Annotated in this window: 114 protein-coding genes and 1 other RNA gene (2 of these 115 cut by a window edge); 58 read left to right on the top strand and 57 right to left on the bottom strand. The window is 68.7% G+C overall.

What is annotated here, in order from left to right:
• The 5 genes from CAP40_RS03800 to CAP40_RS03820 form a co-directional block, all read left to right on the top strand.
• On the top strand, positions 1-209 hold the end of the coding sequence (locus tag CAP40_RS03800; protein WP_086127990.1) for an aldo/keto reductase. 781 nt of this gene lie to the left of the window's left edge; only the last 209 of its 990 coding nucleotides appear in the window; its start codon lies beyond the left edge, outside the window; its stop codon occupies positions 207-209.
• The gene (locus CAP40_RS03805) at positions 206-709 is read left to right on the top strand and encodes a cupin domain-containing protein (RefSeq protein ID WP_373384817.1); all 504 of its coding nucleotides are present in this window, start codon (positions 206-208) and stop codon (positions 707-709) included. The genes CAP40_RS03800 and CAP40_RS03805 overlap by 4 nt, the downstream gene beginning before the upstream one ends.
• Complete coding sequence (locus CAP40_RS03810; protein WP_086127991.1) at positions 709-933, top strand: tautomerase family protein; 225 nt, start codon at positions 709-711, stop codon at positions 931-933. Before CAP40_RS03805 ends, CAP40_RS03810 begins: the two co-directional genes overlap by 1 nt.
• Positions 934-971: 38 nt before the next feature.
• Positions 972-2,039, top strand: coding sequence for an NAD(P)-dependent alcohol dehydrogenase (locus CAP40_RS03815; protein ID WP_086127992.1), 1,068 nt, complete (start codon positions 972-974; stop codon positions 2,037-2,039).
• A 129-nt stretch (positions 2,040-2,168) separates the two neighbouring features.
• Positions 2,169-3,701: a glycosyl hydrolase family 28-related protein gene (locus tag CAP40_RS03820; RefSeq protein ID WP_144034214.1), complete on the top strand. Its 1,533-nt coding sequence runs from the start codon at positions 2,169-2,171 to the stop codon at positions 3,699-3,701.
• 192 nt (positions 3,702-3,893) lie between these two features.
• Here CAP40_RS03820 and ssrA read toward each other — a convergent pair.
• Positions 3,894-4,234: a transfer-messenger RNA gene (gene ssrA, locus CAP40_RS03825) on the bottom strand.
• 58 nt (positions 4,235-4,292) lie between these two features.
• On the opposite strand from ssrA, the gene CAP40_RS03830 reads away from it, so the two are divergent.
• Complete coding sequence (locus tag CAP40_RS03830; RefSeq protein WP_086127994.1) at positions 4,293-4,724, top strand: Rrf2 family transcriptional regulator; 432 nt, start codon at positions 4,293-4,295, stop codon at positions 4,722-4,724.
• On the opposite strand, the gene mscL is transcribed toward CAP40_RS03830, so the two are convergent.
• Positions 4,721-5,152 carry a large conductance mechanosensitive channel protein MscL gene (mscL, locus tag CAP40_RS03835; RefSeq protein WP_086127995.1) on the bottom strand — a complete coding sequence of 144 codons (432 nt, stop codon included), beginning with the start codon at positions 5,150-5,152 and terminating at the stop codon, positions 4,721-4,723. The genes CAP40_RS03830 and mscL overlap by 4 nt on opposite strands.
• 158 nt (positions 5,153-5,310) lie before the next feature.
• Here mscL and CAP40_RS03840 point away from each other — a divergent pair, with 158 nt between their 5' ends.
• The 5 genes from CAP40_RS03840 (at position 5,311) to CAP40_RS03860 (ending at position 8,524) form a co-directional block, all read left to right on the top strand.
• Positions 5,311-5,901, top strand: coding sequence for a LemA family protein (locus tag CAP40_RS03840; protein WP_086127996.1), 591 nt, complete (start codon positions 5,311-5,313; stop codon positions 5,899-5,901).
• A 110-nt stretch (positions 5,902-6,011) separates the two neighbouring features.
• Positions 6,012-6,467 (top strand): YgcG family protein, encoded by a 456-nt coding sequence (locus tag CAP40_RS03845; RefSeq protein ID WP_086127997.1) that lies wholly within the window; start codon positions 6,012-6,014, stop codon positions 6,465-6,467.
• Positions 6,464-7,324: a YgcG family protein gene (locus CAP40_RS03850; RefSeq protein WP_086127998.1), complete on the top strand. Its 861-nt coding sequence runs from the start codon at positions 6,464-6,466 to the stop codon at positions 7,322-7,324. The genes CAP40_RS03845 and CAP40_RS03850 overlap by 4 nt, the downstream gene beginning before the upstream one ends.
• Before the next feature lies 1 nt (position 7,325).
• Positions 7,326-7,997 carry a TPM domain-containing protein gene (locus CAP40_RS03855; protein ID WP_086127999.1) on the top strand — a complete coding sequence of 224 codons (672 nt, stop codon included), beginning with the start codon at positions 7,326-7,328 and terminating at the stop codon, positions 7,995-7,997.
• Positions 7,994-8,524, top strand: a complete 531-nt coding sequence (locus tag CAP40_RS03860) for an NUDIX hydrolase (RefSeq protein WP_086128000.1) — start codon at positions 7,994-7,996, stop codon at positions 8,522-8,524. The genes CAP40_RS03855 and CAP40_RS03860 overlap by 4 nt, the downstream gene beginning before the upstream one ends.
• Positions 8,525-8,614: 90 nt before the next feature.
• Here the strand turns inward: CAP40_RS03860 and CAP40_RS03865 are convergent, their stop codons facing one another.
• A complete protein-coding gene (locus tag CAP40_RS03865) occupies positions 8,615-8,899 on the bottom strand; it encodes an ETC complex I subunit (protein ID WP_086128001.1) in 285 nt (94 codons plus the stop codon).
• Positions 8,900-8,910: 11 nt separating this feature from the next.
• Entirely contained in the window at positions 8,911-11,340 is a 2,430-nt protein-coding gene (gene hrpB, locus CAP40_RS03870) for an ATP-dependent helicase HrpB (RefSeq protein WP_086128445.1), read from the bottom strand.
• A gap of 60 nt (positions 11,341-11,400) precedes the next feature.
• Here hrpB and CAP40_RS03875 point away from each other — a divergent pair, with 60 nt between their 5' ends.
• Positions 11,401-11,616, top strand: a complete 216-nt coding sequence (locus CAP40_RS03875; protein WP_086128002.1) for a hypothetical protein — start codon at positions 11,401-11,403, stop codon at positions 11,614-11,616.
• Between the two features lie 3 nt (positions 11,617-11,619).
• On the opposite strand, the gene CAP40_RS03880 is transcribed toward CAP40_RS03875, so the two are convergent.
• The gene (locus tag CAP40_RS03880; RefSeq protein WP_086128003.1) at positions 11,620-12,633 is read right to left on the bottom strand and encodes a polyprenyl synthetase family protein; all 1,014 of its coding nucleotides are present in this window, start codon (positions 12,631-12,633) and stop codon (positions 11,620-11,622) included.
• A 76-nt stretch (positions 12,634-12,709) separates the two neighbouring features.
• Here CAP40_RS03880 and CAP40_RS03885 point away from each other — a divergent pair, with 76 nt between their 5' ends.
• The 5 genes from CAP40_RS03885 (at position 12,710) to CAP40_RS03905 (ending at position 17,560) form a co-directional block, all read left to right on the top strand.
• The gene (locus CAP40_RS03885; RefSeq protein WP_086128004.1) at positions 12,710-12,994 is read left to right on the top strand and encodes a chorismate mutase; all 285 of its coding nucleotides are present in this window, start codon (positions 12,710-12,712) and stop codon (positions 12,992-12,994) included.
• On the top strand, positions 12,991-13,704 hold the full coding sequence (locus tag CAP40_RS03890) for a hypothetical protein (RefSeq protein ID WP_086128005.1): 714 nt from the start codon (positions 12,991-12,993) through the stop codon (positions 13,702-13,704). The genes CAP40_RS03885 and CAP40_RS03890 overlap by 4 nt, the downstream gene beginning before the upstream one ends.
• A 10-nt stretch (positions 13,705-13,714) precedes the next feature.
• Complete coding sequence (locus CAP40_RS03895; protein WP_086128006.1) at positions 13,715-14,836, top strand: glycosidase; 1,122 nt, start codon at positions 13,715-13,717, stop codon at positions 14,834-14,836.
• Between the two features lie 145 nt (positions 14,837-14,981).
• Positions 14,982-16,553 carry an alpha-amylase family glycosyl hydrolase gene (locus tag CAP40_RS03900; RefSeq protein WP_086128007.1) on the top strand — a complete coding sequence of 524 codons (1,572 nt, stop codon included), beginning with the start codon at positions 14,982-14,984 and terminating at the stop codon, positions 16,551-16,553.
• Complete coding sequence (locus CAP40_RS03905; protein WP_086128008.1) at positions 16,550-17,560, top strand: glycosyltransferase family 4 protein; 1,011 nt, start codon at positions 16,550-16,552, stop codon at positions 17,558-17,560. The genes CAP40_RS03900 and CAP40_RS03905 overlap by 4 nt, the downstream gene beginning before the upstream one ends.
• Before the next feature lie 3 nt (positions 17,561-17,563).
• Here CAP40_RS03905 and CAP40_RS03910 read toward each other — a convergent pair whose 3' ends face one another.
• The 7 genes from CAP40_RS03910 to CAP40_RS03935 all read right to left on the bottom strand — a co-directional run bounded on the left by CAP40_RS03910 (position 17,564) and on the right by CAP40_RS03935 (position 24,816).
• Complete coding sequence (locus CAP40_RS03910; RefSeq protein WP_086128009.1) at positions 17,564-18,550, bottom strand: D-cysteine desulfhydrase family protein; 987 nt, start codon at positions 18,548-18,550, stop codon at positions 17,564-17,566.
• Positions 18,551-18,655: 105 nt separating this feature from the next.
• The gene (locus tag CAP40_RS03915; protein ID WP_086128446.1) at positions 18,656-19,132 is read right to left on the bottom strand and encodes a hypothetical protein; all 477 of its coding nucleotides are present in this window, start codon (positions 19,130-19,132) and stop codon (positions 18,656-18,658) included.
• A 50-nt stretch (positions 19,133-19,182) separates the two neighbouring features.
• Positions 19,183-19,329 carry a hypothetical protein gene (locus tag CAP40_RS20350; RefSeq protein ID WP_179187889.1) on the bottom strand — a complete coding sequence of 49 codons (147 nt, stop codon included), beginning with the start codon at positions 19,327-19,329 and terminating at the stop codon, positions 19,183-19,185.
• A 1-nt stretch (position 19,330) separates the two neighbouring features.
• Positions 19,331-22,738: a chromosome segregation SMC family protein gene (locus CAP40_RS03920; protein WP_086128010.1), complete on the bottom strand. Its 3,408-nt coding sequence runs from the start codon at positions 22,736-22,738 to the stop codon at positions 19,331-19,333.
• A gap of 29 nt (positions 22,739-22,767) precedes the next feature.
• The gene (locus CAP40_RS03925; RefSeq protein WP_086128011.1) at positions 22,768-23,529 is read right to left on the bottom strand and encodes a thioredoxin domain-containing protein; all 762 of its coding nucleotides are present in this window, start codon (positions 23,527-23,529) and stop codon (positions 22,768-22,770) included.
• A 28-nt stretch (positions 23,530-23,557) separates the two neighbouring features.
• On the bottom strand, positions 23,558-24,283 hold the full coding sequence (locus tag CAP40_RS03930) for a thioredoxin domain-containing protein (protein WP_086128012.1): 726 nt from the start codon (positions 24,281-24,283) through the stop codon (positions 23,558-23,560).
• Positions 24,283-24,816 carry a DUF721 domain-containing protein gene (locus CAP40_RS03935; protein ID WP_086128013.1) on the bottom strand — a complete coding sequence of 178 codons (534 nt, stop codon included), beginning with the start codon at positions 24,814-24,816 and terminating at the stop codon, positions 24,283-24,285. The genes CAP40_RS03930 and CAP40_RS03935 overlap by 1 nt, the downstream gene beginning before the upstream one ends.
• Positions 24,817-24,843: 27 nt before the next feature.
• On the opposite strand from CAP40_RS03935, the gene CAP40_RS03940 reads away from it, so the two are divergent.
• The 3 genes from CAP40_RS03940 to nudC are packed head-to-tail and all read left to right on the top strand — an operon-like array spanning position 24,844 to position 28,039.
• Positions 24,844-25,899, top strand: a complete 1,056-nt coding sequence (locus CAP40_RS03940; protein ID WP_086128014.1) for an A/G-specific adenine glycosylase — start codon at positions 24,844-24,846, stop codon at positions 25,897-25,899.
• On the top strand, positions 25,887-27,170 hold the full coding sequence (locus tag CAP40_RS03945; RefSeq protein ID WP_086128015.1) for a serine hydrolase: 1,284 nt from the start codon (positions 25,887-25,889) through the stop codon (positions 27,168-27,170). The genes CAP40_RS03940 and CAP40_RS03945 overlap by 13 nt, the downstream gene beginning before the upstream one ends.
• Positions 27,167-28,039: an NAD(+) diphosphatase gene (nudC, locus tag CAP40_RS03950; protein WP_086128016.1), complete on the top strand. Its 873-nt coding sequence runs from the start codon at positions 27,167-27,169 to the stop codon at positions 28,037-28,039. The genes CAP40_RS03945 and nudC overlap by 4 nt, the downstream gene beginning before the upstream one ends.
• A gap of 51 nt (positions 28,040-28,090) precedes the next feature.
• Here the strand turns inward: nudC and CAP40_RS03955 are convergent, their stop codons facing one another.
• The 3 genes from CAP40_RS03955 to CAP40_RS03965 form a co-directional block, all read right to left on the bottom strand.
• On the bottom strand, positions 28,091-28,597 hold the full coding sequence (locus tag CAP40_RS03955) for a hypothetical protein (protein WP_144034215.1): 507 nt from the start codon (positions 28,595-28,597) through the stop codon (positions 28,091-28,093).
• Between the two features lie 14 nt (positions 28,598-28,611).
• Positions 28,612-28,854 carry a helix-turn-helix transcriptional regulator gene (locus CAP40_RS03960; protein WP_256924005.1) on the bottom strand — a complete coding sequence of 81 codons (243 nt, stop codon included), beginning with the start codon at positions 28,852-28,854 and terminating at the stop codon, positions 28,612-28,614.
• A gap of 304 nt (positions 28,855-29,158) precedes the next feature.
• Entirely contained in the window at positions 29,159-30,061 is a 903-nt protein-coding gene (locus CAP40_RS03965) for a prephenate dehydratase (protein WP_086128018.1), read from the bottom strand.
• Between the two features lie 102 nt (positions 30,062-30,163).
• Between CAP40_RS03965 and CAP40_RS03970 the strand changes: the two genes are divergently transcribed.
• From CAP40_RS03970 to CAP40_RS03990, 5 genes are all read left to right on the top strand, one after another.
• A complete protein-coding gene (locus tag CAP40_RS03970) occupies positions 30,164-30,841 on the top strand; it encodes a cytochrome c family protein (protein ID WP_086128019.1) in 678 nt (225 codons plus the stop codon).
• Positions 30,842-30,974: 133 nt separating this feature from the next.
• Positions 30,975-31,370 carry a nuclear transport factor 2 family protein gene (locus tag CAP40_RS03975; protein ID WP_086128020.1) on the top strand — a complete coding sequence of 132 codons (396 nt, stop codon included), beginning with the start codon at positions 30,975-30,977 and terminating at the stop codon, positions 31,368-31,370.
• A 161-nt stretch (positions 31,371-31,531) separates the two neighbouring features.
• A complete protein-coding gene (locus CAP40_RS03980; RefSeq protein ID WP_179187891.1) occupies positions 31,532-32,059 on the top strand; it encodes a YfiR family protein in 528 nt (175 codons plus the stop codon).
• Positions 32,059-33,288 carry a diguanylate cyclase domain-containing protein gene (locus CAP40_RS03985; RefSeq protein WP_086128022.1) on the top strand — a complete coding sequence of 410 codons (1,230 nt, stop codon included), beginning with the start codon at positions 32,059-32,061 and terminating at the stop codon, positions 33,286-33,288. Before CAP40_RS03980 ends, CAP40_RS03985 begins: the two co-directional genes overlap by 1 nt.
• On the top strand, positions 33,285-33,776 hold the full coding sequence (locus CAP40_RS03990; RefSeq protein WP_086128023.1) for an OmpA family protein: 492 nt from the start codon (positions 33,285-33,287) through the stop codon (positions 33,774-33,776). The genes CAP40_RS03985 and CAP40_RS03990 overlap by 4 nt, the downstream gene beginning before the upstream one ends.
• A 34-nt stretch (positions 33,777-33,810) precedes the next feature.
• On the opposite strand, the gene CAP40_RS03995 is transcribed toward CAP40_RS03990, so the two are convergent.
• Together CAP40_RS03995 and CAP40_RS04000 are read right to left on the bottom strand one after the other, a co-directional pair.
• The gene (locus CAP40_RS03995; protein ID WP_086128024.1) at positions 33,811-34,719 is read right to left on the bottom strand and encodes an LOG family protein; all 909 of its coding nucleotides are present in this window, start codon (positions 34,717-34,719) and stop codon (positions 33,811-33,813) included.
• A gap of 36 nt (positions 34,720-34,755) precedes the next feature.
• On the bottom strand, positions 34,756-35,430 hold the full coding sequence (locus CAP40_RS04000; RefSeq protein ID WP_086128025.1) for an extensin family protein: 675 nt from the start codon (positions 35,428-35,430) through the stop codon (positions 34,756-34,758).
• A 158-nt stretch (positions 35,431-35,588) separates the two neighbouring features.
• Here CAP40_RS04000 and CAP40_RS04005 point away from each other — a divergent pair, with 158 nt between their 5' ends.
• The 4 genes from CAP40_RS04005 (at position 35,589) to CAP40_RS04020 (ending at position 40,170) form a co-directional block, all read left to right on the top strand.
• The gene (locus CAP40_RS04005) at positions 35,589-36,749 is read left to right on the top strand and encodes a phosphoserine transaminase (protein ID WP_086128026.1); all 1,161 of its coding nucleotides are present in this window, start codon (positions 35,589-35,591) and stop codon (positions 36,747-36,749) included.
• Between the two features lie 142 nt (positions 36,750-36,891).
• The gene (gene serA / locus CAP40_RS04010) at positions 36,892-38,469 is read left to right on the top strand and encodes a phosphoglycerate dehydrogenase (protein WP_086128027.1); all 1,578 of its coding nucleotides are present in this window, start codon (positions 36,892-36,894) and stop codon (positions 38,467-38,469) included.
• A 149-nt stretch (positions 38,470-38,618) separates the two neighbouring features.
• Positions 38,619-39,068 (top strand): endonuclease domain-containing protein, encoded by a 450-nt coding sequence (locus CAP40_RS04015; protein ID WP_086128028.1) that lies wholly within the window; start codon positions 38,619-38,621, stop codon positions 39,066-39,068.
• Position 39,069: 1 nt separating this feature from the next.
• Positions 39,070-40,170, top strand: a complete 1,101-nt coding sequence (locus CAP40_RS04020; RefSeq protein WP_086128029.1) for an ATP phosphoribosyltransferase regulatory subunit — start codon at positions 39,070-39,072, stop codon at positions 40,168-40,170.
• A gap of 261 nt (positions 40,171-40,431) precedes the next feature.
• Here CAP40_RS04020 and CAP40_RS04025 read toward each other — a convergent pair whose 3' ends face one another.
• The 4 genes from CAP40_RS04025 to CAP40_RS04040 all read right to left on the bottom strand — a co-directional run bounded on the left by CAP40_RS04025 (position 40,432) and on the right by CAP40_RS04040 (position 46,126).
• Entirely contained in the window at positions 40,432-41,862 is a 1,431-nt protein-coding gene (locus tag CAP40_RS04025) for a mannitol dehydrogenase family protein (protein ID WP_086128030.1), read from the bottom strand.
• A 94-nt stretch (positions 41,863-41,956) separates the two neighbouring features.
• Positions 41,957-42,985, bottom strand: coding sequence for a retroviral-like aspartic protease family protein (locus CAP40_RS04030; RefSeq protein ID WP_243857296.1), 1,029 nt, complete (start codon positions 42,983-42,985; stop codon positions 41,957-41,959).
• Positions 42,986-43,037: 52 nt separating this feature from the next.
• Positions 43,038-45,449 (bottom strand): ligase-associated DNA damage response DEXH box helicase, encoded by a 2,412-nt coding sequence (locus tag CAP40_RS04035; RefSeq protein ID WP_086128031.1) that lies wholly within the window; start codon positions 45,447-45,449, stop codon positions 43,038-43,040.
• Positions 45,450-45,460: 11 nt separating this feature from the next.
• A complete protein-coding gene (locus CAP40_RS04040) occupies positions 45,461-46,126 on the bottom strand; it encodes a hypothetical protein (RefSeq protein ID WP_086128032.1) in 666 nt (221 codons plus the stop codon).
• An 87-nt stretch (positions 46,127-46,213) separates the two neighbouring features.
• Here CAP40_RS04040 and CAP40_RS04045 point away from each other — a divergent pair, with 87 nt between their 5' ends.
• Positions 46,214-47,209, top strand: coding sequence for a ligase-associated DNA damage response exonuclease (locus CAP40_RS04045; protein ID WP_086128033.1), 996 nt, complete (start codon positions 46,214-46,216; stop codon positions 47,207-47,209).
• A 124-nt stretch (positions 47,210-47,333) separates the two neighbouring features.
• Here the strand turns inward: CAP40_RS04045 and CAP40_RS04050 are convergent, their stop codons facing one another.
• The 8 genes from CAP40_RS04050 to CAP40_RS04085 all read right to left on the bottom strand — a co-directional run bounded on the left by CAP40_RS04050 (position 47,334) and on the right by CAP40_RS04085 (position 53,875).
• On the bottom strand, positions 47,334-47,720 hold the full coding sequence (locus tag CAP40_RS04050) for a hypothetical protein (RefSeq protein ID WP_086128034.1): 387 nt from the start codon (positions 47,718-47,720) through the stop codon (positions 47,334-47,336).
• A 36-nt stretch (positions 47,721-47,756) separates the two neighbouring features.
• Positions 47,757-48,596, bottom strand: coding sequence for an endonuclease/exonuclease/phosphatase family protein (locus CAP40_RS04055; RefSeq protein ID WP_256924006.1), 840 nt, complete (start codon positions 48,594-48,596; stop codon positions 47,757-47,759).
• Complete coding sequence (gene rpoN, locus CAP40_RS04060) at positions 48,593-50,131, bottom strand: RNA polymerase factor sigma-54 (RefSeq protein ID WP_086128035.1); 1,539 nt, start codon at positions 50,129-50,131, stop codon at positions 48,593-48,595. Before rpoN ends, CAP40_RS04055 begins: the two co-directional genes overlap by 4 nt.
• Before the next feature lie 116 nt (positions 50,132-50,247).
• A complete protein-coding gene (lptB, locus tag CAP40_RS04065) occupies positions 50,248-51,024 on the bottom strand; it encodes an LPS export ABC transporter ATP-binding protein (protein ID WP_086128036.1) in 777 nt (258 codons plus the stop codon).
• Between the two features lie 125 nt (positions 51,025-51,149).
• On the bottom strand, positions 51,150-51,761 hold the full coding sequence (locus CAP40_RS04070) for an LptA/OstA family protein (RefSeq protein ID WP_086128037.1): 612 nt from the start codon (positions 51,759-51,761) through the stop codon (positions 51,150-51,152).
• Positions 51,762-51,763: 2 nt separating this feature from the next.
• Positions 51,764-52,408 (bottom strand): LPS export ABC transporter periplasmic protein LptC, encoded by a 645-nt coding sequence (lptC, locus tag CAP40_RS04075; protein ID WP_086128038.1) that lies wholly within the window; start codon positions 52,406-52,408, stop codon positions 51,764-51,766.
• On the bottom strand, positions 52,409-53,029 hold the full coding sequence (locus CAP40_RS04080) for a ribonuclease D (protein ID WP_086128039.1): 621 nt from the start codon (positions 53,027-53,029) through the stop codon (positions 52,409-52,411). It abuts the gene before it with no gap.
• 9 nt (positions 53,030-53,038) lie between these two features.
• Positions 53,039-53,875, bottom strand: coding sequence for a TerC family protein (locus CAP40_RS04085; RefSeq protein WP_086128040.1), 837 nt, complete (start codon positions 53,873-53,875; stop codon positions 53,039-53,041).
• Between the two features lie 210 nt (positions 53,876-54,085).
• Between CAP40_RS04085 and CAP40_RS20870 the strand changes: the two genes are divergently transcribed.
• The gene (locus tag CAP40_RS20870) at positions 54,086-54,901 is read left to right on the top strand and encodes a cold-shock protein (RefSeq protein ID WP_086128041.1); all 816 of its coding nucleotides are present in this window, start codon (positions 54,086-54,088) and stop codon (positions 54,899-54,901) included.
• 271 nt (positions 54,902-55,172) lie between these two features.
• Here the strand turns inward: CAP40_RS20870 and CAP40_RS04095 are convergent, their stop codons facing one another.
• The gene (locus CAP40_RS04095; RefSeq protein WP_179187893.1) at positions 55,173-55,646 is read right to left on the bottom strand and encodes an Lrp/AsnC family transcriptional regulator; all 474 of its coding nucleotides are present in this window, start codon (positions 55,644-55,646) and stop codon (positions 55,173-55,175) included.
• 108 nt (positions 55,647-55,754) lie between these two features.
• Between CAP40_RS04095 and CAP40_RS04100 the strand changes: the two genes are divergently transcribed.
• Positions 55,755-57,083, top strand: a complete 1,329-nt coding sequence (locus CAP40_RS04100; protein WP_179187895.1) for a S41 family peptidase — start codon at positions 55,755-55,757, stop codon at positions 57,081-57,083.
• Between the two features lie 30 nt (positions 57,084-57,113).
• On the opposite strand, the gene CAP40_RS04105 is transcribed toward CAP40_RS04100, so the two are convergent.
• The 3 genes from CAP40_RS04105 to CAP40_RS04115 are packed head-to-tail and all read right to left on the bottom strand — an operon-like array spanning position 57,114 to position 59,972.
• Positions 57,114-57,944: a DMT family transporter gene (locus CAP40_RS04105; protein ID WP_256924007.1), complete on the bottom strand. Its 831-nt coding sequence runs from the start codon at positions 57,942-57,944 to the stop codon at positions 57,114-57,116.
• Positions 57,941-58,378 carry a hypothetical protein gene (locus tag CAP40_RS04110; protein WP_086128043.1) on the bottom strand — a complete coding sequence of 146 codons (438 nt, stop codon included), beginning with the start codon at positions 58,376-58,378 and terminating at the stop codon, positions 57,941-57,943. The genes CAP40_RS04105 and CAP40_RS04110 overlap by 4 nt, the downstream gene beginning before the upstream one ends.
• A 16-nt stretch (positions 58,379-58,394) precedes the next feature.
• Complete coding sequence (locus tag CAP40_RS04115) at positions 58,395-59,972, bottom strand: cisplatin damage response ATP-dependent DNA ligase (RefSeq protein ID WP_086128044.1); 1,578 nt, start codon at positions 59,970-59,972, stop codon at positions 58,395-58,397.
• Positions 59,973-60,021: 49 nt separating this feature from the next.
• Here CAP40_RS04115 and CAP40_RS04120 point away from each other — a divergent pair, with 49 nt between their 5' ends.
• Positions 60,022-60,855: a metallophosphoesterase gene (locus tag CAP40_RS04120; RefSeq protein WP_179187897.1), complete on the top strand. Its 834-nt coding sequence runs from the start codon at positions 60,022-60,024 to the stop codon at positions 60,853-60,855.
• 47 nt (positions 60,856-60,902) lie between these two features.
• Entirely contained in the window at positions 60,903-61,238 is a 336-nt protein-coding gene (locus CAP40_RS20355; RefSeq protein ID WP_086128046.1) for a hypothetical protein, read from the top strand.
• A 149-nt stretch (positions 61,239-61,387) separates the two neighbouring features.
• Here CAP40_RS20355 and CAP40_RS04130 read toward each other — a convergent pair whose 3' ends face one another.
• A complete protein-coding gene (locus CAP40_RS04130; RefSeq protein ID WP_086128047.1) occupies positions 61,388-61,885 on the bottom strand; it encodes a Dps family protein in 498 nt (165 codons plus the stop codon).
• A gap of 97 nt (positions 61,886-61,982) precedes the next feature.
• Complete coding sequence (locus tag CAP40_RS04135) at positions 61,983-62,546, bottom strand: TMEM165/GDT1 family protein (protein ID WP_086128048.1); 564 nt, start codon at positions 62,544-62,546, stop codon at positions 61,983-61,985.
• A 206-nt stretch (positions 62,547-62,752) separates the two neighbouring features.
• Between CAP40_RS04135 and rpmG the strand changes: the two genes are divergently transcribed.
• Positions 62,753-62,920, top strand: coding sequence for a 50S ribosomal protein L33 (gene rpmG / locus CAP40_RS04140; protein ID WP_025560997.1), 168 nt, complete (start codon positions 62,753-62,755; stop codon positions 62,918-62,920).
• 69 nt (positions 62,921-62,989) lie between these two features.
• On the opposite strand, the gene CAP40_RS04145 is transcribed toward rpmG, so the two are convergent.
• Positions 62,990-63,418, bottom strand: a complete 429-nt coding sequence (locus CAP40_RS04145) for a response regulator (RefSeq protein WP_086128049.1) — start codon at positions 63,416-63,418, stop codon at positions 62,990-62,992.
• Between the two features lie 37 nt (positions 63,419-63,455).
• Here CAP40_RS04145 and CAP40_RS04150 point away from each other — a divergent pair, with 37 nt between their 5' ends.
• The 4 genes from CAP40_RS04150 to CAP40_RS04165 all read left to right on the top strand — a co-directional run bounded on the left by CAP40_RS04150 (position 63,456) and on the right by CAP40_RS04165 (position 65,881).
• The gene (locus CAP40_RS04150; protein ID WP_086128050.1) at positions 63,456-63,722 is read left to right on the top strand and encodes a DUF3572 family protein; all 267 of its coding nucleotides are present in this window, start codon (positions 63,456-63,458) and stop codon (positions 63,720-63,722) included.
• Complete coding sequence (locus CAP40_RS04155) at positions 63,719-64,354, top strand: hypothetical protein (protein WP_086128051.1); 636 nt, start codon at positions 63,719-63,721, stop codon at positions 64,352-64,354. Before CAP40_RS04150 ends, CAP40_RS04155 begins: the two co-directional genes overlap by 4 nt.
• Before the next feature lie 8 nt (positions 64,355-64,362).
• Positions 64,363-64,827 carry a RidA family protein gene (locus CAP40_RS04160; protein WP_086128052.1) on the top strand — a complete coding sequence of 155 codons (465 nt, stop codon included), beginning with the start codon at positions 64,363-64,365 and terminating at the stop codon, positions 64,825-64,827.
• A gap of 259 nt (positions 64,828-65,086) precedes the next feature.
• Positions 65,087-65,881: a TorF family putative porin gene (locus tag CAP40_RS04165; RefSeq protein WP_086128053.1), complete on the top strand. Its 795-nt coding sequence runs from the start codon at positions 65,087-65,089 to the stop codon at positions 65,879-65,881.
• Positions 65,882-65,975: 94 nt separating this feature from the next.
• On the opposite strand, the gene CAP40_RS04170 is transcribed toward CAP40_RS04165, so the two are convergent.
• The 8 genes from CAP40_RS04170 to CAP40_RS04205 all read right to left on the bottom strand — a co-directional run bounded on the left by CAP40_RS04170 (position 65,976) and on the right by CAP40_RS04205 (position 74,367).
• Positions 65,976-66,389, bottom strand: a complete 414-nt coding sequence (locus CAP40_RS04170) for a DUF3035 domain-containing protein (protein ID WP_086128054.1) — start codon at positions 66,387-66,389, stop codon at positions 65,976-65,978.
• Positions 66,382-66,951 carry a signal peptidase II gene (gene lspA, locus CAP40_RS04175; RefSeq protein ID WP_086128055.1) on the bottom strand — a complete coding sequence of 190 codons (570 nt, stop codon included), beginning with the start codon at positions 66,949-66,951 and terminating at the stop codon, positions 66,382-66,384. Before lspA ends, CAP40_RS04170 begins: the two co-directional genes overlap by 8 nt.
• A complete protein-coding gene (gene ileS / locus CAP40_RS04180) occupies positions 66,948-69,821 on the bottom strand; it encodes an isoleucine--tRNA ligase (protein WP_086128056.1) in 2,874 nt (957 codons plus the stop codon). Before ileS ends, lspA begins: the two co-directional genes overlap by 4 nt.
• A gap of 108 nt (positions 69,822-69,929) precedes the next feature.
• Positions 69,930-70,856 carry a bifunctional riboflavin kinase/FAD synthetase gene (locus CAP40_RS04185; protein WP_086128057.1) on the bottom strand — a complete coding sequence of 309 codons (927 nt, stop codon included), beginning with the start codon at positions 70,854-70,856 and terminating at the stop codon, positions 69,930-69,932.
• Positions 70,857-70,915: 59 nt separating this feature from the next.
• Positions 70,916-72,088 (bottom strand): dipeptidase, encoded by a 1,173-nt coding sequence (locus CAP40_RS04190; protein ID WP_086128058.1) that lies wholly within the window; start codon positions 72,086-72,088, stop codon positions 70,916-70,918.
• On the bottom strand, positions 72,085-72,555 hold the full coding sequence (locus CAP40_RS04195) for a dihydrofolate reductase (protein ID WP_086128452.1): 471 nt from the start codon (positions 72,553-72,555) through the stop codon (positions 72,085-72,087). Before CAP40_RS04195 ends, CAP40_RS04190 begins: the two co-directional genes overlap by 4 nt.
• A gap of 139 nt (positions 72,556-72,694) precedes the next feature.
• The gene (locus CAP40_RS04200; RefSeq protein ID WP_086128059.1) at positions 72,695-73,576 is read right to left on the bottom strand and encodes a hypothetical protein; all 882 of its coding nucleotides are present in this window, start codon (positions 73,574-73,576) and stop codon (positions 72,695-72,697) included.
• Positions 73,573-74,367, bottom strand: coding sequence for a thymidylate synthase (locus CAP40_RS04205; RefSeq protein ID WP_086128060.1), 795 nt, complete (start codon positions 74,365-74,367; stop codon positions 73,573-73,575). The genes CAP40_RS04200 and CAP40_RS04205 overlap by 4 nt, the downstream gene beginning before the upstream one ends.
• Positions 74,368-74,485: 118 nt before the next feature.
• Here CAP40_RS04205 and CAP40_RS04210 point away from each other — a divergent pair, with 118 nt between their 5' ends.
• Positions 74,486-74,914, top strand: a complete 429-nt coding sequence (locus CAP40_RS04210; protein WP_256924008.1) for a JAB domain-containing protein — start codon at positions 74,486-74,488, stop codon at positions 74,912-74,914.
• Here the strand turns inward: CAP40_RS04210 and CAP40_RS04215 are convergent.
• The 4 genes from CAP40_RS04215 to CAP40_RS04230 form a co-directional block, all read right to left on the bottom strand.
• Positions 74,900-75,667, bottom strand: a complete 768-nt coding sequence (locus CAP40_RS04215; protein ID WP_086128061.1) for a class I SAM-dependent methyltransferase — start codon at positions 75,665-75,667, stop codon at positions 74,900-74,902. The genes CAP40_RS04210 and CAP40_RS04215 overlap by 15 nt on opposite strands.
• Entirely contained in the window at positions 75,664-76,791 is a 1,128-nt protein-coding gene (gene prfB, locus CAP40_RS04220; protein WP_086128062.1) for a peptide chain release factor 2, read from the bottom strand. Before prfB ends, CAP40_RS04215 begins: the two co-directional genes overlap by 4 nt.
• A 119-nt stretch (positions 76,792-76,910) precedes the next feature.
• A complete protein-coding gene (locus CAP40_RS04225; RefSeq protein ID WP_086128063.1) occupies positions 76,911-79,427 on the bottom strand; it encodes a penicillin-binding protein 1A in 2,517 nt (838 codons plus the stop codon).
• Positions 79,428-79,650: 223 nt separating this feature from the next.
• On the bottom strand, positions 79,651-80,913 hold the full coding sequence (locus tag CAP40_RS04230) for an N-acetylmuramoyl-L-alanine amidase (protein ID WP_086128064.1): 1,263 nt from the start codon (positions 80,911-80,913) through the stop codon (positions 79,651-79,653).
• Between the two features lie 484 nt (positions 80,914-81,397).
• On the opposite strand from CAP40_RS04230, the gene CAP40_RS04235 reads away from it, so the two are divergent.
• The 6 genes from CAP40_RS04235 (at position 81,398) to CAP40_RS04260 (ending at position 88,799) form a co-directional block, all read left to right on the top strand.
• Entirely contained in the window at positions 81,398-84,022 is a 2,625-nt protein-coding gene (locus tag CAP40_RS04235) for a ribonuclease E/G (RefSeq protein ID WP_179187899.1), read from the top strand.
• 135 nt (positions 84,023-84,157) lie between these two features.
• Positions 84,158-85,516 carry a M48 family metalloprotease gene (locus CAP40_RS04240; protein WP_086128065.1) on the top strand — a complete coding sequence of 453 codons (1,359 nt, stop codon included), beginning with the start codon at positions 84,158-84,160 and terminating at the stop codon, positions 85,514-85,516.
• A 5-nt stretch (positions 85,517-85,521) separates the two neighbouring features.
• Complete coding sequence (locus CAP40_RS04245; RefSeq protein ID WP_179187901.1) at positions 85,522-86,304, top strand: DsbA family protein; 783 nt, start codon at positions 85,522-85,524, stop codon at positions 86,302-86,304.
• A 121-nt stretch (positions 86,305-86,425) separates the two neighbouring features.
• The gene (locus CAP40_RS04250; RefSeq protein ID WP_086128066.1) at positions 86,426-87,376 is read left to right on the top strand and encodes an ABC transporter ATP-binding protein; all 951 of its coding nucleotides are present in this window, start codon (positions 86,426-86,428) and stop codon (positions 87,374-87,376) included.
• Positions 87,373-88,146: an ABC transporter permease gene (locus CAP40_RS04255; RefSeq protein ID WP_086128067.1), complete on the top strand. Its 774-nt coding sequence runs from the start codon at positions 87,373-87,375 to the stop codon at positions 88,144-88,146. Before CAP40_RS04250 ends, CAP40_RS04255 begins: the two co-directional genes overlap by 4 nt.
• The gene (locus CAP40_RS04260; protein WP_086128068.1) at positions 88,146-88,799 is read left to right on the top strand and encodes an FABP family protein; all 654 of its coding nucleotides are present in this window, start codon (positions 88,146-88,148) and stop codon (positions 88,797-88,799) included. Before CAP40_RS04255 ends, CAP40_RS04260 begins: the two co-directional genes overlap by 1 nt.
• Here the strand turns inward: CAP40_RS04260 and CAP40_RS04265 are convergent.
• A complete protein-coding gene (locus tag CAP40_RS04265; protein ID WP_086128069.1) occupies positions 88,796-89,242 on the bottom strand; it encodes a MarR family winged helix-turn-helix transcriptional regulator in 447 nt (148 codons plus the stop codon). The two genes, CAP40_RS04260 and CAP40_RS04265, sit on opposite strands and share 4 nt — an antisense overlap.
• 55 nt (positions 89,243-89,297) lie before the next feature.
• Between CAP40_RS04265 and CAP40_RS04270 the strand changes: the two genes are divergently transcribed.
• A complete protein-coding gene (locus tag CAP40_RS04270; RefSeq protein WP_086128070.1) occupies positions 89,298-90,413 on the top strand; it encodes an NAD(P)/FAD-dependent oxidoreductase in 1,116 nt (371 codons plus the stop codon).
• On the opposite strand, the gene CAP40_RS04275 is transcribed toward CAP40_RS04270, so the two are convergent.
• Positions 90,410-92,269: a CocE/NonD family hydrolase gene (locus CAP40_RS04275; RefSeq protein ID WP_086128456.1), complete on the bottom strand. Its 1,860-nt coding sequence runs from the start codon at positions 92,267-92,269 to the stop codon at positions 90,410-90,412. The genes CAP40_RS04270 and CAP40_RS04275 overlap by 4 nt on opposite strands.
• A gap of 54 nt (positions 92,270-92,323) precedes the next feature.
• Positions 92,324-93,067: a CPBP family intramembrane glutamic endopeptidase gene (locus CAP40_RS04280; protein WP_086128071.1), complete on the bottom strand. Its 744-nt coding sequence runs from the start codon at positions 93,065-93,067 to the stop codon at positions 92,324-92,326.
• Between the two features lie 210 nt (positions 93,068-93,277).
• On the opposite strand from CAP40_RS04280, the gene CAP40_RS04285 reads away from it, so the two are divergent.
• From CAP40_RS04285 to CAP40_RS04295, 3 genes are read left to right on the top strand one after another with little or no spacing between them, the layout of a single operon-like run.
• Positions 93,278-95,590: a ferritin-like domain-containing protein gene (locus CAP40_RS04285; protein ID WP_086128072.1), complete on the top strand. Its 2,313-nt coding sequence runs from the start codon at positions 93,278-93,280 to the stop codon at positions 95,588-95,590.
• Positions 95,591-95,603: 13 nt separating this feature from the next.
• Positions 95,604-96,455, top strand: coding sequence for a DUF692 domain-containing protein (locus tag CAP40_RS04290; RefSeq protein ID WP_086128073.1), 852 nt, complete (start codon positions 95,604-95,606; stop codon positions 96,453-96,455).
• Entirely contained in the window at positions 96,445-97,203 is a 759-nt protein-coding gene (locus CAP40_RS04295) for a DNA-binding domain-containing protein (RefSeq protein WP_179187903.1), read from the top strand. Before CAP40_RS04290 ends, CAP40_RS04295 begins: the two co-directional genes overlap by 11 nt.
• 34 nt (positions 97,204-97,237) lie before the next feature.
• On the opposite strand, the gene glpX is transcribed toward CAP40_RS04295, so the two are convergent.
• A complete protein-coding gene (gene glpX / locus CAP40_RS04300) occupies positions 97,238-98,206 on the bottom strand; it encodes a class II fructose-bisphosphatase (RefSeq protein WP_086128075.1) in 969 nt (322 codons plus the stop codon).
• Between the two features lie 155 nt (positions 98,207-98,361).
• On the opposite strand from glpX, the gene CAP40_RS04305 reads away from it, so the two are divergent.
• Positions 98,362-98,715 (top strand): hypothetical protein, encoded by a 354-nt coding sequence (locus tag CAP40_RS04305; protein ID WP_086128076.1) that lies wholly within the window; start codon positions 98,362-98,364, stop codon positions 98,713-98,715.
• A 70-nt stretch (positions 98,716-98,785) separates the two neighbouring features.
• Positions 98,786-99,103, top strand: a complete 318-nt coding sequence (locus CAP40_RS04310) for a hypothetical protein (protein ID WP_086128077.1) — start codon at positions 98,786-98,788, stop codon at positions 99,101-99,103.
• Between the two features lie 2 nt (positions 99,104-99,105).
• Here CAP40_RS04310 and CAP40_RS04315 read toward each other — a convergent pair whose 3' ends face one another.
• The 3 genes from CAP40_RS04315 to CAP40_RS04325 all read right to left on the bottom strand — a co-directional run bounded on the left by CAP40_RS04315 (position 99,106) and on the right by CAP40_RS04325 (position 102,096).
• Positions 99,106-100,398: a homoserine dehydrogenase gene (locus CAP40_RS04315; RefSeq protein WP_086128078.1), complete on the bottom strand. Its 1,293-nt coding sequence runs from the start codon at positions 100,396-100,398 to the stop codon at positions 99,106-99,108.
• A gap of 133 nt (positions 100,399-100,531) precedes the next feature.
• The gene (locus tag CAP40_RS04320; protein ID WP_086128079.1) at positions 100,532-101,482 is read right to left on the bottom strand and encodes an isopenicillin N synthase family oxygenase; all 951 of its coding nucleotides are present in this window, start codon (positions 101,480-101,482) and stop codon (positions 100,532-100,534) included.
• A 98-nt stretch (positions 101,483-101,580) separates the two neighbouring features.
• Positions 101,581-102,096, bottom strand: coding sequence for a hypothetical protein (locus CAP40_RS04325; RefSeq protein ID WP_086128080.1), 516 nt, complete (start codon positions 102,094-102,096; stop codon positions 101,581-101,583).
• 119 nt (positions 102,097-102,215) lie between these two features.
• Between CAP40_RS04325 and CAP40_RS04330 the strand changes: the two genes are divergently transcribed.
• From CAP40_RS04330 to CAP40_RS04350, 5 genes are all read left to right on the top strand, one after another.
• Positions 102,216-103,448, top strand: coding sequence for a multidrug effflux MFS transporter (locus tag CAP40_RS04330; protein ID WP_086128081.1), 1,233 nt, complete (start codon positions 102,216-102,218; stop codon positions 103,446-103,448).
• A gap of 76 nt (positions 103,449-103,524) precedes the next feature.
• Complete coding sequence (locus CAP40_RS04335) at positions 103,525-103,863, top strand: DNA primase (RefSeq protein ID WP_086128457.1); 339 nt, start codon at positions 103,525-103,527, stop codon at positions 103,861-103,863.
• 46 nt (positions 103,864-103,909) lie between these two features.
• Positions 103,910-104,500: a YdeI/OmpD-associated family protein gene (locus tag CAP40_RS04340; RefSeq protein ID WP_086128082.1), complete on the top strand. Its 591-nt coding sequence runs from the start codon at positions 103,910-103,912 to the stop codon at positions 104,498-104,500.
• A 104-nt stretch (positions 104,501-104,604) separates the two neighbouring features.
• On the top strand, positions 104,605-105,018 hold the full coding sequence (locus tag CAP40_RS04345) for a biopolymer transporter ExbD (protein ID WP_086128083.1): 414 nt from the start codon (positions 104,605-104,607) through the stop codon (positions 105,016-105,018).
• A 59-nt stretch (positions 105,019-105,077) separates the two neighbouring features.
• Positions 105,078-105,464 (top strand): MliC family protein, encoded by a 387-nt coding sequence (locus CAP40_RS04350; RefSeq protein ID WP_086128084.1) that lies wholly within the window; start codon positions 105,078-105,080, stop codon positions 105,462-105,464.
• Here the strand turns inward: CAP40_RS04350 and CAP40_RS04355 are convergent.
• Positions 105,454-105,657, bottom strand: a complete 204-nt coding sequence (locus CAP40_RS04355) for a hypothetical protein (RefSeq protein WP_256924010.1) — start codon at positions 105,655-105,657, stop codon at positions 105,454-105,456. The two genes, CAP40_RS04350 and CAP40_RS04355, sit on opposite strands and share 11 nt — an antisense overlap.
• Before the next feature lie 64 nt (positions 105,658-105,721).
• Between CAP40_RS04355 and CAP40_RS04360 the strand changes: the two genes are divergently transcribed.
• A complete protein-coding gene (locus tag CAP40_RS04360; protein WP_086128086.1) occupies positions 105,722-106,114 on the top strand; it encodes a thioesterase family protein in 393 nt (130 codons plus the stop codon).
• Between the two features lie 34 nt (positions 106,115-106,148).
• Here CAP40_RS04360 and ppc read toward each other — a convergent pair whose 3' ends face one another.
• Positions 106,149-108,687 carry the 3' portion of a phosphoenolpyruvate carboxylase gene (ppc, locus tag CAP40_RS04365; RefSeq protein WP_086128087.1) on the bottom strand. The gene runs 134 nt beyond the window's last position, so 2,539 of the gene's 2,673 nt are visible here — the last part of the coding sequence; the start codon falls outside the window, past its right edge; its stop codon occupies positions 106,149-106,151.

Raw genomic sequence — 108,687 nt, forward strand, 5'->3', positions numbered from 1 at the left:
AGATCGCGCTGGCCTGGATCCTGGCGCAGCGCCCCTGGATCGTGCCGATCCCCGGCACCACCAAGCTGCATCGGCTCGAGGAGAATCTGGGCGCCGCGGCGGTTGTGCTCACTTCCGAGGATCTTGCCGGCATCGCCGCCGCGCTCGCCGAGATCGATATCGAGGGCGAGCGCTATCCGGCCCCGCTGATGCAAGTCGTCGGCCGGTGAAGCCGGCACTCGCCGCGCTCGCGCTCATGGCCGGGCCGGCGGGCGCCCAGTCCGCTTTCCAGGAGTCCCTTTCGCAGGAGAAGCGCATCATGAAGCTCAATCGCAGCGGCTCCCAGCCGTCGCAAAGGGGCCCCGCCGAATGGTTCACCGGATCGGTACGGATCGACCCGCTCACCATCGCGCCGGAGCCGCGCTACGGCGTGGCGAGCGTCACTTTCGAGCCCGGCGCGCGCACGGCCTGGCACACGCATCCGCTCGGCCAGACGCTGATCGTCACTTCGGGACTGGGCTGGACCCAGTGCGAGGGCGAGGCGATCGCCGAGATCCGCCCGGGCGACGTGATCTGGTGCCCGCCCGGCCATCGCCACTGGCACGGCGCCAGCCCCACCACCGCGATGACGCACATTGCCATCCAGGAGGCGCTGGACGGCAGGATGGTCACCTGGATGGAGCATGTGACCGACGCCGAATATCTCGCGGGCCCGGCCGGGGAGCGCTGATGCCGCACGTCATGCTCCATCTCGCCGCCGGGCGGTCCGAAGCCGAGAAGCGGCGCCTGGCCGATGCGCTGGCCGATGCCGTGACGGCGGCGATCGGATCGCCGGCGGACACCATCTCGGTCGCGATCGAGGATGTGCCGATGGACGACTGGCCGCAATTCCATCGCCGCGAGATCGTCGCCCGGCCCGCGCTGCTGTTCAGGCCGCCGGGCTACACGCTCTGACCCCCCTTTCCTTCCCCCAAGACCAACCGAGGACCCTCATGCCCAGCCCAGCCAAGGCCTATGCCGCCCAGTCGGCGACCGCGCCGCTCGCGCCCTTCAGCTTCGCGCGCCGCGACCTGCTGCCCGACGACGTCTCGATCGACATCCTCTATTGCGGCGTCTGCCATTCGGACCTGCACACCGTGCGCGGCGAATGGGGCGGCACGCTCTATCCCTCGGTCCCCGGCCATGAGATCGTCGGCCGCGTGACGGCGGTGGGCGGCGACGTCACGCGCTTCGCGGTGGGCGACCTGGTCGGCGTCGGCTGCATGGTCGACAGTTGCGGCCATTGCCCGTCCTGCCATGCCGGCGAGGAGCAGTTCTGCGAGACCACCGGTTTCGTCGGCACCTATAATGGCGCGGACAAGGTGCTGGGCGGTCACACCTTCGGCGGCTATTCGGACCATATCGTCGTCAAGGACGTCTTCGTCGCGCGCATCCGCCATGACGAGAAGGACCTGGCCGCGGTCGCGCCGCTGCTGTGCGCGGGCATCACCACCTATTCGCCGCTGCGCCACTGGAAGGCGGGGCCGGGCAAGAAGGTCGGCGTGGTCGGCATCGGCGGCCTTGGCCATATGGGCATCAAGCTCGCCGCGGCGATGGGCGCGCACGTCGTCGCCTTCACCACGTCGCCCGACAAGATCGAGGACGCGAAGAAGCTGGGCGCGCACGAAGTCGTGGTCTCGCGCGATGCCGAGGCGATGGCGGCGCATGCCAACAGCTTCGACTTCATCCTGAACACCGTCGCCGTGGCGCACGACCTCAACGCGTTCCTGGTGCTGCTCCGCCGCGACGGCACGATGACGCTGGTCGGCGCGCCCGAGCATCCGCACCCCTCGCCGGACATCTTCAACCTGCTGCTCAATCGCCGTGCGATCGCCGGCTCGCCGATCGGCGGCATGGTCGAGACGCAGGAGATGCTCGATTTCTGCGCCGAGCGCGGCATCACCGCCGATATCGAGATGATCCGGATGCAGGATATCGAGACGGCCTATGCGCGCATGACGAAGAGCGACGTGAAATATCGCTTCGTCATCGACATGGCTTCGCTGAAGGCGGAGGGATAAAGCAGCCGTTCCGTCGTGGCGCTCGATCCCGGGCGCCACGGTCGAACATAGCCAAATCGGTTGTAATGTAGGATTCGAAATGTTCCCCATATGTTCGCGGCAACTCGCTGCGCGAATGGGAGAATCCGAATGGCAATTTTTCAGCGACCGGAAGCTGGGGCGGTGGTGCGCGACCTTAACGGGAAGGTCGCCGAGGCCCAGCTCAACGTGCGGGACTGGGGAGCGGTCGGAAATTATAGCGCCGATGACACGGATGCGATTCAGGCGTGCTTCGATGCGGCGCCTCCCGGTGCGACCGTGCACTTTCCCTCGGGGAAGGACCTTGCCACGTTCCGGGTGACCCGGCAGCTCAACATCAACAATGAGATCTGCCTCAGCGGCGAATTGTCGCGCATCGTCGGCGATTTCACCGGCGATCATGCTTCCGATGACTTGCTGCACTTCAACGTGCCGATCGAGATGCGCAACATCGTGATCGAGCGGCTGACGCTTAATTTCAACAATGGTGGCCGGCATGCAATCTATGTCGGCAATGCTTCCGGCAAGGGCGCGCTGGGCTGGGTGATCCGCAACTGCGTGGTCGCCGGCGGCGCCGATCCCGAGGGCCGCGCCATCGTGTTCGATCATATCGGCACCCACTTCAATCGTATCCGGGACAATCAGATCATCAACGGTATCCTGCTACACGGCGCGGATGGGACGATCATCGACGGTAATCTGATCTTCGGCGAGCGTTGCGGCGTGACGGTGGAGCTCGCGAACGGGGCCTACAAGACGCAGATCGTCAACAACGGGATCACCGCGCGGGATGGCGGCGTGTTCCTGCGCGCCGCGCAACAGGTCGATATCGAGAACAACCAGTTCGAGCAGGGCTTTGACGGCGCCCGCGAATCGAACGTCAATGCCTTCGAAGTGACGCCGGGTCTGCGCGTGGCCTCGCACATCATCGCCTATGGCGGCGACGAAGCGGTCCGCGACATTCGCATCCTCGGCAACAATTTCGGTTCGGGTGTCAATCAGGAAGCGGCGATCTCGCTGGTCGGCTATACGCGCGATATCCTGATCGACGAGAACGTCTTCGCCAATCTCGGGACCAGCCTCTACGATATCCGCATCTTCAACGAGACGAGCGCCTATACCGTCATCGGCGAGCGGAATCGCGTCTATGGCATTACGCGAACCGGGCTCCAGAGCCGCTTCGAGGCGAACTCGCTCGACCCCAAGGCGCTGCTGCGTGTTCATGACAATGGCAAGGGCAGCTACGGCTATGCCGCGCGCAAGGGGAAGGCAGCGCTCGATCTGCGCAACGGCTGGGATGCGACTCAGGATTTCGCGATCTGGAAGGGTGAGGACGACCGGCTGCACATGACCGGCGGCCTGATCCATGGCGCCAATGCCGGCGGCACACTGGTCGGCGTGCTGCCCCCGACGATGCGGCCGGTGGCGGATGCGCGGTTCTTCTGGGGCGGGGTCCACAATGTCGTCGCCTCGAACCTGCAAACGCGTCTGCTCGTGCTCGGCGGCACTGGCGAGATCTGGGTTCAATCCGCGGAAGTGGCGAATGCCGGCGGTGATGGCCTGGGCGGCACGCCGACGATCAGCTGGATGCATGCCACGCAACCGATCCAGGGGCGGGCGGAATATCTGTCAGGCCCCTTCTGAACCGGTGATTTGGAGGGAGCGCGGGAAACCCGCTCCCTCTTCCTCCGCCATATGAAGAGCCCCGGACCGGTTCGGCCTTGCGGTGCTCCATCCAAGGAAATGCGGAAAGGGCGGGGCGTTGCCGCCGCGCGGCGTTGTCCGGGCCCGTGTAAGGTCCAGGGGGTTCTGTTGCCCGGCCCCCCTGGTGGCCGCTGGATTCCGCTTCTGTTGCCCGGTGCGGTCCAACCGCGCATTTTAGAGTAACCTTGGGCCGTTAGGCCGTGGGGTTACGCCGCAATAGCGAGTGCTTCGTTATCGTTGGCACTTGTGTTTCAGACCGTCACGGTGGCCCAGGCCGAGAGATAGTCAGCGCTTTTCAACACACGTCGATCCTAGTTCGGCCCCGTCATCAACTGCCTTGGCAGGTAGCTGGTGGTGGAGCCGCCGGGTACCGCCCCCGGGTCCGCTGCGCCTATTGCACGCCGTCGTTTATCCCCATAGCCGACCGAAGCCGGCAGCCCCTATATAGGGGCTCGGCGATTAATGAAAAGGTCAGGCTGCATTCCCTAAGGCCTTCACAGTGCCGCAAACAATTGGCATGGAGGCTGCATCATGTTGACCCAGCGTTCCCGCTATGCGCTGCGCGCGATGCTTTTCCTTGCCGGACAGCCCGCTGCCGGCGCGCCCACGCCGATGAACCGCATCGCCGCCGAGGCGAATGTGCCGCGCAAGTTCCTCGAGCTGATCCTCGCCGATCTGCGCGAGGCGGGCTTCCTCAGTTCCACGCGCGGCAAGGCCGGCGGCTATCGCCTGGCGCGGCCGACGCACCTCATCTCGCTGGGCGAGATCATCCGGGTGATCGAGGGGCCGCTGGCCCTGGTCCCCTGTGTCAGCCGCACCGCCTATCGCCCGTGCAACGACTGCAAGGACGAAGCGAGCTGCGCGATCCGCCACGCCATGGCGCGTGTCCGCGACGAGACCGCGCGTATCCTCGACGGCACCAGCCTGGCCGATGCCGTCGCGGAAGACCTTGCCGCGGCCTAGGCCGCGTTTTTCTTCTTCAACTCGTCGCGGATCTCGCGCAGCAGCGTCACGTCGGCCGGTTCGGCGGCCGCGGCTTCCTCCGGCTTGGGGAGCATGCGGTTCACCGCGCGCACCAGCAGGAAGATGATGAAGGCGACGATCAGGAAATTGACCGCCGCGGTGACGAACGCGCCATAGCCGAACAGCGGCACGCCGGCCTTTTTCAGCGCGGCATAGTCGGTCGATCCGGCCAGGCTGGCGGGGATCGGGCCCAGCGCGATGAAATAGCTGGAGAAATCGAGCCCGCCAAAGATCTTGCCGATCAGCGGCATCAGCAGATCGTCGGTGAGCGAGCTGACGATCTTGCTGAAGGCGGCGCCGATGATGACCGCCACCGCAAGGTCGATCACGTTGCCGCGCGAAACGAACGCCTTGAATTCCTTGAACATCCCTTCGGCTCCCGTCTCCTGCCGCCGAGGTGCGGCATCCCGGGCATGATGCACGGATGCGGACCGTTCGCAAATGCCGACTGTCCGATTTCGCTTTCGAACCCCGGTGTGGCCACGGTATAAGACACTCCGAACCAGATCCGGAGGATCATGACGTGATGAAGTTTCGTGCCGTTCTCGCCCTTGCCGGCGCCGCCTTGCTCTCGGCCTGCGGGCTCAACAGCGTGCCCACCGCGGAAGAGAATGCGAAGGCGAAATGGGCCGATGTGCAGGCCGCCTATCAGCGCCGCGCCGATACCATCCCCGCACTGGTCAACACGGTGAAGGGTGCCGCCGCGTCCGAAGGCAAGATCCTGACCGACGTGGTCGAGGCGCGCGCCAAGGCGACTTCGGTACAGGTTTCGGCGAACGATCTCACCGATCCGGCCAAGGTCCAGGCCTTCCAGGCGGCGCAGCAGCAGCTGAGCGGCTCGCTCGGCCGCCTGCTCGCCACCGTCGAGGCCTATCCCCAGCTGCAGAGCCAGCAGACGTTCAAGACGCTGATGGATCAGATCGAGGGCAGCAACAACCGCATCACCGTCTCGGTGCGCGACTATAACGCCGCGGTGCAGGCCTATAACACCCGCATCCGCACCTTCCCCGACGCGATCGGCGCCAAGATCTTCTACGGTGCCAAGCCGATCGTCCCGTTCCAGGCGCAGGCAGGCGCGGAGAAGATGCCCGAGGTCAGCTTCGGGAACAGCAACTGATCCTGAGGGCGCTCCTCCTCTGCGGCGCGCTCGCGGCCTGCAAGCCCGTTGCGCAGAACGCGCAGTCCGTTTCCGCCGGATGTACCCCTCCGGCGGCGACGGCAGCGCCCGTGGCGGACGCAGTGGGGAAGCCGGGGCCTGCCCCGGCCGGCTATGATTTCCCGGCGCTGACCGGCCGCGTGGTCGACGCCGCCGGCCTGTTGTCGGTCAGCGAGCGGCGCAGGCTTTCGAACCGGCTGGTCGATGTCGAGAAACAGTCGAAGCATCAGTTCGTGGTGGTGACGGTGAAGAGCCTGGGCGGCCATGACATCGCCGACTATGGCCTGAACCTCGGCCGCACCTGGGGCATCGGCCGCAAATGCTTCAACGACGGCGTGCTGCTGATCGTGGCGCCCAATGAGCGCAAGGTGCGGATCGAAGTCGGCTATGGCCTCGAAAAGGCGCTGCGCGACGAGGAAGCGGGCGAGATCATCCGCAACGACATCCTGCCGCGCTTCAAGGAAGGCAAATACCCCGAAGGCATCGCCGCCGGCAGCGAGGCCATCATTCGCGAGATCACCCGATGATATTGTTGCGTAGCCTGCTCGCGTTCCTGCTCGTCCTGGTGCCGCTCTCGGCCCAGGCACAGCCCAATTTCCCCAAGCTCACCGGCCGGGTGGTCGACGACGCGCATCTGCTCTCGCCCGAGCAGGCCGCCCAGCTCACCCAGCTTTCGGACGAGGTGGAGAAGGCCTCGTCGCGCCAGTTCGTCGTCGCGACCATTCCCGATCTCCAGGGCTATGACATCGCCGATTACGGCTATCAGCTCGGCCGGGCCTGGGGGATCGGGCAGAAGGGCGCGAACAACGGCATCCTCCTCCTGGTCGCGCCCAACGAGCGCAAGGTGCGGATCGAAGTCGGCTATGGTCTCGAGCCGATCATGACCGACGGCCTGTCCAGCCAGATCATCAACGAGACGATCATCCCCAGGTTCAAGGCCGGCGACATGGCGGGCGGCATCGTGGCGGGCGCGCAGGCGATCGGCGCGCAGATGAAGCTGCCGCTCGAAGCCGCCGAGCAGCGCGCGCAGCAACAACAGGCTCAGGTCACCCAGACGCGCCAGAAGAGCCATGGCGGCGGCGGTTTTCCCGTCGGCCTGATCTTCTGGGGCATCATCCTGGTCTTCGTGATCCTGCCCATGCTCGGCATCTTCGGCCGGCGCCGGCGGCGCGGGCCCTGGGACCGGCCCTATCGCGGCGATGGCGGCGCGCTGCCGATCATCCTCTGGTCGATCGCGAGCGAGATCGGCCGCGAGGCCAGCCGCGGCGGCGGCAGCGGCTGGGGCGGAGGCGGCGGCGACGGCTGGGGAGGCGGCGGCGGGGGCGGCGGCTTCTCGGGCGGCGGCGGATCGTTCGGGGGCGGCGGCGCCTCGGGGAGCTGGTGAGATGCGATTGACCGATCAGGACCGCGAGGCCGTTACCGCGGCCGTCACGGCGGCCGAGCTGACCACCAATGGCGAGATCGTCACGGTCGTCGCGGGGCGTTCCGATGCCTATCACGACGTCGCGCTGCACTGGGCGGTGCTGGCGATGCTGCTCGTCCTTGCGCTGCTCGCCTGGCAGCCCTGGCCGGCGGAGTGGCTGCACAGCCGCTTCATCGACAGCTGGGCGCAGGTGGTGCCGGCGCGCTGGTATCTCACCATCGCGCTGGTGCTGATGGCGGTGACCTTCCTGGTCGCGCGGGTTGTGCTCGCGCTCGATGTGCTGCGGCTGTTCCTAACCCCCGGCGCGACCAAGACCCGCCGCGTCCACCGCCGCGCGCTGGAGCTGTTCCGCGCCGCGGCCGAGAAGCGCACCCGCGGATCGACCGGCGTGCTCGTCTATCTGAGCCTGGCCGAGCATCGCGCCGTGATCCTGGCCGACGAGGGGATCCATTCGAAGGTAACCGCCGATGTCTGGGGCGCGGCGATGGCGGCGCTGGTCGGCGGCCTCAAGGAGGATCGCGCGGGCGCGGGCATGGCCGAGGCGGTGCGCCAGATCGGCCTGGTCCTGGCCGAGCATTTCCCCCGCAGCGCGGACGATGTGAACGAGCTTCCCGACCGGGTGATCGAACTATGAGCGATGCGCCCGAGGAAGTGGCGTGGCAGGGCAAGTGGATCACGGCCAAGCGACGGGGGAAGTGGGAATATGTCTCGCGCGCCCGCGGCATCCGCGCCGCGGTGATCGTGGCGATCGACGCGGATGGCCATGTCCTGCTCGTCGACCAGTATCGCGTGCCGCTCGGCAAGCGCTGCCTCGAACTGCCGGCCGGGCTGATCGGCGACGAGGCCGGGCATGAGGGCGATTCGCCCTTCGACGCCGCGCGCCGCGAGTTGATCGAGGAAACCGGCTATGATTGCGCGGCGATCGAGGATCTGGGCGAATATCATTCCTCGCCCGGCCTGGTCAGCGAAAGCTTCACGCTGGTCCGCGCCACGGGGTTGACCAAGGTGGGGGAAGGCGGCGGGCTGGAGGATGAGGACATCATCGTCCACCGGGTGCCGCGCGCGGAGGTCGCCGCTTTCGTCGCCGCCAGGCGCGCCGAGGGGCTGGCGATCGACGTGAAGCTGTTGCTGCTGCTGTCGGGCGCGCTGCTGGGGGATTGATCGTGCCGGGGGCCACCGGGAGGCTGGCGCCCGGAACCCGGCCATGGACACGGGAACCGGAGCGGCGAAGGCTAGGCCGCCGCTATCCGATCAGCGGAAATTGTCCGCATAGGCCTGGAGCTTGAGCTTGCGCTCGGGCGCGGCGACCACGTGGAAGGCAAGGCCCTCGCGCTCGGCATAGGCGGTGGCGGCTTCCAGGGACGGGAAGCTCATGCGCAGCTGCGTGGCGGTCGCGTCGCCGCCGGCCCAGCCGGTGAGGGGGTCGGCCTGTTGCTGGCGGACCGGCTCGAACTCGAGGATCCAGATCGTCGTGCGCGCACGGCCCGACTGCATGGCGTTCTTGGGCTTCTGGTAGATGCGGGCGGTCTTGGTCATGGGCACACCCCTTAGCGCGAGCCGGCGGCCCTTGCATCTGCCTTTTTCGTGCGCAGCGTGGCGGAGGCGGCGGCGGGATCCTCGGGCCAGGGGTGCCGGGGGTAGCGCCCGCGCATCTCCTTGGCGACGGCGGCCCAGCTGCCCTTCCAGAAGCCGGGCAGGTCGCGCGTCGTCTGGATCGGCCTGCCGGCCGGCGAAGTGAGGCTGAGCACGAGCGGGGTGCCGTCGCCTAGCGTCGGATGGCTGTCGAGGCCGTAGAGCGCCTGAACGCGCACCTCCACCGTCGGTCCGCCCTCGGCCGCATAGTCGATCGCATAGGTCGAGCCCTCGGGCGTCTCGAAACGGGCCGGGGCGAGCCGGTCGAGCGCCTTCTGGCCGTCCCAGCCGAGCAGGTTGTTCAGCGCATTGGTGAGCCCCTCGACCGCGTCCAGCCGGCGCTTGCCGGCGAGCAGGCCGGGCAACCAGTCGTCCAGCTCGGCGAGCAGGCGCGCGTCGGAGAGCGAATCGTTCCCGGCATAGGCGGCGCGGGTGCGCAGCGCCCGGGCGGTATCGGACCAGGGCAGCAGCGCCAGGCCGTGCTCGCGCACGCCTTCGAGCAGCGCCTTCTCGATCTCGGCGGGGTCGGCGGCCGTGTCGGGCCCGCTGGACAGGCGGATCGCGCCGAGCCGGCGTTCGCGAAGCGCCTCGATCCGGCCGCTGGCGGGATCGAAGCGCACGCTGCGCCGGGTTTCGATGCGATCGGCGAACAGCGCCTCCACCGCGGCCGGATCGATCGGCGCGGCGGAGAGGATGCGCGCGCCCGCCGCCATGCCCTGCGTCTCGGCGACCGCCAGCCATTCGGCGCGGGCGAGCGAGGAGGTCGGGTCGAGCCTGAACCCGCGCCCGCCGGCCGAGGCCCAGGTCTCGCCGCCGGCATCCCGGCGCCTGGCGATGCGATCGGGGAAGGCGAGGGCGACGCAGGCGGCGGGGTCGCCGGCGCCATCATCGCCGACCAGCCTGGCCCAGCGCTGCGCCAGCCGCCGGCCATTCTCCGCGCGCGGGCCGCGTTCGCTTCGCCAGCGGCGGAGGCGCAGTTCGAGATCGGCGTCATTGCCGCCCAGCCCGCGCTCGCCGAGCAGCACCGCGATTTCGGCGGCGGTGCGCGCCATGCCGCGCTCGGCGGCGCGGACCAGCATATGGCCGAGCCGGGGCGGCAGCGGCAGCCCGGCGATCGCCTTGCCATGCGCGGTCGGCCGGCCGTCTTCATCAAGTGCTTCCAGCGTCCCCAGCCGCTTGCGCGCCTCGGACACTGCAGCCTCGGGTGGCGGATCGAGCCAGTTCAGGTCGCGCGGATCGTTCACGCCCCATAGCGCGCAGTCGAGCACCAGCGCCGAGAGATCGGCTTCCAATATCTCGGGCGGATCGAAGCGCGGCAGGCCGGCGGTCGCTGCTTCCTCCCATAACCGATAGGCGGTGCCCGGGCCCTGGCGCGCGGCGCGGCCGGCCCGCTGGGTGACGGCGGCCTGGCTGGCGCGCTCGGTGACCAGCCGGGTCATCCCGGCGGCGCGATCATAGCGTGGCCGCCGGGCTAGGCCCGAATCGACCACCACGCGGATGCCGTCGAGCGTGAGCGAGGTCTCGGCGATCGACGTGGCCAGCACGATCTTGCGCCGGCCCTCGGCATCGGGCGCGATCGCGGCGCGCTGGGCGCCGGGTTCGAGCGAACCGTGCAGCTTGTGGACCACGGCGCCCGGCACGTCGCCGATCCGCTCCGCCGTCCGTTCGATCTCGGCGACGCCGGGCAGGAAGGCGAGCACGCCGCCTTCGGCTTCGCGCAGCGCCGTGCGGATCGCGGCCGCCACCGATTCCTCGATCCGGGCATCGGCGGCGCGACCCAGGTGCCGTAGCTCCAGCGGCCAGCTGCGCCCCTCGCTCTCCACCACGGGCGCATCGCCCATCAGGCTCGAGAAACGCACGCCGTCGAGCGTCGCCGACATCGCGACCAGCCGCAGGTCCGGCCGCAGCGCCGCCTGGGCGTCGAGCGCCAGCGCCAGCCCGAAATCGCTGTCGAGGCTGCGCTCATGCACTTCGTCGAACAATATCGCCGAAACCCCCGCCAGTTCCGGATCGGCCTGGATGCGGTTGACGAAAATGCCCTCCGTCACCACCGTCACGCGCGTAGCCGCCGAGCGCTTGCTGTCCATCCGCGTGGCATAGCCGAAGGTCTGGCCGACGCTCTCGCCCGCCAGCGCCGCCATCCGCTCGCCCGCCGCGCGCGCGGCGAGCCTGCGCGGGGAAAGCAGCAGCACCTCGCCGGTGCACCAGGCCTCGCCGAGCAGCGCCGGCGCCACCGCCGTCGTCTTGCCGGCGCCCGGCGGGGCGACCAGCACGGCGTTGCTGCCCGCGCGCAACGCGGCGAGCAGGACGGGCAGGACGGACTGGATCGGCAATGTCTCACGCATCACGCGCAACCAATTCCCCGAAGCCGGGTTTGGCGCAAGCGAAGCCTGAGGAGCGAAGACATGGCGAGGACCCTGGCACAGTTCAGCATCACCCCCGACAGCGACGGCGACTATACGCTGCATCTGGAGGACGACGACGGCGAGACGCTGGAGTTCACCGCCAGCTTCGAGCAGCTCGATCTGATCGTCGAGGCGATCGAGGAAGTGATCGACGGCGACGAGGAAGACGCGCGCACCGGCGATGACGACGACGATGCCGAGCCCGAGGACGACTGAGCCTCAATAGGCCCGGGCGACCGCGAACTCCACTGCCTCGATCATCGCATCCTTGGCCGCGCCCGCCGCGAAGCCGCCCAGCGCGTCGATCGCGCGCTGGCCGTAATGGCGGGCACGGGCCAGCGTGTCGTCGACCGAGCGGCTGGCCTGGACCAGCCGGATCGCCTCGGCGAAATCCTCGTCCGACGTGCGGTGGCCGGCGATCGCGTCCTTCCAGAAGGCGCGCGCCGCCGCGTCGCCCCGGGCATAGGCGAGGATGACCGGCAGGGTCATCTTGCCTTCGCGGAAATCGTCGCCCGCGTCCTTGCCCATCGTGCCCGCATCCGAGACATAGTCGATCGCGTCGTCCACCAGCTGGAAGGCGATGCCGAGATTGCGGCCATAGGCGTCGAGCGCCGCTTCCTCGGCCTCCGAACGCTCGGCCACCACCGCGGCGATCTTGCAGGCGGCGGCGAACAGGGCGGCGGTCTTGGCGCCGATGATGTCGAGATAGCGCTCCTCCGCCAGGTCGATCCGGCGGACGGCGGTGAGCTGGTTGACTTCGCCTTCGGCGATCACGGCCGAGGCGTTGCTCAGGATCTTGAGCACCTTGAGGCTGCCGTCCTCGACCATCAGCTCGAACGAGCGCGAGAAGAGGAAGTCGCCGACCAGCACGCTCGCCGGATTGCCCCAGATGATGTTGGCGGTGCGGCGGCCGCGGCGCAGGTCGGAGCCGTCGACCACGTCGTCGTGCAGCAGCGTCGCGGTGTGGATGAATTCCACCGCGGCGGCGAGCCGGTGGTGCCGCGTGCCCGAATAGCCGAGCAGCCTGGCGCTCGCCAGCGTGAGCATCGGGCGCATCCGCTTGCCGCCGCCGGCGATCAGATGGCCGGCCAGCTCCGGGATCAGCGGAATCTCGGACTGCATGCGATCGAGGATCACTGCGTTGACGAGGTTCATGTCCTGGGCGACCAGCGCCATCATCGGATCGAGCGAAGGGGCGGGGCCGCCGCCGAGGCGATGGATCGTGGCGCTCATGGGCAAAGCCTCTGGCGGGTGCGGCGCGCAAAGGCAAGGCTTGCGTGACCTTACGGCTATGCGCAAAAGGCCGGCCATGGCCGACGAGACTCTCAACCGCTATCGCCAGAGCATCGACAATATCGATGCCGCGCTCGTGTTCCTGCTCGCCGAGCGCTTCAAGGTGACGCAGGCGGTGGGGCGCTACAAGGCGGAGTCCGGCCTGCCGCCGGCCGATCCGGGCCGCGAGGAGCGCCAGATCGCCCGGCTGCGCGAGCTGGCCAAGACGGCGGACCTCGATCCGGAATTCTCCGAGAAGTTCCTGCGTTTCATCATCGACGAAGTGATCCGCCACCACGAGCAGCTGCGGGACGAGAAATGAGGCGGGCCGCCGCCCTCCTGCTGCCGGCGCTGGTGCTGGCAGGATGCGGCGGCAACGAGGTGCGCAAGCCCGCCGCCGCGCCCACGCCGACGCCCGGCGCGCGCCCGGAACCCGCGGCCGATCCCGCCGCGCGCCTCGCCGCCGCGGTGAAGGCGGCCTGGCCCGACGGCGTGAAGCAGGGGCCGATCACTTTCGACGACAACAAGCTGGTCGACACCGGCTTCGGCCCGGTGCTGGTCAGTCACGGCCATGTCCGCGATGCCGCGCATGCCGATGGCGGCACGATCGCCGTCCATTATCTCGATGCCGACGGTGCCGGATTCCGGGTGCGCCAGAGCTTCCCCAAGGCGGCCGAGAGCGGCAGCTTCGGCGACCTTGCCGAATGGTCGGTCAGCGACAAGTTCCTCGACCGGCCGGTAATCTATTTGGAGGGCGGCGGCACCTGGCAGGGCTATACCTGCAGTGTCACCACCCTGGTCGAGCTGCGCCCCGAAGGACCGGCGGAGATCGCGTCCTTCCCGTCCCTCTACGACGATGGCGGCGCGGTGGAGGACAAGCCCCAGTCGATCCGGGGCAGGATCGCCGATATCCGCAAGGGCCAGGGCTTCACCGTGAAATTCGAGGGAACCCGATCCTTCGCCGAACGATATTCCTGGCGCGGCGACCGGTATCAGCGCGAAGGCGGGGAAAGCCGGATACCGACCTGTTGAGGGGAAGAACGTGGCGGCGGACGATGATTTCCTGATCTTCCGCCCCGACGATGTCGACCTGACCCGCTCGCCCCTGCGGCGCGGCGTGGACGAGGCGACGCATGTGCTCGGTGCCTTCAACCCCGGCTTCGCGCGGTTGCCGGGCGGCAATATCCTGCTGATGGTCCGCGTGGCCGAGGCGCTGCGCGAGCCCGTGGACGGCACCCATGCCCGGGCGATCCGCTGGACGCCGGACGGCTATGTCCTCGATCGCCATCCGCTCGCCGGCATCGAGATGGACGATCCGCGCCAGTTCGCGCTGAAGGATCGCAACCCGCGCCTGCTCGGCCTCACGTCGCTCTCCTGGCTGCTGCCCGTCGAGCTGAGCCCCGACGCCGCCCGGGTGGTGAAGGTCCATTACGACAAGGCGATCCAGCCCTCCGCCAGCTTCATGGACTATGGGGTGGAGGATGCCCGGATCAGCCTGGTCGGCGGCCGCTGGTGGATGACCGTGTGCGGCGTCTCGGCGGAGCGCCACTGCACGGCCATGTACCATTCGGTGAACGGGCTCGATTACAAGCTGCTCGGGGTGGTGCTCGATCACCAGAACAAGGACATGGTCCTGTTCGAAGGCAAGCCGGGCGGGAAGTACCTGGCGCTCACCCGGCCGCTCGGCGAAGTCTATTTCGCCTATCCCGAGGACAGCCCCTGGCTGGGCGGCCCGTCGATCAACATGGCCCAGTCGCCCGACGGGCTGCACTGGAAGCCGCTCGACACGCCCGGCATCCGCGCGCGCAAGGGCACCAGCTCGACCCAGCGGATCGGCGGCGGCAGCCAGCCGGTGCTCACGCCCGCGGGCTGGATGCTGATCTATCACGGCGTCGAGACGCGCGGCGCGGTCGGCGTCTATCGCAGCTTCTGGGCGCTGCTCGACCGCGACGATCCTTCGCGGATCCTGCGGCTGGAAGACGAAACGCCGCTGCTCGAGGCGAATCCGGCGCTCACCGATCCGATCGCGCACCAGCTTTATCTGCCCAGCCCCGTGGTGTTCACCACCGGCATCGCCGATGGCGGCGACCATTACATCGTCGCCAGCGGCGAGGCCGATCTCGCCTGCCGGATCACCCGCATCGCGAAGGAGCGCTTCCGTTGATGGGCACGACCGCAAAATCCCCCTTCCGCTTGCGGGAGGGGTTAGGGGAGGGGCCGTCGATTATCAGCGTCGCTTCGCTCGAGGACACGCCCTCCCCCGACCCCTCCCGCAAGCGGAAGGGGAGCGCTGAAGGAGAGCGCATCCAATGACCGACAACCAATGGTGGAAATCGGCCGTCATCTATCAGGTCTATCCGCGCTCCTTCCAGGATTCGAACGGCGACGGCATCGGCGACCTGAAGGGCATCGAGCGGCGGCTCGACGATTTGCACGCGCTCGGCATCGATGCGATCTGGATCTCGCCGATCTTTCCCTCGCCGATGGCCGATTTCGGCTATGACGTCGCCGATTATTGCGACGTCGATCCGCGTTTCGGCACGCTCGACGATTTCGACGCGCTGCTGGCGGCGGCACATGAACGCGGCATCCGCGTGCTGCTCGACCTGGTGCCCAACCACAGCTCCAGCGCGCATCCCTGGTTCGAGGAGAGCCGCGCCTCCCGCGACAATCCGAAGCGCGACTGGTACATCTGGCGCGACCCCGGGCCCGGCGGCGCGCCGCCCAACAACTGGATCAGCGATTTCGGCGGCCCGGCCTGGGAATGGGACGCGGCGACCGGCCAATATTATTACCACGCCTTCCTGAAGGAGCAGCCGGACCTCAACTGGCGCAACCCGGCGGTGCGCGCCGCGATGATGGCGGTGCTGCGCTTCTGGTTCGCGCGCGGGATCGACGGGTTCCGGATCGACGTGCTGTGGCACATGGTCAAGCATGCCGACCTGCCCGACAATCCGGTGAACACCGCGTGGCGGCCGGGCGAGCCCGACTATACCCGGGTCCACCAGCTCCATTCGGCCGACCAGCCCGAAGTGCACGACATCGCCGCCGAGATGCGCGCGATCGCGGACGAATATGGCGCGCGCGTGCTGATCGGCGAGATCTATCTGCCGGTGCCCAGGCTCATGGGCTATTACGGGACCGTGGAGCGGCCGGGCGTGCACCTGCCCTTCAACTTCCAGCTGATCGGCGCGGAATGGAATGCGCGCGGCCTGGCGGCGATCATCGATGCCTATGAAGGCGCGCTGCCGGCGGGTGGGTGGCCCAATTGGGTGCTGGGCAACCACGATCGCCCGCGCATCGCCACCCGCGTCGGCGCGGCGCAGGCGCGCGTGGCCATGATGCTGCTCCTCACGCTGCGCGGCACCCCGACGCTCTATTATGGCGACGAGATCGGCATGGAGGACGTGGCGATCCCGCCCGACCTGATTCGGGACCCGCGCGAGCTCAACGATCCTGGCATCGGCCTGGGCCGCGATCCGGTGCGCACGCCGATGGCCTGGGACGCTTCGCCGAACGCCGGGTTCAGCGCGGCCGCGCCCTGGCTGCCGCTCCATCCCGACTGGCGCGTGCGCAACGTCGCTGCGCAGCGCGGCGATCCGGCATCGATGTGGCGGCTCACCCAGAAGCTGCTGGCCCTGCGCCATGCCCGTCCCGCGCTGGCGCTCGGCGACTATCGCCCCGTGGCGGCGCATGGCGATCTGCTCGCCTGGGAACGCCGGCTGGGGCACGACCGGCTGCTGGTGGTGCTCAATCTCGGCGACCGGCCCCAGGGCTTCGCCATTCCCGAATGGGCGGAGAAATTCACCGTGCTCGCCGCCGCGCGCGGGGGCACCGATCCCGCGCTCCTCTCCGCCAATGAAGGCTATGTCCTGGGATGAGGATCGCGATGCTCGCCCCGATCGCCTGGCGCACGCCGCCGCGCCATTATGGGCCATGGGAGCTGGTGACGAGCCTGCTCACCGAGGCGCTGGTCGCCCGCGGCATCGACGTGACGCTGTTCGCCACGCGGGATTCGATCACCGCCGCCAGGCTCGACGGCGTGGTGCCCGCCGGTTACGAGGAGGATCCCGGGATCGATGCGAAAGTTTGGGAATATGCCCATCTCGCGCATCTGTTCGAACGGGCGGACCGGTTCGACCTGATCCACAACCAGGCCGATTTCCCCGCCCATGCCTTTTCCCGGCTGGTCGCCACGCCGATGGTGACGACGATCCATGGCTTCTCCAGCCCGCGCATCCTGCCGATGTACAAGCCGTTCGAGGACCGGGTGCACTATGTCGCGATCAGCGCGGCCGACCGGCATCCGGCGCTCCGCTATGCCGCGACGATCCATCACGGCATCCGCCTGGACGAATTCCCGTTCGAGGCGGATGGCGGCGAGGACCTGCTGTTCTTCGGCCGCATGCATCCCGACAAGGGCGCAGCCGAGGCGATCCATGTGGCGCGCGCCACGGGGCGGCGGCTCAACCTTTTCGGCATCATCCAGGACCGGGGCTATTTCGACCGGGAGGTGGCGCCCTTTCTCGACGGGCATATCGTCTATCACGGGCCGGTGGGCGGGCCGGAGCGGCTGCGGGCGCTGGGCAAGGCGCAGGTGCTGCTCCACCTGATCAATTTCGACGAGCCCTTCGGCCTTTCGGTGATCGAGGCCATGGCCTGCGGCACCCCGGTGATCGCGATCGATCGGGGTTCGATGCCCGAGCTGATCGCCGACGGCGAAACCGGCGTGCTGGTCGATTCGGTTGGGGCCGCGATCACGGCACTCGGGCAGGTGGAGGCGATCGACCGCGCCGCCTGCCGCGCGCGGGTGGCGGCGCATTTCTCGGTCGAGGCGATGGCGGATCGCTATATCGAGCTGTACCGGCGGATCTTGGGCGGCGGTTGACGGTCAGGCCGCAAACGCCGGCTGATAGGCGTAGAGCCCCGGCGTGCCTCCGGTCATCACGAACAGCACGTCGCCGGTCAGGCGGCCCTCGGCCAGCCCCGCCAGCACGCCCGCGAACGCCTTGCCGCTATAGACCGGGTCGATCAGCAGCCCCTCCTGCCGCGCCATCAGCCGCACCGCCGCCAGCATCGCCTCGGTCGGGATGCCATAGGCCTTGCCGCGCTGCGAACCGTCGATCCGGATATCCTCGGCACGCAGCATGGCGCCGCCCAGCAGGCCGCGCGTCGCGTTGGCCAGCGCCAGCGTGTCCCGCTCGGCTTCCGCCAGCTCGGCGAGCACGGTGAAGGAAAGCACGCGCCGCGGATCCTCCATTCCCGCCGCGAGCCCGGCATGGGTGCCATGGCTGCCATTGGCGACGATGATCGTCTCGAACGAAAGCCCCCGCGCGACCTCCTGCGCCCGGATCTCCTCCGCGCAGGCGACATAGCCGAGCGCCCCCACCGGCGAGGATCCGCCCGCGCCGACGACATAGGCCTTGCGCCCCCCGGCCTGCAGCTCCGCCGCCCGGGCATGCGCCGCTGCCAGCGCATCGGCACCGCGCGGCAGGTGGTGCACCGTCGCCCCGAACAGCCCGTCGAGCAGCTGGTTGCCGTTGTGCCGATATGCCTCGTCCTCGCGCGGCACCGTGTCGGTCAGCATCAGCTCGGCGGCGAGGCCCATCCGCGCCGCCGCCGCCGCGCTCAGCCGCGCATGGTTGGATTGCCGCGCGCCTGTGGTGAGGAAGGTGTCGCAGCCCTGGTCGATCGCCGCGCCGAGCAGGAACTCGAGCTTGCGCAGCTTGTTGCCGCCGCCGCCCAGGCCCATCAGGTCATCGCGCTTCGCGAACAGGCGCGCGCCCTTCAGCCCCAGCGCCGCCTCGATGCGCTCCAGGCGCTGGATCGGGGTCGGTGCGTCGAACAGGGGGGTGCGGGGGAATGCGTCGAGGTTCATCGAAGGTGCCACCAGAGAATCGCGTTGAGGGTTCCTGCGCATCATAGCCATCCTCGCCCGCGCGGGAATGACGGAGACAGGTTCGAACCCTGCCTGGATTCTCAGCTAGAGCGCCGGCTTGCAGCCACGCGTCTGATAGACGCCGCGCAGGAAGCCGCGGCGCGCGAAGCCGGCATCGACCGCGGCATTGAGCTCGCGCTGCGCCGATGCCGCGCCGCTGACTTCGCGGACGATGCCGCGGAACGGCACGATCAGCCCGGCCACGGTGTCGCCGGTGACCTTGACCTTGCGGCTCTTCTTGCGATCGACCCCACCGATGAAATCGGGGCCCAGCGCTTCGCCGAGCTCGTCGAACGCGGCCGCGATGCGCGCGCACTTGGACAGGCCCGACAGGCTGTAGGGCGCGGCGGCCGCGCGCTGGAGCACCGGGGGAACCTTGGTCTTGACCACGCCGACATCCTTGGCGGGCTGCTCGGCGATCTCGCCCGCGCGATCGCCGGTCGATTGCGGCTTGTCCTGGGCGAAGGCCGGGCCGGCGGCGAACATCGCCACGGCCATGCCGATCCAAAGGCTCGATCGCATGCATTTCCTCCTGTTGCCCATCCTGTCGAACCGTTCGACGCGCGTATCGATCACAGGTTCCACCAGAGAAGGACGACGAGCAGCGCGATCAGCGCCAGGCCGCCCAGGAGGGCGAGGCAGGCGACCAGCTGGCCATATCGCCGGTCGAGCACCCAATATGCCGTATCGAGGCAGGTCTCGATCACAAGCTCGATCATTCTACTCCGCCGCCAACAGGCTCTCGGCCCCGCCGAGATCGACCGAGACCAGCCGGCTCACGCCGCGCTCGACCATGGTGACGCCGAACAGCCGGTGCATGCGGCTCATCGTTGCGGCATTGTGCGTGACGATCAGATAGCGGGTCGCGGTCTCCTCGGTCATTTTCTCGAGCAGGTCGCAGAAGCGATCGATATTGGCATCGTCGAGCGGCGCGTCGACTTCGTCGAGCACGCAGATCGGCGCGGGATTGGTGAGGAACAGGGCGAAGATCAGCGCGACGGCGGTCAGCGCCTGCTCGCCGCCGGAAAGCAGCGTGAGCGACTGGAGCTTCTTGCCCGGCGGCTGCGCCATGATCTCCAGGCCGGCTTCGAGCGGATCGTCCGAATCGATCAGCTCCAGATGCGCCTGGCCGCCGTTGAACAGCGTGGTGAACAGCCGGCGGAAATGCTGGTCGACCGCTTCGAAGGCGGAGAGCAGCCGCTGGCGCCCCTCGCGGTTGAGCGTGCCGATCGAGCCGCGCAGGCGGTGCACTGCCTGGGCCAGCTCGTCGCGCTCGGCGGCATTGGTGGTGAAGGCGGCCTCCAGCTCGGCCAGCTCCGTCTCGGCGACCAGGTTGACCGGCCCGATCCGCTCGCGCTCGGCATTCAGGCGCTCGTGCGCGGCCGATTCGTCCTCCGGCGTGCGGACGGTGGCTTCGTCGAACCCGGCCTTCTGGGGCAGCAGCGGTGGCGGGCATTCGAAGCGCTCGCCGGAGATGCGGCCCATCTCGATGCGGCGGGCCTCCTGGTTCTCCGCACGCGCCGCGGCGCCGGCGCGTTCCTCGCGCGCCTGGGCGAGGATCTCGTTGGCGCCGCGGACCGCGCCCTCGGTCTCGCGCACCGCCAGCTCCGCCTCGCGCTCGGCGGCCTGGGCGGCGGCGCTTTCGATGCGCGCCTTCTCGGTCGCGGCCTCGGCTTCGGCAAGCTGGGCGTCGAGCTGGGCGGGCCGCCCGGCAAGCGCCTCGCTCTCCTCGGCAAGCTGGACCGCGCGCTTGTCCATTTCGGTGGCGCGCCGCGCCGCCTCGCCCGCACGCGATTTCCAGCCCTTCGCCTCGGCACTCGCCGCGGCGTGGCGCTCGCGCGCGCTGCCGATCTCGCGCTCCAGCGTGCCGCGCTCGGCGCGGGCCGAAGCAGCGGCGGCGCGCTTGCCCTCGGCATCGGTGGAGAGCGCGGCGACGCGGGCACGCGTCTCGGTGCCGTCGGGCAGGGCGGCCTTGGTGGCCTCGGCGCGGGTCAGTTCGGCCGCCGCTTCGTCCTGTTCGGCGGCGATGCGGCGGATGCGGGCGTCGAGATCGGCGCGCTGCGAATCGAGCCGTTCGAGCTGCGCGGTGGCGCGGTCCTCGGCCCGGCCTGCCTCGCGCCCGGCATTCTCCGCATGGTCGAGCACGCGGCGGCAATCCGCGGCGGCGCGCCGGGCCTCGGCGATATTCTCCTCGATCCGGTGCAGTTCGGCATCGGCGCCCTCGACCGCGCGCACCGCCGCCGGCCGCGCCTTCTCGATGGCGGCCAGCCGGTTGACCCGCACCAGCCGCTCGGCCGCCGCCGCCCCGCCGGACCTGGCGACATAGCCGTCCCAGCGGCGCAGGATGCCGCCCAGCGTCACCAGCCGCTGGCCGACCGCGAGGGGCTGGCCGTCATCCGCTTCCGCCACCAGCACCTGGGCGAGGCGGCGCGACAGCCCGGCCGGCGCCCGGACATGCGCGCCCAGCGGCGACGTGCCCGGCGGCGCGGCCGGATCGCCGGGCTGCGGCGCGGCGCCGGCCCAATAGCGTTCGGCGCCGGTATCGAGCCCGGCCTCGAGATCGTCGCCCAGCGCCGCGGCGAGCGCGCGTTCATAGCCGACATCGACCTTCAGCTTGTCGAGCAGCCGGTCCTTGTCCGAAGGCCGGGTCGCCTTGGCCAGCGCGGCCGCCTCGCTGTCGAGCTGGGCGAGCTCGGCATGGGCAGTGGCGCGTGCCGCCTGGGCATGGTTGCGCGCCTCGATCGCGGCGCGTTCCTCGGCATCGGCGCGGGCCAGGCCGGTGCGGGCGCTCTCGGCCTGGCGGAGCGCCTGGGCCCGGGCCTCGGCGGCGCGGGCCTTTTCCGCCTGCAGCGGCTCGGGATCGGGCAGGGCCCGCAGCTCGGCATCGATCCGCGCCCGATCGCGTTCGGCGCGTTCGGCCCGGGTGCGCGCCGCCGCCAGCGCGGCTTCGGCGACGCGGGCCTCGGCGGCTTCGCTGGCCTGTGCGGCCAGCGCCTGGGCAAGCGCCACCTCGGCATCGCGCGCGGCCCGTTCCGCCTCGGCCAGCGCGGCATCGAGATTGGGCATGCGCGCGGTCGTCTCGGCGATGCGCGTGTCGAGCGCCTTCCCCTCTTCCTCCAGCCGGGCCAGCGCCTCGGCCGCGTCGCGGGCGAGCGCGCCTTCGCGGCCGCGATCCTCGTCCAGCCGGCGCACCGAATCCTGCACCTCCGCGATCCGCCGCTCGACCGCGGCCTTGTCCGCGCGCAGCGTGGCGAGGCCGTGCATCGCCTCGCTCGCCCGGTCGCGCACCGCCAGCGCCTCGGCGCGCAGCGTGGCGAGCTTCTCCGCCGCCGCCTGCTGCACCGCCACCGCCGAATCATGCGCGCGGGTCCGTTCGGCGACCAGCGCCTCGGCGGCGGCCGCTTCCCGTTTGGCCGCATCCGCTGCCGCCGCCGCATCGCGCCAGCGCGCGAAGATCATCCGTGCCTCGGCGACGCGGATCCGGTCCGAGAGCTCGCGATAGCGCTCGGCCTGGCGCGCCTGGCGCTTGAGCTGGGCGGCGCGCGTCTCCTGGTCGCCGATCACTTCGTCGAGCCGGGCGAGATTGGCCTCGGTCGCGCGCAGGCGCTGCTCGGCATCCTTGCGGCGGACGTGCAGGCCGGCGATGCCCGCCGCCTCTTCCAGCATCGCGCGGCGCTCGCCCGGCTTGGCCTGGATGATCGCGCCGATCCGCCCCTGGCTGACCAGCGCGGGCGAATGCGCGCCCGTCGCCGAATCGGCGAAGAGCAGGGCGACGTCCTTGGCGCGGACGTCGCGGCCGTTGATCCGATAGGCGGAGCCGGCGCCGCGCTCGATGCGGCGGACGACTTCCATCTCGTCGTCCTCGCCCACCTGGTCGGCGAGGACGGAGACTTCGGCGAAGTCGCGCGACGGGCGAGTCGCGGTGCCGGCGAAGATCACGTCCTCCATGCCGGCGCCGCGCATCGACTTGGCGCTGGTCTCGCCCATCACCCAGCGCAGCGCTTCGAGCAGGTTGGATTTGCCGCAGCCATTGGGGCCGACGATCCCCGTCAGCCCCGGCTCGATGCGGAGGTCAGCCGGGTCGACGAAGCTCTTGAAGCCCGTCAGCCGCAGCCGCTTGATCTGCACGCTCGCCTACCCCCGCAGCGTCATGGGGATCAGCGCGCCCCCGCCGCCTTGAGCAGCGGCTCGAGCTGTTCCCACGAGCCGGCATCGACCTTCTTGCCGTTGATGAAGAAGCTCGGCGTGCCGTTCACGCCGTACACGGTGGCCGCATCCGCGTTCACCTTGGCGATCTCGTCGATCTTCTTCTGGTCGCCCAGGCACTGGCGCGCCTTGGCCTCGGGCACGCCGCGCTGCTTCATGAAGTCGATCATGCCGAGCTGCTCGGCAAAGCCCACCGCGGCCTGGGGCGGCGGCAGCTGCTGGAGCTGCTGGGCGAGCTGCGGGTTGGTCTTCACCAGCTGCTCGGTGCGGGTGAGGAAGCTGTCCTGGTTCTCGAAGAACTGGTCGAGCATGCTGAAGAAGGATTCGTCGGGCACGCACTGGTTGAGCAGCGCGGCGGCGAGGTCGGGCGCGCCGTGGATCAGGAAGTCGCGGAATTCCCAGCTGACCTTGCCGGTCGAGATATAGTTCTTGCGCAGCGGCTCGGGCGCGGTGCGGCCGAACAGCCCGCAATAGGGGCAGTTGCGCGAGCCATATTCCACCAGCTTGATCGGCGCGTTCGGGTTGCCCTGGATATAGCCGCCGTCCTTGGTCTTGCCGATCGTGTCGACCCAGGCCTTGCCGGCGGGCGCGGTGACGGCGGCGATCGGCGTCGAGGACGTAGCCGGTGCCGAGCTGTTGCCCGTGCCGCCGCCGCCGCAGGAAGCGAGCGCGAACAGCGCGGGAATCAGGGCCAGGGCCAATTTGATACGCATAGGTCTGCTTTCTCCAGAAATCGCGATGTCAGGCGCCGTTCGCCCACAGCTCGGGCAGCAATCGTTCCCAGCTATAGGCACTTACCTTGCGCCCGTTGACGATGAAAGTGGGCGTGGCCCGCACCTGGTGGACCTTCACCGCGTCGGCATTGGTCTGGGCGATGCGTTCGATCCGCTTGGGATCGGCGAGGCACTGGCGCGCCTTCGCCTCGGGCAGGCCCTGGGTCTTCATGAAGGCGATCAGGCCCAGCGCCTCGGCCAGGCGCGTCGCCATCTGGGGCGGCGGCAGCTTCTGCCAGGCCTCGACCTGCTGGGGCTGGCTCTTGAGCAGCGCGGCGAGCTTGTCCTCGAACTGGCGCTGATTGGCGTAGATCGCATCGAGCACCGGGAAGAAGCGTGCGGGCGCGACGCATTGGTTGAGCAGCGCCATGGCGAGATCGGGCGCGCCATGGATCAGGAAGTCGCGATATTCGTAGCTGACCTTGCCGCTCGCGATGAAGTCGCGGCGCAGCGGCGGCACCCCCTCGGCGGCGAATCGCCCGCAGGTGGGGCACCCGCGCGAGCCATATTCGACCAGCTTCACCGGCGCATCGGGATTGCCCTGGCGAAAGCCGCCCTGCGGCGTGATGGCGACGGTGGCGACCCAGTCCGGCGCCGCGGCCGGCTTTGCCGCGGGTTTCCGGGCCTGCTGCGCCGATGCGCCGCCCGCCAGCGCCAGCGCCAGCGCGCCGGCGATCAGGAGCCGGGCCCGCATCAGTCGATCCGGCCGATCTTGGGGCGCTCGTCGCTCGCCGCCACGCCGGCGGCCAGCGCCTCGAGCACGGCCTTCAGCTCGGGGTCGCCGATGCCGCGCAGGCTCTCGCCCATCGCTTCGCTCAGCGGCTTCAGGCTGGGCGGCGGCGCCGCCTTTTCCGGCCGCTTCACTTCGCCGTGGCGCATCGCGAGCCGGGCCACCGCCGCATAGCCGAAGAAGCGGTTCACCCGCTCGACGATCTCGGGCGCGATGTGCTGCATCGTCGGGGCATGCGCGCCCGCGACGACGAGGTGGAGCACGCCCTGCTCGCGCTTGCCCTGGGGGAAGCGGATCGATTCGGGCATCGAGACGCGCGCATAGCGCTCGCCGACGATCTCCACCCAGCGGCTGACGATCGAATGCTGGACGAAGCCGAACTTGCGGAAGGTCGCGCGGCCGACATCGGGCAGCAGCTCGGATACCGGGCGGGCGCGGAGCGCGCGCTGCGGCGCGGGGGCCGGCTGGCGGGTGGTGGCGCGGGGGGGCTTCGTCATTTCCGCCAACCCATGCCATAGGGGCATGTGCCCGACAACGCCCCTCGCGCAATCGCCTCCGCGCTGCTCCACTGGTACGACCGCAATGCCCGCGACCTGCCCTGGCGCGCGCGGCCCGGCGCCAATGCGCCCGATCCCTATCGCGTCTGGCTGTCGGAAGTGATGCTGCAGCAGACCCAGGTCGCCAGCGTCATCCCCTATTTCGACAAGTTCACCGCGCGCTGGCCGAGCGTAGAAGCGCTGGCCGCGGCCGAGGACGCCGATCTGATGGCCGCCTGGGCGGGGCTCGGCTATTATGCGCGGGCCCGCAACCTGCTCGCCTGCGCCCGCGAAGTGGCGCGACGCGGCGGCTTCCCCGACAGCGAATCGGGCCTGCGCGAACTGCCCGGGGTGGGCGGCTACACCGCGGCGGCGATCGCGGCGATCGCGTTCGGCCGGCGCGCGGTGGTGGTCGACGCCAATGTCGAGCGCGTCGTGGCGCGGCTGTTCGCGGTGGAGGAGGTGCTGCCCGGTGCCAGGGCCAGGATCTATGCGCTCACCGATTCGGTCACGCCCGATCTGCGTTCGGGCGATTTCGCCCAGGCGATGATGGACCTGGGCAGCGGGATCTGCACCGCCCGCTCTCCGCGCTGCCTGCTTTGTCCCCTGCGCGAGCATTGCGCCGGATTCGCGCGCGGGGCGCCCGAGCGTTTCCCGGTCAAGCCCGCCAAGCCGGCCAAGCCCCGGCGCCACGGCACGATGTTCTGGCTCGAGCGGGAGGGGCAGGTGCTGCTCGTCCGCCGCCCGGGCAAGGGGCTGCTCGGCGGCATGCGCGCATTGCCGACCGGGCCCTGGGCCGATTCGCCGCCGGGCCTGGACGGCGCGCCGGCTCCGGCCGCATGGCGCCTGCTCGACGAGCGGGTCGGCCATGGCTTCACCCATTTCAACCTCGACGTCGGACTTGCGGCTGCAACGATCCCGTCGCATGCAGGCGCCGCCGTCGCCGGCGAATGGTGGCCGATCGCCGATCTGGAATCGGCCGGATTGCCCACCGTCTTCGCCAAGGCGGCACGGACATTCAGGAGGCGGCTATGCGCGGATTGATCGGTTTCGGCTTTGGCTTGGCAGTGCTGGCGTCGCCGGCTTTCGCGCAGACCGCGCCCAAGCCGCCCGCCGTGCCCAATGTCGCGGCCGAGACCGCGCTCGCCAAGCGCTACGTCGCCGAAGGCAAGGTGCCCGGCATCGTCATCCTCGCCGGCCGTCCGGACGGCACGGTCACCGTGGTCAGCGAAGGCCGGGTCGCCGACGAGGCGACGGCACACACAGCGGATCGCGACAGCCTGTGGCGGGTCTATTCGATGACCAAGCCGATCACCGGCATCGCCGCGATGATCCTGATCGAGGAAGGCAAGCTCAAGCTGGACCAGCCGATCAGCGACTTCATCCCGGCGTTCAAGAACATGAAGGTGCTGGTCGATCCGGCCAAGGACCTGACCAGCCGCCCGGCGACCAGGCCGATCACGGTGCGCAACCTGCTCACCCACACCGCCGGCCTGGGCTATAACATCATCACCAAGGGGCCGCTGCTCGACGAGTACAACAAGCTCGGCATCAACCCGGCCCAGGTGAACGCGCAGATGGAAGTCCAGATGGCGGCGCTCCGCCCGGGCAGCCTCGAGGAATTCGCCAACCGCACCGCCTCGCTGCCGCTGATCGCCGAGCCCGGCGCCAAGTGGAGCTATTCGATCAGCCTCGACATCCTCGGCCGGGTGATCGAGGTCGCCAGCGGCATGCCGTTCGATCAGTTCGTCAACACGCGCATCTTCAAGCCGCTCAAGATGGAGCAGAGCTACTGGACGGTGCCGGCGGACAAGGTGGGCAATTTCGCCAGCAACTATGTCTTCATGGGCACCACCCGCGTGCCCGCCGATCCGGCGGCGACGTCGATCTATCTGAAGAAGCCCGAATTCCCCTATGGCGGCGCCGGCCTGGTCATGTCCGCCCGCAATTATGACCGCTTCCTCCACATGCTGCTGAACCGCGGCGAGCTGGACGGCGCCCGTATCCTCAAGCCCGAGACGGTGGCCGTCGCCATGTCGAACCTGCTTCCGGCGGGCGCCGACACGTCGATCCTCAACGAGACCGCGAAGGACACCGGCGCCCAGATGGGCTTCGGCGCCGGCGGCTCGGTCTATCTCGGCGACGTCCCGGGCGGCCCGGGCAAGGGCACGTTCGGCTGGGGCGGCGCTGCCGGCACGATCGCCTGGGTGGATCCGGTGCACAAGGTGCGCGGCGTGGGGATGATCAACCTGTTCGGCGATACGCCGCTGAAGCGCGAAGTCTCCAAGGCGATCTACGCCGATCTCGCCAAGTGACGCGCGCGCCCGGCTTCACCGGCGGCACGCTCGATCGTGCCGATCGGGTTCGCCACGAGCCGGAACTGCTCGCCGCCGCGCTGGCGGATCCGGGCGCGCGCCTGCTGGTGCTCGACGGGCTCGATCCGGTGCTCGACGAGGAGGGGCGGCTGACCTGGACGGACCTGGCGGAGGCGCCGGGCGCGCTGCTGTTCCTCGGCCATGACCAGGGCGTGCCCCGTTTCGTCTCGGCGCTGCCCGACGGGATGCCGGTGCCGATGGGCCGTTCGCCGGCGATGTTTGCGCTGCTCGATCGCTTCGCCGCGCCCGATGCCGCCAACTATGCCTCGGCGCGGGGACTCGTCTTCTGGCATGGCCGCAACCGCTTCTGCGCCAATTGCGGCGCATCCACCCGCATCACCCATGCCGGCTGGGCGCGGCACTGCCCCGCATGCGGCGCCGAGCATTTCCCGCGCGTCGAGCCGGTGGTGATCATGCTCGCCGAGCATGGCGACCGCGCGCTGCTCGGCCGCCAGCCGAGCTGGCCGCCGGGCCGCTATTCGGCGCTGGCCGGCTTCCTGGAAGTGGGCGAGGCGATCGAGGAAGCGGTGCGCCGCGAGACGTTCGAGGAAGCGGGGATCCGGCTGGGCGCGGTCCGCTATGTCGCCAGCCAGCCCTGGCCCTTCCCGGCATCGCTGATGGTCGCCTGTATCGGCGAGGCGCTGAACGACGACATCCGCGTCGATGCGAACGAGCTCGAGGATGCCCGCTGGTTCACCCGCGCGGAAGCGGCGCTGGTGCTGGCCCGCGACCCTGCCGCGCCGTTCCTGGGCCCGCCGCCCTATGCGATCGCCCATACGCTGCTGACGGCCTGGGTGGAGGGGGGCTAGTATCCCCCTCTTCCCCCTCCCTTGCAGGGAGGGGAGTTTCGGCGGCGCGCCTCAATCCTCCTCCACCGGCCGGGTCGCCCAGCTCGCGTGCAGGGTCGGCACGGTGAGGTAGAGCACGAACAGCATATAGGCGAAATAGGCGAGCTGCCCCATCAGCGCCTCGCGGCTCCAATGGTCGAGCAGCGCCAGGCCGAGCATCAGCCAGATGCCGAGGAAGGTCGCGAAGCTCACCGTCGCGAAGCCGACCAGGAAGGCGCGCTGGCGCAGCTGCCGGTCGAACTCGTCGACCAGCCTGGGGCCGCCCCAGGGCTTGATCGGCCCGAAGATCGGCAGGAACGTGCCCAGCACGAATCCCGCCGTGATCAGGGCATAGCCCGGATGCATCCCTTCGGGCCGCGCCAACCCCCAGGCCCAGCCGCCCACGGCCAGAACGAGCGCGAGGATGGGGATCCAGCGCAGGTGCCGCCGGCGCACCTCGGCCCTGGCGAGGGCGGGGATGCCGGTGCGGTCGGCGGCGGCGTCGAGCCGGGAGAACAGGCGCTGGTTGAAACGGGACATGTCGGCCTCCGGGATCATTCGGCCGCGCGGCGCAGCGCCGACGCGACCGATTCGAAAGGAGTGAAGGAGAAGAGCAGCTCGACCGGTGCGTCGAACACCGCGGCGAGCTTCATGCCGAGCTCCAGGCTGGGGCTGTAGTCGCCGCGCTCGAGATAGCCGATCGTCTGGGGATTCACTCCCACGGCTTCGGCAAGCGCGCGCCGGCTCATCCCGCGTTCGGCACGGAACAGGGCAATGCGGTTGTGTATCTGCGGCAATTTGACGACTCGGATGATGATATGTTGTCTATACACAACAAATCATCGCGTGAGTCAAGCGAGCGCCATCGCGCTGAGAACCGCGTTCCGGTGGTGACCCGGTTGCCGTCGATGGTTGCCAGGTTGGCGCTTCCTATTCTCCGGCGTCATCCCCGCGAAGGCGGGGGCCAGGGCCAGGAACAATGGTCGCGAGGCGTGCCTCTCCGGCTCCGGCAACCCGGCGCATGATTGCTTCGATTGTTCCATGCTACCCTGGATCCCCGCCTTCGCGGGGATGCCAGGTCTGCTGGTTGAGGCGTGTTCGCTAGGCCCGCTCGCGCGCCTGGGCATAGGTGCCGAGCACGCGCATCCACTTGGTGTGGAATTTCAGCTCCTCCAGCGCGCGGGCGACCGGTGCCTCGTCGGGGCTGCCGACGATGTCGGCATAGAATTCGGTCGCCGCGAAGCTGCCGCCGCGCTGGTAGCTTTCCAGCTTGGTCATGTTGACGCCGTTGGTCGCGAAGCCGCCCAGCGCCTTGTAGAGCGCGGCAGGGACGTTCTTCACTTCGAAGACGAAGGTGGTCATGAACGGGGCCGCCGCTTCCCCGGCTCCGTCGGCGGCCAGCGGCTCGCGCGCCAGGATCACGAAACGCGTCATGTTGTGCTCGGCATCGGCGATGTCGGCGCCCAGCGTCTGCAGGTCGTAGAGCGCGGCGGCGCCCGGGGGCGCCAGCGCGGCGACCGCCGGATCGCCGGCCTCCGCCACCATCGCGGCGGCGCCGGCGGTATCGGGATAGGCGAGCGGCTGGATGCCCTGGGCCTTCAGCCAGTGGCGGCACTGGCCGAGTGCCTGGGGATGGCTCATCGCCTGGCGCACGCCTTCGACCGGGCCCAGCCCCATCAGGGCGTAGCGGATCGGCAGGAAATGCTCGCCGATGATCGACAGGCCCGATTCGGGCAGCAGGAAATGGATGTCGGCGACGCGGCCGTGCAGCGAATTCTCGATCGGGATCATCGCGCAGCCGGCCCGGCCTTCCTTCACGGCGTCGATCGCATCCTCGAACGAGAAGCAGGGGAGCGGCAGCCCGTCGGGAAAGCATTCCCGCACCGCGATATGCGAATTGGCGCCGGGCGCGCCCTGAAAGGCGACGGCCCGCACGGGGGTCTTGGCGGCTGCCTCGGTCATCTCCGCGACGAGCTTTCTCGCCGGGCTCGCGAAATTCTCCATAACGGCCGGGCGCTAGCCGCCGAGCCTCGCACTCGCAAGCCCCGCTTGCTTTAGTTGCGGTGCCGGTTTTAAAGGAACGCAATTTTTCCGCAGGGGCATTTCATGGACAATCGCTTCAATACGATCGCGGGCTGGGCACTTGCGGGCGGCATTGCCGCGCTCGGGCTTTCGATCGCTGGGGGAATGCTGTTCCATGGCGAGCGTCCCGAGCACATGGGCTATGTGATCGAGGGCGTCGAGGAAGCCGGCGATAGCGGCGCGGCGGTGGTCGAGCCGATCGCGGTGCGCCTGGCCAAGGCCGATGCCGCCAAGGGCGAGGCCTCGTTCAAGAAGTGCATGGCCTGCCACACGATCAACCAGGGCGGCGCCAACGGCATCGGCCCGAACCTCTACGGCACGATGGGCGAGGGCATTGCCCAGGGCAAGGCGGGCTTCGCCTTCTCCGACGCACTCAAGGCGGTGGGCGGCAGCTGGGACTTCGACAAGATGGACGCGTGGCTGTCCAACCCGCGCAAGTTCGCCTCGGGCACCAAGATGACCTTTGCGGGCATCGCGGACGGCCAGGAGCGCGCCAACGTGATCGCCTATCTCAACGCCCAGGGCTCGAACCTGCCGCTGCCGGCCGCTCCCGCCGCCGGCGCCGCGCCGGCCCCGGCCGAGGGCAATGCGACCGACGATCATGCCGCGGGCGGCAACCTCTCGAACGCAGCGGCCCCGGCCGAGGGTGCGCCTGCCAAGGATTCGGGCGCCAAGGCGCCGGCGGAGAAGAAGGGCGCCTGAGGGCGCGCCGCACGAATCGAATGCACGGGGCGTCGCGGATTCTTCCGCGGCGCCTTTTCTTTCCCGGCCGGATGACGCGGCGGCCTGCGCGCCGGTGCTGGACGGGTTCGGCCCGGCCTGGCTAGGGAGGGCGATGGCCTCGCAGCTTTCGCCCGAACTTGCCATCCGCATGCGCCGCGCCGCGTTCAACCGCGCGCTGGCGGAGGCCGATCTCGCCGCGATCGGGCCGCTCCTCGCGCCCGACGTCGTGCTGGTGGCGGGCACCGATTCGGCAGTGATCGCGGGCCGCAAGGCACAGCTGCTCGCCTGGAAGCGGGAATTCGCCGCGCCCGATCGCACCGTCTATGCCCGCACGCCGGAGGCGATCACGCTTTCCCCGGTGGCGCCGATCGCGTTCGAGCACGGCGCCTGGCAGGGCATGTCTTCGCGGAACGGCGCGATCGAGGCGGCGGGCGCCTATACCGCCAAATGGCGTCGGTCCGGCGGCGAATGGCTGATCGAGGCCGAGCTCTACCTCACGCTCGCCTGATATGGTGCGGTGCAGCAGAATGTAACGCACGGTAAGCCGGTGCGAAGCCTGGGTTTTCGCAAAAACCCTCTCTTGGTCGGCAGATTCCGCGTGACTTGCCGCGAACGCTTTCGGTACCGTTATGGTTATTGGGCCGTAAAGGCCGGAAGGATCGGGTCGTTTTGTTGCTTGCTCTCGCCCTGTCGGCGATAGTTCCAGGATCTGCTGAGGTACCGATCCTGGCGGCCGAGACGCGCTTCGCGCCAGGCACAGAGGACAGCGCCGTCGCCCGCACCATCGGCGGAATCGCAAGCTACACGCGCTGGCCGGAGCCGACTCCCACGCTGCATGTCTGCGTCGCTGGTGCAGTGCACCATGCCGACCGGCTTGGCGAGGCGGCGCGCACGGCGGGGCGGCCGGTAACGGTGCGCCGCTTGGGCGTCGGCACGGCGCCGGGCGGCTGCGACCTTCTCTATCTCGGGGCGATGCGGCCGGCCGAGAGTCTGGGCATGATCCGCGCGACGCATGGCCGCGCGATATTGTCGATCGCCGAATCCGATCCGGCATGCCGCGGCGGCGCGATGTTCTGCCTCGTGGTGGGTGCCTCGTCGATCGGCTTCCGGATCAACATCGATGCGATCTCGCGCAGCGCCCTGCGCGTCGATCCGCGCGTGCAGCGCGTGGCAACCCTGACGGGAGGGGGAAACTGATGGCGGGTCCTACGCAATTGCCGAGCGTGCGCCAGGTGCTCTCGAGGGTGCATTTCCGCGTCACCCTGGTCGCCGTGGCGATCGCCGGTCTCACCGTGATGCTCACCGGCTTCGCGGCGCTCGGCATCTATGCCCGGCAGAATCTCGAGCTGATCGCGCAGACGGCGAGCTACAGCGTCGCGCCCGCGCTGGTGTTCGACGATCCCGATGCGGCCAGGCTCACCATCGAGCCGCTGGCGGAAAGCCCGGGCGTGGCGGGGATCGTGGTGTTCGGCCCGTCCGCACACCCCTTTGCCGAGCGCGCCAAGGCGACGCTGGCTGCCGGCTCTTCGATCGGATGGGTGGCGAAGTCGCTGTTCTTTCCCCGGCCGGTGGCGGCGCCGGTCACGCAGGGTGGCCGGGTGATCGGGGAGGTCCGGGTCGAGGGCGATGCCTCGATCGTCGCCGGCTATATCCGCGCCGGGCTGCTCGGCGGCCTGGCCTGCCTGCTCGTCACCGCGATCGCGACGTCGCTGCTCGCGCGGCGGCTGCAGGAGGAGATCGCCGCGCCGCTCCAGGCCATGGCCGCCGTCGCGCATGCGGTGCGCGTGGGGCGTGCCTTTGATCGCCGTGCGCCCAGGGCGAGCATTCGCGAGATCGATTCGCTGCGGGACGATTTCAACGCGCTGCTGGCCGAGCTGGAGGAATGGCATCACCGCATGCGCGACGAGAATGCCGCGCTGAGCCACCAGGCGACGCACGACCCGCTCACCGGGCTGCCCAACCGGGCATTGCTGGAGCAGGAGCTTTCGGCCGCGCTCGAGCGCGCCCGGCGGGAAGGCACCGGCTTCGCGCTGCTCTATGCCGATGGCGACGGCTTCAAGGCGATCAACGACGAATATGGCCATGCGGCGGGAGACGCGGTGCTGGTCGCGATCGGGCGCCGGCTGCGCAAGGGCCTGCGCGCCAGCGACATCGCGGCCCGGCTCGGCGGCGACGAATTCGCCGTCCTCCTCGCCGCGCCGAGCGGAGCCGAGGCGGTGGCGCGCGCCAGCGAAGGGATCGCGCGCCAGATGGCCGCGCCGATCGCGCTGCCCGGCGGCGAGCAAGTGGTGGTGGGGCTGACCCTGGGCGCCGCCGTCTATCCGCGCGACGGCGAGGATCTGGCGGGCCTGGTCCACCATGCGGACCTCGCGATGCTCACCGCCAAGCAGGTGCGGCCCCAACATCGAAAGGAAGGCAGGAAATGAAGTTCGCTGCGTATCGCCCCGCGCTTGCGCTGCTGGCCCTGGTGCTGGCCGGTTGCCAGGCGTCGATGCACCCCAAGCCGCTGTGGACCGCCCCCCAGCTCGAAGTGATGCGCGCCGCCGGCTTCGTGCAGACCGATCGCGGCTGGGAGCTCAGCGTCGCCGACCGGCTGCTCTTCGCTTCCGACGAGAGCCGGGTCGACGAGAAGCAGGCCGTGGTGATCGCGCGCATCGCGAGCAACCTGCAGGCAGTGGATATCCGCCACGCCACGATCGAGGGCCATGCCGACATCACCGGCACGCGCCGCCACAACCTGATCCTGTCGGGGCAGCGCGCCCGGGCCGTCGCCAGCGTGTTCGTCGGCGCGGGCTTCGATCGCGGCAACATCCGCACCGAAGGGCTGGGCGACCGCTATCCGATCGAGGACAATCGCACGGCCGAGGGGCGGCAGGAGAATCGCCGCGTGGTGATCCTCCTCAGCGCGCCCTGAGCGGGCCGGCCGGATCGCTTTCGGGCCGGATCGCCTATTCCGGCCTGTCGATTCCCGGCCGCGGGCGGGCGATCACGGTGTGATCCTTGCCCTTCCAGAAGTCCTGGACGATCTGCCAGCCCTCTTCCGCGGTCTCGCAGAAATGGAACAGGTCGAGATCCTTGGGCGAGATCACCCCTTCCTCGACCAGCGCCTCGAAATCGACGACGCGGTTCCAGAAGTCCTTGCCGTAGAACAGCACCGGGATCGGCGCGATCTTGCCGGTCTGGATCAGCGTCAGCAGCTCGAACGATTCGTCGAAGGTGCCGAAGCCGCCCGGGAACACCGCCACCGCGCGCGCATGCAGCAGGAAGTGCATCTTCCGGAGCGCGAAATAGTGGAACTGCATCGACAGGCCCGGCGTGACATAGGGGTTCGGCGCCTGTTCGTGGGGCAGCAGGATGTTGAGGCCGATCGTGTCCGCGCCCACGTCGCGCGCGCCACGATTCGCCGCTTCCATGATCGACGGGCCGCCGCCGGAGGTGACGACGAAATGGCGGTTCCCCGCCTCGTCGAGCGGGAAGTTCGACGCCAGCTGCGCCAGTTCGCGGGCGACGTCGTAATATTTCGATTTCTCGACCAGCCGCTCGGCGATCTTCTTCTGCTGCTCGGTCTCGGCCAGTGCGAGCAGCGCGGTGGCCTTGCTCGGCTCGGGGATGCGCGCCGATCCATAGACGACGAAGGTCGACTTGATGTGTGCCTCGTCGAGCAGCAGCTGCGGCTTCAGCAATTCGAGCTGGAAGCGCACGGGCCGCAGGTCCTCGCGCAGCAGGAAGTCCATGTCCTGGAAGGCGAGGCGGTAGGCGGGGTGCTCGGTCTGCGGGGTGCCGGTGGCGGTGTTGGCGTTCTGCACTTCCTGCTGGGCAGGGCGGAAAACGCGGCTCGGAACTCTCGTATCGCTCATTTCGCCCGGCTTAGGCCCAATGCGGGCGCGCTGCAATCAGCGGCAGAACGGGCCCCGCCCCATGTCGAGATGGAGGTGGTTGTAATGCGCCGCATTGTAATCGGGGCTCAGCACCGTGGCGAAGCGCTTGCAGGCCGATCCGTGGATCGTCTCGAGAAAGGCGCGGACCTGCTGGTCGCCGCCGCGCCAGTCGCGCTCGATCGTCACGCGCCGCCCGTCCGCCAGGACGAAGCCCGAGACATCGACCGCGTTGGCCAGCCCGTGCTCGGACATGCGCTGCGCCGATGCCGCGCCATTGCCGATGATGCCGCGGCACGAATAGGTGCCATAGGTCTCGACCCGGACCAGGTCGCTGCCCAGTATCTGCCGTGCCGCCGGGGCGACGGCGAAGCGCACCCAGGCAGTGAAGCTGCGCGCCAGCCCGCATTTCATCGACTTGAGCCCGGTCACCGGCACGCCGATGTCGAGCAGCTGCACCGCGCCGGTGACGACGCAGCCACCGCCGAAGTCGCGGTCGGGGAGGGCGGAATAGCGCACCTGCTCGCGCGACAGGTCGGCGAAGCATTGCTGTGTCTCGCGCGGGGTCGGGCCGTTCAGCGTGACCGGGCCACCGGGGCGCTCGCGAATCGGAGGAGGGGCGGGACGATCGCCGCCGCCGCCGAACAGGCAGCCGGAAAGCAGCAGGGGCAGGAACAGGGCAAAAACGCGCATGGTGGGCGCATAGCATCATCGGCGCGCGCCAGGGTCAACGCCACAAATGTTCGCCGACCCGCCCTTTCGCGCAATTGACTTTCGCGGGCGCGCCGCTAGGGCCGTCGACGGGCCACGCGGTCCCAACGCCGCGCGTGCTCTCTGCAAGGAGAGTCTATATGACTGATACGACTGCCGCCGACGCCGGAATTGCGTCCATTGCCAAGCCCGCCGCCAAGCCGGCACGCCCCCATTTCTCCTCCGGTCCCTGCGCCAAGCCTCCCGGCTGGTCGCCCGAGAAGCTCGCCACCGAGTCGCTCGGCCGCTCGCACCGCTCCAAGCTGGGCAAGAACCGCCTTCAATATTGTATCGACCTGATGCGCGAGCTGCTGCGCCTGCCCGAGACGCACCGCATCGGCATCGTCCCCGGCTCGGACACCGGCGCCTTCGAAATGGCGATGTGGACGATGCTGGGCGCCCGCGGCGTCACCACGCTCGCCTGGGAAAGCTTCGGTGAAGGTTGGGTCACCGACGCGGTCAAGCAGCTGAAGCTCGAGCCGACGGTGATCCGCGCCGATTACGGCCAGCTGCCGGACCTTGGCGCGGTGAACTGGGCGGACGACGTGCTGTTCACCTGGAACGGCACCACTTCGGGCGTGCGCGTGCCGGACGGCGACTGGATCGCCGCGGACCGCGAAGGGCTGAGCTTCGCCGACGCCACTTCGGCGGTGTTCGCCTATGACCTGCCCTGGGACAGGATCGACGTCGCCACCTTCTCCTGGCAGAAGGTGCTGGGCGGCGAAGGCGCGCACGGCGTGCTGATCCTCGGCCCCCGCGCGGTCGAGCGGCTCGAGAGCCATGTACCGGCCTGGCCGCTGCCCAAGGTCTTCCGCCTGGTCTCCAAGGGCGCGCTCGCCGAGGGCGTGTTCAAGGGCGAGACGATCAACACGCCGTCGATGCTCGCCGTCGAGGATGCGATCTTCGCGCTCGAATGGGCCAAGGGCCTGGGCGGCGCCGGGGGGCTGATCGCGCGGTCGGACGCCAATGCCGCCGCGCTCGACGCGATCGTGGCGGAGCGCGACTGGCTCGGCCATCTCGCCGCCGATGCCGGCATCCGCTCGAAGACCAGCGTGTGCCTCACCGTCGAAGGCGCCGATGCCGACTTCATCAAGAAGTTCGCCGGCCTGCTCGAGAAGGAAGGCGCGGCATATGACGTCGCCGGCTATCGCGACGCCCCGCCGGGCCTGCGCATCTGGTGCGGCGCCACCGTCGACACCGCCGATATCGTCGCGCTCGGCCCCTGGCTCGACTGGGCGTACGAAACCGCGAAAGCGGGCTGATCCCCCCTCTCCCCTTCAGGGGAGAGGATCGGGGAGAGGGGCTTGTCGCGAGCCGCTCTTCTCCAGCACCGCCCCTCTCCCGCGCTTCGCTTCGCTCGCTTGCCCTCTCCCCCAAAGGGGAGAGGGAGAGAAAGGAATCCCCATGCCCAAGGTACTGATTTCCGACAAGATGGACCCCAAGGCCGCGCAGATCTTCCGCGAGCGCGGCGTCGAGGTCGACGAGATCACCGGCAAGACGCCCGAGGAGCTCAAGGCGATCATCGGCCAGTATGACGGCCTCGCCATCCGCAGCTCGACCAAGGTGACCGCGGAGATCCTGGATGCCGCCGCCAACCTCAAGGTCGTCGGCCGCGCCGGCATCGGCGTCGACAATGTCGACATCCCGGCCGCCTCGGCGCGCGGCGTGGTGGTGATGAACACGCCCTTCGGCAATTCGATCACCACCGCCGAACATGCCATCGCGCTGATGTTCGCGCTCGCCCGCCAGCTGCCCGAGGCCGATGCCTCCACCCAGGCCGGCAAGTGGGAGAAGAACCGCTTCATGGGCGTCGAGCTCACCGGCAAGACGCTCGGCCTGATCGGCGCCGGCAATATCGGCTCGATCGTCGCCGACCGCGCCCAGGGCCTGAAGATGAAGGTCGTCGCCTTCGATCCGTTCCTGACGCCCGACCGCGCGATCGAGATGGGCGTGGAGAAGGTGGGCCTCGACGACCTGCTGCTCCGCGCCGACTTCATCACGCTGCACACGCCGCTGACCGATCAGACGCGCGGCATCCTCTCGGCCGAGAATCTCGCCAAGACCAAGCGCGGCGTGCGCATCATCAATTGCGCGCGCGGCGGCCTGATCGACGAGGCGGCGCTCAAGCAGGGGCTGGAGAGCGGCCATGTCGCCGGCGCGGCGCTCGACGTGTTCCAGGTCGAGCCCGCCAAGGAGCACCCGCTGTTCGGCACGCCCAACTTCGTCTCGACGCCGCATCTCGGCGCCTCGACCACCGAGGCGCAGGTGAACGTGGCGATCCAGGTCGCCGAGCAGATGGCCGATTTCCTCGTCTCCGGCGGCGTCACCAATGCGCTCAACATGCCCAGCCTCTCGGCCGAGGAGGCGCCGCGCCTCAAGCCCTATATGGCGCTGGCCGAGAAGCTCGGCTCGCTGGTCGGCCAGCTCGCGCATGGCGAGCTGCGCAACATCGCGATCGAGAGCGAAGGCGCGGCGGCCGAGCTCAACCAGAAGCCGATCGTCGGCGCCGTGCTCGCCGGCCTGATGCGCGTCCATTCGGATACGGTGAACATGGTCAATGCGCCGTTCCTGGCCAAGGAGCGCGGGCTCGACGTGCGCGAGGTGCGGCACGACCGCGAGGGCGATTATCACACGCTGGTCCGCGTCACCGTGGGCACGACGCAGGGCGATCGCTCGGTGGCGGGCACGCTGTTCGGCAATGCCGCGCCGCGCCTGGTCGAGCTGTTCGGCATCAAGGTCGAGGCCGATCTCGCCGGCCACATGCTCTACATCGTCAACGAGGACGCGCCGGGCTTTATCGGCCGGCTCGGCACGACGCTGGGCGAGGCGGGAGTCAATATCGGCACCTTCCACCTGGGCCGCCGCGAGGCGGGCGGCGAGGCGGTGCTGCTGCTCTCGGTCGACGATGTGGTGGGCGAGGCGCTGCTCGCCACGGTCCGCGTGCTTCCCGGCGTGAAGACGGCGATGGCGCTGACGTTCTGACAGGTGGGCGCGAAACCGCCCGTCTCCCTTCCCACGCCTTTGGCGCGGGCCCTTTCCCTCTCCCCGATGGGGAGAGGGAGTGAGATGCGTTGACCGGGCGACTGGGCTATAGCCCTCTCCCCATCGGGGAGAGGGTTGGGAGAGGGGCAGTGCCGCAAACCGACAAGGCGTTGCTTGCGCGAGCGAAGGCAATGCGCGTCAGCCCCACGCCCGCCGAGACAGCCATGTGGCGCATCCTGCGCGCCAAGCAGTTCGAGGGCGTGAAATTCGCTCGCCAAGTGGTGATCGCCCCGTATATCGCCGATTTTGTCGCGCGCTCTCGCGGATTGATCATCGAGATCGACGGCGACACGCATGCGTTACGCGACGCTCAGGACGCGCGGCGCACTTCTTGGCTGGAACGGCAGGGGTATCGGGTGATCCGGTTCACGAACTACGAAGTGGGGCGCAATCTGGACGGGGTGGCATATGCCATCGGCGAGGCGCTTGCGGCACTGCCCCTCTCCCAACCAGCATCGGGTCGGCCATGCCCCCAGCATGGCCTGAACAGCGCGGGGCGCTGTTCACCCGATGCTCCCCAGAGGGGAGAGGGCTTCTAAGATGAGCGGCTTACTTCCCGAAGGCTTTCACGATCGCCTCCCCCCTGCGGCGGATGCGGCGACGCGGCTCGAATCCCATGTGCTCGGCGTTGCCCGCGGCTATGGCTATGAGCAGGTCGATCCGCCGCTGGCCGAGTTCGCCGACGAGCTGAGCGCGCGACTCAAGGCGGCGGGCGGCCTGCGCGACGCGGTGCGCTTCGTCGATCCGGTCTCGCAGCGAACGCTGGCGATCCGGCCCGACCTGACCGCCCAGATCGGCCGCATCGCCGCGACGCGGATGGGACACCATCCCCGCCCGGTGCGCCTTTCCTATGCGGGCCCGGTGATGAAGCTTTCCGCCTCGGAGCTCGATCCGCTGCGCGCGACGCGGCAGATCGGCGCCGAGCTGATCGGCCTCGACACCGTCGCCGCCGCCACTGAAGTGGTGCGCGTCGCGATCGAGGCGCTCCGGGCGGGCGGCGTCGAGGGCATCGCGCTCGATTTCACGCTGCCCGATCTGGTCGATTGCCTGGCGGGCGACAGCCTCACCCCGGCCCAGCTCGCAACCCTGCGCGACCGGCTCGATGCCAAGGACGCCGCCGGCGTCGCCGCGATCGCGCCGCGCTATCTGCCCCTGATCGAGGCCGCCGGGCCCTTCGACGCCGCGATCGAGCGCCTGCGCGCGAGCGATGCGGGCAAGGCGCTCGCCACCCGGCTCGACGGCCTTGCCGAGATCGCCGCGAGCATCCGGGGCCAGGCCGCGCTCACGCTCGATCCCACGGAACGCCACGGCTTCGAATATCAAAGCTGGCTCGGCTTCTCGCTGTTCGCAAAGGGCGTGCGCGGCGAGATCGGCCGGGGCGGCACCTACACCATCCTGCACGGCAATGGCCGGGAGGAAGCGGCCGTGGGCTTCTCGCTCTATGCCGACCCCATTCTCGATGCCGGCATCGGCGCGGGCGAGCGGCGCCGGCTGTTCCTCCCCTTCGGCACGCCTGCCGGCATCGGCGCGACGCTGCGCGAAGAGGGCTGGGTGACCGTTGCCGCGCTCGAAGCGGACGACACGCCCGAGGCCCAGCTCTGCACCCACGCCCTGCGCGACGGGGCGCCGGCTTCGGTCTAGGCTCCAGCCTTGTTCCCCGGCGAAGGCATGGGTTCTCACATCCGTCTTGCAATGTAGGATTTCGCCTGCTTGCCTCCCGTAGCCGGGTGGCCGCGCGGCCGCTCTTTCGACCCGCAGGAAATATAGGACCCGCGCCGCGCAAGGATCTTGCGGGATGCACGCCCTTTTCCGGGAAGGCGGGGAAAACAAGCCGCCGGGGAATCGGCCCTGTGCGCGACCTTGGCGATCTTTGCCAGGCCGCCGGCTCCCCCGCCGCAGGAACTAGCGTTCCAGCAGCTCCGCCGCCCGCCCGTCCAGGAAAGCCGTGACCGCCGCCGTCACCGCATCGCGGAACCGTGCATCCTCGGCAAGCTGCGCTGGGAACACCTGGCGCAGCGCCAGCACCGCGGCCGCCGGGTCGGCACCCGAAGCGGCGCCGGCGAGCGTTTCCGCCAGCGGATCGGTGATCGGCTCGCCTGCCTGGGCCTTGCGGCGCAGAAAGGCGATCCACGCCGCCACCGGCACTGCCAGCCGCGCCACGTCGTGCCCCGCCGCCAGCCGGTCGCGAACCGTGTCGAGCAGGCGGTAGGGCAGCTTCTGCGAACCGTCCCAGGCGATCTGGCTGAGCAGGTGGCGGATCGCCGGATTGCGGAAGCGCGCGAGCACCGCATCGGCATAGCCCGGCACGTCGAGCCCCTCGACCGGCTTCAGCGCGCCCGCAATGTCCTCGTGCATCAGCCGGCTGGCAAAGCCGCCCAGCGCGGGATCGCGCACGGCCTCGAACACGGTCTCGTGCCCGAGCGCCAGGCCGATATAGGCCAGGCTCGAATGCGCGCCGTTGAGGATGCGCAGCTTGGCCTGCTCATAGCCGCGCACGTCATTGGTCAGCGTCACGCCCGCGGCGGCAAGGTCCGGCCCGTCGGCCAGGTCGAAGCGCTGCAGCACCCACTGCGTGAAGCGTTCGCGCTGCACCGCCGCCCGGTCGTCGACGCCGAGTTCGGCCGCGACCTTGGCGAGGAACGCGGGGTCGCTCGCCGGCGTGATCGAATCGACCATCGAATCGGGAAAGGCGACTTCGCCGGCTATCCAGTCGGCCAGCCCGCCGTCCCATTCCCGGGCCAGCGCGACACAGGCCGCGCGCAGCTTCGCGCCGTTGCCGGTCATGTTGTCGCAGCAGAGCATCGCGAAGGGCGCCGCCCCCGCCGCGCGGCGATCGGCGAGGCCGGACACGATCCAGCCGATCACGCTCGCCGGCTCGGCGGGGCGGGCACGGTCATGGACGATGTCGGGATGGGCGAAGTCGAGGCTGCCGTCGGCGGCCAGGCAATAGCCCTTTTCGGTCACCGTGCTGGTGGCGAGCTTCACCGCGGGATCGGCGAGCAGGGTGCGCAGCCGCGCGCCTTCGCCCGGGCCGATCGCATCCGAATGCGCGGCGATGATGCGGGTGCCCGGCTCGCGATCGATCACCGCCAGCGTGTAGAGCCCGTCCTGTGCCTTGAGCGCGTCGACAGTGCCTGCGCTGCGCAGCGAGACCGCGGCGATGCCCCAGCGCGGATCGGTGTCGAGCACCCGGTCGAATATGTCCGCCTGGTGCGCGCGATGGAAGGCGCCGGGGCCGAAATGGACCACGCCGGTCCGGATCGCGGGGTCGTGCCCTGGCCGGGCGATAGCGGCGGGAAGCGAGGCGAGCGTGGCGCGCGAGAGGCTGGTCATGCGGCGCGACCAACCCGCCCGCACTGCCAAAGTCAATGGGTTGGCAAAGTCAATGGGCTGGCAAAGTCAATGGCCCGAGTCGGCGGCGCGGCGCTCAATAGCGCGTGAGGGGCGAGGAGCCGCTCACGCCGGGAATCATCGAGCCGGTGGTGCGTTCCTTGGGGCTGCGGTCCACCGGCATCAGGAAGCGGACCTGGCGGTTGGGGAAATCGATGTCGACGCGGCGGAAGCTGCGCAGCGCATCCATGCCGAGCAGCAGCGCCGGGCGCCGGGTGAGGCCGAAGCGCTCGAAGGGCGCCACCTCGGCAAAGGCCACGGGCATGGCCCCGAAGCGCACCTTGCCCACCGTGATGTTGGGCACTTCGGTATAGTCGGCGGTGGTGCGGTTGCCGATGACGCTGGTGAGCGTGATCGGCTGGGCCTTGGGCGCGTCGCGGCCGACGCGCTTGCGCAGCGCGTTGTTGCCCATCGTCACCTGGCTGCCGGTGTCGAGCACCACCTGGATCCGGGTATTGTCGTAATAGGCGTCGGTCACGATCAGCTGGCCGAACACATTCTTGGCGGTGACCACGATCTCGTCGGGATCGCGCTTCGCGAAGGTCTTGCGCTTGACGCTCGGGCGCACGGCCATGATGCCCTTCTCGAAGTCGATCGTCACCTGATGGTTGCGCAGCGTATCGATGCCGAGCAGGCCGAGCGCGCCGAGGTTGCGAGCCTCGAGCGCGGGGGCGATGATCGTATGCTGCTCGCCGATCGACTTGATCGAGAGACCGGGCACGACGACGGTATTGACCCGGTCGCGTCCGGTCATCGAAGTGATGACCACCGGCGCCGAGGCTCCCAGCCGCAGCGATCCGGCAAGCTCGCGCGACACGACGGTGCGCTCGGCCCCGGTGTCGATGATGAAGTTGTAGGGCCCGCTATTGCCCACCGCGACGGGAACGGTGAGCCGCTTGTCGATCTCTCCCAGCGCCAGCAGCGTCGCCTCGACATTCTCGGGCGTGGGCATGGTCAGCGCGGGATCCTGGGGCGGGGGCGGCGTGCCCTCGCGGGGATTCTGGCGGTCATGCGCTCCGGCGGTTGCGGCCAGCGGGAGCAGGAGAAGCGCGGCGAGCCTGTTCATGGATACGAAGATACACCTTCGCATGCTGCGCAGCAATCTGTCTGCATTGTGTCTAGTCGAGACGCATCGCCTCCGCTGCGATGTCCTCGGCCTCCATCAGCAGCGCGTCCTCGGTGACGCCCTGGGCGACGTTCTCGCGGCCGATCATGATGAGCACCGGCACGGCCAGGGGCGAGACCCGGGGCAGGTCGATGTGCAGCATCGTGTCGGCGGCAGTGTCGAGGAGATGGCCGAGGCGGCCGACATCGGTCATCCGGGCACGCGCATCGGCCCAGGCGGCGCGCAGCAGCAGATGGTCGGGCTCGTATTTGCGCAGCACGTCGTAGATCAGGTCGGTCGAGAAAGTGACCTGGCGTCCGGTCTTCCTCTTGCCGGGATGCTGGCGCTCGACCAGCCCGCCGATGATCGCCACTTCGCGGAAGGCGCGCTTGAGCAGCGCGGAACCCTGCACCCATTCGACGAACTCGTGCTCGAGGATGTCCGGCGAGAAAAGGGCGCGCGGGTCCTCGATCTGCTCCAGGCCGTAGACGGCGAGCGCATAGTCGTTGGCGACGAAGCCCAGCGGCTTCAGTCCCAGTGCCTCCATCCGCCGCGTGACCAGCATGCCGAGCGACTGGTGCGCGTTCCAGCCCTCGAAGCTGTAGATCACCATGTGGTGCCGGCCTTCATGCGGAAAGGTCTCGACGAGCAGCTGGCCGGGCGCGGGGATCGCGGAGCGGCGCGCCTGTACCTCCAGCCATTCGCGGACGTCGGCGGGAAAGCGCGGCCACTGGTCGCGATCGTGGAGGAAGCGGCGGACGCGATCGGCAAGGTTGGCGGTGATGGCGAGGCGGGCGCCCATGTACGAGGGGATGCGCGCGGTCTTCGAAGTGGCGCGGACGACCAGATCGGTGGTGTCGACCCGCTCTACTTCCAGCGCCAGGCCGGCGAAGAAGAAAGTGTCGCCCGGGGAGAGGGCGGCGGCGAAATTCTCCTCGACCTTGCCGAGCCGGCGGCCGTTGCGGAAGCGCACCTCGAGCATCGGCGCCTCGACGATGATGCCGGCGTTGAGCCGGTGCTGCGCAACAAAGGCCGGGGTGGTGACGCGCCAGAGGCCGTCCCTGCCGAGCGTCAGCCGCTTGAACTTGTCATAGGCGCGCAGCGCGTAGCCGCCATCGGCGATGAAGCCCAATATCCTGTCGAACGTCTCGTCGGGCAGGGCGGAATAGGGCAATGCTGCGCGGATCTCCTGCAGCAATTCACGCGCTTCGAACGGTGCCGCGCAGGCACAGGCCATGACGTGCTGCGCCAGCACGTCGAGCGCGCCGGGGCGGAAGACGTCCGGGTCGAGCGCGCCCTGCTCGACGGCGTCCAGCGCCGCGCGGGCCTCCAGATATTCGAAGCGGTTGCCGGGGACGAGCACCGCCTCGCTCGGCTCGTCCAGCCGGTGATTGGCGCGGCCGATGCGCTGGAGCAGGCGCGACGAGCCCTTGGGCGCGCCCATCTGGATCACGCAGTCGACATCGCCCCAGTCGACGCCCAGGTCGAGGCTGGCGGTGGCGACCAGCGCGCGCAGCCTGCCGTCGGCCATCGCCTGCTCGGCCCGCCGCCGTGCCTCGAGGCTCAGGCTGCCATGATGGACGCCGATCGGCAGCTTCAGCTCGTTCACCTTCCACAGCTGCTGGAAGACCAGTTCGGCAAGGCCCCGGGTGTTGCAGAAGACGATGGTCGTCCCATGCGTCTCGATCTCGGCCATCACCTGCGGGATCGCATAGATGCCCGAATGGCCCGCCCAGGGAACCTTGTCCTCGGGGAGCAGGATGGCGATGTTCGGCTCGGCGCCCCTCTCGCCCTCGACCAGGGTGACGCCGCCGATATCGCCATGCGGGGCGAGCCAGGCGCGATAGCCGTCCGGATCCGCGACCGTCGCCGAGAGCGCGACGCGGCGCAGCCCCGGGGCGAAGCGCTGGAGCCGGGCAAGGGCAAGGGCGAGCAGGTCGCCGCGCTTGCCGGTGGCAAAGGCATGGACCTCGTCGATGACTATCGTCTTCAATCCGGAGAACATCGTCAGGCTGTCCTCATAGGAGAGCAGCAGGCTGAGCGATTCGGGCGTGGTGAGCAGGATCTGGGGCGGGCGGGCGCGCTGGCGGACCTTGCGGTCCCAGGGCGTGTCGCCCGTGCGCGTCTCTACCCGGATGGGCACGCCCATCTCCTCGATCGGCGTGAGCAGGTTGCGCTGCACGTCCACCGCCAGTGCCTTCAAGGGCGAGATGTAGAGCGTGTGCAGCCCCTCGGCCGGCGCTTCGATCAGCTCGGCCAGGCTGGGCAGGAAGCCCGCCAGCGTCTTGCCCGCGCCGGTGGGGGCGACGAGCAGCGCATGCTCGCCCCGGCGGCCGGCGGCGAGCATCTCCAGCTGGTGCCGGCGCGGCGCCCAGCCGCGCGCGGCGAACCAGTCCGACAGGGTCGAGGGGAGGGCGGCGTCCATGCGATGGCGGATCAGGGAGCCGGCGGCGCGCCCTTGGACCGGACGACCAGCGCGGGCGGCGCGTCTCCCGCCACCGCCAGCTTCGCGCGCTGGCCGCCGTCGCGATCCTCGAGCTCGAGCCACGCCGTGTCGCCGCGCGTGCCCAGCCGCACGCCTTCGGCATATTTGCCGGGTGGATTGGCGTAGTTGACCGTGAAGCCGGCGAAGCCGCTCTGCTCGTTGACGATCATCGCCACCGCGTCGCCGCCCGACCGGTCGAGCGCGATCACGCCGCGGCCATTGTCGAGCCAGCTCATCGCGCCCCGCTCCGATCCGGCGGCGTCGTGCAGGACGAGGCCATAGGCGCCCGCCACGCGCGGATAGCTCCTGCCGGCCAGGCGGGGGTCGGGCTCTTCGCCGAGGATCACCCGGTCGCGGCCGTCGGGGCCGAGCACGACGATCGAGGCGGTCTGCCCGTCGGTGCGTTCGCGCCCTTCGGCCGGCGGCGGCGCGCCGATCAGGATGCGCGGCTTGCCGGCGGCGTCGACCACCCGGATCGCCCGCGCCTCGATCATCCCGGCCGGCGCGGTGGCGGCGATGACGAAGCCGGCGGCCCCGATCCCGGCCATGGCGAACAGCGCGATGCGCTGGCGGCGAAGCTGCGTCTCGAGCCGGGCGATGCGTGCTGCGGTATCCATTTCCTCTTCCTCTCCCGGTGCAAAGCGAAGGATGGCCAATTCCGATCCGATTGGAACCCGCCCGCCGCCCAGCCATATATAGGGACGATGGCATTGGGCAGCTGGATCGAGCCGCGTCCCGCGGGCATCTATATTCCGGCGGCGGAGGCGTGGATCGACCCGTCGCAGCCGGTGGCGCGCGCGCTGGTGACGCATGGCCATGCCGATCATGCCCGGGGCGGGCACGGCGCGGTATGGGCGACGCCGCAGACGCTGGCGATCATGGAGGCGCGCTACGGGCCGCAGAACGGCCGTCCGGTCGACTATGGCGAGCGGATCACCCTGCACGGCATCGACATCCGCTTCGTGCCCGCCGGCCATGTCCTCGGCTCCGCCCAGATCGTGCTCGAGCATCGCGGCGAGCGGATCGTCGTCTCGGGCGATTACAAGCGCCGCGAGGATCCGACCTGCGCGCCCTTCGAGCCGGTGCCCTGCGACGTGTTCGTCACCGAAGCCACGTTCGGCCTGCCCGTGTTCCGCCATCCCGAGACGCATGACGAGCTCGACAAGCTGCTCGCGGCGTTGCGCGCCAATCCGGATCGCTGCGTGCTGGTCGGCGCCTATGCGCTGGGCAAGGCGCAGCGCGTGATCCGCGAGCTGCGGGTGATGGGGTTCGAGGATCCCGTCTATCTCCACGGCGCGCTCCAGCGGCTGTGCGATCTCTATGTCGAGCAGGGCATCGACCTGGGCGCGCTGCGCCCCGCCACCGGGATGTCGAAGGCCGAGCTGCGGGGGCGGGTCGTCCTGTGTCCGCCGGGCGCGCTCAACGATCGCTGGTCGCGCCGCCTGCCCGATCCGATCACGGCGATGGCATCGGGCTGGATGCGCATCCGCCAGCGCGCCCGGCAGCGGGGCGTCGAGCTGCCGCTGATCCTCTCCGATCATGCCGACTGGGACGAGCTGACCCGCACCATCGCGGAACTGGAGCCGCGCGAAGTATGGGTGACCCATGGCCGCGAGGATGCGCTCGTCCATTGGTGCCGCCTCCACCAGATCAAGGCGCGCGCGCTCGAGCTCGCGGGGTTCGAGGATGAGGATGATTGATCCAATCGCGTGATGCCGAACCGGGGCAATCGCCGCGCAAGGTCGTCAAGGCCATGCCGGTGAGAGCAGGCGCCGCCCCCGGACCGCGCGAGCGCGACGGGCGAAATCCTGCATTGCAAGCGGCTCAGGCGGCGGCGCGGTCCGAGCCGGCGAACAGCCAGGCCTCGGCGGCCCAGGGATCGTCGAAGCAGCGCGCGGTGCGCCGGTCGAGCGCGCGCTGGAGCTGGGTGTGCGCCAGCGTCCGGCCGATCACGAAGGCGAGCCGGCGCGAGCGATAGGCGGGATCGGCGAGCATCGCGCGGAACATCTCGACGCTTTCCTGCGCCTGGATCTTCATGTCGCGCAGGTCGTTGAGCGTCAGATGCCGGTTGGGGCCGCAACGGAGCTGGGCATGCGCCTCGGCGCGCTCGGCGAGGAAGGCGCCGATGTCCTCGGAAGTGAAGAAGCCGCCCATCCGGATGCGGACGAGATCGCGCGCGGGGTCGACGTCGATGGTGAAATCGGCAGACATGGAGGCTGGGATAGCCCGTACGGGCCTACCAAAATCCTAAAAACGTCCGACGCCCGGCCAGGCGAGCGTCGCCACCACGGGAAAATGATCCGACGGATAGAGCGCGCCGCGATGGGCATCGATCGTCCGATAGCCGCGCGCCTTGAAACCGCGCGTCAGGATCCAGTCGATCCGATGGTCGGCCACGCCCTTGAAGCCGTGAAAGGTCGCTTCCGGGCCCAGCGGTTTCGCCACGGCGTCCCGGGCATCGGCCAGCATCTCGCCCAGCAGCGCATGCGGCGCCGAATCGGGGCCGGTGTTGAAATCGCCGGTCAGCACCACCGGCACGCCCCTGGGCAGGGCGGCGATGCGCTTGCGGAGCAACGCGGCGCATTTCTCGCGCGCGGCGGCATCTTCCGCCCGATAGGGGAAATGGGTGTTGAGCAGGTAGAAGCGCCTGCCCGAGCGCGTCTCGAACAGGCCCCAGGTGACCATGCGCGGATAGAGATTGCCCCAGCTGATGCTGGCGACCTGTTCCGGCGTGTCCGACAGCCAGAAATCGCCCTGTTCGACCAGCTTCAGCCGGTCGCGGCGATAGAAGACGCCCATATGCTCGTCGGCATGGCCGCCGCGCCGGTCGATGCCGAACCAGCTATAGTGCGGCAGCTTCCCGACGAGATAATCGCCCTGGATCTGGAACAGCTCCTGCGTGCCGATCACGTCCGGATCGGCGGCGGCGATCGTCTCGACGAAGAGGTCGCGGCGATTCTCCCAGATATTCGCCCCGTCCGAAGGCGAAGGCAGGCGGACGTTGAAGCTCATCACCACGAGCTCCTCCCGGGCCTGCGCCATCGCCGGTGCGAGCAGGGCGAGCAGCAATGCGAGAAAACGGATCAACCCACGCCCTCCAGCGCCTTTTGCCGGCGGCGCTGCACCGAACTGCCGATCCCCATCGCCTCGCGATACTTGGCGACGGTACGCCGGGCGATGTCGAAGCCCTTGGCGTTGAGCAGCTCGACCAAGGTGTCGTCCGACAGGATCTTCCGGGGGTCCTCGGCCTGGATCAGCGTGCGGATCGCATTCTTCACCGCCTCGGCCGAGACCGCGTCGCCACCGTCCGCCGACTGGATCGCCGAGGTGAAGAAATATTTGAGCTCGAACAGCCCGCGCGCGCAGCTGAGATATTTGTTCGAAGTGACGCGGCTCACGGTCGATTCGTGCATCTCGATCGCTTCGGCGACCTGCCGCAGCGTCATCGGCTTCAGGTGCGCGACGCCCTTCAGGAAAAAAGCTTCCTGCTGCTTCACGATCTCGCTGGCGACCTTGATGATCGTGCGCTGGCGCTGGTCGAGCGCCTTCACCAGCCAGTTGGCGCTGGCCAGCATGTCCGACAGCCAGGCCTTGCTGGTCTTGTCCTGCGGGCCCGCCGAGACTTCGGCATAATAAGCGCGGTTGACGAGCAGCCTGGGCAGGGTGGCGGCATTGATCTCCACGGCCCAGCCGGCGCCGCGGCGGGCGACGAAGATATCCGGCGTCACGGCGAGCGTCGGCTCCCCGCCATAGCGGCAGCCGGGCTTGGGATCATAGCCGCGCAGCTCGCGGATCATGTCCGCCAGGTCCTCGTCGTCGACGTCGCAGATGCGCTTGAGCCGCGCGAGGTCGCCGCGCGCGACCAGATCGAGATTGTCGATCAGCCGCGCCATGCAGGGATCGTAACGATCGGCTTCCTTCGCCTGCAGCGCGAGGCATTCGGCAAGGTTGCGCGCGCCCACCCCGGTGGGGTCGAAGGTCTGGATCGTCGCGAGCACCGCTTCCACCCGGGCGAGCGGCACGTTCAGCCGGTTGGCGATGTCGAGCAGCGCCGCGGTGAGATAGCCGGCCTCGTCGATCTGATCGATCAGGTGCGCGGCGACGAACAGGTCGTGGCCGGCCACGCTGGCGCCGGCCTGTGCCATCAGGTGATCGGCGAGGCTGAGATCGGCGCTACCGAGATTGTCGAAATCCGGCCCGTCCTCGGGCGCGGCGCCACCGCCGGCGCCGGTGAGGCCCAGGCTGCCGTCGAGCCCGCCGCCCGCGCCGATCGTGTCGCTGCCGCTGTCGTGATGGAAGGTCTCGGCGGCGAAATCCACGTCCAGCGCGGCCTCGCCCGAAGCCTCGCCGCCGCCGGCGATCAGCTCGCTGGCGTCCGCCGGGCCGTCGCGCTCCTCGAACTCGAAATCGGGCTCCGGGGCCTCGGCCGGCTCGGACGCGCCGCGCTCCTCGTCGCCGCCGGTGCCGCCATTCTCGAGCAGCGGGTTCTTCTCCAGCTCCTCGGCGACGAAGGTCTCGATCTCGAGATTGGAGAGCGCCAGCAGCTTGATCGCCTGCTGGAGCTGCGGCGTCATCACCAGCGATTGCGACTGGCGCAGATCGAGGCGAGGCGCGAGGCTCATGCCAAGGTCGTCGTCCCGGCGAAGGCCGGTGTCTCGTGCGGCAGGCGCGTGCGGTCCGGCCTGAGATCCCGGCTTTCGCCGGGATGACGGCTATGGGAGGCGCCGCCTTTCATGGCTTACAGCTCGAAGCTCTCGCCGAGATAGAGGCGGCGGACATTCTCGTCCTTGACGAGATCGGCGGGCGCTCCGGCGAACAGCACGCGGCCATCATAGATGATGTAGCCGCGATCGACGATGTCGAGCGTCTCGCGGACATTATGGTCGGTGATCAGCACGCCGATGCCGCGCTGCTTGAGCTGGATGATCAGGTCGCGGATGTCGGAGATCGAGATCGGGTCGATACCGGCGAAGGGCTCGTCGAGCAGGATGATCGTCGGGTCCGCCGCCAGGGCGCGGGCGATCTCGGCGCGGCGGCGCTCGCCGCCCGACAGCGCCATGGCCGGCGCGGCGCGCAGCCGGGTGAGGCCGAATTCCTCGAGCAGTTCGTCGAGCCGGCGCCGGCGCGCATCCTTGTCGGGCTCGGACAGCTCGAGCACGGCGAGGATGTTGCCCTCCACCGTCAGCCCGCGGAAGATCGAAGTCTCCTGGGGAAGATAGCCCAGGCCCAGGATCGCGCGGCGATACATGGGCAGGCGCGTGATGTCCTCGCCGTCCAGCATGATGCGGCCGCTGTCGGGCTTCACCAGCCCCATCACCGAATAGAAGCAGGTGGTCTTGCCCGCGCCATTGGGGCCGAGCAGGCCGACCACTTCGCCGCGGCCGACCGAGACCGACACGTCGGTCAGCACCACGCGCTTGTCGTAGGACTTGGCGATCGAGACGACCGCGAGCCCCTTGTCGGGCAGCGGCGCGGGGTCCGCGACGGGGGTTTCGAGAGTGGCGACTTCGGTCATACTCGGTCCCTGCATGGACGGGCTCGCGTTACCGGCGGGGCATTCCCCGGCAGTTTGGCAGGATTCCTGCATGAACTGGGCCGAGAAGGGAAGGGGCCGCGCGGCGTGTCGTGGAAAAAGGGCGATTACTGTTTCGGAGCCGGCGTGGCCGCGGGTGCCGGAGCCGGGGTCGGCGTGGCCGCCGGCGTGTTCGCGCGCTTGGGCACCGAGAAGCGGCCTGTCACGCGGCCGCCGCGGCTCTGCACTCCGGGCGTGCCCGGCACGGCGGTCGAGCCGCCTACGCCCGAACCGTCGATCGTCGCGCGGCCGGTGTCGAGGTTGATCACCAGGCGGCCGCCCGAGACGGTGTTGGCCCCCTGCTTGAGCGTGACGCCGCCGACCATGGTGATGATCCGCTTGTTGACGTCGTACACCGCGAACTGGCCGGTCGCGCGCTGATCGGGCCGAGTGACGGTGACGCCGCCGGCCGCGTCGAGCCGCGAGACTTCGGGCGAGCCGTCGGTGATCTGCCCGGTATAGGCGACGGTGACGCGTGCCGCCTCGAGCATCATCTCGGCCTGCCGGATCTGCACGCTGCCGCTGAACAGCACGCGATTGGCCTTGTCCTGCAGCTCCATGTGCTGGGCGTTGAAGTCGATCGGCGCATTGCTGTCGTGGCGCTGCTGCGCGGCCGCGGGGGCGGACACGGCGAGCGCGAGCGAAAAGCCGATCGGAAGCAGGGCGGTCGCACGGATCATGTCTAGCGCCTATTCGCGCGCTTGGGGACGATCCGCAAGCGTGCATTGCCATCTAGGGAGATGGTGCGGTTTTCCAAGTCGGCGGTCATCTTGTTCGCGCTGAACACGCCGGTGGGCGTCTTGCCGGTCACGGCGCCGCCGCTTTCCATCTTGCGGGTCTTGAGGTCGACGGTCGCATTCTCGGTGTCGAGGACATAGCCGTCGGCGGTCTGGAACTTGACCGGGCCGTCGACCGAGACCTGCTCCTTGTTGAGATCATAGTGACCGCGATCCGCCTTGAGCGTGGCCGGCCCCTCGGGCAGCCTGATCTCGGCGGCGAGGTCGCGCAGCTGCACGATCGGCTCGGCCGAGCTCTTCTGGATCGCCGAGCCCGCGTTGAGCTGGAAGGGCTGCCCCTTGCTGTCCTCGCCGCGATACACCGCCGATTCGAGGCGCAGCCGCTCGGTGGCCATGTCGACCTTGTTCTTGTCGAGCACGAAGCTGACATCGCCCTTGGTAAGGAGCGGCGCGAGCACGAGAAAGGCCGAGAGCACGCCGATGCCCACCGGCAGGAAGATCAGCGAGAGCCGGATCAGCCTATCGTGCGTGCTGCCGGGATGCGCCCAGCTGCGCTTCTGCGACTGGAGGCGGGTGGCGACTTCCGACATCTAGATGTGCGCGAAGATGTCGGTTTCGGGCCAGCCGGCCAGGTCGAGCTCCGCGCGCCAGGGCAGGAAGTCGAAACAGGCCTGGGCGAGGTCGGTGCGGCCTTCGCGCTCGAGGCGCCTGTCGAGTTCTTCCTTCATGGCGTGCAGGTAACGCACGTCGGACGCTGCGTATTCCCGCTGCGCGTCGGAAAGTTCGGGGCCGCCCCAGTCGGAGGACTGCTGCTGCTTCGAGATCTCCACGCCCACCAGCTCGCGCGCCAGATCCTTGAGGCCGTGGCGATCGGTATAGGTGCGCACCAGGCGCGAGGCGGTCTTGGTGCAATAGACCGGGCCGGCGATGACGCCGAGATAGAAGCGGATCGCCGCGAGGTCGAAGCGCGCGTAATGATAGAGCTTCAGCCGCTCCGGATCGGCGAGCAGCATGCGCAGGTTCGGCGAATCATAGGCCGAGCGCGAACCGAAGCGGACGAGATGCTCGTCGCCCGAACCGTCCGAAAGCTGGACGACGCACAGCCGGTCGCGCGGGGTGATCAGCCCCATCGTCTCGGTGTCGACGGCGATCGAGGCCCCCGGCGCGAACAGATTCTCGGGAATGTCTTCTTCATGAAAATGCACAGTCATGGCCGCCGCCTAGACCCGATCGCCGCCGGGCTCAATGGCCGGCGCTTCTCGGGCGGCCGCCTGCCTGCGCGCCCGTGCGGTCCGCGCCCAGATGTTGAGCCCCTCGACGGCGGCCGAAAAGGCCATGGCGGTGTAGATATAGCCCTTGGGAATATGGGCGCCGAACGCCTCGCCGATCAGCACCATGCCGATCATCAGCAGGAAGCCCAGGGCGAGCATGACGACGCTGGGATTGCGGTTGATGAAATTGGCGAGCGGATCCGCGGCGACCAGCATCACCCCCACGGCGACGATCACCGCGACGTACATGATCTGCACATGCTCGGTCATGCCGACCGCGGTCAGGATCGAATCGACCGAGAAGACGATGTCGAGCAGCAGGATCTGGACGATCGCGGCGGTGAAGGTGATCGAGGCGACCTTCTTCTTGTCGAGCAGCTGGTCGGCCTCGCCCGGCGCGTCGGCATCGACCGAATGATGGATCTCCGTCGTCGCCTTCCACATCAGGAACAGGCCGCCGGCGAGCAGGATCAGGTCCTTCCACGAGAAATCGGTCTCGAAGCTGGGCACGCCGTGCATGTCCGGCGGGCCCTGGATGCCCAGGCTGAACACCGTGTTCTTCAGGCTGATGATCCAGCTGATCGCGGTGAGGAGCGCGAGCCGCATCGCCAGCGCCAGGCTGATGCCGACTCGGCGGGCGCGCCGGCGCTGGTCCTCGGGCAGCTTGTTCGAGAGAATCGAGATGAAGATCAGATTGTCGATGCCGAGCACCACCTCCATCACGATGAGCGTGAGGAGTGCGGCCCAGGCGGCCGGACTGGCGAGCAATTCGGCGATCGCGTCCATGCGCCTACCTCTGCCGTGCCCCCGATTGTGGCGCAAGCGCCGCGGTTAACGATTGTTCGCCCCGATCAAGTCGAATTTCGTTCGCTCGCTGTCCGATTTTGGGCTATGCCGATTCCATGGCGCAAGTTTTTGCGCTGGAAGACCTGCGTTTTTCGTCCGGCGCTTGGCTTTTGATTTGATTTGTGGGCGAACCGGGAAGACGAACAGGGCATGAGTTTCGATAGAGGGCGCCGTGGGGATCGCGGCGGACGTGGCCGCGACAAGCGTGATGGCTTCGGCGGCGATGATTTTGGTGGCGGCGGCTTCGGCGGCGGTTTCGAGGATCGTGGCGGTTTCGGCGGCGGTGACCGATTCGGCGGCGGCGGTGGCGGTGGCTATCGCGGCGGCGGTGGCGGCTTCGGCGGCGGCGGTGGCGGCGGTGGTTTCCGCGGCGGCGGCGGTGGCGGCTTCGGCGGTGGTGGCGGCGGCTTCGGCGGCGGCAACCGCATGCCTCCGCAGGTCATCGGCGAAGGCACCGGCGTCGTTAAGTTCTTCAACGGCCAGAAGGGCTTCGGCTTCATCGTCCGTGACGATGGCGGCGAAGACGTTTTCGTGCACATCTCGGCGGTCGAGCAGGCGGGCCTTACCGGCCTGGCCGAAGGCCAGCCGCTCGGCTTCACGCTCGTCGATCGCGGCGGCCGCATCTCGGCCACCGAGCTCAAGATCGATGGCGAGCCGATGCCGGTCGAAGAGCGCGCGCCCCGCGAGGATCGCGGCGATCGTGGCGGCTTCGGCGGCGGCGAGCGCGGTGGCCCGCAGCGCCAGCTGACGGGCGAGAAGGCGACCGGCACGGTCAAGTTCTTCAACGCCATGAAGGGCTTCGGCTTCATCCAGCGTGATGACGGCCAGCCGGACGCGTTCGTGCACATCTCGGCCGTGGAGCGCGCGGGCATGCCGACGCTCAATGAAGGCGACCGACTCGAGTTCGAACTCGAAGTCGATCGTCGCGGCAAATACGCCGCGGTGAACCTCACGCCGTCGAGCTGAGGCGCGCCTTCGGGCCAGCACATCGAAGGGGCCGGGCGGAAACGTCCGGCCCTTTTGCTTTTTTGATTCGCGCGAAGGCACGGAGAAGAAAGAGAATTGGTTCGCGCAGAGGACGCTGGGAACGCAGAGGAACACCTGCGGGAAGCGCATGCGCCCTGTCGGCGTCGGGAACGACGACGGCTAGAGCGCTGCTGACGCGGCGCGAGACAGCCTCAGCGCCCTCCGCGCGAACCAATTCTCCGCGCCTTCGTGAAGCAAATCGCGAATCGGCTCATCCCCCCAGCAGCTCGTGGAGCGGCAGCGCCGGAGTGAATTTGCGCCGGCGCTTCACGAAGCTCGTCTCGTAGCGGCGCACCACCGGATCGCTGCCGAGCAGCGAATCGACCAGCATGTTGAACGAATCCATGTCGCGCGCCGAGACGAGCAGGACGAGATCGAAATTGCCGGTCACTTCGAGCATCAGCTGGACGTGCGGGCTGGCGAGGACCCGGCGCTGAAAGGCCTGGAGCGCGTCGAGCGAGTGCCGGTCGAACTGGACATGGACCAGCGCCGACAGGAAGGGCCCCACCTCTTCCGAGACGATAGCGACATCGGCCGCGATCGTGCCGTCCGCGCGCATCCGGCGGATCCGCCGGGCGATCGCGCTGGGCGAGAGCGGCAGCCGCTCGGCCAGCAGGTCGGCGGTCATCAATGCGTCCTGCTGGAGCAGCGCGAGGATGCGCAGGTCGATAGCGTCGTTGGTCATTCCGCTACTATGCCAGATTCTGGCAAGTGGGCAGGCGAAATTGCGCGCCACGCGCCCATGCTTCACGCCATGCAGTGTTATGCAGATAACACAGTTGGGGAGAGAGTCATGAAGATCGCACTTGCCGCGCTGGCGCTTTCCGCCGGCCTCGCCGTTGGCGCGCAGGCGCAGCAGGGGCCGGGCCCGGCAGGTGGCCCCGGCGGCCCCGCGCCGATGGCCGCGCCGGCGGCGAGCAAGACGGAGATCGTCACAAGCATCCGCAAGGCGATCGCCGGGAACTATGTGGTCGCGGGCAAGCGCGCCGCGCTCGACGCCGCGCTCCTCAAGGGCCTGAAGGCCGGGCGCTACGACGCCGCGGATCCGGGCGAGTTCACCCGCCGGCTGAACGAGGACCTTTATGCGGTGGCGCAGGACAAGCATCTCTCGTTGTTCTTCGATCCGCGCATGTCGGCCGAGATCGCCGGCCGCGGCAGCCAGAATGACGAGATCGAGGACACCCCCTTCTTCAAGGCGATGATGCGCCAGCGCAACTATGGCATCACCGAGATGAAGCTGCTGCCCGGCAATGTCCGCTATATCCGCTATGACGGGTTCGGCTGGACCGGGGCGGAGAGCCGGGCAGCGATCGACGCGGCGATGGCGTTCCTGCGCGAAGGCGACGCGGCGATCCTCGACCTGCGCGGCAATGGCGGCGGCAGCCCCGAAGCGGTGCGCCGCATCGCCAGCTATTTCGTTCCCGCGGGCACGCCGCTGGTGACCTTTCATCTGCGCAGCGAGGCGCCGACCAGCTCGACGAGCGAGGCGGTGCCCGGCGGGCAGCTCCGCCTGCCGCTCTATGTGCTGACCAGCAATCGCGCGGCATCGGCAGCGGAGGAGTTCGTCTCGCATGTCGCGCGGCTCGGTTTCGGCACGCTGGTGGGCGAGACGACGGCGGGCGCGGCCTATCGCAACGAGCATTTCGCGATGCCCGGCGGCTTCGTGATGAGCGTGTCGATCGGCTATCCCGAGCTGCCGGGCGGCGGCAACTGGGAAGGCAAGGGCGTGGCCCCGAAGATCGCGGTGCCGGCGGACCGGGCGCTCGACCGCGCCCAGCAGGACGCGGCGCAGAAGCTCGCCGAGAAGGCACAGGGTCCGCAAAGGACCGAGCTGGAATGGACCGCCGCGCTCCATGCGGCCCGGGTGACGCCGGCGGTACCCGCCCGGGCGCTCGCCGCCTATGCCGGGCGCTATGGCGCGCGCACGGTGGCCTTGGAGAATGGCGCGCTCACCTGGCAGCGCGACGGCGGCGTCAAATCGGTGATGGTGCCGCTGGGCGGCGACCTGTTCGCGTTCGAGTTCGACCCGGCTACCCGGGTGCGCTTCACCGGCGAAGGCGCGGTGACCGGCGTGGTCATCGAGCGCGCGGACGGCTCGGGCAATCCGGTGCCCCGGGGATAGTCGCGGCTCCAGGGGCGCCTTGGGCCGGTGCTAGAGCAGGATCAGCACCGCCCCGGCGAGAATCCCGGCGACGCCCAGCGCCCGGCCGCGCGTCACCTTCTCGCCCAGGAAGAGCGTGGCGATGACCAGCGCGGTGACCATGCCGGTCTCGCGCAGGGCGGCGAGCGGCGCGGTGGGGCCGATCGCCAGTGCCAGGAGCGCCAGGCCATAGGTGACGATCGAGAGCGCACCCGCCGCCACGCCCGGGCGCCATTGCCGCGCCGCCGAAGCGAAGATCGCGCCCCTGGAGAGCAGGGCGAACATCGTCACCGTGCTCATCCCCATCAGCACGAACATCCAGACGATATAGCTGTGCGGCGTCGGCGCGGCGCGCACGCCGTGTGCGTCGATCACCGTATAGCCGGCGATGGTGAGCCCGGTGAGCAATGCCCAGCCCAGGCCGGCCCGGCCGATGTGCCGGCCCAGCACCATCACGAACATGGCCCCGCCGATCAGCGCGATGCCGGCCAGTTCGCGCGCGCCGGCCGGCTCGCCGAGCAGCCCGATCGAGAGCGCGGCGGTGACCAGCGGCGCGGTGCCGCGCAGGATCGGATAGGCGGCCGAATAGTCGCTCGCGTCGAAGGTGCGCACCAGCGAATAGAGATAGAGGCAATGGACCAGGGCGGTGCCGGCGATCCACGGCCAGGCGGCGGCCGGCAGCGGCACGAGCAGCGTCGCCGGAAGCAGGATCAGCGCGCTCGATCCGTCGATGATCGCGCGGCCGGCCATCTTGTCGCGGCCGCCCTTCAGGATCGCGTTGACCACGGCATGGATGGAGCCCGAGGCGATCATCATCGCCGGGGCGAGCAGCTCGGGATTCACCAGGCGGTGTCGCGGACGTGCCGGAGCCAGAGCGCGAGCAGGATGCGCGAGACGATTCCGGAGAAAAGCACCAGCGGAACGACCAGCCAGAGCATCAGTACCTGGAAGGCGCTCCATTGCCCGGCGACGAGATGCCGGGCGCTGCTCAGCGCGGTCCAGCCCAGGACGATCGCGGTGGAGATCAGCCCGGCGAGCAGGGCGGCACCGATCCAGCGCCGCCAGGGCAGTGCCGGATCGCGCAGGAAAATCAATGCGACAGGGGTGCCGACGACCAACGCATAGCAGAGGCCGAACAGCGCCAGCGTGCCCCACACCCGCAGCAGCGAATCGGCGCCGCCGCTGCCGGCAAAGGCGGCGAGCAGGGACGCAGGCACGGGCCCTGCGAGCACGCAGGCGATCAGGGGCAGAACCGCGATACGATTTCCCTTGGCCATCGGGCGCGAAACTGACTCAGGTGACGTGCTTGCGCAACGCCTCGATCGTGTCGGCTTCCCGCGCGGGCTTGTCGGTGCGGATGCGGCTGATCCGGGGGAAGCGCATCGCCAGGCCCGATTTGTGGCGCCGCGATTCGTGGATCGAATCGAAGGCGACTTCGAGGACGAGGCTCTTGTCGGTCTCGCGCACCGGCCCGAAGCGATTCACCGTATGGGTGCGGACATGATGGTCGAGCCATTTCAGCTCCTCGTCGGTGAAGCCGAAATAGGCCTTGCCGACGGGCAGCAGCTCGCCCTCGGCCGTCCAGGCGCCGAAAGTATAGTCGGAATAGAAGCTGCTGCGCTTGCCCGAGCCGCGCTGGGCGTACATCAGCACGCAATCGGCGACCAGCGGATCGCGCTTCCATTTGTACCAAAGCCCCGCCCGGCGGCCGGCCACATAGGGCGAGTTGCGCCGCTTGAGCATGACGCCCTCGATCGACGCGTCGCGGGCGCCCGCGCGGAGTTCCTCCAGCGCGGCGAAGTCCCTGGCCGGAATCACCGCCGAGACGTCGAACCGCTCGGGGTCGAGCCGCACGGCGAAGCGCTCCAGCCGGGTGCGGCGCTCCGACCAGGGCAAGTTGCGCAGATCTTCCTCGCCATCGAAGAGGATGTCGTAGAGGCGGACAAAGGCGGGATAGTCGGCCAGCGTCCTGGCGCTGACCAGCTTGCGGCCCAGCCGCTGCTGGAGCGTGTTGAAGCTCGCCGCCGCGCCGCCCTGGAACGCGCCCTTCACCAGCAGTTCGCCATCGAGCACGCCGGGCGTCGCGAAGGCCCCCGCGACTTCGGGAAAGCTATGGGTGATGTCGTCGCCCGCGCGGCTATAGAGCCGGGTCTCGCCCGCGACATGGACGAGTTGGACGCGGATCCCGTCCCATTTCCACTCGGCGGCATAGTCGGCGAGATCGACGCTCTCCTGCTCGAGCGGGTGGGCCAGCATGAAGGGGCGGAAGACAGGCAGGTCGCGCGCGCTCGGCTGCGTGGCGCGGCCCTCGGCCCAGTCGAACAGTGGCGCATAGGGCGGGGCGAGGCCGTGCCACACTTCCTCCACCGCATCGACATCGAGCCCGAAGGCCTGGGCGAGCGCGGTCTTGGCGAGCCGGGCGGAGATGCCCACGCGCAGCGCGCCGGTGGCGAGCTTGAGCAAGGCGAAGCGCGCATCGGCGTCGAGGCGATCGAGCATCCCCGCCAGTGCCGCGGGCGCATCGGACCTGGAGATCCCGCCGAGTGTCGCGACCACCTGCGAGACGCTGAGCGGTGCCATGGTGTCGGGCGGTGCCGCCGGTTCGGGCCAGAGCAGCGCGATCGTCTCGGCCGAATCGCCGACAAAGTCCCGGCTCATCGCATAGAGCACCGGATCCACGCGTTCCTCCACCATCGCGCGGATCAGGGCGGGCTTCACCGCCGGCAGGTCGAGCGTGCCGGTGAGCGCGGCCATCGCCCAGCCACGGTCCGGATCGGGCGTGGCGCGCAGATAGTCGCCGATCCGCTTGAGCTTCGCGTTGCGCGAGCGCGTGTAGATCAGGCCATCGAGCAGGTCGGCAAAGGCACGCATGATGGCGCAACGCATAGCGCGGCCGATGCGCTCCCGTTACGATGTTCGTATGCGCAAGCTCTCCCTCATCCTCGCCGGCCTGGCCCTGCTGCTCGCCGCTTTTCTCGGCTGGTGCTTCCGCGAGGCGACCAGCGACCCGGTGGTCCGCCGTGCGGAGGTGGCCATGGCTGGGCTGGAGCGGCCGGTGCGGATCGCGCTGCTGAGCGACATCCATATCGGCACCGCCGCGATGGGGCCGGAGCGGCTGAGCCGGATCGTCGGGCAGGTTAATGCGCTGAAGCCCGATCTGGTGGTGATCGCGGGCGACTTCATCTTCGGCCATGATCCCCGGGGTGCGGCGAAGCTGGGGCCGGCGATGATCGGGCCGTTGCGCGAACTGCGCGCGCCGCTGGGCGTGACGGCGGTGCTCGGCAATCACGACTATTGGACGGGCCCGCAGGCAGTGCGCGACCAGCTCGCCGGCGCCGGCGTTACGGTGCTGGAGAACGATGCCGGCCCCCGCGGGCCGATCGCGCTGGGCGGCATCGGCGACGATTTCTCCGGCCATGCCGATGTCGACGCGACGATTCGGGCGGCGCGCGCGATCGGGCGGCCGATCGTGCTGGTCACGCACTCGCCCGACGTTGCGCCGGACCTGCCCGCCGATGCGCGGCTGCTGCTCGCCGGGCACACCCATTGCGGGCAGGTGCTGGTCTTCGGCCACAACGTCGCGCCCGCGGTCAGCCGCTACGGCGCCCGCTATCGCTGTGGCCTGGTGCGCGAAGGCGCACGGACCGTGATCGTCACCGCCGGGCTCGGCACCAGCGGTGTGCCGTTCCGCCTGGGCGCGCGACCCGATATCTGGTTGGTCACGCTCGTGCCGCCGGCAATGGTGCGGACATGAAAAGCGGGTTAGGTTCGCCGCTCCACCACCGGAGGGGTCTCCCGACAATGAAGCTCGTTCTCACTGCCGCCCTGCTTGCCTGTGCACCTGTTGCCGCCCTTGCCCAGAACGCACCGGCGCCGGCACCGGCACCTGCGCCTGCCCCGGCCACTGCGCCCGCCCCGGCGGCGAAGTTCAGCGCGGACACGCCGATCGAAACCCTGTTCGCCAATGAAGGCGCCAAGGCGGTGCTCGTCGCCGACGGCCTGGGCGATATCGACAAGCATCCCGCCTATGAGCAGTTCAAGGCGATGAGCTTCCGCGCGATCCAGCCTTTCTCGGAAGGCAAGCTCACCGACGAGATGCTCGCCAAGCTCGATTCGGACCTCGCCAAGGTGAAGTAATTGGGCCGGGGCCGGCTCCCGCGGAGCCGGCCTCGTTCTCCGAGCCGCCAGGTTGAGGGTCCAGGCGAGCCTTCGAGCTATTTCCGTCATCCCCCGCCTGCGCGAGGATGACGGGGTTTGCCGATCACGCCTCCGCCCCGGGCGCGGGTTCAGCCCTTGCGCGATGCCTCGAACAGGAACCAGGCGCGCTCCTCGGCCTGATCGGTCCATTCGTCGACGATGCCGCTGGTCGCATTGTCGCCGGCATCTTCGGCCGCCTGCTTCACCGTGCGGAAGCTCTCGATCAGCTTGAGATTGTCCTCGCGCAGCTCGGCGAGCATGTCGCCGGGCGCGACATAGTCCGCGTCATTGTCGGTCAGCGTCTGGCGGCGGGCGATGTCGCCGATCGAGCGCAGCGTGACGTTGCCGGTCTTGCGCACCCGCTCCGCGATCGCATCGGTGATGCCGTAGATCTGCGCCGCCTGATCGTCGAGCAGCAGGTGATAGTCGCGGAAATGCGGACCCGAGACGTGCCAGTGGAAATTCTTGGTCTTGAGATAGAGCGCGAAGCAATCCGCCAGCGCGGAATTCAGCGCATCCGCCACGCTCTTCGCGTCGTTGCGGTTGAGATCGGTAGGGGTGCGGAGCGCCGCATTGGTATCAGCCATGTTCGTCCTCCCGGGATTCGGTTCGCAGGGTCAACGAACGGGATATGGGATCGGCTCCGCCCCGGCGCATTTGCATTTTTCCGATCTCGGAGATCGATCAGGTGAGGCGCAGCGCGTTCACGCCGATCCAGCAGCCGGCGATCAGGAAGCCGATGCCGCTCAGGATGCGCAGCCAGCGCCAGGGGATGGCCGCCCAGGTCCGCTCGCCGAGCAGCGCGGCGACGAATGCCACGCCGAACGCGCCGATCGAGGCGCCGGCCGCCGCGAACCAGGGCTGGCCGCCGGTGGAGAGCGCAAGCGTGAAGAAGGGCGTGCTCTCGCCAAAGGCAAGAATCAGCACGCCAAGGAGTGCAGTGAGGAAGGCGCCGAGCTTCCAGCCGTCGAGCCGGTCCTTCACGCGATTCGACCCGATCGCGCCCAGCGCGCCGAAGATCAGCGCCATGGCGAGCAGCAGCGCGCGCGCATTGGGCGTCATCATCGGCCCGATCAGCGATCCGCCAAGCGCCGCCGCGAGATTGACGGCGGCATGGGCGATGCCCGCCATGAGCGCCACGGTGAGCGGCCGGCCATAGCGATCGGCGAGGATCGCGGTCAGCATGGCCGGCTTGTCGCAAAGCTGGGTGAGGGCGGCCAGCAGGAAGGCCGGGACCAGAGCTTCCACGCGCTTCCCCTTTCGGTGGCCATTCTGGGCAGCCAGGGTTAAACCCGCGTGAAGGATATCCAATTCCTCCCCCAGAGGCGCTCGGGAGGAATTGCTTGGCCCCAGCCTTGACTTTTGGCCGAGAATCGCACAGTTGCCCGCGTCTGGCAGCGGTGCGCTCTGGCGTGCCGCTCTTTTCTTTTCGCAGTTTCAAGGGTTGTTGGGTCATGGCCAAGCCGACCACTGTCAAGATCAAGCTCGTCAGCACGGCGGACACGGGTTTCTTCTACGTCACCAAGAAGAATCCGCGTACCCAGACCGAGAAGTTCTCGTTCCGCAAGTACGATCCCGTCGTGCGCAAGCATGTCGAGTTCAAGGAAGCCAAGATCAAGTAAGGCGGGCGCGAGCCCGGCTTGCCTCGCCCCCGCACGCGCGGGGCCGGTCTTCAAGAAAGCCCCGGGCCGTCAAGGCTGCGGGGCTTCTTCTGTGCCTGGGTTCGGGGCTTCGCGCGGCGGCGCCGGCGATTCGGCCGGCATCAGCGCCCGCACTTCCTCCATGAAGCGCACGAGGCTGATCGGCTTGGAGACATAGGCATTGGCCCCGGCCGCGCGAATCCGCTCCTCGTCGTCGCGGCCGGCATAGGCGGTCACCGCCATGATCGGGATGGCGCGCAGCCTGGGGTCCAGCTTCATGTGCTGGATCAGCTCGAGCCCGGTGACGTGCGGCATCTGGATGTCCATCACCACCAGCTGCGGATCGAAGTCGCGCGCGCGTCCCACCGCCTCGCGCCCGTCGCGCACCGGCTCGGCTTCGAACTGGTGCGCGCGCAGCAGGTCGCAGAACAGCTTCAGATTGAGTTCGTTGTCCTCGACAACGAGCACCCTTTTTGCCACGCGCTACCCCCGGATCGACTCTCGGGTGATGTAGGGTATGGCAGGCGCGGAAACAAATGCGGAAGCGCTGGCGCTGCAGGCGCTTGTGTGGACGCTGGGCGAGGAATCGCGCGCGCGGCGCCTGCTCGACCTCACCGGCCTCGATCCCGCCGAACTGCGCCGGCGGGCGGGCGAGGCGGTGGTGCTCGCCGCGACTCTGTCGTTCCTCGAATCCTACGAGCCCGATCTTGTCGCCTGCGCGGCGGCACTCGACATAAGCCCCGAACAACTGGTCGCCGCCCGGGCGACGCTGGAAAGATCATGAAGCCCCTGCTGATCACCGATTGCGACGAGGTCCTGCTCCACATGGTGCGCCATTTCGGCGTGTGGCTGGGCGAGACGCACGACATCGAGTTCACCCCCAATGGCGGCGATTTCGCCAATTCGATGCGCCGCCGCGCCGATTCGGCCGTAGTGGAGCGCGAGGAGATGTGGGGCCTGCTCGACGGCTTCTTTCCCGCCGAGATGGATCGCCAGACCCTGGTGCCGCATGCCCGCGAGGCGCTGGCCGCGCTTGCCGCGCGCGCCGACATCGTCGTGCTGACCAACCTGCAGGATCATTGCCGCCCGCACCGGATCGCCCAGCTGACGAATCACGGGATCGAACATCGGGTGGAGTGCAACCAGGGCGGCAAGGGTTCGCCGGTGGTGCGGCTGGTCGAGGAATATCGGCCGAGCGTCACCGTGTTCGTCGACGATCTGGCGGTGCACCACGAATCGGTGGCCAAGCATGCGCCGGGCGTGTTCCGCCTCCACATGGTCGCCGAGCCCAGCCTGGCGCCGAGCGTGGCGAAGGCGCCGCACGCCCATGCCCGGATCGACGACTGGCGCGAGGCGCTGGGCTGGATCGAGGCGCGCTTCGACGCGGGCTTGACCGCCGACGTGGCGAGTGGTTGAGCAGACCCATGACCACCCATGTCGATCGCAAGCTCGAAGAGCTCGGCCTCGCCCTTCCCGAAGCCGCGGCCCCCGTCGCCGCCTATGTCCCCGTGGTGGAGGCGAACGGCCTGCTCCATGTCTCGGGCCAGATTCCCTTCAAGGACGGCGCGCTGATGACCGGCCGGCTGGGCGAGGACCGCGACCTGGCGTTCGGCGCCGAGGCGGCGCAGCGCTGCGCGCTGATGCTGGTCGCGCAGATCAAGAAATATCTGGATGGCGACCTGTCGCGGGTCGAGCGGATCGTGAAGCTCGGCGTGTTCATCAATTCCGCCGCGGACTTCACCGACCATCCCAAGGTCGCCAATGGTGCCTCGGAACTGATGCAGGCGCTGTTCGGCGATGCCGGCCGCCATGCCCGCAGCGCCGTGGGCGTGCCCGCCCTGCCGCTGGGCGTGGCGGTGGAGATCGACGCGATCGTCCAGATTCGCTGATCCGGCGCTTTCGGTATTTCGGTTGCGGCTCGTTCCCCATCGGGGAGCGGGCCGTTTTCGCACATGGGGATCGCGCTGTTGCTACCCAGCAACAGTTCGTCACGATCCCGTGACGAAACAGCAATTAATGTTGTGCGGTGCAGCGTGGTGCGGCAAGTAAGTCGTGCTTCGCAAGCAGCGCAGGCCGATGAGCCTCAAGTCGACGCCGTACCGGAGCAGCAGGCGGGAACCCTTTTTTGAACAACGGGAAGGGTATTCCATGCGCTACACCATGATCAGCTTCGCCGCGCTCGCGGCCGCGGCCGCAGCCACCCCCGCAATGGCCCAGGACCAGACCGATCCGCCGCCCGTCGTGACGATCAGCGGCAGCGTCGGCGTGGTCAGCGACTACAAGTTCCGCGGCATCTCGCAGACCGACGGCAATTTCGCCGTGCAGGGCGGTATCACTATCGCCCATGCATCGGGCTTCTACGTCTCGGTCTGGGGTTCCTCGATCGACGATTACGTCACCGTCCACGGCACCGCGCATCAGGAGCTCGACCTGATCGCCGGGTACAAGCACGCGTTCGACGGCGGAGTCACCGTCGATGTCGGCGCGCTCTATTATGTCTATCCGGGCACGCGCCCCGGCTTTGCGGGCGACAGGAGTTCGTCGGACTTCATCGAGCCCTATGCCTCGGTCAGCTATGCGATCGGGCCGGCCACCGCGAAGATCACCGGCAATTATGCGCCGAAGCAGAAGGCGCTGGCGATCGACCAGGGCCAGAGCGGCCTGCTTCGGAAGCAGGACAATTTCTACCTGGCCGGCGATCTGTCGGTCGCGATCCCCAAGACGCCGATCGGCCTCACCGCCCATCTCGGCCACACCTGGGGCCCGAGCTGGCTGTCGGGCCCGACCAACGAATATACCGACTGGTCGCTGGGCGCGACGGCGACCTGGAAGTCGCTGACCTTCGGCGTATCCTATGTCGATACCGACACCAACTTCATCACGCCGAGCGGCAAGGACGCGGCCAAGGGCGGTATCCTCGGCTCGGTGAGCGTCGCCTTCTGATATTGGGGGGAGGGGGAGCGGCAATGCTGCTCCCCGCCATGCGAAAGCGGGGATGCGGGCCGGCGCTTTCTTCGTTCGGGAAAGGCGGGGCGCCTTATTTCGGCGTGCTGGCCTTGGCGTCCTTGCCGTCGCCTTCCGGCGCCGCGACGATGTCGCGCGTGGTCGAGCCCTTGTCGACCACCGTGGTGCCGGGGCTGCCCGCGGTCGAGCGCGCGCTCTGGTCGGCGCTGGTGCTGCCCGACTGGTCCATGATCGCCTGCTCGCCGGGGCTGCGCGCGGCCGAGCCGCCGAACATCGCGTCGAGCGCCTGGTTGGCCGGATTGCCTTCCTGCGGGCGCGGGGCGCCCGGCTGCGGCGGCACCAGCGAGAAATCGGGCGGGATCACCAGCGGCGCCTGGCGGGCCACGGCGAACTCGTCGGGACGCGAACGGTCATAGCCACGCTTGCCGCAGGCGGAGAGCGATGCCGCGAGCGCAATGGCGCTCACGATGGTAACGGTCTTACGCATTGACTTCATTCTCCACAGCGGCCGGGCTGTCGCCTGCGGCCTTATCGCGCACTAGAAGGGCGCGGATCAACAGGATCAGCACGCCGATGGTAATCGCCGCATCGGCGACGTTGAAGACCAAAAACGGGCGCCACGCCCCGAAATGCAGGTCGGCGAAATCGACGACGAAGCCGAGGCGCGCACGATCGAGGATGTTGCCGAGCGCCCCGCCCAGCACCATGCCGAGCGCGCAGATGTCCGGCAGCTTCCTCTCGCGGAACATCCACCAGACCACGCCCGCGGCGATCGCGCCGGTGAGCGCCACCAGCAGCCAGCGCGTCGCGTCGCTGTTCGCGGCGAACAGGCCCAGCGACACGCCGATATTGGCCACGAAGCGCAGATCGAAGATCGGCAGCACTTCCTGGACATGGTTGAGCCCGTCGAGCCCCAGCTTCTGGCCGATCAGCGTCTGGACGAATTTGAGGTCGACGCCCAGCGCGCGCACGACGAGCAGCTTCGTCACCTGATCGATGACGAAAACCAGGGCCGCCACCGCGAAGCCGATTCCACGAGTCACGTTCATTCCACCACCCCGGCACAGCGGTCGCACAAGGCGCCGTCCTGCGCAACTTCCGGGAGATGCCGCCAGCACCGGCCGCATTTATGGCGCTGGGTGGGCACGACCGTGACCGTTTCGCCCTTCGTCACCGCCGAGACGATGAACAATTCGGCGAGATCCTCGGCCGAGGCCGGCAGATCGGGCACCGTCACCTCCGCCTCCAGGCTGGAGCGGACCTGCTTCTCGCGGCGATAGGGCTCGATCGCCTCGGTCACCTGCTGGCGCAGCGCCCGGATCGCGTTCCAGTCGCTCTCCACCGCCGCGCCCTGGGGCAGCACCGGCCATTCGAGCAGGTGGACCGATTCGCCCTCGCCCGGGAAGCGCGCCTGCCACACTTCCTCGGCCGTGAAGGCGAGGATCGGCGCGGCATAGCGGACCAGCGCGTGGAACAGCACGTCCAGCACGGTGCGATAGGCGCGGCGCTTGGCCGAGCCCTCGGCGTCGCAATAGAGGCAGTCCTTGCGGATATCGAAGAAGAAGGCCGAGAGGTCCTCGTTCATGAAATCCGTGAGCGCGCGGCTGTAGCGGTTGAACTCGAACGCATCGGCCGCGCCGCGCAGCTCGGCGTCGAGCTCGGCCAGCTTCGCCAGGATATAGCGCTCAAGCTCGGGCATCTCGGCCACCGCGATCCGCTCGCCCTCGCCGAATCCGTCGAGCGCGCCGAGCAGGTAGCGGAAGGTGTTGCGGATCTTGCGATAGGCGTCGCCCGTGCCGGCCAGCACTTCCTTGCCGATGCGCACATCCTCGAAATAATCGGTCTGCGCGACCCAGAGGCGCAGGATGTCGGCACCGCTCTCGCCGATGATCTTGAGCGGATCGACGACATTGCCCAGGCTCTTGGACATCTTCTTGCCCTGGCCGTCGAGCGCGAAGCCATGCGTCAGCACCGCGTCATAGGGCGCGCGGCCGCGCGTGCCCGAGGATTCGAGCAGTGACGACTGGAACCAGCCGCGATGCTGGTCCGAACCCTCGACATAGAGGTTGGCGCGGGTGCCGACGCCGTAGCGTGCCTCGATCACGAAGCTGTGGGTCGAGCCCGAATCGAACCAGACGTCGAGAATGTCGGTGACCACCTCGTAATGGGCGAGGTCGTAGCGCGGGCCGAGCAGCGCCTGATGGTCCGCCTGGAACCAGGCATCGGCCCCGCCGGTCTCGAAGGCGTTCAGGATGCGGGCGTTGACCTCCGGATCGCGGAGATACGCGCCGGTCTGGCGATGGACATAGAGCGCGATCGGCACGCCCCAGGCGCGCTGGCGGCTGATCACCCAGTCCGGGCGGCCTTCCACCATCGCGCGGATGCGGTTGATCGCGCGCTCGGGCACCCAGCGGGTATTCTCGATCGCGTCGAGCGCGATTCCGCGCAGCGTGGCGCCGTTGGTCTCCCGCTCCCCTTCGGGGGAGAGGGGCGGCGCCGCGATCGCGAAGTCATCTTCAGGCTCATCCGGGGAAGAGGGAGAAGAAGCGCGGTCCATCGGGATGAACCATTGCGGGGTGCAGCGGAAGATCACCTTGGCCTTGGAGCGCCAGCTATGCGGATAGCTGTGCGCGAAATCGTCCGAGGCGGCGAGCAGCGCGCCCGCTTCGCGCAGGTCGGTGCAGATCGGGCCGTCCGATGCGACGAACTTCTTGTTGATCACCGAGCCCTGGCCGCCGAGCCACAGCCAGTCCGGCCGGTACATGCCTGCCGCGTCGACCGCGAACACCGGGTCGATGCCATGCGCCTTGCAGAGCAGGAAATCGTCCTCGCCGTGATCCGGCGCCATATGGACGAGGCCGGTGCCGGCATCGGTGGTGACGAAGTCGCCGGGCAGGAAGGGGCGGGGCCTGGCGAAGAAGCCGCCGAGATGGTGCATCGGGTGGTTGGCGACGGCGCCGGCGAGGGCGGAGCCCTTGATAGCCGGCTCGATCTCGAACCCAAGGCGCGGCGTGTCGCGATGAGCCTGCTGAATTCGATTCAGGAACGGCCCAACCAGAGCCTCTGCAATCAGAAATTTCCTATCCTGAAGCCCTTCGGGAACTTGCTCACCCTCAGCGCTCCGGAACGAGCCCAGGACATACTCAATCTCCGGCCCATAGGCCAAAGCCTGGTTCACCGGGATCGTCCACGGCGTGGTCGTCCAGATCACCGCATGCGCGCCGACCAGCTCGGGCGCGTTCGGCGCCTCGACGATCTCGAACGCCACGTCGATCTGGGTCGAGACGATGTCGTCATATTCGACCTCCGCCTCGGCCAGCGCGGTCTTCTCCACGGGCGACCACATCACCGGCTTGGCGCCGCGATAGAGCTGGCCGCTTTCGGCGAACTTCAGCAGTTCGCCGGCGATGATCGCCTCGCTCTCATAGTTCATCGTGAGATACGGGTTGGCCCAGTCGCCCATCACGCCCAGCCGCTCGAACTGGCCGCGCTGCACGCCCACCCATTTCTCGGCATAGGCGCGGCATTCGGCGCGGAAGGCGACGGGGTCGACTTCGTCCTTGTTCAGCTTCTTCGCGCGATAGGCCTCCTCGACCTTCCACTCGATCGGCAGGCCGTGGCAGTCCCAGCCCGGGATATAGGGCGCGTCCTTGCCCATCAGGCTCTGCGAGCGGACGACGATGTCCTTCAGGACCTTGTTCATCGCATGGCCCATGTGAATGTCGCCATTCGCATAGGGCGGGCCGTCGTGCAGGATGAAGCGGGTGCGGCCGGCACGCTGGGCGCGCAGCTTCTGATAAAGGCCGATCTTCTCCCAATGCGCGAGGATGGCCGGCTCCTTCTGGGCCAGTCCGGCCTTCATGGGGAACTCGGTCTTCGGCAGGAAGACGGTTTCGCGATAGTCTTTTTGGTCGCTCATGGGTGCGCGGGAATTAGAGGAAGCCGCGCGGCATGCAAAGCAGATGTTCTGATGCCGCGCCGGACGGGCGATTTCGGGAGCTGGCGCATGATGCCGGCGGGTCTTTTCCTATCTGGCGAGCAGCGCGCGCGCCTGCGCCGCGTCGGCGGCGATCTGCGCGGTGAGCGCCTCCAGCGAATCGAACTTCGCCTCAGGGCGCAGATAGTCGATCAGCTGCACTTCGATCGTCTGGCCATAGAGATCGCCGTCGAAATCGAAGAAATGCGGCTCGAGCAGCTCGACCGGCGGCTCGAAGGTCGGGCGGATGCCGAGGCTGGCGACGCCGCCCAGCACGCGCCCATCGGCCAGCCGCCCGCGCACGGCATAGATGCCGTAGGCCGGGCGCAGATAGTTGGCGAGGCTGAGATTGGCGGTGGGGAAACCGAGCGTGCGGCCGACCTGGTCGCCATGCTGCACCACGCCCTCGATCGCGAAGGGGCGGGTGAGCAGCCGCGCCGCCTCGGCCGGGCGGCCCTCGCGCAGATGTTCGCGGATACGGCTCGAGGAGACGATCTCGCCGTCGAGCCGGACCGGCGCCACCGTCTCGGCGGAGAAGCCCAGCTCCGCGGCGAGCGCGGCGAGCGTCGCCACATCGCCCTCGCGGCCCTTGCCGAAGGTGAAGTCGCCGCCGGTCACCACGCCGCCCGCGCCGATGAACCCGACCAGCCGCTCCTCGGCGAAGCCGCGCGCACTGAGCGCCGCCAGCGCGGCGTTGAACGGGAAGACCAGCATCGCGTCGATCCCGGCCTCGACGAGAAGGCGCTGGCGCTGGTCCATGGTGGTGAGGCGGAACCAGGGGCTGTCGGGGCGGAAATAGCGCTGGGGATGGGGATCGAAGGTGCCGACCAGCGCCGGCCGCCCCTCGGCCCGGGCGCGCGCGACCGCGCGGCCGACCACGGCCTGATGCCCCAGGTGAAATCCGTCGAAATTGCCCAGCGCGACGATCGCCCCCCGATAGCGGGACGGCACCGCCGAGCCGCCGTCCAGCCGCTCCATCCGCGCGCCTATAGGGGGGGCGAGCGTGGCGATCAAATCCTCCCCCTGCGGGAGGGCCTTCACTGTCCCGCCACGATTCCCGCGCGGATCACGCGCAGCACGTTGCCGCCCATCACCTTGCGGATGTCGTCGGGCGAGAGCCCGGCATCGACCAGCGCGCCGGTGATCGCGATCAGCTGCGACGAATCCCAGCCGGTCGTCACCGCGCCGTCGAAATCCGAGCCGAGCCCGACATGGTCGATCCCCACCAGGTCGCGCACGTGCAGGATCGCGCGGACGACATTGGCCGGCTCGGTGCCGCACACCGCCGCGTCCCAATATCCGATGCCGACGACGCCGCCGGTGCGCGCCACGCCCTGGATCTCCGCATCGGTCAGGTTGCGGTTCACCTTGCAGGTCGCCTGCACGCCGCCATGGCTGGAGACGACCGGGCGCCTGGCCATCGCCAGGATCTCGGCGACCGATTCGTGGCTCGAATGGGCGATGTCGACGATCATGCCGAGCTGCTCCATCCGCGCCACCACCTGGCGGCCGAGCGGGGTGAGCCCGCCCTTGTGGATGCCGTGCATCGATCCGGCGATGTCGTTGTCGAAGAAATGCGCGAGCCCGGCCATGCGGAAGCCCGCGGCGTGGAGCTTGTCGAGATTGGCGATCTGGCCTTCCAGGTCCTGCAGCCCCTCGATCGAGAGCATGCCGCCCACCACCTTCTTGCCCGCGGCGCGATCGGCGAGGAGCCGGTCGAGATCGGCGGGGCTGTGGATCACGCGCAGCTTGCCGTTCGATCCCGCCGCCGCGCGATCGAGCTTGCGGGCATGGAAAAGCGAGCGCTCGAGCAGCGAGGTCCAGGTCTTGGGCGGCTGGAGCTGGGCGATGGTGAGCAGCGTGATATTGTCGGTATCGCCCGAATTCGCGTCGTAATTCTGATGCTTGGGCGTCTTGGTGACCGAGGAGAAGACCTGGAGCGCGACATTGCCCTCGATCAGCCGGGGCAAGTCGACCTGGCCGGTGTTCGAGCGCTCGAGCAGGCTGCGGCGCCACATCAGCGTGTCGGCATGCATGTCCGCGATCTGGAGCGAGGCGTGGAGCTGCTTCACCGCGTCGCTCGGCTTGGCGAGCTTGACCGGCACCACCTTGTTCATGCTGCCTTCGACGATGCCCGGCGCGAAGCCGAAAAAGCCGACGACGGCCAGCAGGAGCACGATCAGCACGCCCCAGAGGATCTTCTTCTTCATCCCACCCGCTCCAGCGTCACGAAGCTATAGGCAGGGCGCCCCGCTTCCTCGGCGAAATCCTCGCGCGCAACTTCGCGCCATTCAACCCCGAAAGCGGGGACGATCGCGTCGCCCGGCGGCGCGGCATGGATTTCGGTGAGCTCGATCCGGTCCGGCGCGAACAGCGCGAATATCTCGGCGCCGCCGATCACCGCGACTTCGCCCGGCCCGGCCAGCGCCAGCGCCTCCGCCGGCGAATGCGCGACCTCGGCGCCCTCGGCCCGCCAGGCGGCGTCGCGGGTGAGCACGATGTGGCGGCGGCCGGGCAGCGGCGCGGGGAAGCTCTCGAAGGTCTTGCGCCCCATGATCATCGGCTTGCCCATGGTCTGCGCCTTGAAGCGCCGGAGATCGGCCGGCAGGTGCCAGGGCAGCCTGCCGTCGGCGCCGATCACGCCATTGTCGGCCCGGGCGAGATGGAAGGAGATCAGCTGCATCGGGCGACAGAAGCAGATGTGGTTCTGTATTGAAACCCGTCATGCTGAACGCGTTTCAGCATCCAAGGTGCCGCGAAGGATATCGTCTGTGGATAGTTGGACCCTGAAACAAGTTCAGGGTGACGGCCATGGATCATTCCGGCGCGTCGCTGCCCTTGCCGAACATCGCGCGCCATGTCTCGGCATAGCGCGGGTCGCGGATGCCGGCGCCGTGATAGGGATTGGGGCTGTTCGCGCCGAAGCCCGGCGGCAGGTCGAGCGTCAGCACATGCACCTGCGCCGCCGGCAGGCCGAGCGCCGCATAGGCCGCCCGGATCAGCGGCACGGTGTTCTCGCGGCTGTTGTACGCCGCCTGCCAGCGCGCGATCGGCGTGGCGCTGGGCTCGGAGATCCAGGGCGCGGGCCGGCGCTCGCGGCCGCTGGTCTCCCACGGGCTGGAGAACAGCACGACCCGGCGGACCTTGTGGCGCTTGGCGATCCACGCCGCCATGCCCGCGCCCTGCGACTGGCCGGAGAAGAGGATCGCTTCCCACTTCAGGCTGTCGCCGTCGAGATACTGGCCCCAGCCCCGGCCGGGTTGTTCCCGCTCGAGCAGGCGGAGGAGCGCGACCAGGCGCGGCACGATGGCCTCGGCCCGGGGATTGGACACCGTTCTGGACTTGCCGGTGCCGAAGACCCGCATCTCGCGAAAGTCGCTCGCGCAGTCGGGATCGGGGTCGGCGGTGCAGACCTGCACCACGGCCGGATCATTGTCATAGCCGAGCGCGATCGCCCGGTAGCCGAGCCCGGCGACGAAGCGCATCAGATTGGCGTTATATGCGGGCTTGCCATTGGTGCCCGGCAGGAACACCGCCAGCGGCGCATCCGCCGGCAGCCGGTCCCCGGCGAAGACATAGCTGGGATCGTCGAACGCCTTGACCGCGGGGTCGGCCCGGGAGGGGACGACCTGATAGCCGGCCTCCTGCGTCGCCGCCGGCGCCAGCGCCAGCAGGGCCAGCGCGGCGAGCCGGATCATACCGCCACCGGCGCCTTGATATGCGGTTGCGCCTCATAGCCGTGGATGGCGAAATCCTCATATTCATAGGCGTCGATCGACGGCGCCTTGCGCAGGATCTCCAGCCGGGGGAGCGGGCCGGGCGTGCGCGAGAGCTGCTCGCGCGCCTGGTCGAGATGGTTCGAATAGAGGTGGCAGTCGCCCCCGGTCCAGACGAAGTCGCCCACCTCGAGCCCCGTCTGCTGGGCGAGCAGGTGCGTGAGCAGCGCATAGCTGGCGATGTTGAACGGCACGCCGAGGAAGATGTCGGCCGAGCGCTGGTAGAGCTGGAGGCTCAGCCTGCCGTTCGCGACATGGCACTGGAACAGGCAGTGGCAGGGCGCCAGCGCCATGGCGTGGAGCTCGCCCGGGTTCCAGGCGGAGACGATCATCCGGCGCGAATGGGGGTTGGTCTTCAGCGTCTCGATCAGCTCGGCGATCTGGTCGATATGGCGGCCGTCCGCCGCTTCCCAGTCGCGCCACTGCTTGCCATAGACCGGGCCCAGCTCGCCCGCTTCGTCGGCCCATTCGTCCCAGATGCTGACCTTGCGCTCCTGCAGCCATTTCACATTCGTGTCGCCGCGCAGGAACCAGAGCAGCTCGATGAGGATCGAGCGCAGGTGCAGCTTCTTGGTGGTGAGCAGCGGGAAGCCCTGCGACAGGTCGAAGCGCATCTGGTGGCCGAACACGCTGCGCGTGCCGGTGCCGGTCCGGTCCATCTGCTCGGCGCCGTGCTCGAGCGCCCGCGCCATCAGGTCGAGATATTGCTCCATGGGCACAGCCTAGCCCCGCGCCCCGGCGGCGCCAAGCGGGCGAGTTGCCTCCATTGTGGAGAAAAGCCGCCCCGGGCGCCCGCCGCGCCCGTCCGGAACGGATCCGGTCGCGCTTCGGGTGGCGGACGGCGGATGGCAGCGCCGCGCGATGCTTTCCGATGCCGAGAACCCGCCGCTGCGCCTGGCCGATGCCCGGGCCGCGAGCGTGCTGTTCGCGCCGCTCGCGCGCGAGACGGTGGAGGTGCTGGCCTTCGCCTATCTGGACCGGCACCAGCAGGTGCTGGGCATCCGCCATGTCCGCTCGCCGCATCGCGACCGGCTCGACCTGCCGATCCGCGACGTGGCGGCGGACGCGATCGCCTTCCATGCCTTTGCCGTGGTGATGGCGCACAACCATCCGAGCGGCGATCCAACGCCCAGCCCGGCCGATCGCGCGGCGACCGATCGGCTCGCCCGGGCGCTCGACACGCTGGGCGTGCGGCTGCTCGATCATCTGGTGGTCGCGGCGCGCGGCACCACCAGTTTCCGTAGCCTAGGGTTCCTTTGATTCCCGGGACATGCTGGCCGGCGTCGCGGTCTTGCCGCTCTTGCAGGCACGGATCGCGCTGGGCTCGGGCCGGTCGCCCTGCGCCTCGAAGATCGCGATATAGCCGCCGGCCGAGGGCATGGGCCGGATCGAGACGAGCGTATAGCCCACTGCGGCGAACTCGCATTTGAGCAGCGCCGGCGGCGTGCCGTGATCCTGGGTCGGGCGATTGGCGTCGACCACCACCACCTGGCCGTCCGGCGCGAGCGCGGGGCGGAGCCGCCACAGGAACTCGTACGGGCTCTCGATCTCATGATACATATGGACCATGAGGACGCGATCGAAGCTGTTCTCGGGCAGGCGCGGATCGGCGGGCAGGCCCAGGCGCACGCTGACATTGTCGAGCCGCTCGCGGATCACGCGGCCGGCGAGCTTCTGGATAGTGTCGGGCACGATGTCCTCCGCGACGACCCGGCCCTTCTTGCCGACGCGCGTGCCCAGGCGGACGGTGTAATAGCCCTCGCCCGCGCCGATATCGGCCACGGTCATGTCGGGCTTGATCCCGGCCAGGTCCATCACCTGCGCCGCTTCGTTCAGCCGGTCGCGCGCTTCCTCGGTCGACCAGCGCGGGGAGAGGATGGTGGCGACCGGACGGTCGGCGGCGGGGAAGCCGCTGTTGATCGCGGGCGCGCCTTCTTCTCGATTGTCGAGCGCCGACCCGCCGCTGCATGCGGCCAGCGCCGATCCCAGGAGCAGGGCAAGGCCCGATCTCAATCGACATCCTCCACTTCGACCGTCTCGCCGGTCACGCGCTGCGATAGCGCAGCCGCCATGAAGGCGTCGAGGTCTCCGTCGAGCACATCCGAGGGCGCGGTGGACGTGACTCCCGTGCGCAGGTCCTTCACCAGCTGATAGGGCTGGAGGACATAGCTGCGGATCTGGTGGCCCCAGCCGATATCGGTCTTGGTGGCATTGGTGGCGTTGGCCGCGGCCTCGCGCTCGGCCAGTTCGCGCTCGTAGAGGCGGGCGCGCAGCTGGTTATAGGCCTCGGCCTTGTTCTTGTGCTGCGAACGCTGGTTCTGGCACTGCACCACGATGCCCGTCGGCAGGTGCGTGATGCGCACTGCCGAATCGGTGGTGTTGATGTGCTGGCCGCCGGCGCCCGACGCGCGATAGGTGTCGATGCGCAGCTCGCTCTCGTTGATCTCGACTTCGATATTGTCGTCGATCACCGGATAGACCCACACGCTCGAGAAGCTGGTGTGGCGCTGCGCCGCGCTGTCATAGGGGCTGATGCGCACGAGGCGGTGCACGCCGCTCTCGGTCTTGGCATAGCCATAGGCGTTCTCGCCCTTGACCAGCAGCGTGGCGGACTTGATGCCGGCCTGCTCGCCGGCATGGAAGTCGATCAGCTCGACCTTCAGCCCGTGGCGATCCGCCCAGCGCGTGTACATGCGCTGGAGCATGCCGGCCCAGTCGTTGCTCTCGGTGCCGCCGGCGCCCGCGTTGATCTCGATATAGGTATCGTTGGCATCGGCCTCGCCCGAGAGCAGGGCCATCACCTTGTCCTTCTCGGCGCGCTCGGCCAGCGCGGCGAGGCTGGCGGTACCTTCGCTCGCCATTTCCTCGTCGCCCTCGGCCTCGGCCATCTCGATCAGCTCGGCGGTGTCGTTGAGCTCGGTCTCGATCGCGCGCGTGGCGGAGATCGCCTCGTCGAGGCGGCGGCGCTCGCGCATCACGTCCTGGGCCTTTTTCGCGTCGTTCCAGAGAGTCGGGTCCTCGACGCGCGCGTTCAGCTCGTCGAGGCGGCGCAGCGCGCGATCCCAATCGAGGAAGCGGCGGAGCAGCGCGAGCGACTCCTTGATGTTGTCGACATGAGCCTGCGCTTCGGCGCGCATAATCGGTAACTCCAAATCTTTTACGTCATCCCGGCGAAGGCCGGGATCTCGTGCCTCAGGCCGGATGCTTGCCGCCTGAGATCCCCGCTTTCGCCGGGATGACGATGTAATGCGCCGCGCTAGTAGATTCCGCCCTCGCGTTGCAAGAAGTCGCTGTCGCCTTCCTGCTTCTTCGGCGCGACCTTCTTCTCGACGGCCTTGGTTTCCTGCGTCTCGTCCTGCTCGCGCCGGCCGCGGCGCTGCTCGGTATCGGGCTTGAAGGCTTCCCAGATCACGCCCGAGAGCGGGTCGCTCGTCGGCCACGCGCCGGTCACCGGCTTGCCCGAGGCGCGGTCGATGCGGACCATGCGGATGCCCTGCGGCGCGGTGAAGGGAACCTTCTCCATGCCTTCGAAGGCGGGGATGGCGAATTCCTTGAAGATCGGCGCCGCGATCGAGCCACCCTGGGCATAGCCGCCCAGATTGGTGGGCGTGTCATAGCCGATATAGAGGCCGCCGATCATCTGCGGGGTGCCGCCGACGAACCACACGTCGGTGGGCCCCGAGGTGGTGCCGGTCTTGCCCATCATCGGCCGGTTCATGTCGCGCAGCACCGTGGCGGTGCCGCGCTGGACCACGCCCTCGGCGATATGGACCATCTGATAGGCGGAGAGCGCGTCGATCACCTGCTTGGCGCGGTTCACCGGGCGCGGCATCGCGCCGCCCTTCCAGTCGGGCGCGTTGCAGCCTTCGCACGGGCGCCAGTTCTCGGGCCATACCACCGCGCCCTTGCGGTTCTGGACGAAGTCGATCAGCGACGGGTTGAGCGCGCGGCCATGGTTCACCAGGATCGAATAGGCGTTGACCATGCGCAGCACGGTCGTCTCGCCGGCGCCCAGCGCATAGCTGAGATAGGGCGGGAATTTCTGCCGCGACACGCCGATGCGCTGCATCAGGTCGACGACATGGTCCATGCCGGTCTGGTTGGCGATCTGCACCGTCATCAGGTTGCGCGACTGCTCGATGCCCCAGCGCAGCGTCTTGGGGCCGGCGCCGCGGGCATTGCCGAAGTTGCGGAAGCATTTCTGGCCGAGATTGGCGCCCTGCCAGACGCAGAACGGGCCGTCGACCACGATCGAGGTCGGGGTCATGCCCTGTTCGAGCGCGGCGGCATAGACGATCGGCTTGATCGTCGAGCCCGGCTGGCGCTGGGCCTGGGTGGCGCGATTGAATGCCTGGAGGCGCGAATCGAAGCCGCCCTGCATGGCGAGGATGCGGCCGGTGCGCGGATCCTCGACCACCATGCCGCCCGAGACCTTGGGGATCGAGCGGAGCGACCATTGGCCGGCCGCTTCCGGCGCCACCGCGACGATGTCGCCGGGCTTGAACGCGTCGAACGCCTGGCCGCCCTGGCCGCGCACCGGCATGGTCGCGCCCCATTTGGGCAAGGTGCCGGTGGTGCCGTCGTCGAAGCCGATCTGCCAGCCATCGCCCGCGCGCTCGATCAGCACGCCGGCGCGCCAATCCTCATAGTCGACGCCGATATTGGTGTTGAGGAACGACTGGAGCCAGCTCTTGCCGACATCGGCATGGCCGATCGGGCCCGACCAGCCGCGGCCGCGATCATAGCGCAGCAGGCCGTCGCGCAGCGCCTTCTGCGCATATTGCTGGAGCTTGGGATCGAGCGAGGTGCGCACCCACAGGCCGCCCGAATAGACGCTGTAGGGTCCGCTCTCGTCGGTCTCGCCGAACTTGTCGATCAGCTGGCGGCGCACTTCCTCGACGAAATAGCCGCCGACGCGCTCGAACCGGGGCGTCTGGCGCGGCACGGTGCCGAGCGGCGAGGCGACCGCCGCGTCATGCTGCGCCTGGTCGATGAAGCCGTTGTCGAGCATCTGCCCGAGCACCCAGTTGCGGCGATCGAGCGCACGCTGGGTGTGGCGCTCCGGATCGTAATTGGACGGTCCCTTGGGCAGGATCGCCAGATAGGCCATTTGCGGCAGGTTGAGCTTGTCGAGCTCCTTGCCGAAATAGGCCTGGCTCGCCGCCTCGACGCCGCCGGCGTTGCGGCCCAGCTCGATCGAGTTGAGGTACAGCTCCATGATCTGCTGCTTGGTGAGCGTGTCCTCCATGCGCCAGGCCAGGATGCCCTCCTTGGCCTTGCGCAGATAGCTCGTCTCGTTGCCGACCAGCAGGTTCTTGGCGACCTGCTGGGTGATCGTGGAGGTGCCGCGCGGGGTGGAGCCGCTGATCAGCCCCTGGAAGGCGGCGCGGGCGAGGCCGGGGAAATCGACGCCGTGATGCTCGAAGAAGGTCTTGTCCTCGGCGGACATGTACGCCTCGACGAGGAGCTTGGGATATTCGGCGAAGCTCAGCTGCACGCGGCGCTCGCGCGCATAGCTGTGGATCGGCAGCCCCTCGACCGAGCGGACGTTCGTCGGGAGCGGCGGCTCGTAGTTCTTGAGCGTGTCGACCGAGGGCAGGTTGCGCGCGATGAACAGCCAGACGAGGAACACGAACAGGCCGGCGAGCAGCGCGAGCACCGCCAGGATCCGGAACCACCAGCGATGGCGCACGCGGCCGAAAAGCCCCTTGAAGCCCCCGATCTCGCGCTTGATGCGCATCTTAACGCTGGAAGTGGTGGAACCGTCGGACATGCGGCTCGCGGTTTAGCAGGATTGGAGGCGGAAGGAAGCGGGGAGTCTGGTGGCCGGCATCGCGCCTTCCTCCGTCATCTCCGCGAAGAGGGGGGTGACGGCCGGCGTACGGGGGTGGCGGCCAGGGTAAATCGCGCCGAAACCCTTTTTACCGCCTTCGGAACCACTTCCCCGCGCACCCTCTATAATGAACCCCGAGGGGAGGAAGAAGAAGGGGATGCGTTCAACGGGAGGCCAAAGTCCGCGACGCCATGCGGGTCGCGAAATGGATCTCCACGGCCTTGCGCACGCTCTGCGCCACTTTCCTGCGCCCCTCGTCCGAGGCGAGGAAGGCGGCATCGCCCTGGTTCGAGATATAGCCCGTCTCGAACAGCACCGAGGGCATGTCCGGCGCCTTGAGCACTATGAGCGAGGCCATGCGATGGTAATTGGCCTTGATCGGGATCAGCGGCTGGGCCTCGCGGCCGAGCAGCCGGGCGAAGCTCGCCGAAGCGTTCATCGTCTCGCGCTGGGTGAGGTCGATGAGGATCGAGGAGATGTCCGGATTCTGGGTGCCGAGGTCGACGCCGGCGATGATGTCCGCCTTGTTCTCGCGCGCCGCGAGCCGCGCCGCTTCCTTGTCGGAGGCGACTTCGGAGAGCGTGTAGACGGTCGCGCCCGACGCTTCGGCATTGCCGGCGCTGTCGCAGTGGATCGAGATGAACAGGTCCGCGCCCAGCTTGCGCGCCAGGCCATAGCGCTCCTGGAGCACCAGGAAGCGATCGTCCTCGCGGGTGAGCGCCACGCGCACCCGGCCCGAGGCGATGAGCGCGTCCCTGATCGCCAGCGCGGCCTTGAGCGTGAGGTCCTTCTCGCGCAGGCCGCTCGCGCCGATCGCGCCGGGATCGTGCCCGCCATGGCCGGCGTCGATCACCACCAGCGGGCGGTCGGACGCGCCATAGACGTGCGGCAACGCCGCCGGCGGCGCGCGCCGGGGCAGGGCGATCGTCTCGCTGTAGCGGCTGTGCCCGGCGGGCTGGACATAGGAGAAGGGCGGCAGGAAGCTCATCCGGCGCTCGGCCGCGGCGCGGGCGAACTGCGCATCGTCCACGGTGCGCAGCTGCAGCACGAGCGTGCGCCCGTCGCGCCCGAAGCTGCCTTCGGTCACGATCGCCGGCCGCGCAAGGTCGAGCACGATCCGCGCACCCTCTGCGCCTTGCGAGCCCTGGCGGATGCTTGCCACCGGCCCATCGGCATAGGCGCGATTGCCCGGCTCGGCGCCCCTGGCGTCGAGAACGATCCGCTGCGGTCCAGCCAGCATGAAGGCGCTCGCCTGCGAGACGGGCTCGTCGAACCTGACGATCACCCGGTCACCCTTGACTCGCACTTCCTGCACGACGCCCGCCCAGCTTGGAACTCCGGTCAACCAGCCGGAGAGCAAGGCGAGCAGGAACAGCACCCTGACGCTATGCCGCGCCCGGGCTCCGGGGGTCCAGCCCAAAACCATGATTAGATACTCTGACTACGCGTCTGCCCTGACGAGTCCGGACTAGGCGGCGCGTCTCAAATCGCCGTGAAACGATGCGGTTAATTTGTGATTCGGCATATTATTGCCGGCAAGGCGGCAAGGACTTGCCGGTTGGCGCCAAGGTTGCCGCGCCGCCGCGGTAATGCTAGGCAACCCCAGGCCGGCCCTTGCGCCGGCCCTTTCCCGCGGCCACATCTTGCCGCGACAGTTCAGGTTGACGCTCGCATGAGGCAATTTCCGCAACGCTCGCACCGACCGGCCCCGATGGCCGGCCGCGTGATGGCGGCGGAGTCGGCGGACTACCGGTTCGCGCGTGTCCTTCGAGCAGCAGCAGTTTTCGAAACCCGCGAGACCGCAGCCGGCGAATCCGCCGGCCAGGGCCGCTTTGCATATCGCGCGCCTGCGCGAGCCCTCCGCAACACCAATCCAGAGGGCTGGGGCCGGCGCGCCCGGAGAACAATAAATGACCATGCGTATGCTGATCGACGCACGCCACCGGGAGGAAACCCGCGTGGCGGTCGTCAAGGGAAGCCGAATCGAGGAGTTTGATTTCGAGTCCGCCGAGCGCAAGCAGCTCAAGGGCAACATCTATCTGGCCAAGGTGACACGCGTCGAACCGTCGCTCCAGGCGGCGTTCGTCGATTATGGCGGCAATCGCCACGGCTTCCTGGCCTTCAGCGAAATCCATCCCGACTATTACCAGATCCCCAAGGAGGATCGCGAAGCGCTGCTGCGCGAGGAGGCCGAGCACGCCGCCGAGGAAGCCGCGCTGCGCGCCGAGGAGGATGGCGACGAGGACCACGACCACGACCATGACGAAGGTGGCGTGGAAGTGCTCGAGCGCCCGCACGACGACGAGGACGGCGAGGACGAGGCCGATGCCGAGGCGGGCGAGGAAGCCCGCGAGGGCGGCCGTTCGCGCAAGCGCCGCGGCAAGGGCGGCGGCGAGGACAGCCCGGCCGAGGCGCTGCGCCAGCGCCGCATGAACCTGCGCCGCCGCTACAAGATTCAGGACGTGATCCGCCGCCGCCAGGTGCTGCTGGTCCAGGTCGTCAAGGAAGAGCGTGGCAACAAGGGCGCGGCGCTCACCACCTATCTCAGCCTCGCCGGCCGCTATTGCGTGCTGATGCCGAACACCGCGCATGGCGGCGGCATCTCGCGCAAGATCTCGTCGGCCGCGGACCGCAAGCGCCTCAAGGGCATCATGGCGGACCTGAAGCTGCCGCCGACCATGGGCTGCATCGTCCGCACCGCGGGCCTCCAGCGCACCAAGGTCGAGATCAAGCGCGACTTCGACTATCTCGCCCGGCTGTGGGACGGGATCCGCGAGAACACGCTCAAGTCGACCGCGCCGGCGCTCGTCTACGGTGACAGCGACCTGCTGAAGCGCGCGATCCGCGACATCTACAATCGCGACATCGACGAAGTGATCGTCGAGGGTGAGGACGGCTATCGCCAGGCCAAGGACTTCATGAAGCTCCTGATGCCGAGCCATGCCAAGAAGGTGAAGCAATATGCCGATGCGGTGCCGCTGTTCCAGCGCGCCGGCGTCGAGGACCAGCTCTCGGCGATGTACAATCCCGTAGTCCAGCTGAAGAGCGGCGGCTATCTGGTGATCAACCCGACCGAGGCGCTGGTCTCGATCGACATCAACTCGGGCCGCTCGACGCGCGAGCACAATATCGAGCAGACCGCGACCGCGACCAACCTCGAGGCCGCGCACGAGATCGCCCGCCAGCTGCGCCTGCGCGACATGGCCGGCCTGGTCGTGATCGACTTCATCGACATGGATCACTCGTCCAACGTCCGCAAGGTCGAGAAGGCGATGAAGGAGGCGCTGAAGAACGATCGCGCCCGCATCCAGGTGGGTCGCATCTCGGCGTTCGGCCTGATGGAGATGAGCCGCCAGCGGCTGCGCACCGGCGTGCTCGAGGCCTCGACCGTCCAGTGCCCGCATTGCGAGGGCACCGGCCTGGTCCGCACCGCTTCGTCGGCCGGCCTTTCCGCGCTGCGCCTGATCGAGGACGAGGCCGCGCGTGGCCGCGGCTCGCTGATCACGCTGCGGGCCAGCCAGGAAGCCGCCTTCTACGTGCTCAACAAGAAGCGCGCCGACATCGCCGAGATCGAGGATCGCTACGGCGTCACCGTCGAGATCCTGTCGGACGGCGAGCTCGAGGGCGCGCGCATGTCGGTCGAGGCTTCGGGCCCGCCGCCGGCGCATGCCCCGCGGTTCGAGAAGCTGGTCGAGGAGCCGGAGGACGACGACTACGTCGAGGAGATCGACGAGGAAGAGGAGGAGCTCGAGGCCGAGGCCGAGGGCGAACGTCGCGGCGAGCGCGAGGAAGGCGAAGGGCGCGGCAAGCGCCGCCGCCGCCGCCGCGGTCGCGGCCGTGGCCGTCGCGAGGAGCAGGGTGAGGGCGCCGAGGGTGAGACCGAAGGCGAGGCCGAGGCCGAGGCTGGCGATGCCGGTGAAGCCGAGGAGGGCGAGGAAGCCCCGGTCGCCGAGGGCGAGGCGCGCGAGGGCGGCCGCAAGCGCCGTCGGCGTGGCCGTCGTGGCGGTCGCCGTGGCGATCGGGTCGAGGGCGGCGAGGAAGCCGGCGACGATGCGGCCGAGACACCGGTGAGCGAGGCCGCGGAAGCGGACGAGGCGGCGCCGGAGCCGGTCGCGGAGGAAGCCCCGGCCATGCCGAAGCGCACGCGCCGGAAGAAGGCGGAAGCCGTCGAGGCCGAAGCTGCGCCCGCGGTCGAGGCTGCGGCCGCGCCGGCGCCCGAGCCGGTAGCGGAAGAGGCTCCGGCCAAGCCGAAGCGCGCCCGCAAGAAGAAGGTGGAAGCCGTCGAGGCCGAAGCCGCGCCCGCGGTCGAGGCTCCGGTCGCGCCGGCGCCCGAGCCGGCGGCCGAGGAAGCGCCGGCCAAGCCGAAGCGCACCCGCAAGAAGGCAGTGAGCGCAGCAGCGGCGCCCGTGCCGGCGGAAGAGCCCGCGCCCGTGGCGCAGGACACCGCCCCGGTCGAGGCAGGTGAAGGCGAAGAGGGCGAGAACGAAGACGGCACCCCGCGTCGCGGCTGGTGGCAGCGCACCTTCGGCGCCTGATTCCAGGACCCGAGGGAAGGGGGCGCCGGTCCGATGGGCCGGCGCCCCTTTTCGTGGCTTCACGTGCGGTTCATCGGTGCGCACGCACGGCCAATGCCATTGATCGCGGTCGGAAATCGGAGGATACGGACGGCCATGAAGCGCATCCTCGCCCTGTTCTCGGCTGCCTTGCTGCTCTGGATCCAGCCCGCCGCCGCCCAGTCGATCCTGCGCGACGCCGAGACCGAGGCGCTGCTCAACGACATGGCCAGGCCGCTGTTCGTCGCGGCCGGCCTCTCGCCCGCCAATGCCAAGGTGGTGCTGATCAACGACAGTTCGATCAACGCCTTCGTCGCCGGGGGGCAGATCGTCTATGTCCATTCGGGCCTGCTCGACGCCGCCGACACCGCCAATGAAGTGCAGGGCGTCATCGCGCACGAGATCGGCCATATCGTCGGCGGCCATGCGGTGTTCCAGCGCGATGGCGGCTACACCAGCATCTCGATCCTCAGCCTGCTGCTCGGCGTGGCGGCGATGGCGGCGGGCAGCGGCGAGGCGGGCATGGGCGTCCTCGCCGCCGGCCAGCGCGCGGCGATCGGCAAATATCTTTCCTTCAGCCGGATCCAGGAAAGCTCGGCCGATGCGGCCGGCGCCAAGTTCCTCAACGGTGCCGGGATCAGTGGCCGCGGCATGCTGAGCTTCTTCGACAAGCTCACGGCCCAGATGCACCGCTACGGCTATTACACCACCAACCCCGAAGTCGATCCCTTCGCCCAGACTCACCCGATGTCCCAGGATCGCGTCGAGACGCTCAAGGCGGACCTGATGAACGCGCCGAGCTGGCAGAAGCCGCTCGACCGGGATCTCGAGACTCGCTTCAAGCGCGTCCAGGCCAAGCTGCGCGGCTATGTCAACGAGGCCAAGGACACGCTCGCCAAATATCCGCCGAGGGACCAGTCGGTCTATGCGCATTATGCGCGTGCCTATGCCTATCACAAATCGGGCTATCCCGAGCAGGCGGCGGCGGAGACGACGGCACTGGTGAAGGTGGCGCCCAAGGATCCCTATTTCCTCGAGCTCGAGGGGCAGATCCTGCTCGAATCGGGCAAGCCGACCGAAGCGCTGGAGCCGCTGCGCGAGGCGACCGCGCTTTCCGGTAACCAGCCGCTGATCGCCAGCACTTTCGGCCATGCGCTGCTCGCGACCGAGGACAAGGCGAACCTTGCCGAGGCCGAGCGCGTGCTCAAGCAGGCGGTTGCGCGCGACAACGACAATCCCTTTGCCTGGATGAACCTGGGCACCGTCTATGATCGCAAGGGCGACGAGCCGCGCACCGCGCTCGCCACGGCCGAGCGGGCGCATCTGATGGGCGATGTCGGCACCGCGCTGATGAGTTCGCGCGCCGCCATGGCCGGGCTTCCGCAAGGCTCGCCCGACTGGGTGCGCGCGCAGGACATCAACATGGTCTCGCAGACCGCCTGGGACGAAATCCGGAAAAAGAAGAAGGACCGATAGGGGCAATGATCGAACGGCTTCTGCGGTCGCCGCCGGCACTGGTCGGCGCATTCGTGCTGTGCGCGCTGCTCGGCGCGGGCATCTTCGCGGGCATCCAGGCGCTGGTTCCCGGCATGGGCCAGCGCGGCGCGGTGGAGCGGGTGGTGCACGACTATCTGCTCGCCCATCCCGAGGTGCTGCTCGAATCGGTCGAGCGCTACAACCAGAAGCAGAGCGCCAGGGCCGAGAAGGTCCAGGCCGAAGCGGAGGCCGTGGCCAGCAAGGCGCTGCCGGGCGAGCTGCCCCGATTGCAGTCGCCCTATGCCGGCGCCTGGGCGGGCAATCCGAAGGGCGACGTCACCCTGGTCGCGTTCATGGACTATGCCTGCGGCTATTGTCGCGCGAGCCTGCCCGCGATCGCGGAGCTGCTGAAGCGCGATCCGAACGTGCGGGTCGTCTACCGCGAATATCCGGTGCTGGGGCCGGACAGCATCGTCGCCGCGCGCTGGGCGCTGGCGGCGGCCGAGCAGGACAAGTTCCCCGTCTTCCACGACGCGCTGTTCGCGACCGACGGGCCGAGCGCGGGCAACATCGAGGCCGCGGCGCAGAAGGCCGGGCTCGACATGGCGCGAGCGAAGCAGGCGTTGGCCTCGCAGGCCGTGGAGGACGAGATCATCGCCAACCACAAGTTCGGCCGGAAGCTGGCGATGACCGGCACGCCGAGCTGGGTGATCGGCGGCAAGCTGCTCTACGGCATGCGCGACTATGACGGGCTCGCCGCGGCCGTGGCCGAGGCGCGGAAGAAATAACCCGCCATTTCCTCCCCGAGGCAGGGCCGGGAAGGAATTACTGCCCCGATTTTTGTACCGACCGGTTGCCGCGCCGCGTTGCCGCGCTTACCTAGCGGGTCCTTTCCCGGCCGGGGGCACGATGACTTCCATTCTTTCCATAAATGGCGTGAGCAAGACCTATGGCTCGGGCCACAGGGCGCTCGATCATGTCGACCTCGAGATCCGGCGCGGCGAGATTTTCGCGCTGCTCGGGCCCAATGGCGCGGGCAAGACCACGCTCATCTCGATCATCTGCGGCATCGTGACGCCGAGTACCGGCACCATCCTGGTCGACGGGCACGACGCGGTCCACGAGCCGCGCGCCGCCCGCTCGAAGATCGGGCTGGTCCCGCAGGAGATCGCAGTCGACATGTTCTCCACCGTCGGATCGGCGCTGCGCTTCTCGCGCGGGCTGTTCGGCAAGGCGCCGGACCAGGCCTATTGCGACCAGGTGCTCAAGGACCTGTCGCTCTGGGACAAGCGCGGGGCCAAGATCATGGAGCTGTCGGGCGGCATGAAGCGCCGCGTGATGATCGCCAAGGCGCTCTCCCACGAGCCCGACATCCTGTTCCTCGACGAGCCCACTGCCGGCGTCGACGTGTCGCTGCGGCGCGACATGTGGAAGATGATCGGCAAGCTGCGCGAACGCGGCACCACGATCATCCTCACGACCCACTATATCGAGGAGGCCGAGGAAATGGCCGACCGGGTGGGCGTGATCGACAAGGGCAAGCTGCTGCTGGTCGAGGACAAGGCCGCGCTGATGAAGAAGCTCGGCAAGCGCGAGCTCGACCTGTCGCTGGTCGAGCCGATGGCCGCGATCCCGGCGGGGCTGGAGGAATGGCACCTCAGCCTCGAGGACGAGGGCCATCGCCTGCGCTACACCTTCGATGCCCAGGCGGAACGCACTGGCATCCCCTCGCTGCTGCGCAAGCTCGGCGAGATGGGCATCGCGTTCAAGGACCTCGACACCTCCAAGTCGAGCCTGGAGGATATTTTCGTCGGGCTGGTCGAGCATCGGGAAACGTCGAACGAGGGGGGCGTGGCGTGAACTTCGTAAACTTCCACGGCATCTGGGCGATCTACAAGTTCGAGATGGCGCGCACGCTGCGCACGCTCTGGCAGTCGATCGCGACGCCGGTGATCACCACCTCGCTCTATTTCATCGTGTTCGGCAGCGGCATGGGCAGCCGGATCCCGTCGATCGAAGGCGTGCCCTATGGCAGCTTCATCGTGCCCGGCCTGATCATGCTGTCGCTGCTCACCCAGAGCGTCGCCAACGCCTCGATCGGCATCTATTTCCCCAAGTTCACCGGCACGGTGTTCGAGCTGCTCTCGGCGCCGATCTCCGCAGTCGAGCTGGTGATCGGCTTTGTCGGCGCGGCGGCGACCAAGTCGGTGGTGATCGGGCTGATCATCCTGCTCACCTCGGGACTGTTCGTGCCGCTGCGGGTCGATCATCCGGTGGCGATGCTCGCCTTCCTGCTGCTCACCTCGATCAGCTTCAGCATGTTCGGCTTCATCATCGGCATCTGGGCCAAGGGCTTCGAGCAGCTCAACCTGGTGCCGGCGCTGATCCTGACGCCGCTCACCTTCCTCGGCGGCAGCTTCTATCCGCTGAGCTTCCTGCCCGAGCCGTGGCGCACGGTGAGCCTGTTCAATCCGGTGGCCTATCTGATCAGCGGCTTCCGCTGGGCGTTCTTCGGCGATGTCGGCGATATCGACGTGCGCTGGAGCCTGGGCTTCGTCGCGGCTTTCCTCGCGCTGTGCCTTGGCCTTATCGTGACGATCTTCCGCACCGGCTACAGGCTCAAGAACTGATGAATCCCTTTCCGCTCGATATCTTCACCGAGCCCGAGGACGTCGATCCGCACACGCTGGCCAATCTCGGCCCCCTGGCGCGCCTGGCCGGCCGCTGGGAGGGCAGGAAGGGCGTCGACCTAAACCCCAAGGCCGACGGGCCGGAGCGGCGCGAATTCATCGAGCGGATCGAGTTCGTGCCGATCGACCCCCAGGCGAACGGGCCGCAGCTCTTCTACGGCCTGCGCTACCACATCCACATCACCACCGCGGAAGAGGACATCACCTTCCACGACCAGGTGGGCTATTGGCTGTGGGAGCCGGCCACGGGCGTGATCCTGCAGACGCTGGCGATCCCGCGCGGCCAGGTGCTGCTCGCCGCCGGCAAGGGCGCGCCGGGGGACAAGGCGATCCGGGTGGAGGCGACGCGCGGGCAGACCAGCTACGGCATCTGCTCGACCGACTTCCTCGAATATGCCTTCCGCACCGATGCCTATACGATCGACATCGTCTTCGACGACGAGGGCGGCTGGAGCTACGACATCCACACCACGCTCGAAGTGAAGGGCCAGGGCAGCTTCGACCATCACGACCGCAACGCGCTGCGCCGCGTGGGGGATGCGAAGCCCAACCCCTGGGTACAGATCCTGGCGGCGCGGGGGGAGCGGGCCTAGGCTTCCAGCGCGTCGAGGTTCGCCAGCACGCGCTCCATCAGCCCGACCAGTGTCGCCAGTTCTTCTTGGGACAGGCCCCTGGTGGCATCGTCGTTGCCCTCCTCCAATATCTTCCGCGCGGCGGGCAGCTTCGTGCGTGCCTCTTCGGTCAGCGACACGAGGCTGCTGCGCCTGTCGCGCGGATCGGACTCGCGTCGGACGATGCCGTCGCGTTCCATCCGCGCCAGCAACTGCGCCATGGTCGGCTGCTCGACCTTCGCCCAGCGCGCCAGCTCGCTCTGCGACCTTGCCGCGCCGTCGCGCAGCGCGGTGAGCACCGGCAATTGCGCGGTGGCGAAGCCCAGCGGCTTCAGCCTTGCGTCGCCGATGCGCGCCATGGCCCGCGCGATCCGGCTGAAATAATGGCCGGACATGCGCGTCTCGCCGGCAAAGTCCACGGGCATTGCATAGCATCCTATGTTTAATGTATAGGCTCCTATGTAACTGGAGCGACTCACCATGACAACCAATCCCTCGATCGCGATCATCGGCGGCGGGCCCGGCGGGCTGATGCTGGCCCGCCTGTTGCAACAAGGCGGCCGCGCCGTCATCCTGTTCGAGCGCGACGCCCATGCCGGCGAGCGCGCCCAGGGCGGCTCGCTCGACCTGCACGCGGAGACCGGGCAGCGCACCATGCGGCTGGCCGGGTTGGAGGTCGAGTTCATCGCCGCGGCCCGGCCCGAGGATCAGGGCGATCGGCTCTATGATTCCGCCGGCGCCCTGGTGTTCGACCATGACGGCGCCGGCCATGATCGGCCCGAGATCGATCGCACGGTACTCCGGGACATCCTCCTCGCCGCGCTGGCGCCGGGGACGGTCCGTTGGGGCAGCCCGGTCGAGGCGATCCGGCCATGGGGTGATGGCTGGGAGGTCGTCATCGATGGCGCAGCGCAGCGCTTCGACATCGTCATCGGTGCCGACGGCGCCTGGTCGCGGGTGCGGCCGCTGCTTTCCGACGCGACGCCGGTCTATGAAGGTGCGACGCTGCTCGAGCTCGGCTTCGATGTGGAGCGCCATCCCCAGGTCGATGCGTTGACCGGCCATGGCAAGATGTTCGCGGCGGGCGACAACCGGCTGCTGATCACGCAGCGAAACGGCGCGGGCCATATTCGCGGCTATGCCGGGCTGCGCATTCCGGAAGCGACGGCAAGAACATGGCAGTCGATGCCGGTCGAGGCGGTGCGCGCGCAGGTGCTGGCCGAATTCGCCGGATGGGCGCCCCAGCTTCGCGCACTGATCGCCGAGGGCGATGCGCTGGCGGTGCGGCCGATGACGGCGCTGCCGATCGGCCATCGCTGGACGACGCGCCGGGGCATCACGCTGCTCGGCGACGCCGCACATGTGATGTCGCCGTTCAGCGGCGAAGGCGTCAATCTCGCGCTGGCCGACGCCGCCGACCTGGCCGAAGCGCTGCTATCGGCAGAGGGCTGGGCGGCGGTCACGCGCTACGAGGCTGCGATGGCCGACCGCGCGGCGATCGCCGCGAAAGGCGCAGCGGAAGGACTGCGCCTCTCGATCTCATCCGATGCGCTCGGCTCGGTTCTGGAGCATTATCGGGAGCGCGCCCTCGCCTAGTTCCCCACCACCGGCAGCATGATCGCCGAGCCGGCGCACACCTTCTGCGTCGCCTTCCGGTAATCGCCCGGCTTGGCCTTGTAGATGTTCGGCACGAAGGTCTGCGGGTTGCGGTCGATCATCGGGAACCAGCTCGACTGGACCTGGACCATGATCCGGTGGCCCTTCTTGAACACATGGTCATGGTCGCGCAGCGGGATCGACCAGTCGGTGACCTGGTCGGGCACCAGCGGCGTCGCCTTCTCGAACGACTGGAGATAGCGGCCGCGGCGAACCTCCATCGCGATCGGCAGCTGATAGCCGCTCAGCCCCTTGGCATAGGCGCCGAGCGCGGTCGGCGGCTTCTCATAGTCCTCGGGGAAGACGTCGATCAGCTTGACCACGAAGTCGCTGTCGGTGCCGCTGGTCGCGGCCATCAGGCTGGCGGTGATCGCGCCGGTCACCGTCAGGTCGCCGTCGAGCGGGGCGCTGACATAGCTCAGCACGTCCGGGCGATATTCGACGAAACGCTGGTCCTCGGTCTCCCACCAGCGCCAGTCCGGCGTCGCATAGGTGGCCGACATCGGGCGCGCGCGGAAAGGCACCGGATTGGCCGGGTCGGAGACATATTCGCGGCAGCCCTCGCCCGCGGCCGGCGCCTGGAACGAGACGCTGCCATCGGCATGGAGGAACAGGCTGCGGCGCGCGGCATTGGCGAGCGGCCACTGGCTGTATGTCTTCCATTGCCAGCTGCCCGACTGGAAGCTCTTCAGCGCATAATCGGGCTTGGTGCCCTTGCCGTGCAGCCAATAGGCGAAGAAGGGCGCTTCGACCTGCTCCATGAACTGGGTGCCGCTGTCGACGCCGAACGGGATGCGGCCGAGCGCATTGCCCGGCGAGCGCCAGCTGCCATGGTTCCACGGGCCGGCGACCATCAGCGCGAGCTTGTCCGGGTCGTTCTCGCGCTGCTTGTAGAAGATCTGCCAGCTGCCCCAGGGATCTTCCTGGTCCCAATAGCCGGCGACGTTGAGCGTCGGCACGGTGGTGCGCTTCAGCGTGTCCGACCAGACCTGCTTCTTCCAGAATTCGTCATAGTCGGGATGCTCGATCATCTCGCGGTAGCGCGGCACCCGGCCCTTGAAATACTTCTCCTCGATGTCCGCCGGCGAGCCGGCCTTGAGGAACCATTCATAGGTGTCGTAGCGATCGTACAGGTCGATGCCGGCATTGGTCTTGTCGGCCTGGAGGCTGTTCACCCAGTCGCTGGCATAGGTGAGGCGCATCGCGCCCCAGCGGTGCAGGTCGTCATTCTTCCAATAGTCGGTCCAGGCGGCCTGCGGGCTCACTGCCTTCAGCGCCGGGTGCGGGCGGGCGAGCGCGACGGCGGCGGTGAAGCCGGGATAGGAGACGCCCCACATGCCGACCTTGCCGTTGTTCGGCTTCACGTTCTTCACCAGCCAGTCGATCGAATCATAGGCGTCGGTCGATTCGTCGACGGCGTTCTTGCCGGCCTTGATCTCGGTGGAGAGGGTGAAGGGGCCGCCTTCGGACTGGAAGCGGCCGCGCATGTCCTGCGAGACGAAGACATAGCCGTCGCGCGCCAGCGCCGCCCAGCTGGACGGCACGCTCTGCGGCGCGCGGGCCGTGGCGCCATAGGGGGTGCGGCTGAACAGGATCGGCAACGGACCCTTCTGGTCGCGGGGGCGCAGGATCACCGTGTGGAGCTTCGCGCCGTCGCGCATCGGGATCATCGCCTCCTCCATCACGAAGGGCGAGCCCTCGGCCTGGGCCGGCGCGGCGGGTGCGGCCTGGCGCGCGGGCAGCGCGGCGACCGGCGCGGCGGCGACCGCCAGGGCGAAGAGACTGACCAACCGCATGCACACCTCCATCGGAACCGGAATGGAGAGGGCGTAACCGGTGTGTTGCCGGTGTCAATCGGCGCGGCGGCGAAACCGGAGGGCGATGGCGGGGCGCAGGACCAGCGCATTGAAGTCGATCAGCAAGTGCACCAGGATGGGTGCCGCCAGTCCGCCGGTGCCGAGATAGAGCGCGGCGAAGAATGCGGCGAGCAGCGTCGTCACCGCCATGCCCAGCCATCCCTGATAGCGATGGAGCAGTCCGAAGATCAGCGTCGAGGCGATGAAGGCGAATGCCGGGGTACCGCCGCTCAGCACGATCAGGAGCGGCAGATAGAGGCGGAAGAGTATCTCCTCGCTGATCCCGGCATTGATGGTCAGCGGCAGGACGCGGAGCAACTCGGCCCGGTTGCGCGGCAGCATCGCGGTGATATCCAGCCCGGGCACGGGCTTGGCGGGCTCGCGTCGCCTGAGCTGCAGCAGCGCGCCCAACGCTCCCCCGCCGAGCATTGCCCCCACCATGAGCCCGAGGACCAGGGGGCTGTCGATGCGAAAGTCGGGCATGGCCGGGGTCAGTGGCGCGAATTCGCCGGGGAAGCGCCACAGCGCCTCCACTCGCCCGAGGAGCGCCAGCCCGAGCAGCGGCACGCCCAGATACATGGCGCAGGCGTTGCGGGCCCAGCGCAGATAGGCGCGCTGGCGCCGCTGCGTGTCCTCGATCTCGCGGAAGCGCCGGAAGCTGCGGACGTCGTTGCGCTGGAACCAGGCGAGTGCGGCCAGCGATATGCTCAACAGCGCCGGCGCAACGAGCGCATGCATGTCCTGCTCCCCTTGTGACCGTGCAGCGGAATAGCGGCGGCGCGGCGCGAGGCAAGGGTGAGGAGGCGGTTCAAGAAAAGCGTAAATTGACTGTCAGCCACGACAAATATCGCATCCAACTATATTGGTTCTTTCGTCGATTGACGTCCCAATTGCGTTGGTGGAACCCAGTGTCATCGCAGACTTCCGCGAAGCTTGGGGGAAATTGTCATGCATCTGACGCACAAGGCCGGCGAGCTGTCCGCGCGCCCTCTCAAATTCCTGGAGACCGACACGCTGGTGGTGCGCTGGATCGCGCAGGCGGCGGTCAATGTCGAGCTGTTCACCATCCCGCTCTACATGACCTCGCTCTATTCGATCACCGGCATGCACCCCATCACGAGCCAGGGGAACAGCTTCTACAAGGGCCGGCAATGGCCGGGCGCCAAGACGAGCGCGAGCTTCGAGCACAAGCCCGGCAAGAAGGGCTGGGGCAACAAGAAGGCGTTCAACATCGTCTTCTCGGTGTTCATCCAGGAGATGCTGCATCTCCAGATGGCGGCCAATCTCGCCACGTCGATCGGCGCCGTGCCCAGCTTCACCGCCACCGCGCTGCAGAGCGGCGATCATGGCTGGACCTGCTACGGCCCCAAGCTGACCCGGATCCCCGGCGTCGTCGACCTGACGGACACCAACCGGTTCAAGGACGTGAAGGTGAATGTCGGCCCGCTCGACGAGGAGCGGATCAAGCTGTTCCTCGCCATCGAGCAGCCGCAGGAGACGGCCGAGAAGGACATCGTCCGCAACCAGGAGCGATATTTCCCCAAGGTCCCGTTCAAATACACGACCGTGGCGGAGCTCGACGCGCACATCCTGTTCGGCTCGATCGGCTATATGTACCAATGCTATCGCGACTATCTGCTGATCACCTATGAGGACGGGTCGCGGCTCTGGGACCATGTGATGGACGCCTCGGGCCAGCAGAACGACCTGTTCAACAATTTCAGCTTCCCCGGCCATCCGATGCGCGAGTTCATGGGCTTCGAGACCACGATCGCGCTCACCGATCCCGAGATCGCGCTGAAACAGGCGCTCAACATGATGAACGCGATCACCGACCAGGGCGAAGGCGCCACGCTGGGCGCGCGCTATGACGACAAGGGCCAGCGGCTGAAGGACGATGCCGCCAAGCTCGTCCAGGGCGCGGTCAGCCCGCACTATTGCCCGGACCGCGATGCGCTCGCCTCCGACTATCCGAGCTATTCGCAGACCGGCAAGCTCATCCCCTCGTCCGATGCCGCGGCGCGCGCCGACAATGACGGCATCGACCATTACACTCGCTTCCGCGAGATCGAGGACATTCGCGGCAGCGGCGGGCTCGAGACCTGGGACCAGTCGCCCAGGATCGGCAAATGGACCGCGGCGGACCTGACCACCGAAGGCTATGATCCCAAGGACAATCCCTATGGCCTGGCCACGCCGGAGCAGATCGCCCATGCGCTCAACAGCCTGAAGAACGGCGCGGACAGTGCGGCCGGCTTCCAGAAGATGAGCCAGGCGGTGTGCGGCGCGATCAAGGGCGTCACCACCGTGCTCGACAGCTATTGGAACCCCGCCGGCGCCACCGTGTCCTTCCCCTTCCCGTCGATGGCGGGATCGGGCGACCGCATGTCGACCGCCTGGGCGGTGTTCGGCAGGACCCCGGACCTCTCGGTCGGCGTCGGCGAGCCGGATTCGAGCATCGTCAACCATGCCTGCCAGGGGCTCGACGTGGCGGAAGTCGGGGGCAAATGGGGCACCAACGCCTGCGCCCAGACGTCGATCTATCACACGTGCCGCGGCTCGAACCTGTGCAAGGGCCAGGGCGGCTGCGGCTTCGTCCAGCTCACCAGCGGCGGCGGCAGTTGCGGCGGGGCGAGCAGCGGCTGCGGCTCAGCCGCCTCCAAGACCTCGAACGCGCCCAAGGCCAACCCGGTCGCGGGCGGTGGCTGCGGCACGCAGACCGCAGTGAAGGGCGGCGGCTGCTCGGCGGTGACCATGCGCACCTATGGCGGGCTGTGCGGCACGCCCACGCCTTCTCCCACGCCCACGCCGAGCGGCCCGATGTACACTGCGCCGAGCGACAATATCTGCGGCGGCTTCGGTGGCTGCGCGGTGCCGATCTCCGCGCTCCAGCTCTATCCCAAGGCGGGCACGATGGAGGTCTGGGCGCTGGTCGGCAGTTCCAAGCCGGTGCTCTGCGGCACGCCCAAGCCGACGCCGTCGCCCTCGGGCTGCGGGGCCCCGCAGGCCAAGGCGGACAAGAATCTGTGTGGCACCCCGTCGCCTTCGCCGTCGCCTACCCCCTCGGGCTGCGGCGCGCCTTCCTCGAAGAAGATCGCCACGATCGACTTCAAGGAAGGCGACAAGGTGGAGGACATCGCCTTCCAGGCCTTTGCCAAGGTCGTCGCCTACAAGGTCAATGGCGATCCGGACAAGCCGGTGGCGGGCCTGGTCCAGCAGGCGCCGAACGATCTGCGCCTGGCCTATCCGCCTTCGACCTAGGAGAAGGATCGCCATGACGCTGCCCCGGCTCGGCCTGCCCAATCCCGGCGACGGGCTGGGGCTGCGCGAGGAGCATTTCCCGCACCTGATGTCGACGCCCCCGGAATCCTGGGGCGTCGACTGGTTCGAGGCGATCACCGAGAATCTGCTCGACAATGCCGGCTATGGCATGCGCGTGTTCGAGCATGTCGCGGCGCACCGGCCGGTGGTGCTCCACGGCGTGTCGCTCTCGATCGGCAGCACCGCGCCGCTCGACATGGCCTATCTCGGCAAGCTGCGCGTGCTGGCCGAACGCTTCCGGCCGCTCTGGATCTCGGACCATCTGTGCTGGACCGGGGTGCAGGGCGTGAACAGCCACGACCTGCTGCCGATGCCGCTCACCGAGGCGGCGCTGGCGCATGTCGCGGACCGGGTGGCCCGGGTGCAGGATTTCCTGGGCCGACCGCTGATCGTCGAGAATCCGAGCACCTATCTCGAGTTCCGCGCCAGCCAGATGCCCGAGGCGGAGTTCCTCGCCCGATTGTGCGAGGCGACCGGCTGCGGGCTGCTGCTCGACGTCAACAACGTCCATGTATCGAGCTTCAACCATGCGCAGGATCCGCTCGCCTATCTCGAGGCGATCCCGGCGGCGCATGTCGTGCAGGTCCACCTGGCGGGCCCGAGCGACCATGGCACGCACCTGATCGACACGCACGACGCGCCGGTGCCCGATGCGGTGTGGCCGCTCTATGCCCGGGTATGGGAGCGCTGCGGGCCGGTCGCCACCATGGTCGAATGGGATGCCGCCATCCCCGAATTCGAAGTGGTCGCCGCCGAGCTCGCCAAGGCGCGGCGGGTGCGCGAGGGGCTGCCGCTTGCCGCCTGAACTCGCCGCGCTGCAGGACTGGATGCAGGAGGCGATCCTCGCCGCCTCGGACCGGGGTGCCCGCGCGCATGTCCATGGCGACAACCGGCTTACTGCCGAGGATCGGGTCCAGATCTATGCGCGCGGCTATCGCCAGCGGCTGATCGAGTGCCTGGAGCGCGAATATCCCCTGCTCGCGGCGCTGGCCGGGCCGACCGCTTTCGGCCTGTTCGCCCAGGGCTATGTCGCAGCGCGGCCCTCGCGCAGCTACACGCTCTACGATTTCGGCGCCGGCTTCCCGGCATGGCTCGAGGCGTCGCGGCCGCCGGGCGGGGCGCAGGATGTCGGCGCCATCCCGGCCGCATTGGCGCGCATCGAGCGGACCAAGGCCGAAGTCCACCGCGCCCATGGAATCGAGCGCGACGCCCCGGCCTGGCCGGGCATGGATCCGGTGCTGGCCGAGTTGCTGGCGCTGGCCGCGACTCGGCGCTGGTATCGGCCGGACAGTGCCCGGTTGCTGGCGCTGCCCTTCGACTTCAGCGAGATGCTGGCCAGGGGCGAGCCGATCCCCCCGCGTTCGGAGCCGATGCTGCTCGCGGTCGCCCGCGCGCAGTATCGGATCGCCTGCCTGCCGCTCGAACCCTGGCAATATGACTGGCTGGCCGTGCTTCCGGAGGATCCGGCGCGCGCGGTGCCGCTGCCGGACGACGCGCGCATCTCGCTATGGCTGCCCTTCGCGGCGGCGCACGGGCTGGCGGCGCCGGGGTGAGCCCTCGAATCCTCCCTCGCGAAGCGAACGGGGATTACAGCCGGTGCTCGCCCTTCACCCAGCGGACCGTGCCCGAATGGGCGCGCATCACCACGCTCTCGGTGGTCATCTTGGTGGCGAAGCGCTTCACGCCCTCGAGCAGCGAGCCGTCGGTCACGCCCGTCGCCGCGAAGATGCAGTCGCCCTTGGCGAGCTCGGTGAGGTCGTAGATCTTGTCGAGATCCTCGATCCCCCATTTGCGCGCGCGCAGGCGCTCGTCGTCGTTGCGGAAGATCAGCCGGCCCTTGAACTGGCCACCGACGCAGCGCAGCGCCGCGCAGGCGAGCACGCCCTCGGGCGCGCCGCCCTGGCCCATATACACGTCGATCGTCGTCTCGGGATCGGTGGTGGCGATCACGCCGGCCACGTCGCCGTCGCCGATCAGCACCACGCCACAGCCGACGTCGCGCAGCTCGGCGATCAGCTTCTCGTGGCGCGGGCGATCGAGCACGCAGGCGATGATCTCGTGCGGCTGCACGCCCTTGGCCTTGGCGATCGCGTGCACATTCTCGGTCGGCGTCTTGTTGAGGTCGATCACGCCCTCCGGATAGCCGGGGCCGACCGCGATCTTGTCCATATAGACGTCGGGCGCGTTGAGCAGGCCGCCCTTCTCGGCCACCGCGAGCACCGCCAGCGCATTGGGGCCGGCCTTGGCGCAGATGGTGGTGCCCTCGAGCGGGTCGAGCGCGATGTCGATCGCCGGGCCCTTGCCCTGCGCCGCGCCCACCTTCTCGCCGATATAGAGCATCGGGGCCTCGTCGCGCTCGCCCTCGCCGATCACCACGGTGCCGTCGAGATAGAGCTTGTTGAGCGCGTCGCGCATCGCCTCGACCGCGGCGGCGTCGGCCGCCTTCTCGTCGCCGCGGCCGACCAGGGTGGAGGCGGCGATCGCCGCCGCTTCGGTCACGCGCACCATTTCGAGGACGAGGACGCGGTCGAGGGCGTGGCTGGCGGTCTGCTGCATGGGAATGGGATACCCCGGTGATTGGACTTGCGGCGGCGATTAGGCAGCGCCGTGGCGCTTGTCGATTCCGCTAACGTTGTCAGCATGCCGCCGTTCCCAATTCGGTCACAACTCGGCGCTAGCGTAACGAAACCCCGGGGGCGGAGGACGTGCACATGCTGATGATGGCCCTGCTTCTGCTTGCCCAGAATAACGACCCGTCGCCGGCCCAGGTGATGGAGGCGCATCGCCAGCGCTGGTCGGCCAATCCCGCGTGCCGGCGCGCGCGCGACGAGAGCGAGATCGTCGTCTGCTCGCGGCGGGAGGCGGACAAATACCGTGTGCCGCTGACGACGACGTACAACGGACCCGATACCGACCAGGGGCGGCTCAACCGGCTGTTCGACGGGGCGGACGGGCGCCCGCCGTGCGGCGAGGGCGCGTTCCTGGTGCGCTGCGGTTTTGCGGGAGTGACGATGAGCGTCAGCGCACGCGGCGTGCGCACCGTGCGCCGCGAACTGGCGCCCTGAGGGACGGCGGCCGAGGGAAACCGGCGGCGCGCCGCGCGTTGAGCGCGGTGACTTTCCTTCGGAGACCCGGATGCTGCTGCTCGCCTTCGCCCTCGCCCTCGCCAATGCCCTGCCCGCTGTCGAGCCGCCGCAGCAGCATCGCCGCAAGGCCAGGGCGCGCGTGACGCGCGTCACCAATATCCCCGCCCGCGCCGCGCCGCAGCCGCGCAACCTTGCCGTCACGGTGCCCGCCGATCCCGCCAAGCGCTACCGCCTGCCGCTCCCCAGCACCGAAGTCACCGATGCCAAGCGCGAGGCGGTGCGCAACACGGGCATGGCCTGCGGCACCACCGGTGCGCCCGTATGCCCGCACAAGGGGCGGCAGGTGCTGAAGAGCAGCCTCGACTGAGCCTAGCCGGCCAGGATGTGCATCCACATCGGCTCGCCCATCAGGCTGGCCGAGCCGCGCAGCTTGTCGAGCGCCTGCGACACCGCGCGTTCCGGCACCTCGTGCGTGACGATGGCGACGAGCACGCTGCCGTCCGGGTTGGCGCCGCGCTGCATCAGGCTCTCGATCGAGACGCCGGCATCGCGCATCGCTGCGGCGATCTCGGCGAGCACGCCCACCTTGTCCGCCACGGTGAAGCGCACATAGGCGCGGCTGGTGCGCTCGCCGGCATCGGCGGTCCCCTGCCGGGCGAGTGCGGCGGCGGGCATCGCATAGGGGTGGCCGAATTCGCCGCGGGCGATGTCGATCAGGTCGGCGACCACGGCGGATGCCGTCGGGCCGTCGCCGGCGCCGGCGCCCTGGAACAGCAGCCGGCCGACGAAATTCCCTTCCGCGACCACGGCGTTGGTCGAGCCGGTGACATGGGCGAGCGGGTGGCTGAGCGGCACGAGATGCGGATGCACGCGCTGGAACAGTCCGCCGGGACCGGCATCGGCGATGCCGAGCAGGCGGACGCGATAGCCGAGCGAGGCTGCCTCGGCGATGTCCGCGGCGAGGACATGGCGCACGCCGGTGATCGCCACCCGGTCGAACGCCGGCTGCGTGCCGAAGGCGAGGCTTGCGAGGATCGAGAGCTTGTGCGCGGCATCGACGCCGTCGATGTCGAAGCTCGGGTCCGCTTCGGCATAGCCGAGGCGCTGCGCCTCGGCGAGGATCTCGGCGAAGTCGCGGCCTTCGGCTTCCATCTTGGACAGGATGAAATTGCAGGTGCCGTTGAGGATGCCATAGACGCGGGCGATCTCGTTGGCGGCGGCGCCTTCGCGCAGGCCCTTGATCACCGGCACGCCGCCGGCCACCGCGGCTTCGAACTTGAGCGCCAGGCCGGCATCTTCCGCAGCGCCGGCGAGCTCCAGCCCATGATGCGCGATCATCGCCTTGTTGGCGGTGACGAAGCTCTTGCCGCCGTTCAGCGCCGCGCGGGCGAGGGCGAGGGCAGGCCCGTCGGAGCCGCCGACCAGCTCGACCACCACGTCCGCCCGGGGATGGCGCGCCAGTTCGGCGGTGTCGTCGACCCAGTCGAAGCGCGTGATGTCGACGCCGCGATCCTTGGCGCGATCGCGCGCGGAGACTGCGACCACTTCGATCGGCCGGCCGGCCCGCCTCGCGATCAGCTCCGCATTCGCGTCGATCAGGCGGATCACGCCCGCGCCGACGGTGCCCAGGCCTGCAAGTGCGATACGAAGCGGTTCGGTCATTGTCAGCTCATTCCCCGTCATGCTGAACTCGTTTCAGCATCCAACGCGCGGCAAGGGCCGCGCTGTCGGCACCTAGCTGCACCTTGGACCCCGAAACAAGTTCAGGGTGACGGAGGATTTCTTTGCTCCGGGCTTACTTCTTGATCAGCCCGATCTCGACCAGGCGCTCGAACAGATAGTCGTGCGCGGTGATCGATTCCGGATAGCGGTTCGGATTCGCCTCCGTGATCGTCGACGGCAGCGTCTCGATCAGGAAGTCCGGCGCCGGGTGCAGGAAGAAGGGCATCGAGTAGCGCGGGGTGCCGCGGCGCTCGACCGGCGGGTTGACCACGCGGTGGGTGGTGGAGGGCAGATAGTGGTTGGTCAGGCGCTGCAGCATGTCGCCGACATTGACCACCATCGCGCCCTCGGGCGGCTTGACCGGCAGCCAGCGGCCGTCGCGGTCGAGCAGCTCGAGCCCGGCTTCCTCGGCGCCGAGCAGCAGGGTGATCAGGTTGATGTCCTCATGCGCGCCGGCGCGAACCTCCGGCGCATCGGCGGCGACGGGCGGATAGTGGAGCAGGCGCAGGACGGAATTGCCGTCGCGCACCGCGCGATCGAACCAGTCGGGCTGGAGGCCGAGATAGCGCGCGATCGCCGAGAGCAGCCGGTCGCCGGCATCGTCGAACGCCTGGAACAGCTCGAGGAAGGTCTCCTTGAAGCCTTCGGGGCGGTCCGGCCAGATGTTCGGCGCCATGTCCTTCTCGAAGCGATGGCCCTTGGCCAGTTCGCGGCCGACATGCCAGAATTCCTTCAGGTCGACATGTTGCGCGCCCTTGGCGATCTCGGTCTTGAACGGCGTATAGCCGCGCGCGCCGCCGCCGCCCTCGACGAAATAGGCGCGCTTTTCCTGCTCGGGCAGGTCGAAAAAGGCCTTGGTCATCGCCCAGGCGCGATCGATCAGATCCTGCGGCACGCCATGGTCGGCGACCATCGCGAAGCCGAAGCGCCGGAAGGACTGGCCGAACTTCTGCGCGAATCCATCGGGATCGTTCGCCTGTTCGGCCATCGAGACGAGGGGTACCTCGTCGAGAACAGTAGCCATCTATGAGTCTCCTTGGGCCCAGTTAGACCCGCCGATGCCGGCGCGACAAGAGGTGCGCCGGCATCGCCCGACCCGGGATCGCGTGGCGACGGGCGCGGCTAGCTGCCGGTCATCTCCATGCGGCCCCTGACCTTCTCGCCGCCGTCCGCGCTCAGGTCGAGCGTGAAGGCGCCGCCGTCCGAAGTGGTGCCGGCAAAGCCGTCGCCCCTGGCCGCGAACTTGAAACCCTTCCTCGTGAAGCCTTCGCGGAACCAGCTCTGGACGGCGGCGAGCGAGGCGGGGCTGGTGAAGTCGATCCGCACCTTGCCGTCGTCCTTGCCCCCGTCCTTGCCGTTGCCGGGCTTGTCGCTGCCGGTGATGTGGAATCCGGCGATCTCGGACTTCGGGTAGAGCTTCACGCCGTCGAGGTCGACGTCGTCGGCCTTCATCTTGATCTGCGGCACCTTGAAATTGCCCTGGAAGCCGTCGCCCTTGATCGAGACGGTGCCGTTTTCCATCTTGAAGCTGCCATTGTCGCCATCGTCCGACTTCACGTCGATCGTCACCGGCGTTCCCGTGCCGCCGTTGCAGGCGGCCAGCGCGAGGGGAAGCAGCAGAAGGGGCAGACGACGCATCGGCGCTCTCCATTGGTGTATCATAAATGCAATACACTAGCCGAAGCGCATGGCCGGCGCAAGAAAGGCGCTGGCTTTGGGGGGTGACGCGCGCCGCCCGATGCGCCATTTGCGCCGGCATGGAAGAGCCGCATCTCACAGCGCAAGCGCAGAACAAGGCGCCGCTCGCGTTCGGCGAGTTCGTCAGCCTGGTCGCGGCGATGATGGCGCTCACCGCGCTCGGCATCGATTCGATGCTGCCCGCGCTGCCTGCGATCGGCGCCAGCCTGGGCGTCGACGCGCCCAATCATCGCCAATATGTCGTCACGGCGTTCCTGATCGGCTTCGCCTTCGCCCAGCTCGCTTATGGCCCGCTCTCGGACCGGTACGGGCGGCGGCCGGTGCTGGCGATCGCGCTGACCTCCTATGTGGTGACCAGCGCGGTGGCGGCGCTCTCGGGCAGCTTCACCTTGTTGCTGATCGCCCGCGCGGCGATGGGCGCGTCGGCGGCGGGCGCGCGCGTCGTCTCGGTGGCGCTGGTGCGCGACTGTTTCGCCGGCCGGGCGATGGCGCGGGTGATGAGCCTGGCCTTCATCGTCTTCATGGCCGCGCCGATCGTCGCGCCGAGCCTGGGGCAGCTGATCCTCTATGCCGGATCGTGGCGGCTGATCTTCTGGGCCGTCGCCGCGCTGGCGTGCGTGGTGGTGCTGTGGTTCTGGCTGCGCATGCCCGAGACGCTGGGGCAGGAGGGGCGGCTGTCGCTCAACCCGGCGCGCGTGTTCGCCGATTACGGCCTGATGCTGCGCGATCGCCAGGCGGTGGGCTATACGATCGGCATCATGCTGCTGTCGGGCGGCATGTTCGGCTTCATCGGATCGGTGCAGCAGGTGATGGAGGACGTGTTCCACGCGCCCGGGCTGCTGGCGGTCGTCTTCCCCTGCGTCGCCTCGACCATGGCGCTCGGCTCGTTCCTCAACTCGCGGCTGGTGATGAAGATGGGCATGCGCCGCATCTCGCATACGGCGCTTGCCGGGATGATCGTCTTCGCCGCGATCCATCTCGCCGTGGCGTGGGGCGGCTTCGAATCGATCTGGAGCTTCACCCTGCTCCAGGCGCTGATGATGGGATGCGTGGGCCTTTCCACGTCCAATTTCTCGGCGATGGCGATGGAGCGGATGGGAGAGATCGCCGGCACCGCCTCGAGCCTGCAGGGCTTCGTCACCACGCTCGGCTCGGCGCTGATCGGCGCCGCGATCGGCCAGGCGTTCGACGGCACCACCGTGCCGCTTTACACCGGATTCCTGCTTATGGGCCTCACCGCTTTCGTGGTAGTGGCCGTGACCGAGCGCGGACGCATGTTCCGCCCCAGCTAGGGAACGCTCGGGCACGATCGCCGTTCGCACTTCGAAGGCCCGCCGCCGTGGCGGGCGCGTGATGCGAGGACGGATGATGGGTGGCTATCAGGTTCCGGGGCGCGGCCCAGGCGATGAGGGGTTCGACGAGGAAGGCTATGACGAGAGCCAGCGCGCCGAGATCCTCGAGGCGACCAACGACGGCCCGAGCGACGGCAATGTCCTGACCGACATGGCACCCGATTTCGGCGCGGACGACGATGATGACGCGGACGATCTGCGCATGGTCGACGACGAGACCGGCGAGGAGGACGAGGATGCCGCCCAGAAGGCGCGCGCCATTTCCGAGGACGAGATCCAGGATGGGTTCGACGAGGACGACCTGGCGGACGACGACGATCTGGACGATGCCGACGGGGATGCGCTCGATCCTTGAGCGCCGCTATTGACGTCCGGCCCGGGGCGGCGGAACATGCTGCCCCATGGCCAGCGATCCCCGGGTAGATACCTATATCGAGAGCCGTGCCGCGTTCGCGCGGCCGATCCTGCACTGGATCCGCGCGCGCTTCCACGCCGCCGTGCCGGAGGTGGAGGAGACGGTCAAATGGTCGCATCCCTTCTTCACGCTCGGCGGCAGGCCCTTCGCCAACATGGCCGCGTTCAAGGCGCATGTGAGCTTCGGCTTCTGGAACCGGCAGGACAATGAAACCGGCAAGGAAGGCGAGGCGATGGGCCAGTTCGGCCGCATCGGATCGCTGGACGACTTGCCCGGGGCGACGGAAGTCGAGCGGCTGATCCGCGAGGCGGCTGCGCTGATGGCGGAAGCGAAGCCCGCCCGCCCGCGCGCCGCGCCCAAGGGTGAGGCGGAAGTGCCTCCCGAACTGGCCGGGGCCCTGGCGGCCGACGATGCGGCCGCCGCCGCCTTCAACGCCTTCTCGCCGAGCTGCCGGCGCGAATATTGCGAATGGATCGCCGAGGCCAAGCGGCCGGAGACCAAGGCCAAGCGCGTCGCGGAGGCAATGGCCTGGATGCGCGAGGGGAAGCGCCGGAACTGGAAATACGAGAATTGCTGAGGGGCGGCTGACTTCCCGCTCCCCGCTGGCGGGGAGCGGGAGAAACGCGTTGCCATCATGTCGCGGCTATGTGATGTTACATCATCATAACGAGGAGAGGTGCCATGACCCGTGCCGTCCGCGCTCGCCGCATTCCCGATACTGCTCCGATCGGTGCGATCAACATCACGCCGCTGATCGACGTGATGCTGGTGCTGCTCGTCGTGATCATCATCGCCATTCCGATAGCCTCGCATAAGGTGCCGGTGGACCTGCCCGCGAAGCCGGGGACCGCCGATCCGCTGCCACCTGTGGTGCTGGCGATCGACCGGCAGGGCGCGCTCCACTGGAACGGCGCGGCGCTTGCCGATGCGGCGCTGCCCGAGCGGCTGGCGGCACTGCAGAAATCGGGCGCGGTCCTGCACCTCCAGACCGATCCGGAGGCGCGCTACGAGCGGTTCGACGGGATTCTCGCCACGGTGAAGCGTGCGGGCATCACCAGGCTCGGCTTCGTCGGCAATCGGCCGCTCGAAGACTAGGCTGGCGGAACGGGCGCATCGGGCTATTCGTTACGTTCCCGGACGAAAGAGGAATCCCGATGCGCCTGACCCTGACTGCCCTACTCGTGCTCGGCGCCTGCTCCAGCCCGCAGCCCGCCGTCGACCGCAACGTCGTGCAGGCGGAAACCACCAACATCACCGACGACGCCTCGCCCGCGCCGGTAGACAAGGCGCCGATCGCCGGCGATGCCGGCTCGGCCGTGCGCTTCCGCTGCATGGACGGGGTGCGCATCGTCGCGCGCTTCGATACGGACAAGGACATTGCAACCGTCACCCGCGACGGGCGGACGTTCGTGCTGCCGCAGCAGCGCATGGCCTCCGGCGTCCGCTATTCGGACGGCAGCACGACCTTCGAGGGCAAGGGCGACGCCATGTCGTTCGAAGCGCCGGGCCAGCCGCCGATCGCCTGCACGGTCATCCGTTGACGAAATTCTCGAGCACCGCCAGGTCGCTGTTGCTGACGTTCGCGCCGGTCGCGTCTTCGAGCATGGCGGCGGCCTGATGGCTTTCCTTGTCGCCGAAGCCGATGAAGGTGACGGCGGTGAAGATCACGCCCGCGGCCCAGAACAGGGCGGCCCAGCGGCTGCGGAAGATCCGGGAGGGGCGGCGCGGGATCATGGTGCCGGGATAGCGCGGAGCGATGAAGGCCGCGCTTCCGAGATTGGTTAAGCTGGAAGGACGCATGGCGAGCTACACCGCGACGATCACCGCCGGGCCCGAGCACATCGACGAACTCGGGCACGTCAACAATGCGGTGTGGGTGAAGTGGATCCAGGACGTGGCGGTCGCGCATTGGCATGCGGTCGCCGCACCCGAGCACATGGACGCCTATCTATGGGTCGTGACCCGGCACGAGATCGACTATCGCGGCAATGTGACCGAAGGCGAGACGGTCCTCGCCGAGACCTGGGTGCCCGAGCCGCCGCGCGGCGCACGGTTCGACCGGCACATGAAGTTCACCGGCACGGACGGGAAGATCCGCGTCGAGGCGAAGACGACCTGGGCGATCCTCGACCGGGCGAGCGGGCGGCTGGTCCGCGTGCCGGCGGAAGTGGCGGCGCCGTTCCTTTCCTAGTTCCTCCCCGAGCAGGCTCGAGGAGGAATTGAAACTACCCGCTGTTCCGCAATGCCGTCGCGATCGCGTTGATCGAGAGCAGGATGCCCTCGCCGATCCGGGGATCGTCCTCGCCGGCGCGGTGGCGCTTGAGCAGCTCGATCTGCAGCAGGTTGAGCGGCTCGATATAGGGCAGGCGCAGGCGGATCGACGTCTCCAGCCCCGGATGCTTCTCCAGCAGCCGCGTCTGGCGGGTCGCCTGGAGCAGCCCGTCATGCGTCTTCTGCCAGCCTTCGCGGATCCGGCCGAAGATCGCGTCGCGCAGGCCGGCATCCTCGACGAGCGCGGCATAATGCGCCGCGATCTCCATGTCGGACTTGGCCAGCACCTGCTCCATGTTCGCCAGGGTCGAGGCGAAGAGCGGCCAGGCCGTCGCCATCTCGCGCAGCAGGCCCTTGTCCGCGAATGCCTCGAGCGCCTGGCCGACGCCGTACCAGCCCGGCAGCATGATCCGCGCCTGCGCCCAGCTGAACACCCAGGGGATGGCGCGCAGGTCCTCGATCGCGTCGGACTGCTTCCGGCTCGCCGGGCGCGAGCCGATCTTCAGGCCGGCGATCTCGGCGATCGGCGTCGCCTGGCGGAAGAAGCCGCGAAAGCCCTCGGTCTCGTAGACCAGCCCGCGATAGGCCCTGAACGCGCTGTCCGAGAGCTGGTCCATCGCCGCGGCGAAGCGCGTCGCATCGGCCTTGCCCAGCTTCTCGGGCTCGAGGCTGGCGAGCAGCGTGGCGGAGGCCATCGCCTCCAGATTGGTGCGCGCGCTCTCGCGCGTGCCGTATTTCGCGGCTATGATCTCGCCCTGCTCGGTCACCCGGATGCGGCCCTGCACCGTGCCCTTGGGCTGGGCGAGGATCGCCGCGAAGCTCGAGCCGCCGCCGCGCCCCACCGCCCCGCCGCGGCCATGGAACAGCTGCATGCCCAGGCCCGCCTTCTCGAACACCGGCTTCAGCGCGGTCGAGCCGCGCGAGAGCTGCCAGGTGGAGGTGAGGTAGCCGCCGTCCTTGTTGGAATCGGAATAGCCGATCATCACTTCCTGATGCCCGCGCTTCGCCGCGATCGCCGCGACTTCGGGCAGGCCGAGCCAGGCTTCCATTATCGCCGGCGCGCCCTCGAGGTCGCCGATCGTCTCGAACAGCGGGATCGCCATGACGTGCGCCTGGGGCGCGTCGCCCGGGATGTAGAGCCCGGCTTCCTTCAGCAGGATGTGCACCTCGAGCAGGTCCGACACCGATTGCGCCATCGAGACGATGTAATGGGTGATGCACTGGCGCCCGTATCTGGCATGGGCCTGGGCCGCGGCGCGGACGATGGCGAGTTCGGACGCCGTCTCCTCCGAATATTCGGCATAGGGGCTGGTGAGCGGCCGGGCGCCGGCCAGTTCCCTGCGGAGGATCTCGACCCGCTGCTCTTCGGGAAGCGAGGCATAATCTTCGGTCGCGCCGCCGGCCTTGAGCAGCTCGGCGACCACGCGCTCGTGCACTGCGCTGTTCTGGCGCATGTCGAGCGTGGCCAGGTGGAAGCCGAACGTCTCCACCGCGCGGATCAGCCGGCCGAGCGCGCCGCCCGTCGCCAACGGTCCATTGCCCTCGTCGGCCAGCGCATGGGCGATCGTAACCAGCTCCTCGCGGAACTCGCCGGGATTGGCATAGGGCTCGGCGGCGATCGCGGCGGGGCGGGGCGGCGCCTTGCCGGTGAGCGCCTGATGGGTGGCGGCGAGCCGGGCATAGATGCCGGTGATCGCGCGGCGATAGGGCTCGTCGGCGCGGCTCCTCGCCTCGTCATGGCTGGCCTCGGCGAGCTTGAGCAGCGCCTCGCCGACCTCGACATGCTCGGTCGAGATCGAAAGCTCGGCGCCCAGCGCATGGACCGCGTCGAGATAATAGCCGAGCACCGCCTCGGCGGCGCGGGCGAGCGCGAACTGCATCGAATCGGCGGTCACGAACGGATTGCCGTCGCGATCGCCGCCGATCCAGCTGCCGGGGCGCAGGAAGGAGGGCGCGCGGCCGCCCAGCGCCCGGTCCCACCGGGCATAGAGCGCCGGGAGGACGGGCAGGAAGATGTCGCGCAGATAGGAGAGCGCGGTCTCCACCTCGTCGGCGACGCCCAGCTTCTCGCGGCGCAGCACCCGGGTCTGCCAGAGCAGCGCGATCTGGCGCAGGATCGCTTCCTCGACCTGGTCGCCATCCTCGGTCTCGGCCACGCCGCGATCGCGCAGCAGCATCAGCTCGGCGATCCGGTTCTTGTGGTCGATCATCGACTTGCGGCGTACTTCGGTGGGGTGTGCGGTGAGCACCGGGGCGACCAGCGCCTGGTCGAGCAGCGCCATCACCGCGTCGCGGCCGATGCCCTCGCCCTCCAGCCGCCGGAGCGCCGAGGCGATGTCGGCATCCTTCTCGGTCTCCACGCCCTGGCGGTCCTCGGCCAGGTTGGCGAGCATCGAGAAGAGCATGAAGCCGCGCGTGAAATCGAGCGTCTCGTCCAGCGTCAGCCGGTCGAGCCCGCGGTCCACCGCGCCCGCCCCCGCCACGCCGCGTGCG

It is taken from the genome of Sphingomonas sp. IBVSS2 (genome assembly GCF_002127225.1).
Lineage (GTDB): Bacteria > Pseudomonadota > Alphaproteobacteria > Sphingomonadales > Sphingomonadaceae > Sphingomonas.

What these genes read in the sequence shown, in the direction of transcription:
- CAP40_RS03865 (WP_086128001.1), bottom strand. Translation starts at nt 8,899, where the DNA reads ATGACCAAGACCGCCCGCATCTACCAGAAGCCCAAGAACGCCATGCAG.
- CAP40_RS04335 (WP_086128457.1), top strand. Translation starts at nt 103,525, where the DNA reads ATGGGTGGCTATCAGGTTCCGGGGCGCGGCCCAGGCGATGAGGGGTTC.
- CAP40_RS03850 (WP_086127998.1), top strand. Translation starts at nt 6,464, where the DNA reads ATGATATTGTTGCGTAGCCTGCTCGCGTTCCTGCTCGTCCTGGTGCCG.
- lptB (WP_086128036.1), bottom strand. Translation starts at nt 51,024, where the DNA reads ATGACCGAAGTCGCCACTCTCGAAACCCCCGTCGCGGACCCCGCGCCG.
- CAP40_RS04260 (WP_086128068.1), top strand. Translation starts at nt 88,146, where the DNA reads ATGAATCCCTTTCCGCTCGATATCTTCACCGAGCCCGAGGACGTCGAT.
- CAP40_RS04230 (WP_086128064.1), bottom strand. Translation starts at nt 80,913, where the DNA reads ATGGTTTTGGGCTGGACCCCCGGAGCCCGGGCGCGGCATAGCGTCAGG.
- CAP40_RS04080 (WP_086128039.1), bottom strand. Translation starts at nt 53,029, where the DNA reads ATGACTGTGCATTTTCATGAAGAAGACATTCCCGAGAATCTGTTCGCG.
- CAP40_RS20355 (WP_086128046.1), top strand. Translation starts at nt 60,903, where the DNA reads ATGAAGCTCGTTCTCACTGCCGCCCTGCTTGCCTGTGCACCTGTTGCC.
- CAP40_RS03985 (WP_086128022.1), top strand. Translation starts at nt 32,059, where the DNA reads ATGGCGGGTCCTACGCAATTGCCGAGCGTGCGCCAGGTGCTCTCGAGG.
- lptC (WP_086128038.1), bottom strand. Translation starts at nt 52,408, where the DNA reads ATGTCGGAAGTCGCCACCCGCCTCCAGTCGCAGAAGCGCAGCTGGGCG.
- CAP40_RS03930 (WP_086128012.1), bottom strand. Translation starts at nt 24,283, where the DNA reads ATGCGGGCCCGGCTCCTGATCGCCGGCGCGCTGGCGCTGGCGCTGGCG.
- CAP40_RS04350 (WP_086128084.1), top strand. Translation starts at nt 105,078, where the DNA reads ATGCGCCTGACCCTGACTGCCCTACTCGTGCTCGGCGCCTGCTCCAGC.
- CAP40_RS03860 (WP_086128000.1), top strand. Translation starts at nt 7,994, where the DNA reads ATGAGCGATGCGCCCGAGGAAGTGGCGTGGCAGGGCAAGTGGATCACG.
- CAP40_RS04240 (WP_086128065.1), top strand. Translation starts at nt 84,158, where the DNA reads ATGAAGCGCATCCTCGCCCTGTTCTCGGCTGCCTTGCTGCTCTGGATC.
- CAP40_RS03915 (WP_086128446.1), bottom strand. Translation starts at nt 19,132, where the DNA reads ATGCGATCGAGCCTTTGGATCGGCATGGCCGTGGCGATGTTCGCCGCC.
- lspA (WP_086128055.1), bottom strand. Translation starts at nt 66,951, where the DNA reads ATGAACGTGACTCGTGGAATCGGCTTCGCGGTGGCGGCCCTGGTTTTC.
- CAP40_RS04165 (WP_086128053.1), top strand. Translation starts at nt 65,087, where the DNA reads ATGCGCTACACCATGATCAGCTTCGCCGCGCTCGCGGCCGCGGCCGCA.
- CAP40_RS04225 (WP_086128063.1), bottom strand. Translation starts at nt 79,427, where the DNA reads ATGTCCGACGGTTCCACCACTTCCAGCGTTAAGATGCGCATCAAGCGC.
- CAP40_RS04325 (WP_086128080.1), bottom strand. Translation starts at nt 102,096, where the DNA reads ATGCGTCGTCTGCCCCTTCTGCTGCTTCCCCTCGCGCTGGCCGCCTGC.
- rpoN (WP_086128035.1), bottom strand. Translation starts at nt 50,131, where the DNA reads ATGAGCCTCGCGCCTCGCCTCGATCTGCGCCAGTCGCAATCGCTGGTG.
- CAP40_RS04275 (WP_086128456.1), bottom strand. Translation starts at nt 92,269, where the DNA reads ATGCGGTTGGTCAGTCTCTTCGCCCTGGCGGTCGCCGCCGCGCCGGTC.
- mscL (WP_086127995.1), bottom strand. Translation starts at nt 5,152, where the DNA reads ATGTTCAAGGAATTCAAGGCGTTCGTTTCGCGCGGCAACGTGATCGAC.
- CAP40_RS04280 (WP_086128071.1), bottom strand. Translation starts at nt 93,067, where the DNA reads ATGCATGCGCTCGTTGCGCCGGCGCTGTTGAGCATATCGCTGGCCGCA.
- CAP40_RS04035 (WP_086128031.1), bottom strand. Translation starts at nt 45,449, where the DNA reads ATGGACGCCGCCCTCCCCTCGACCCTGTCGGACTGGTTCGCCGCGCGC.
- CAP40_RS04265 (WP_086128069.1), bottom strand. Translation starts at nt 89,242, where the DNA reads ATGCCCGTGGACTTTGCCGGCGAGACGCGCATGTCCGGCCATTATTTC.
- CAP40_RS20350 (WP_179187889.1), bottom strand. Translation starts at nt 19,329, where the DNA reads ATGATCGAGCTTGTGATCGAGACCTGCCTCGATACGGCATATTGGGTG.
- CAP40_RS04320 (WP_086128079.1), bottom strand. Translation starts at nt 101,482, where the DNA reads ATGGCTACTGTTCTCGACGAGGTACCCCTCGTCTCGATGGCCGAACAG.
- CAP40_RS20870 (WP_086128041.1), top strand. Translation starts at nt 54,086, where the DNA reads ATGAGTTTCGATAGAGGGCGCCGTGGGGATCGCGGCGGACGTGGCCGC.
- ileS (WP_086128056.1), bottom strand. Translation starts at nt 69,821, where the DNA reads ATGAGCGACCAAAAAGACTATCGCGAAACCGTCTTCCTGCCGAAGACC.
- CAP40_RS03965 (WP_086128018.1), bottom strand. Translation starts at nt 30,061, where the DNA reads ATGGAGAATTTCGCGAGCCCGGCGAGAAAGCTCGTCGCGGAGATGACC.
- CAP40_RS04360 (WP_086128086.1), top strand. Translation starts at nt 105,722, where the DNA reads ATGGCGAGCTACACCGCGACGATCACCGCCGGGCCCGAGCACATCGAC.
- prfB (WP_086128062.1), bottom strand. Translation starts at nt 76,791, where the DNA reads ATGCGCGCCGAAGCGCAGGCTCATGTCGACAACATCAAGGAGTCGCTC.
- CAP40_RS03955 (WP_144034215.1), bottom strand. Translation starts at nt 28,597, where the DNA reads ATGTCCCGTTTCAACCAGCGCCTGTTCTCCCGGCTCGACGCCGCCGCC.
- CAP40_RS03975 (WP_086128020.1), top strand. Translation starts at nt 30,975, where the DNA reads ATGGCCTCGCAGCTTTCGCCCGAACTTGCCATCCGCATGCGCCGCGCC.
- CAP40_RS04270 (WP_086128070.1), top strand. Translation starts at nt 89,298, where the DNA reads ATGACAACCAATCCCTCGATCGCGATCATCGGCGGCGGGCCCGGCGGG.
- CAP40_RS03900 (WP_086128007.1), top strand. Translation starts at nt 14,982, where the DNA reads ATGACCGACAACCAATGGTGGAAATCGGCCGTCATCTATCAGGTCTAT.
- CAP40_RS03935 (WP_086128013.1), bottom strand. Translation starts at nt 24,816, where the DNA reads ATGACGAAGCCCCCCCGCGCCACCACCCGCCAGCCGGCCCCCGCGCCG.
- CAP40_RS04150 (WP_086128050.1), top strand. Translation starts at nt 63,456, where the DNA reads ATGGCAGGCGCGGAAACAAATGCGGAAGCGCTGGCGCTGCAGGCGCTT.
- CAP40_RS03855 (WP_086127999.1), top strand. Translation starts at nt 7,326, where the DNA reads ATGCGATTGACCGATCAGGACCGCGAGGCCGTTACCGCGGCCGTCACG.
- CAP40_RS04110 (WP_086128043.1), bottom strand. Translation starts at nt 58,378, where the DNA reads ATGGCCAAGGGAAATCGTATCGCGGTTCTGCCCCTGATCGCCTGCGTG.
- CAP40_RS03990 (WP_086128023.1), top strand. Translation starts at nt 33,285, where the DNA reads ATGAAGTTCGCTGCGTATCGCCCCGCGCTTGCGCTGCTGGCCCTGGTG.
- CAP40_RS04000 (WP_086128025.1), bottom strand. Translation starts at nt 35,430, where the DNA reads ATGCGCGTTTTTGCCCTGTTCCTGCCCCTGCTGCTTTCCGGCTGCCTG.
- CAP40_RS03905 (WP_086128008.1), top strand. Translation starts at nt 16,550, where the DNA reads ATGAGGATCGCGATGCTCGCCCCGATCGCCTGGCGCACGCCGCCGCGC.
- CAP40_RS03945 (WP_086128015.1), top strand. Translation starts at nt 25,887, where the DNA reads ATGCGCGGATTGATCGGTTTCGGCTTTGGCTTGGCAGTGCTGGCGTCG.
- CAP40_RS04115 (WP_086128044.1), bottom strand. Translation starts at nt 59,972, where the DNA reads ATGCGTGCCTTTGCCGACCTGCTCGATGGCCTGATCTACACGCGCTCG.
- CAP40_RS03820 (WP_144034214.1), top strand. Translation starts at nt 2,169, where the DNA reads ATGGCAATTTTTCAGCGACCGGAAGCTGGGGCGGTGGTGCGCGACCTT.
- CAP40_RS03995 (WP_086128024.1), bottom strand. Translation starts at nt 34,719, where the DNA reads ATGAGCGATACGAGAGTTCCGAGCCGCGTTTTCCGCCCTGCCCAGCAG.
- CAP40_RS04070 (WP_086128037.1), bottom strand. Translation starts at nt 51,761, where the DNA reads ATGATCCGTGCGACCGCCCTGCTTCCGATCGGCTTTTCGCTCGCGCTC.
- CAP40_RS04245 (WP_179187901.1), top strand. Translation starts at nt 85,522, where the DNA reads ATGATCGAACGGCTTCTGCGGTCGCCGCCGGCACTGGTCGGCGCATTC.
- CAP40_RS03925 (WP_086128011.1), bottom strand. Translation starts at nt 23,529, where the DNA reads ATGCGTATCAAATTGGCCCTGGCCCTGATTCCCGCGCTGTTCGCGCTC.
- CAP40_RS04005 (WP_086128026.1), top strand. Translation starts at nt 35,589, where the DNA reads ATGACTGATACGACTGCCGCCGACGCCGGAATTGCGTCCATTGCCAAG.
- CAP40_RS04025 (WP_086128030.1), bottom strand. Translation starts at nt 41,862, where the DNA reads ATGACCAGCCTCTCGCGCGCCACGCTCGCCTCGCTTCCCGCCGCTATC.
- CAP40_RS04040 (WP_086128032.1), bottom strand. Translation starts at nt 46,126, where the DNA reads ATGGATACCGCAGCACGCATCGCCCGGCTCGAGACGCAGCTTCGCCGC.
- CAP40_RS03875 (WP_086128002.1), top strand. Translation starts at nt 11,401, where the DNA reads ATGGCGAGGACCCTGGCACAGTTCAGCATCACCCCCGACAGCGACGGC.
- CAP40_RS04305 (WP_086128076.1), top strand. Translation starts at nt 98,362, where the DNA reads ATGCTGATGATGGCCCTGCTTCTGCTTGCCCAGAATAACGACCCGTCG.
- CAP40_RS04085 (WP_086128040.1), bottom strand. Translation starts at nt 53,875, where the DNA reads ATGGACGCGATCGCCGAATTGCTCGCCAGTCCGGCCGCCTGGGCCGCA.
- CAP40_RS04205 (WP_086128060.1), bottom strand. Translation starts at nt 74,367, where the DNA reads ATGGAGCAATATCTCGACCTGATGGCGCGGGCGCTCGAGCACGGCGCC.
- CAP40_RS04250 (WP_086128066.1), top strand. Translation starts at nt 86,426, where the DNA reads ATGACTTCCATTCTTTCCATAAATGGCGTGAGCAAGACCTATGGCTCG.
- CAP40_RS04290 (WP_086128073.1), top strand. Translation starts at nt 95,604, where the DNA reads ATGACGCTGCCCCGGCTCGGCCTGCCCAATCCCGGCGACGGGCTGGGG.
- hrpB (WP_086128445.1), bottom strand. Translation starts at nt 11,340, where the DNA reads ATGCGTGAGACATTGCCGATCCAGTCCGTCCTGCCCGTCCTGCTCGCC.
- CAP40_RS04185 (WP_086128057.1), bottom strand. Translation starts at nt 70,856, where the DNA reads ATGGAGCGGCTGGACGGCGGCTCGGCGGTGCCGTCCCGCTATCGGGGG.
- CAP40_RS04030 (WP_243857296.1), bottom strand. Translation starts at nt 42,985, where the DNA reads ATGAACAGGCTCGCCGCGCTTCTCCTGCTCCCGCTGGCCGCAACCGCC.
- CAP40_RS04045 (WP_086128033.1), top strand. Translation starts at nt 46,214, where the DNA reads ATGGCATTGGGCAGCTGGATCGAGCCGCGTCCCGCGGGCATCTATATT.
- CAP40_RS03970 (WP_086128019.1), top strand. Translation starts at nt 30,164, where the DNA reads ATGGACAATCGCTTCAATACGATCGCGGGCTGGGCACTTGCGGGCGGC.
- serA (WP_086128027.1), top strand. Translation starts at nt 36,892, where the DNA reads ATGCCCAAGGTACTGATTTCCGACAAGATGGACCCCAAGGCCGCGCAG.
- CAP40_RS03880 (WP_086128003.1), bottom strand. Translation starts at nt 12,633, where the DNA reads ATGAGCGCCACGATCCATCGCCTCGGCGGCGGCCCCGCCCCTTCGCTC.
- CAP40_RS04345 (WP_086128083.1), top strand. Translation starts at nt 104,605, where the DNA reads ATGACCCGTGCCGTCCGCGCTCGCCGCATTCCCGATACTGCTCCGATC.
- CAP40_RS04190 (WP_086128058.1), bottom strand. Translation starts at nt 72,088, where the DNA reads ATGAAGAAGAAGATCCTCTGGGGCGTGCTGATCGTGCTCCTGCTGGCC.
- CAP40_RS04200 (WP_086128059.1), bottom strand. Translation starts at nt 73,576, where the DNA reads ATGATCCGGCTCGCCGCGCTGGCCCTGCTGGCGCTGGCGCCGGCGGCG.
- CAP40_RS04330 (WP_086128081.1), top strand. Translation starts at nt 102,216, where the DNA reads ATGGAAGAGCCGCATCTCACAGCGCAAGCGCAGAACAAGGCGCCGCTC.
- CAP40_RS04315 (WP_086128078.1), bottom strand. Translation starts at nt 100,398, where the DNA reads ATGACCGAACCGCTTCGTATCGCACTTGCAGGCCTGGGCACCGTCGGC.
- CAP40_RS04340 (WP_086128082.1), top strand. Translation starts at nt 103,910, where the DNA reads ATGGCCAGCGATCCCCGGGTAGATACCTATATCGAGAGCCGTGCCGCG.
- rpmG (WP_025560997.1), top strand. Translation starts at nt 62,753, where the DNA reads ATGGCCAAGCCGACCACTGTCAAGATCAAGCTCGTCAGCACGGCGGAC.
- CAP40_RS04020 (WP_086128029.1), top strand. Translation starts at nt 39,070, where the DNA reads ATGAGCGGCTTACTTCCCGAAGGCTTTCACGATCGCCTCCCCCCTGCG.
- CAP40_RS04120 (WP_179187897.1), top strand. Translation starts at nt 60,022, where the DNA reads ATGCGCAAGCTCTCCCTCATCCTCGCCGGCCTGGCCCTGCTGCTCGCC.
- CAP40_RS04355 (WP_256924010.1), bottom strand. Translation starts at nt 105,657, where the DNA reads ATGATCCCGCGCCGCCCCTCCCGGATCTTCCGCAGCCGCTGGGCCGCC.
- CAP40_RS04100 (WP_179187895.1), top strand. Translation starts at nt 55,755, where the DNA reads ATGAAGATCGCACTTGCCGCGCTGGCGCTTTCCGCCGGCCTCGCCGTT.
- CAP40_RS04310 (WP_086128077.1), top strand. Translation starts at nt 98,786, where the DNA reads ATGCTGCTGCTCGCCTTCGCCCTCGCCCTCGCCAATGCCCTGCCCGCT.
- CAP40_RS04235 (WP_179187899.1), top strand. Translation starts at nt 81,398, where the DNA reads ATGACCATGCGTATGCTGATCGACGCACGCCACCGGGAGGAAACCCGC.
- CAP40_RS03910 (WP_086128009.1), bottom strand. Translation starts at nt 18,550, where the DNA reads ATGAACCTCGACGCATTCCCCCGCACCCCCCTGTTCGACGCACCGACC.
- CAP40_RS03815 (WP_086127992.1), top strand. Translation starts at nt 972, where the DNA reads ATGCCCAGCCCAGCCAAGGCCTATGCCGCCCAGTCGGCGACCGCGCCG.
- CAP40_RS03830 (WP_086127994.1), top strand. Translation starts at nt 4,293, where the DNA reads ATGTTGACCCAGCGTTCCCGCTATGCGCTGCGCGCGATGCTTTTCCTT.
- CAP40_RS04285 (WP_086128072.1), top strand. Translation starts at nt 93,278, where the DNA reads ATGCATCTGACGCACAAGGCCGGCGAGCTGTCCGCGCGCCCTCTCAAA.
- CAP40_RS03810 (WP_086127991.1), top strand. Translation starts at nt 709, where the DNA reads ATGCCGCACGTCATGCTCCATCTCGCCGCCGGGCGGTCCGAAGCCGAG.
- CAP40_RS04130 (WP_086128047.1), bottom strand. Translation starts at nt 61,885, where the DNA reads ATGGCTGATACCAATGCGGCGCTCCGCACCCCTACCGATCTCAACCGC.
- CAP40_RS04155 (WP_086128051.1), top strand. Translation starts at nt 63,719, where the DNA reads ATGAAGCCCCTGCTGATCACCGATTGCGACGAGGTCCTGCTCCACATG.
- CAP40_RS03840 (WP_086127996.1), top strand. Translation starts at nt 5,311, where the DNA reads ATGAAGTTTCGTGCCGTTCTCGCCCTTGCCGGCGCCGCCTTGCTCTCG.
- CAP40_RS04170 (WP_086128054.1), bottom strand. Translation starts at nt 66,389, where the DNA reads ATGCGTAAGACCGTTACCATCGTGAGCGCCATTGCGCTCGCGGCATCG.
- CAP40_RS04095 (WP_179187893.1), bottom strand. Translation starts at nt 55,646, where the DNA reads ATGACCAACGACGCTATCGACCTGCGCATCCTCGCGCTGCTCCAGCAG.
- glpX (WP_086128075.1), bottom strand. Translation starts at nt 98,206, where the DNA reads ATGCAGCAGACCGCCAGCCACGCCCTCGACCGCGTCCTCGTCCTCGAA.
- CAP40_RS04160 (WP_086128052.1), top strand. Translation starts at nt 64,363, where the DNA reads ATGACCACCCATGTCGATCGCAAGCTCGAAGAGCTCGGCCTCGCCCTT.
- CAP40_RS03890 (WP_086128005.1), top strand. Translation starts at nt 12,991, where the DNA reads ATGAGGCGGGCCGCCGCCCTCCTGCTGCCGGCGCTGGTGCTGGCAGGA.
- CAP40_RS03885 (WP_086128004.1), top strand. Translation starts at nt 12,710, where the DNA reads ATGGCCGACGAGACTCTCAACCGCTATCGCCAGAGCATCGACAATATC.
- CAP40_RS04050 (WP_086128034.1), bottom strand. Translation starts at nt 47,720, where the DNA reads ATGTCTGCCGATTTCACCATCGACGTCGACCCCGCGCGCGATCTCGTC.